Below are 115,343 nucleotides of genomic sequence, written 5' to 3'. Positions count from 1 at the left end.
ACCGGCGCAGAGGCCGCAGAAAAAGCGGCTCGCGGCCGCTGGTTGAAATGAGGCGCTGGATGTTTGTCCGCGCCTGGCAGCACCACGACCTCAGGCATCGGGGCGCCGACGCTGCATCCACCCCACCAGCGCCAGCGCCACCACCAAGGTGAGCACGCTGCGAACGTCCTGGGACGTGGGTGCGTCATCGTCCTTTGGCGAGGGCGTGCCTGATGTGGCCGTCCCGGTGGTGACCGCCTGCGTCCCGGTGGGCGATGCGGCACGACCGTCGGAAGACCACCGGGTCTCTTTGGCCGAGACCCTGCTGTCGGCCGAGTCCCTCGACGTGAGCGAGGACGGGGCATTGCCGGCCTGCGCCGAGCTGTGCACCAAACTCGCCAGACGCGCGCCCTCCAGGAAACTGCCGGCGGCTTCTGCATGGGCGGCAGAAGCCCCCAGCAGGACCACCCACAACCCCATCCGTTGACGCAACAACATGAACATCTCCAGTAATGGCAAGCGCCGCGGCAAGTAGGGCAAGCAACGTGCCTGCAAAAACGTTCGGTCACGATTTCCCACTGCTTTACGGGACATTTCCGAGCTGCCAACGCGAGCGGATGATCCAATCTCCACGCTGCCAGGCCGCATCGCCGCGTGCCTGGCCTGCATGACAAGGAAAGGTCCACGGATGCAAGTCAGCGACGCCAGCCGCCAGTTCTTTCAACGCTTGGCCTATGTGGTCGGGCTGGCGCTGCTGGCCATGGCGCTGCAATGGCTCGCGCGACCGTTCATCGGCAATGGCGAGCCCTTCCTGTTCTTCCTGCCGGCGGTGGCCTTGGCCTCCGTCTGGTTCGGGCGCGCGCCGGGGGCGCTGGTGCTGGTGGCCGGCCTGGCGAGTGCCGGCCTGGACGAGCTCACATTCCAGGAGTTCTGGCAGAACAATGGCAGCCGGGTGACGATTTCGGTCTACCTGATCTATGGCGTGCTGCTGATTGCGCTGGGTGAGCTGATCCGGCAGCGCACGCTGCGGGCCACCCAGGCGCAGGCCCGCCTGCGGCTGCTGGCCGAGGAAACCGATGTCGGCCTGTTCGAGGTGGACAAGCAGCAGGACACCATCTATTTGTCGCCGCCCCTGGCGCGACTGTGCGGCGTGTCGCTGCCGGATCAGGCGGTGCCGACGGCCCGGCTGGTCCGGCAGTTGCCGACGGCGCTGGTGGCCCAGGGCCGATTGGGGCTGGAATCCCTGCTCAGCCGCGGCGGCGAGCGGATCGAACATGAGCTGGCCTGGGACACGCCCTCCGGCGTGCGATGGCTGCTGCTCCGGGTGCGCCTGGTCCGCGACGATCAACGGGTGACCCACCTGCGCGGCGCAGTGGTGGACATCACCGAACGCAAGCACATGGAGACCCAGCTTCAGGACACCCAGCTTGCGTTGAGCCGGCAGATCGACGACCTGCACCGTCTGCAGGACCTCAGCAGCCGGCTGCTCGACACCCGCGCCTTGCAGCAGCAACTCCAGCTGGTGCTGGAAGCGGTGGTGGACCTGCATCAGGCCGAGCATGGCCTGCTGTCGCTGCTCGACCCGGACCCGAACCACCCGGTGCTGCGCATCGAAGCCTCGACCGGATACGACGCCCCCACACTCGCCCGGATCCAACAGCTCATGCTGGCCGGCGGCGGCACCTGCGGCATGGCGCAGCAGCGGCGGGAGCGCATCATCGTCAACGACTTCGAGACCGATGCCCGCTGCCTCGATCTTCGACCGCTGGCGCAGGCCTGTGGCCTTCGCGCCGCCCACAGCACGCCCCTGATCAGCGAAAGCGGCGAGCTGCTGGGGATCATCAGCATCCAGTTCGCCCAACCGAGAGCGATCACCGACCGAGAGATCGCGCTGACCGACCTGTGTGCCCGCAAGGGCATCGTCCATACCGAGCGGGCGCGCGCCAAAGCTGATCTGGAGGAATCCCAGCATCGCTTCGAGGCGGTGCTGGACGCCTCCGCGGCGCCCTTCTGCGTGCTCACGCCTTCCCACGATGCAGCCGGTGCGATCGACGACTTCTGCCTCACCTACCTCAACAGCGCCGCCGCCGATGCCATCGGCGCCCCGCGCGCGGCGCTGCTGCATCAGCCGCTGAATCGCCTGATGCCCGGCTGCTGGCGCACCCAGCCGGAGGCCTTGGAACACTGCGTGGCGGTGGTGACGCGCCACCACAACCGGGCGTTCGAACTCACCATGGCCGACCACGGGACCTTCCAGTGCATCGCCTCGCCGGTGCGTGGATCGATCGCCCTGTGGTTCTCGGACGTCTCCGACCGCAAGCGCTATGAGCGCGAGCTGCGGGACGCCGACCGACGCAAGGATGAGTTCCTCGCCACCCTGGCCCATGAGCTGCGCAATCCGCTGGCGCCGATCCGCCAGGCGGCCCTGCTGTCCAACTCACCGCGCGCCACCGAAGCGCAGAAGCTCTGGAGCCATGCGGTGATCGAACGCCAGGTCCAGCACATGGCCTTGTTGCTGGACGATCTGCTGGACATCTCGCGCATCACCCGCGGTGTGCTGTCCCTGCGGCTGGCGGAGGTGGAGTTGTCGGCCATCATCGAAGCCGCGATCGAAACCGCACGGCCGGCGATCGACGCCAAGGGCCATCAGTTGCGCGTCTCGCTGCCGACCGAACCGGTGCGCTTCGAGGCCGATGCCCTGCGACTGTCCCAGGTGGTGGCCAATCTGCTGACCAATGCCGCCAAATACACCGACGCGCACGGCGAGTTGACGGTGCGCGCCTGGACCCGTGCAACCCCGCGTGCCGATGCGTCGGAACCGTCGTCGACCGATCAGGAGGTCATGATCGAGGTCAGCGACAACGGCATCGGCATTCCGCCGGAATCGCTGGACGAGGTCTTCACCATGTTCACCCAGTTGCGGCGCGGGACCGAGCGCGTCAATGACGGGCTGGGCATCGGCCTGGCCCTGACGCGCGGTCTGGTGGCGTTGCACGGCGGCGGCATCGACGCCCACAGCGAGGGTGCCGGTCGCGGCAGCCGGTTCACCGTGCGCATGCCCCTTCGTCCGGTGGTCGCCACCGACAGCGTGCAGCCGGCCATCGACGCGGACGGGGCCGCCCCGCTGAGCATCCTCATCGCCGACGACAACCGGGACGCGGCGGAAAGCTTGGCGGTGCTGCTCGAGCTGCAAGGGCACCGGGTGTCGCTGGCGTTCGACGGTCAGGAAGCACTGACCGAATTCGAGCGCCAACCGGCGGATGTGTGCCTGCTGGACATCGGCATGCCGCATTTGAATGGCAATGAAGTCGCTCGCCGGATCCGGGCGCTGCCGCTGAATCGCCGTCCGGTCCTGGTCGCCATCACGGGCTGGGGTCAGGACACGGATCGGCAGGATGCCATTGCCGCCGGCTTTGATCACCACCTCACCAAGCCGGTCGATCCGACCCAGTTGGACGCGCTGCTGTCCCATGCCCGACAGCCCGCGCCCGCCCTGCTCTCAATCTGAATCCGAGTCCGAGTCGGCGTCCGAGTCAGAGACCGAATCGGAGTCCGAATCCGAATCGGAATCCGAATTGGAATCCGGGCCTGGGTCCGCGTTTGGATCTGCATCCGGCGCTACACCGGACGCTGGTTCTGGGCCTGCAATGGCGCTCGCCGTGGTCCTGGCGATCAGGTCGCGTGATCAGACGAGATCCGGGTAGCTTCGCGAGCTCGATTCCGCCCGCGCGTGGGTCTGCTGGCTGGGCGCCTCCGGGTGCGACAGCAGGCTGCGCAGCGCGGGCTTGGCCAGCAAGCGACGCAATGAGCGCTCCGGGGACAGGCGTCGGACCGTGTCGTCCTCGGGTTGATCCTGGTCCGCCCACCGTTCGCTCGGCACATTCAGCGCCGTCGCCAGGTGCGCCACCCAGGGCTCCTCGCAGACGACGCCGCAGGCGCCCTCGACCAGCGCGGCGAACTCGCCCAGCCACCGCTCGGTGCGCGCGGTGGCCAGTACCAAGGCGTCCCCCGCCACGGCGGACCGCGACTCGGTAAGCGCTCGGTCTGAGGCGTCCGGGAGCAGGAACACGGTCACGATGTCGCCACTGGCGCTGTTGGAAGCCCCCAGCCCGGCGAGGCGGTCCAATGCCGCCGACAGCACCGGCGATCGGCGCGACCGAGGCACTGCACCGTCACGCAGCACCGCCAGCACATAGCGTTGTCCGTCGCGCGCCCCCGCTTGCCGCAGGGCTTGCCGCACCACGGTCTGGTCGCGGGACTGCACTTTCAGCCGCAGGCGCTCATCCGCGGTGCGCAGGCCCACATGGGCCACCAGGTCGATCTGCCGACGAATCTCCCGATGCAGCGACCAGCCGGTGGACGCCTCACGCGCCAGCGAGCGGGCGTCTTCATGCGAGGGATCGGGCACCTCGTCGCTCAACAGCCCGTGGGCCCGCTCGCGCACATGCGCCAGGGTCAGCCCGATGCCGGCCATCCGGCAGACCAGCGCGGCTGGAAATGCGCTCTGCGCCGGACTGGTGAAGAGGATGGCCGCATCGAAATGACTTCGGCGCAGGCGGCGGACCAGATGCATCTCCGCATCCCCGCGCATCGTCGGTGGCTCCTGGGCCAGTGCGGCAGCGCCGGACTCGACCCAGGGAAGATGGAAGGACATGATGTCGTCGACCACCGGCAGATGGTGGCGCAAGGCCTGGGTGGCCGGCGCGGCCAGCAGCGTCAGGTGCGCCCATGGCAAGGTCTCGCGCACCGCCGCAAAGGCGGGGGTGCTCATCAGCACCTGCTCCGGCAGGTCAGGACGCACCAACAGCACCCGTCGAACATTGCACCAACGGCGATGGCGTTCCGTGGCCAGCGACTCATCGCCCACCGGCATCGAGCCGGTCAAGGGCGCCACCGAGGCCGTCAACGGCAGGGTGTTTCCGAGGTGGACGGGACTCGAGCGGGGCGCCGCGTGCAGCGCCGGGTGCAGCTTCGAGTGCGGCGTGGACCCGCCGCACGCTTCGGCATCGCGGTCGTCCGGCTTCATGCGGACACCATGCCCTGCACCGGATCGTGCTTGCGGAGGATTTTCTTGGCGGCCTGCATCAGGTCGTTGGTGTCGGCATGACGCCCCGACCCCATCACCACGCTGCGGCAGCCGGCGGTGCGGGCGGCACGCCGCGTGCGCTTGCCGCCGGCGATCAGCCAGCAGCGGTCCAGGTCCAGATCGTGGCGCCGCGCCGCCTCGAAGAGCAGACCGGCGCGAGGCAACTGGCAATCGCAGGCCGGCTTGCCCGCCAGGCCTGGCAGGTGGGGACACGACAGCACATCGGTCACGCCGGATTCGCCATCCTCCTGGAACAGGCCGAGCAGCTGTTGCTGATGCAGAGCGACCTCGCCGGCAGACCAGCGCGCCAGACGTGAACCCGCCTGACTGCTGAGCAACACCAGCGAATAGCCATGCGCGGCCAGCGCGAACAAGGCGGCCTGGGCATGTGGCCGCAGGCGGGGTGTCCGATCGGCAAATTCCGGTGGCGCGATCAAGAGCGCCGACTCCTCGTCAATGAACACCGCCGGGCGCCCGGTGCCTGACCGATCCTGCTTGGACATGACACCTCCACCCTGTGTTGAATTCACCCATCCCCTGCCGCTTTGTTGTGGCAAACGACATGCCGATGGCTTGATGCTGAACCGGGCCCTGGGAGGCGGCATCGACAAGGCTGGTGATGCGCCGCCGGCGCAATCGACCTGCAGCGCGGGCTGCGCAGACCGCCGACGCAACGAAACACAACGAGGCGGCCCGAAGGCCGCCTCGTTCATCTCGGTCAAGCCGTCAGTCAATCAGTCCGAAGACGGATCGCCAGTCCGTCAAATCAAACGATACGACGGTGCTGAACTCAGTTCCGATCGGCGCGCGCCGGCAGCGAGCTGTTGGCATTCATGTCGCTGGTGGAGGTGTCGGTCGACGGATTCATCGTCGGATCGGTGGAACGGCGATTCGGGTCTTGCCAGGTGTCGGTCGTGTTGTTGTTGCCGTTGTTCTGGCTGCTGGTCGAGGTTTGACCGGTTTGCCCCGTCTGCCCCTGGTTGTAGGTGTTGGCGTTGTTGGCGTTGTTGGCGTTGTTCGCATTCGTCGCGTTGTTGGCGCGGGAGGCGTTATTCGCGTTCGTTGCGGCGTTGTTCACCTGGTTGTTATTGTTGTAGAGCGGATCATTGCTTTGCTCGCGGGCGCTGTTGGAGCCCGAGCTGCCCTGCCCGCCTGCGCCGGCGCTTTGCGCATGGAGGAAACCCATGCCGGAAGCGAGTGCGATGGCCATGGCGGCAGTGGTGATCTTGGAACGGCTGTTCATGTGAATCTCCTTGATGATGAATGGATGCCGGCGGTCAACGGGAGCCGGTGGCTCCGATCCGTTGGCGAACCGATCAACGGGACAGGAAGCTTTCGCATCGGGCGCTGGGCCGGATCTGCTCCGGCCATCTCAACACCCTGCAGTGAGACAACGGCAAGTGCGATGCCCACGAGCTTCCCCTGCACGGCGTCCTGGCCCCGGGGCCCCTGCGCCGCTGTGAACGGTGCGCACATCGGGACACCGGGGGTACGTGGCTCGGGTCCCACGTACCCCGGTGGACAGGACACCTGCCGCGCTTGACGCGGTCGACTTACTTGGACTTGCCCGAAGTGCCGGACGTCCCGGACAGGCCGGAGATGCCCGACCCGCTGGTGGTCGAGGAGGTGCCGCCGGACACGGTCGATCCCGCATTGCCCGAGGTGCCAGACGACAAGCCGGTGGTGCTTCCCGCCACGGTGGACGGCGACGAGCCCAGCGCCGACGACAGGCTGTCATCGGCGCGTCCACCCGTGCCGGTGGTCAGTGCGTCGGTGCGGCGGCCGGCGGCATCGTCGCTGGAGGAGGATTGACGGCCGGTGCGCTCGGTCCGCCACTTGTTGAAGTCCTCGCTGAACTTCTTGTAGCGGTCCTGACGCCAGTTTTGGTAGTCGTCATCGAGGTTGCGCAGTTGTTCGGTGCGCCATTGGTCGTAGTCCGGGTCATAGTGGCTGCGTTGGCCGGCATGCTGACCGTACGGTTGGCCTTGCTGCTGACCGTAGTGCGCGCCTGATTGCCCGTAGCTCTGGCCGGACTGACCGCCCTGCCCGGGGTAGCCGTTGCCCTGACCAGCCCCCCAGCGCGTCTCTTGCTGAAGGGCGGACCCGCCATTGCCGCCGTAGTTGCCGCCGTAGTTGCCGCCGTAGCCACCACCCTGGTAGCCACCGCCTTGATAGCTGCCGCCCTGATAACGATTGGCCTCGGCACCACCGCCGTAGCCGCCACCTTGGTAGCTGCCACCTTGGTAGCCCTGGGCCTGATGCGTGCCACCGTGCCAGCCTTGATTGCTGCCTCCATAGCCCGCATCCTCGCGCCAGCCTTCGTGGCGAGCGCCTTGGTCGCGGTAAGACGATGCACCGCGGCCATAGCCGCTGTCGTGATCGCCGTACTGGCTGCTGGACGCGCTGCTGCTGCCGCCATACGGTGACTGGTAGCCGGCCTGTCCCTCACGGCCTGCATACGGGTTGCGTGCACCGGGCTGGCTACGGTCGTCGAAGGACGACTGCGGCCGTTGAGCCCAGGTGCCGCCTTCGCCCGACCGGTCGTTCTGACCCTGGTTCTGGCCTTGTCCGTAGCCCTGTTGGCCATAGGTCTCCCGGCCGCTTGACATCGGTTGGCCCGGGTTGCTGGGCTGATGGGCGCTGTAGGCGTCGTGTCGTTCCTGTCCATAGGGGGATCGTCCTTGGGAGCGGTCGTCCCAGCCGCGTTCATTGCTGCGCTGGTCGTCTTGGCGTCCGCCTCGGTATTGCCCTTGCTGGTTCATCTTGATTCCTTTCGGTCTCTGAACGGTTGAACAGTCCGCCGCCGGCGTCTGGCTTCACCTGCATCGATCGCTGCCATGCAGGTCGATGGGCCTCGATTCACGTCGATTCGCGTCGATGGGCGGTCCGTGGGAATGAATCGGCAATCGCCATACCCATCCGAGAAGCCATGGAAGGGCTTGATGGTCGCGGCATCAATGTCACACCGCACGCCAGTGCTCATCGCATCTGGCGGGCCATGACGATCTGTTGGAAGCCTTTATTCATCGAGGTTCTCTCCGATCGAACGCTTCGATCGAACGCTTCGATGGAATGCCTCGATCAAACGCTTTGATCAAACGCTTTGATCAAACGCTTTGATCAAACGCTTCGATCAACCAGCTGACATTCCAGCGTTGTTTGACTCGATGAGCCGGGGCGCCTGTCTCGCTGCAAGGCGCGTCTGCGCTGCGGCACGGATCCCGATCAGACCGCATGGGTCAAACGGGCTTCAAAACCTGCGTGACGTGCTCCATCGCCTGTTCACGCAGGCTGTGCCGTTTGGCAAAGGCATAGCTCAACTCCGCACCCATGAGGAAGACCTGGGTGGAGTAGTAGACCCACAGCATCATCACCACCAGCGAGGCGGCCGCGCCATAAGCCGAACTGATGCCGCTGTGGCCGATGTACAGACCGATGAGCATCTTCCCCAGGCTGAACAGCGCGGCCGTGATCAGCGCGCCGACCCAGACATCCCGCCAACGGACCGGCACGTCGGGCACCCACTTGTAGATCAACGCAAACAGCACGGTGATGAGCCCATAGGCGAACACTGCATTGAGCAGTTGCGCGAGCAACAGGAAGTCGCCCATCCAGGGCGTCCACCAGCGGGACAAGGCCGACAGCGCCGCACTCGCCACCATCGACACCATCGAGAGAAAGCCCAATCCGAGAATCAGGCCCAGCGACAGCAGGCGCCGACGCAGCAGGGTGAACAGCCCGTCCCAGACCGGACCATTGCGCAGCGGTGCCTTCCAGATGCGATTGAGCGAATTCTGCAGCTCGGCGAAGACCGAGGTGGCGCCAATCAACAGCACGGCTGTGCCGATGACGGCAGCCAGACCGCCCTCTTCCGGACGATTCACCCGCTTGAGCAGGTCTTCCACCGCCATCGCGCCCTGGATGCCGACCAGACCCGACAGTTGGTCCATCACCTCGCCTCGTGCGGCCTGCTGGCCGAACACCAACCCGGCCACGGCGATCACGATCAGCAACAAGGGCGCGATCGAGAACAGGGTGTAGTAGGCCAGCGCCGCGCCCATGCTGGGCGCGTTGTCGTCGCTCCAACCTTGGGCGGCTTCGCTCACCAGGTCGACGGCTTCTTTGACGACCGACGGAAGTTTGAACATCGGGAGCAATCCTTTCAGAGTGGTGGCGAGCTCGCGGCGGCAATGGCGATTCCCGGCTCCACGCTGTGATGCGCCGAGCCGAACGACACGGGAGGGCACGCGATTTGCCAAATCAACGCTGTATCCACCCTTCAAGGAGTTACTGACATGGCCAGTACCACCATTTCCTCGGATCGCGTCGAAGGCACCAAGGTCTACAACGGCAACGGCGATAAGCTGGGCTCTATCGACAACCTGGTGATCGACAAGCGCTCCGGCCTGGTCCGCTATGCGGCCCTGGAGTTCGGCGGCTTCATGGGCATCGGCACCGATCGTTACCCGATTCCTTGGAACATGCTGAAGTACGACACCGGCCTGGACGGCTATGTCGTGCCGCTGCGTGAAGACCAGTTGGACAAGGCGCCTCGCTACGCCCAGACCGATCGTCCCGAGTACAGCGACGAATACGGCCGCAAGGTTTACGACTATTACGGCGTTGCCTGGATGTAAGTCCAACGCGGCGTCCGTGCCCCATCGCCCTGGACTCGGGCATTTGTCTGAGTCCGAGTTCGGGTCGATTTGGCGGCGGCGTCTCGGTCCTGCGATTCATCGTGGTCGTGAACTGAAACGTCGTCGTCTTTCACACCTGCAATGAAGACAAGAAAACCGCCCTCCGGGGCGGTTTCTCTTTGGGGATGGGCGGATGCGGGATCAGCCTCGCAACGTCAAGTTGCAGTCGGGACGAGATCAGTGCGCGCCGTCTTCCGGGGCCGATGCGTCCTCGGGGCGATGGGTCACCACCGGCTTGATCGCGCCTTCGCCGATGAAGCGCGCATATTCAGTGCGCGGCATCACCGCACTCAGGCGCGAGGACTCGTCCTGCCAGCCCAGCGTCACATCATGGGTGCCGATCTCGACCGACACCGGACCCGGACGGATGACCACCATCTGGCCGTCTCCCGGCCGATAGCTCACCTCGCCGCAGATGAAGGCGCTCTGCGAGAGCGGGTTCTCCGGCACCGATTGCATGTCCGTGCCGGGTTCCAAGGTCGAGGTGTCGGCGGGATGCGTGGGGGGAAGGGGCGGGCGTGCACTCATGGTGGGTCCTCCTGGAGATCGTCCCGTCCCAGTTCATCCAGCCATTGCCACAGCCGCAGCGCCATCGCAATGGCGGTGCAGGAGGCCAGGGTCATCAGCAGCAGCATGTCGTCCATGTTGGATCTCGCTTCGTGTGGCGCGCCGGCCCTGCGCAGGATCGCGCGACGGCGGGCGGACGTGGCTGTTGGGTGGTGAGCTGGAGAGAACCGGTTCGGGACCGGGTTGCGGATGAACGCATCTTGGAGGTCCGGGCATGCCCGGCGAAGCGGCGGGCGCCGCGAGGCGCTGTAGGCGCTCTCCCACAACCCGCGATCGCGCCCCAGGCCTTCACGGGCAAGAACGGAACCACAGGGGGCAACGGCGAGCGGCCAGCCTCCGTTGAAGTGACAGCTTGTAGGACGTTTGCGGACATCGCCTGATCCGCTCCACCGACATCCGACACCGAGACTGACCTATGGGAAGGTCCTCGGCCGTGGCCGATATTCAGTTCAAAGGACTCACCGGAGAAGATCATGAGCCTGCTCAGCATCACGACCGCGGACCTCGCGTCACCCCAGTTCGAAGTGCGCTTCGAGTCGCTGTTCGACCCCGGCCGCGGGATGTCCTTCCCGTGCGATCCGGAGGGTCATGTCGATCTCGACGCCCTGCCCGATCGCGCCCGGCACAACTACCTGTTTGCCCGGGCGATGGTCGGCAAGGATTACCTGCCGCCAGCGGTGCGCGGTCTGGAGCACTGATCGCAGGTGGCAGGCCTCTGTTTGTCCTACAAGCGATCTGCGCGATGTCTGACGAGACCGGTGACACCGCCCACCTAAACTGAGGTCATCGAGCCGGCGCTCGCTGAACACGGTGGCGCCGGCAGTGAGAGCCCCTGCCCCGATCCGGTGAGTTCCGGACTGGTGGTCAGGCGGTGGATTTTTCGACGCTCTGATAGTTTTGAATCTGACTCTCTGACTCTGGACTCTCTGACTCTGACTTCCTGAAAAGCATCCTCCCTGTTGCCGCGCTTCACCTTCTGGGTAGGCGCGGCTCTTTTTTTGGGAATGAGGACCAACAGACCGGTCAGGAGGAAAGCGCGGCGATCCGCCGAAGACTCAAATGGCGCCGCGCTCCGGCGCGGCAGTCGATGGCGCCCAGCACGCTGATCAGTGCTGGAATCCACGCGAAGTCCGGGCGACTTCGGGCGAACTTCGGGCCGGCGTCCGGCCGGCGTCCGGCCAGCTTCAGCGCGGCTTCAGGGCGAGAAATAGCCACGCTTGAGCGCAATCGTCACCGCATGGGTGCGATCGTTGGCATGGAGCTTGGACAGCACGCTTTTCATGTGCATCTTGACGGTCTCCTCGCTCACGCCCAGCTCAACGCCAACGCGCTTGTTGGACCGCCCTTCGGCCACCAGCCGCAGCACTTCGATCTCGCGCGGGGACAGACTGCCTTCGTTGTCCTCGTTCAGCATGCGGGCGACTTCGCCGGGAATGCAGCGCTGCCCCTCATGCACCGCACGGATGGTGTCCACCAGGTCCTTGCGCAGCATGCTCTTGAGCAGATAGCCCATCGCCCCGCCCGCCAGTGCGCGACGCACCTGCACATCGCCTCGGTAGGTGGTGAGGATGATGATGCGGGCATCCGGGAAATCCCGCCGCAGCTCCGCCATGCAGTCGATGCCGTCCATGTCGGGCAGGCGCACATCCATCAGGGTGATGTCCGGACGATGTTCCCGGAATCGGGCCAGCGCCTCCTGCCCGCTGGCGGCTTCTGCCACCAGTTTCAGGTCCGGCTCATCTTCCAGCGTGCCCGCAATGCCCTCGCGCAGCAGCGGGTGGTCGTCCACCGTCAGGATGCGGATGGGCGAGACCACGCGCCCGACGGGCGCCGGGTCGGGGCGGGGAAAAGGCTCAACACGAGGAAGATCGGACATCAAGCGGGGTTCACGGCTGGAGCAGCGGGGGCATCTTCGCGGCGGGATGCTGGCGGTGTCGATTACCCGATCGGGTTAGAGGCGCCCAGTGGGCGCTCAACGGTTCCGATGGGCATTGACGCACGCATGTTAAGCCGAGGTGTCCACTCTGCTGCAGCGCATTCGACATCTCCCTGTCGTCACCGACGATGATGTACGGGATCGAACGGCCCGTCTCCTGATGCCGAGCGGGCCATTCAACGCATGATCGCGGGCGTCGCCTCTTCAAAACGGTCCACCTTGCGCAGCGGCTTGAACAGCGCGCTCCAGGTGGCGACCACGCCCAGGGTACAGACCGCCCCGGTCACCGCGGCAGGCACCGCCCCGAGGGCCGCCGCCGCGCTGCCGGCGCGGAACTCGCCGAGCTCATTGGACGAGCCGATGAAGAGCATGTTGACCGCATTCACCCGGCCACGCATCTCGTCAGGGGTGGAAAACTGCACCAGGGCGCCTCGGATGTACACGCTGACCATGTCCGCCGCGCCCGCCACCGACAAAGCCACGAAGGACAACCAGAAGGTCGTCGACAGCGAGAACACCAGGTTCGCCACACCGAACACGGCAACCGCGATGAACATCGCCTTGCCCACATGCCGGTTGAACGGGCGAACGCTCAGATAGAAACCCGCCAGCACCTCGCCCACCGCCATGGCGCTGCGCAGCGCGCCCAATCCCTCGGGACCGACATGCAGCACTTCATGGGCATAGATCGGCAGCAACGCGATCACGCCACCCAACAGCACGGCGAACAGGTCCAGCGAGATGGTGCCCAGGATGATCGGGCGAGTCCGGATGAAATGGATACCGGCACCGAATCGTTGCCAGATCGTGCCCTGGGCCGGTTGCGGCGCCGGCACGCGCACCGGCACACCCGCCACCAGCAGGACCGTTCCCACGGTGAAGCACGCCAGGCAGACGATGAAAGTCAGCCCTGCCCCGCCGAACCCATAGAGCAAGCCACCCAGGAACGGTCCCCCGATGCTGGCGGCGCGCAGCAGCATGCTGTTGGCGGCAATCGCCTGCGCCAGCTGTTCACGGGGCACGATCTGCGGCAGCAGACTTTGCAGCGCCGGGCCAGAGAAGGCGCGACTGCAACCGAACAGCACCAGCACCGCATAGATGCCATTCACGCCGGCACTGCCGTGGCCTGACAGCCACCACAACAAGCCGCTGCACAAGGCGCTCACCGCCCAGCTGATGGCGAGGATGGGCTTGCGGCTGAATCGGTCGATCAGGTCGCCGGCCGGCAACAACAGCAGCAACATCGGAATGAACTGGGCGAGACCGACATAGGCCAGCGCCAAGGGCTCGCGTGTCAGGTCATAGACCTGCCAGGCCACGACCACCGCCTGTACCTGCCCCGCCAACACCGCCGCCATGCGCGCGATGAGGAAGGCGGCGAAGCCCTGGTGGCGGAAGACGCTGGTGCGGGCCGCGGCGGGATCGGAAGGGGCGGAGGCTGAAGCGGTCACGGTCTGTTCGGGGCCTTCTTGAATGGGCCCGGGCAGTGTAGCGAGCGTCCCCGCAGCGTCCGCGCGTCAGGCGCGCGGCGTGCGCTTCACGGGCGCTTGGCGCGCATTCCGGGGCTGAACAGCGCTCATATCGCTCTGACTGACGACGCGTGTCCCCGCGTCAGCCCCCGGGCGTCCCGGGCCCCCGGGCTACCGGCTACCGGCTACCGGGCGATCAGGGCGATCAGAGCCCCGGCGCAGGTGCCCTGATCGCCGCGTCAGGGTCGTTGCCGTGCTCGCCGGCATCTTCGCGTGATGGCGTCGTCGGTGGATCGATTGGCACTTGAGCATCGATAGAGACCGACAGCTCAGGCTCAGGCTCAGGCTCAGGCTCGGGTTCAGGCTCGGGCTGAGGCTGACGCTCTGGCTCTGGCTCTGGCTCTGGCTCCGGCTCTGGCTCTGGCTCAGGCTCTGGCTCTGGCTCAGGCTCTGGCTCAGGCTCAGGCTGTGACTGAGGCGCACGCTGTGGAGGCGTGCTGGACGTCGGCAAGTCCGCCGATGAAGTCGGAACGGCAGGCGCTTTTGGCGCGGTCGGCGTGTCAGTGGCCATTTGGGCAGGCTCGTCCGGCGCGCCAGCTCGGGCATGAGCGGCCGGAGCGGCATGAGCGGCCTGTGGGACTGGAGTTGACGGCCGAGACGCCGCTCCCCGCGGCTGAGGCAGTGTGGGTGCAATGGGCGGCGCCGCTGGCATCTGATCCCGCTGGGGGGGCGGATTCAAGGTCAACGCGATCAGCGATTCGCGCGAGCAGATCCGTCGATACAGATCAAATACCCGCGCCTCCAGTTCAGCCGGGCTGCCGCACGCACGAGCGCCGATCAATCGCGCGCGGTAGTTGTACATCTGCTCGCGCACAGAGATGGACCACGAGCGCCCGCGCTCCTGCGGGTCCAGCGAGCTGCAGCGCAAGATCCGCAGCCAGCCCGCCAGCACCTGATAAGGCAGGCCGCTCATGACCTCCACCAGTGTGGCCGAGGCGCCGCCGCTGGCATAGAGCCGGTGAAGCATCAACAGCCGGATCACCAGCGCGGGATCCGTGGCGGCGATCATCGACAACGCGTCCGGCGCCGCCCCATGCTCAGCCATCCGGTGGATCTTGGCCAGGGTCTTGTGGTCGCAGCACGGCAGTGCACGGGCGCATTCCTCCTGCTCGGGCAGGATCAGGCTGCCCTGGAAATACTGGACACCGAGCCGCCTCAGGCGCAGGTAGTCGACGGGCTCTGACAGACGGTCGGCAATCACCCGCAGCCCGGCCCCGCGGGCACAGGCGAGCAGTTCGGGCCAGTCGCTGCTGACGCTCACCGAGACATCGATCTTGGCGTAGGAAGCGAACGGCGCCCAGGCCCAGCGCGCATCATCCAGGCGATGCACATCGCCGAGCGCAAACCGGTAGCCGCGCGCATGCAATTGGGCGATTCGCCGGGTGACGTCTTCCTTGACCTCCAGCTTGCCCGGCAACTGGATCACGCCCAGCGACGCGCACAGGGTGTCGGCCACCGAGGTGAGCAAGGTGGATCGGTCCATCGACACAAACAGCCGGCCGGGCGAGCGGTAACTGAGCCCACCATCCAGCAGGGCGTGGCTGAGCGCCATGCAGGTGGCATACACGCTGGGCGGGACGGTGTCCCGACTGGAGACGCCGCTCCAGCGGAAACTCAGCTCGTGGCCCATGGGCTCGACCGAGCCGTCCACGATCGGCTGGCGGGCGAAGTGCACCCAGGAGATGTCGTCGGCATGGAAGTACCGGGGGTGCGATGTCCCTCGGCGGGTCGATCGTTGCGCGGGATGCATGGCGGCGGAGTGGTGTCGGGCGAAGGCGGCAGACGCGCCGTCGACGGTGGGGAGAGTCGCGAAGAGCCAGCAAGTATTTCCAACTTCGCCGCTTCGAACGATGGCTTAAGCCAGTGGGGCCAGACACACGTCCGACTGGGAGCAGTGAGGCGCCGACTCGTTTGATGGCGTCGCACTCCCCGTCGACCGCAGATCGACGCCGACCAGCGGCAGCCAGAGCCGGGTGCGCGCACCGTCCGGGGTGCGATCGAACTGGTAGCGTCCGCCCATCTGCTCGGCCCGCCTGCGCATGCCTTGCAGGCCGCGTCCGCCCGACAGCGGTGACGGGGCAGCGGCATTCGGTGAAACGGGGAGCACACGCCCGGCTGGCCCGGCTGGCTCCGCTGGCTCGGCTGATTCGGCCGTCTCGACCGGCTCGGCTGATTCGGCCGGCTCGGCGGTTGTAACCCGCGCCGCGATGGAGGCCGGTCGGGCTGGCGGGGTCGTCGACCGGTCGGCCGCATGGGCGGCGCCCTGGCCGTTGTCGTCGATCGCCAGCACCAACAGTCCCTCCTGCATCTGCATCCGGATCTGCAGCCGGGTGGCGCCTGCGTATTTCACCGTGTTGGCCACGGACTCTTCCACGATGCGCATCAACTGCTTGGTCTGATCGCCCAGCAGCACCACCTCACCGTCCTCGGACAGCTCGTACTCGATCTGGAAGTCCGCCGCGCTGAGGGCTTCGTCCAGATCCGCGCAATAGGTGAACAGCACTTCCTGGATGGAGCGTTGCTCATGGGGCGCACTGACGGAGATGATCTCGCGGATGTCGGTCAGCGCCTCCAGCAGCCGGCTCTCGAGCTGCTCATGGTTGATCTGGCGATCCCGCACGCTGAACAGCGTGGTGACCAGCTTGGAACCGATGCCGTCATGCAGGTCGCGATAGATGCGATCCCGCTCGCCCTGAGCGGCGACCTCGTTCTCCATGTCCCGCTGCCGGTTGTAGCTGATCCGCAGTTCGCGTTCACGCTGCTGCAGCGTGTCGGCCAGGATCTTGTTGGCATCACGGATGCGCGCCACATTGGCCTGGAACTTCCCCAACAGGATTCGCGCCACAACGAACAGCAGCAACGGCACGCTCAGGTGGCTCAAGAACATCGGCGTGACCAGCAGGTGCGACAGGTTCCAGCCTTCCCCACCGACATCCAGTTGCAGCAACTGCAGCCGCACATTGTGGTCATGCAGCGCAAACACCTGGGCCAGCAGCGATTGGGCCAGCAGCGACGCCGCAGCGCGGCTGCGCCGGCGGGCCAGATGCAGCACCAGTTGCGAACAGGCATACAGATGGAACAGCAGCAGGCTGGGCAGCCAGAGCATGTCGAGCCAATATCGCCCGGCCTCGCCCAGCCACGGATAGGTCAACGCGGCAGCAGATGCGGTGCCGAACAGCAGCCGGCGCCCGCGACGCGACAACGGTTGCTCGATGAAGGCGAAGATGAACAGGGTCAGCACCGTCACCACCGCGCCGATGCAGGCGTACTGGGCCCACATCCACAGGTCGAGGTAGCGAACCGGCACCCGCGGCAGCAGCACCAGCGTGAACAGCACCGACCAGATCACCGTGGTGGCCCCCGCATGGGCGAACACGGTGCCGTCCCGGCGACTGGCCAACCAGGCACCCAGCATGAACATGCCAGCCAGCAGGCAGAACACGTTGGAAGCGTTGGCCAGGGAAGACCCAATGAAGTTGGTCAGCTCATAGACATAAGCCACGCTGCCGACATCCCCGATATAGATCGGTGGCACCCGCACCTGGGCATCCCAGGTGGTGGTCTCGATGGTGAGGATGTTGGGGCCTTCGCTGCGCAGCAGGCGTTGCGCCAGCGGGGCCATCAGCGGGCGGAACCACTTGTAGCGGGCCTCGAGGTCGGATTTGGGCAGACCGGCGATCCAGACCCCATTCAGATAGATGTCCATGCCATCCAGCGCCTGGCTCACCAGCAGGCTCTTGCCCGGCGAACGGCCTTGCGCTCCTGCGGGCGCTCCAGCGGGCGTTCCTTGGGACGCTCCTGCCGGAGCCTTGCCTGTGGGCAGTGCCCGGAGGTAGGGATCAATCACCAGTTGGTAGCGGGCGCGCTTGAGTCCGCTGGCATGCGGGAGCTCTTGGGTGAAAGGCAGGACGATGCGCGAGCGCTCAGCCAGCGACTCCCCGGGCAGCCGAGTCGCCTCCGGTCCCACGCTGGCGGTGCCGAGCGTATCGGCCACGATCTCCAGCCGTTCGGCACTGCGGACCTCGTGGATGTCCTTCACCATCAGGCTGGTCGCGGCCAGCGACAAGGCCACGATCAGCAGCGTGATCCAGAAGAAGACGGAGGTGAGCGACGCCCGCCCGGTCGAGCGTCTAGTCATCGACCAACCCATGGATGCGTGCGGCGTTGGCCGCCATGGCGCGGGACTTCACGCCCAGCTTGCGGTAGATCGAGCGCAGATGCTGGTTGACGGTGTGATGCGAAATCGTCAGGCGCTGACCGATCTCGACGATCGGATGGCCTTCCACCAGGTGACGCAGCACCTCCCATTCCCGCTGGCCCATGCCCAATTCATTGAGCACCTTCTGCCGATCCACCTTGGGACGGACGTGGTTCTCCAGCGCATTGACACGGTCCAGGATCAGTTGGGCCACTGCCGGGCTGAGCGGGGCCTGGCCGTTGTGCGCGCTGACCAGCTTGTCCACCAGCGAGGGCTGGATCTCATCCTTCAACAGGTAGCCGATGGCGCCGGCCCTCAGGCTGCGCATCACATGCTTGCTGTCGCCGAAGGTGCTCAGCACCACGCAGCGCGCATCCGGACACTTCTCCCGAATCAGCCGGATGAGGTCGATGCCGTCCACATCCGGCAGACCCAGATCGATCAGGTAGAGATCGGCGCGGTTGGCCAGGATCGCGGCCAGCGCCTCGGACCGATTCTTCGCCACTGCCGCCACTCGACAAAAACTGCTGGCAGCGAGGATCTCGACGATGCGTTTCAGGACGGCAGCATCATCTTCCACGATGGCCACGGCAATGCTCATGCGGGTACTCCTATCGATCTTTCTTGTTGGCCGGAAAAAGCGCGGGGCTTAGTTTGGCCGCAGGAGAAAAACCGGCAAGCACACAAGCAAGTAAACATATTGACGCTCACACGCAGGCATAAAACAGCAGCTGCTTGTGAGCGCCCCACCTAAACCAAGGTCAAAACCGACTGATTCAAGTTGACGAGTCCGCGTCTCCTTCGCCTTTTCCATCGCCGAGGAGCAAGGCAACCGTGCATGTCGCCGCCAGCAACACGCCGGCAGCCAAAAACAGATAACCCATCGGCGCCAACTTAAATTGATGTGCACCGACGCTGAATTCCTGAATGGCGGTGAACAGCAAACCGGCGGCGGTCAATTCCATCGCCACGGCGACCAATCGTTTCATTTCAATTCTCCAAGCCTGGTCAAGTTCGATTCCTCTGACGCCCAATCCCTGCGGGACACATGGCGACGTGGCCCCAGCGATGCGACGGACGTTCAGACGCGACGCCCCCGGGGCAGCGCCAAAACACAAAGCCGCCAGCACGACGAGGGTCGAGTGGCGGCCGGTGTGATGGCTCTGCCCCAATAAGGACAGAACTCTACCCATCTAAATGATAAAAGTGATAGCCTTTGCGATGGCGAATATGAGATTTGTCAGCTTCCAGAGGTCAGGCCGTCACCCACGCGAACAGGTTGGCCTCTACGGGGGGCTCAGTCCGCCGTCAGGGCCACGCCGATCAGGCCGCGCTCCATCGCAATGCTGGCCGCTTCGGTGCGGGTTTCCGCATCCAGCTTGCTGAGGATCGCCTTCATGTGCGCCTTCACCGTCCCCGCAGAGATCTGCAGGGTCAGTGCCACACCCTTGTTGCTCTTGCCTCGCGCCACCAGGCCGAGGACCTGCTGCTCGCGGTCGGTCAGGGTGGATCGGGCCATGCTGGCCGCGATGCGCTGGGCCGCCATGGCGCTGAGGTAGCGTGATCCTCGCGCGAGCTGCCGCACACCCGAGATCAGATCCTGCAGGGCGCAGCCCAGTTCCAGGTAGCCCTCGACGCCCGCCTCCAGCGCGGAGCGCACCTCATGCTCGCGGTCGTTGGCGGTCACCACCAGCACCTTGGGCGCGGGCGCATGGCGCTCCCGCGGCGAGATCCGGGCGGCGGCGAGATGCAGCCCGCGTTCATAGTCGGCCACCACGATGTAGGGTGAGGCCGGCCCGGGCGAGGCGGGCCGTGTCTGGGCGTCGATCACCTCCATGTCCACCTGTTGAGACAGCACGGTGCTCAAGCCGACCGCCACCAGCGGATCGCTGTGGGCGACGCTGACCTGGATGCGCTGAGAAGGCCAATTCATCATGGTGACACTCCAAAAATTACTCCCATGGCCGGCATGGTCGCGACTTTGTTCACGGGCGGCGAGTGATGACTTGTGAAGGCTTGTTCAGCGACTGCCATAGCGCAGACCTCCCCATCCGGGGGATACGGACCCGATTCATTCGACTGCGGTAGCGGCGCCCTCCCCATTGGAGAGATCACGGCGCGGTGCGGGACACGCAGACTGTGTGGCGAGGTCGGGCGCAGCGCCCGTCCCCCCGACGACAGACCCCTGAAAGGATTGATCATGGCCCTCACTGCCACCCCCACGCCCGGTGCCGGACTGCTGACCCCTACCGATCACACGTTGATCCTGATCGACTTCCAGTCGCAGATGTCCTTTGCCACCAAGTCGATCGACGCCGTGGAACTGCGCAACAACGCTGCGCTGGTTTCCAATGCCGCCGCCGGTTTCAAGGTGCCGACCATCCTGACCACCGTGGCCGAGAAGAGCTTCTCCGGCCCGATGTACGAGGAAATCACCTCGGCCTTCCCCGGCCAGGAACTGATCGACCGCACCTCGATGAACACCTGGGAGGACGCCAACGTCATCAAGGTGGTGAATGCGATCGGCAAGCAGCGAGTGGTGCTGGCGGGACTGTGGACCTCGGTCTGCATCGTCGGCCCGGCGCTATCGGCCATCGAACAGGGCTTCGAGGTCTACATCATCACCGACGCCTGTGGCGACGTCTCCGACGAGGCCCATGAGCGCGCCGTCCAACGCATGGTGCAGGCGGGCGCCCGTCCGATGACCTCGCTGCAATACCTGCTCGAACTGCAGCGCGACTGGGCCCGCACCGCGACCTACGACATGACCACCGGCATCGCCAAGAAGCTGGGCGGCGCCTACGGTCTGGGCATCACCTACGCCAAGTCCATGTTCAATGCCCACGAAGGCTGAGTAAGCGCCTGACGAGCTTGCGGCGAGGTCGGTCGAGACCGATCCCGCCGCGCCGCTCGTCTTGTCGGCCCTGTCGGCCTTGTCATGAGGCCACTCTCACCTGTGTTCGCGATGAAACCCTACCTTGTCTCCCTGGCCGTCGGCCTGCTGGTGGGCGTGATCTACGCCCTGTTCAATGTGCGCTCGCCCGCGCCACCGGTGATTGCGCTGGTCGGCCTGCTGGGCATCCTGGTCGGTGAACAGCTGCCGCCGCTGGTGAAGAAGATGGTTCAGCGCGACGACGCCCCCCAGGTGTCCTGGCTTCACCACCAGGTGAAGCCGCACATGTTCGGCGAGCTGCCGAAGTGCGCCGACATCGCAGCCCGGGACGGACGCAGCAGCAGCGCCCCGGTCCCGCCGTGGTCGGCCGTCACCACCGGCGCTGACGCCGTGCCGCCCTCGCCTGTGCCGTCCCCCTCGACCGCGGCATCGACCTCGCCCACCACCACGGAGACCCGTCATGTCTGACACCGCCGCCCACACGGCCCCGCCGTCGGCCTCACCGCATGCCGACCTGATCCTCCATCGTGGTCTGTTCACGACCTTGAACCGGGCGCAGCCCACTGCGCAGGCCGTGGCGATCAAGGACGGCCGATTCCTCAAGGTCGGCCATGAGCAGGAGGTGATGGCGCTGCGCGGGCCGCAGACCAAGGTCATCGATGTGCGCGGCAAGCGGGTGCTGCCAGGCCTGATCGACAACCATCTGCACATCATCCGTGGCGGCCTGAACTTCAACATGGAACTGCGTTGGGACGGGGTGAAGTCACTCGCCGACGCCATGGCCATGCTGAAACGCCAGGTGGACGTGACGCCCACGCCGCAATGGGTGCGGGTGGTCGGCGGATTCACCGAACATCAGTTCGCCGAAAAGCGGCTGCCCACGCTGGACGAGCTGAATGCAGTGGCCCCGGACACGCCGGTCTTCATTCTTCACCTCTACGACCGCGCCTTGCTGAACGCGGCGGCGCTGCGCGCGGTCGGCTACACCAAGGACACGCCCGAGCCTCCCGGCGGGCAGATTACCCGGGATGCACAGGGCAACCCGACCGGCTTGCTGCTGGCCAAGCCCAATGCCGCCATCCTCTATGCGACCCTGGCCAAGGGGCCCAAGCTGCCGCTGGACTATCAGATCAACAGCACCCGGCTCTTCATGCGGGAGCTGAACCGCCTGGGCGTGACCGGCGCGATCGACGCCGGTGGTGGCTTCCAGAACTATCCCGAGGACTACGAGGTGATCGAGCAGTTGTCCCGCGACGGCCTGCTGACCCTGCGGCTGGCCTACAACCTCTTCACCCAGAAGCCCAAGCAGGAAAAGGACGACTTCCTGCGCTGGACCCAGCACTCCAAGTACAAGCAGGGCGACGACTACTTCCGGCACAACGGCGCGGGCGAGATGCTGGTCTTCTCCGCCGCCGACTTCGAGGACTTCCGCCAACCGCGCCCCGACATGGGCCCGGAGATGGAGGACGATCTGGACGGCGTGGTGCGCATCCTGGCGGAGAACCGCTGGCCGTGGCGCATGCATGCCACCTATGACGAAACCATCAGCCGCGCGCTGGATGTGTTCGAGCGGGTCAACCAGGACATCGCGCTGGACGGCCTGAACTGGTTCTTCGATCACGCCGAGACGATTTCCGAGCGATCGATGGACCGGATCGCCGCCCTGGGCGGCGGCGTGGCGGTGCAGCATCGCATGGCCTACCAGGGCGAGTACTTCGTCGAGCGCTACGGTCCGGCGGCTGCCGAAGCCACACCGCCGGTGCGCCAGATGCTGGACAAGGGCCTGAAGGTGTCCGCCGGCACCGATGCGACGCGGGTGGCGTCCTACAACCCCTGGGTATCCCTGTCCTGGCTGATCACCGGCAAGACGGTCGGCGGCCTGCAGATCACCCCGCAGCGCAATTGCCTGGACCGTGAGCAGGCGCTGCGGATGTGGACCGAGAACGTCACCTGGTTCAGCAATGAAGTCGGCAAGAAGGGGCGCATCGAGGAGGGTCAACTGGCCGATCTGGTGGTGCCCGACCGCGACTTCTTCGCCTGCGCCGAAAGTGACATCGCCGACACCAGCGCGCTGATGACGGTGGTCGGCGGCAAGGTGGTCTGGGCTGCGGGCGAATTCACGCCGCATGACGAGACCACCCCGCCGCTGCCCTTGCCGGACTGGTCGCCCGTGCGCCGATTCGGCGGCTACGGCGCCTGGGGCGATCAGGAAGGTCGTCCGCTGCAGGCGGCCTTGCAGCGGCAGTCCTGCGACTGCGCCACGAGCTGCGGCGTGCATCGACACGACCATGCGCGGGCCTGGGCCAGCAGCGCGCCGGTGTCTGACCTCAAGAGCTTCTGGGGCGCGCTGGGCTGCGCATGCTGGGCGGTATGAGCAGCGGCGCCCCCTCCACCACGGGCTTGTTCACGCCGGTCGTCCGCCTGGCCACACCGGCACGGCTGGGGCGATGGATCGCCCTGCTGCTGCTGTGTGCGGCCTATCTCCAGGGCGGCCTGGTGAAGTTGTTCGACTTTCCCGGTGCCGTCGGCGAAATGCAGCACTTCGGCCTGGCGCCGGCGCCGCTGTTCGCCGCGGCGGTCATCGTGCTCGAGCTCGGGGCCTCGGCCCTGATCCTGTCGGGCCGCTGGCGGTGGCTCGGCGCGCTGGCCCTGGCGGCCTTCACCGCGGCGGCCACCTTCATGGCCAATCGCTACTGGGACGCCACCGGGCACGAGCGCTTCATGCTGATGAACAGCTTCTTCGAGCATTGGGGATTGGTCGGCGGCTTCCTGTTGGTGGCATGGATGGATTGGCGCGAACCGCGGACATGACGGCACGCGCCGCATCACATCCCCACAACCAGGTCGCTCTGAGGCGCGACCTGATCGGGTGACTGCACGGGGACCGTGCCGGGCGTCGTCGACCGCTCGTCACTCAGTCCCCCCAAATCGCCCCCGACGGAGACCTCATGCCGCCACCGATCCCGCCCGAACGCCCTGGCCGCACCGCAGGCCAGGATGACTCGGATCCGCCGCCACAAGCGGTCGGACGACCGTTGTTCAAGATCGAGCTGCCCCACCTGTCCAGCCGCACCGAAAGTTTCGATGCCTACCTGGCCCTCGCCGCAGCGCCGGATGCCCCGGGCATCGTGGTGATTCCCGAAGCCCTCGGCAGAGACGAGGACCTTCCGGCAATGTGCCAACGCTGGGCCGCCGACGGTTTCCATGCGCTGGGTCCGGACCTGCTCTGGCGCCACCCTCGTCCCCCTGCGCGGCCGCCCGCGGAAAGCGCGACACCGCCACTTCCGGAGGCGCCGGTGCCGCCCCATCCCCACTACGGCTTCGATGTGGATCAGGGGGTCAACGACCTGCAGGTGGCCATCGACTGGCTGGCGGGCATGGACAGCAGCCACGGCGCTCGCCGACGGGTCGGCTGCGTGGGCTACGGCCTGGGCGGCGTGCTGAGCTACCGCGCCGCCGTCTACGGGCGCCTCGACGCGTCGGTGGTGTATTACGCCACCGGGGTGGAGCGCTTCCTGGACGAGGTCCACACCCCGGACTGTCCGATGCTGATGCATGTCGCCGGCAAGGACGAAGCAGCATCCCCTGGCGATCGGCATCGCATGGCACAGACCCTGTCCGCCCGGCCGGCCACGCAGCTGTATCTGTATCCGCAGGCGCCTCACGGCTTCGCCCGGCTGGCTGGACCACAGCGCGAGCCGGCCGCGGCCGATCTGGCCGATCAACGCTCGCGGGACTTTCTTGCCCGACACCTCCGGCAACGCCAGGGCGCTCGCCCCGGTGGGGAGGTCCGTTGAGGGATGCCGCACGGAGCCACTGACGTCCTCGTCTGAACCCGCGGGGCTGGGTCGCGACTGATCTCGCTTCGCTGAGGACAGAAAGGAGCGATCGATGCTGGCCACCCAACGCCTGCTGCGCTGCGCGAGGCAGCATCACCTCGAAGCGTTCCCTGCTGACGCCGCGCCACCGCCAAGTGCGCTGGAAGTCCAGGACCTGCGGCAACTCACCACCGACCTGGCCCGCAGCGGGCCGTTGTCGCCAGAGGCCGAACGCGTGGTGCTGAGCCTGCTGCCCACCCTGGCGGGCTGGCCGAATGGCTTGCAGATCCAGGTCGAGCGGACCGGTCCGCCGCCGAGCGCCAGCGTGTTCGGACCTGCAGCTCTGGATGGCACGACCCAGGGGCCCCTGCGCCTGCAACAGGACGCGAACGGAGGGATTCAAGCCGCCCCCACTGCACAGCGCCTGTGGCCGCACCCGAGTGACGCGTCGGACCCATCCGTGTTTGCGGCCGTGCTGGCCTGCCTGGACGACCACCCCGGCGGCTGGTGCATCCTGGCGCAGGTCCTCCAGGACTCCAGCCTGACGGCACCGCCACGCGATCCGGTGACCAACCAGGTGCTGCTGGGCAAGTTGCGCCTCCGGCTGGCCGACCACCTGCTTCATCTGCTGAACCAGCCTCCCACGTTGACGCGCGCCATTTCAATCGCCGACGGCGCGGAACCCGTCGAACGACCCGGCGAGCCCGCCCGCTTGCGCTTGCCCGGCCTGATACGCGCCCCCCGAACGCCGCGGGCCGGCCTCTCCGGGGAGGTCCACAAGACCGAATCCTTCACCGCCCAGCCGCCTCACAGACTGGTGCTGACCCTCGACACCGGCTCGACGAATCCGATACCCCGGTTCAATGCGTCGCCCGGCTCGCGCGGGTCGCCCGGCGCATTGCCCCGCTTGGTGAGATTGATGGACAAAGCCCCGGGCGCTTCATCGCCGGACGCCACCGGTGCGATGGCCGGCCAGCGGTCGACCCAGCCCGGCCAGATGCCCTCCACGTCCGCCCTGCAGCGATTCGCACCGACCCACCAGGACGGGAAGGTCGCCGTGAACGCCAACACCCAGGCGCACTTTCTACACGCCCCTGATGCGAAGGCAAGTGAATTGACCCACTGCCTTTTCGGGGATGACCAGGCCAGGAGCCCTTGGCGCTTCGACACCACCCTGTGGCCGTCGCACGCCGCCCCGGCTTCGCAAACCACGCCGATGACGGCGGCGTCCCGACCCGACCTCGCCACCTCGGACACCTGGCGGACCCGTGCGCTAGACCGACAAGCATGGCCCGGTCCCCCGGATTACACCGTCGCATCGCCTCCCATCTCGACCGACAGCGAGTATCAAGACCTGGTCACCTTGATCTCCGCAGAAGTCGGGCTCATGCCGCCCCCGCCGACGGACGGCTCGCACGACCCCGGGACCCACCTGGCGCCCGCGGCCAAGCGGACGTGGCAGGGTGAATGGGACGGCTCAGCGGAGAGACAGCCCCCCCGTCATCCCGGTCCGGGGCCCAGCCAGTCACCCGTGTCGGGCACAAGCTCGAACTTGGTCCGCAAGGCCGCCTCTGACGCCGCCTCTGACGCCGCCTCGTACATGAGGCTCCTCGCTCGGACGTCCACCTCGACCGCACCGCCGTCGTCGCCTTCCGGCCACGGCGACACCCTGTCCATGGATCGGCCCGGCGAAGCACAGCCCGTCGAGTTGGCCCAGGCCCTCACCGCCGAGGGCCCCGATGAGCAGTTGCCACTGCATGAGTTGATCAAGGAGGGCACTTGGACCGAACGCGATGCGGCAACGGTCCATCGATTGACCCTTCAAGTGAGTGGCTGGCCGGACGTCTCATTTCGCGTCTTCACCGTCGAGACCTGGAGAAGATACACGGTCACCCCACGCAGCCAGGAGTTCACGACGCCCCGAAGTACCCGCACCATTGACATCACCTACCACGCGGAACGCCAGCGATACGCGGTCGGCCATCCGGAGAAAACGGCAGTCCATAAACGTCCCAGGCCAAAAGGCAAGCGCAGCGGAGAGAATCGCTTCTTCGACTGCCTGATCGCGCAAATGGACAAGGCGGCCATCCAGAGCCTCTGCGGTCTGCAATTCCGAAGCGCCAAAGCGCGGCTTCCTATGTCCTCTCGCGAATTCGCGGCGGCGCGGCTTCGCGACCAGGTGGCGCTGCTGGCCGAACGCCATGCGTCGACGCGTTCTTCCAGTCCCCGTTGATGACGCAAACGAACCGCGCCTGCCGAATCCAGATGGCCTAGGGCTGCGGCTGGGGCGGGAAGCCCGGGGGCTGGGAACTGGAAGCCGGGGGCCAGATCGAACGACTCGCCGAGGGCCACCCCGGCCGACCCGCCGTCGAGAAAGAAACAGCCCCGCACGATGCTCACACCGTACGGGGCTGCTGTGGGAGGCTGGGGCCAGGCGGGCCGGCGGGCACGCTGGCGTCAACGTCAAGGTCAACGCCAGCGCCAGCGCAGGTCGTGAGCGTCAACGTTGTGGGTCAACGAGCAATCAGTGAACGACGCGTCCGAAGCTGAACTCGCCGCCCTCCACACTCACCGGGATCACGTCCTTCGGCCCGAAGCGTCCCTGCAGGATCAGCTTGGACAGCGGGTTCTCGATGCGCTGCTGGATCGCCCGCTTGAGCGGACGTGCGCCGAAGACCGGGTCGAAACCGACCTTGGCCAGTTCGCTCAAGGCGTCCTCGCTCACATCGAGCTTCATTTCCAACTTGTCCAGACGCTGTTCGAGCTGGCGCAGCTGGATTCGGGCAATCGACTTGATGTGGGCCGCGCCGAGGGCATGGAAGATCACCGTCTCGTCGATGCGGTTGAGGAACTCGGGGCGGAAATGGGCCTTGACCTCGTCCCACACCGCCGCACGAATCACTTCTTCCGACTCCCCCTGCAAGGCCATGATGTGCTGGGAGCCCAGGTTGGACGTCATCACGATCACGCAGTTCTTGAAGTCGACCGTGCGTCCCTGGCCATCGGTCAGACGGCCGTCGTCCAGCACCTGCAGCAGCACATTGAACACATCCGGGTGGGCCTTCTCGACCTCGTCGAGCAGCAGCACGCTGTAGGGCTTGCGCCGCACCGCCTCGGTCAGGTAGCCGCCCTCGTCGTAGCCGACATAGCCCGGAGGCGCGCCGATCAGCCGGCTGACCGAATGCTTCTCCATGAATTCACTCATGTCGATGCGGACCATGTGGTCTTCGCTGTCGAACAGGAAGCCCGCCAGCGCCTTGCACAGCTCGGTCTTGCCCACACCGGTGGGGCCCAGGAACAGGAAGCTGCCCAGCGGCTTGTTCGGGTCCGACAAACCGGCGCGCGAACGCCGGATCGCATCCGCCACCGCCACGATGGCCTCGTCCTGACCCACCACCCGCTCATGGAGCTTGGTCTCCATCTGCAGAAGCTTGTCGCGCTCGCCCTGCATCAGCTTGCTGACCGGGATGCCGGTGGCGCGTGAGACCACTTCCGCGATCTCTTCGGCGCCGACCATGGTGCGCAGCAGTTGCGGCACCGTCTTGTCCTTGGCCTTGACGGTCTCCTTGGCCTGGGCCTCGCTCAGACGCTTCTCCAGCTCGGGCAACTTGCCGTACTGCAGCTCGGCCACCTTGTTGAAGTCGCCCTTGCGCTTGAGCTCTTCCACCTGGAACTTGATGCGGTCGATCTCTTCCTTGACATGGGCAGAGCCCTGGGCCTGCGCCTTCTCGGCGGTCCATATCTCCTCCAGGTCGTTGTATTCGCGCTGGAGCTTGAGCAGCTCTTCCTCGATCAGGCCGAATCGGCGCTGCGAGCCTTCATCGGTCTCCTTGCGCACGGCCTCGCGCTCGATCTTGAGCTGGATCATGCGGCGGTCGAGCCGATCCATCGCCTCCGGCTTGGAGTCGATCTCGATCTTGATCTTGGCCGCGGCCTCGTCGATCAGGTCGATGGCCTTGTCGGGCAGGAAACGATCGGTGATGTAGCGGTGGCTGAGCTCGGCCGCGGCGACGATGGCCGGGTCGGTGATCTCCACGCCGTGGTGGACCTCGTACTTCTCCTGCAGGCCGCGCAGGATCGCGATGGTGGCTTCGACCGTGGGTTCGTCCACCAGCACCTTCTGGAAGCGGCGCTCCAAGGCGGCGTCCTTCTCGACGTACTTGCGGTATTCGTCCAGCGTGGTGGCGCCGATGCAATGCAGCTCGCCACGCGCCAGCGCCGGCTTGAGCATGTTGCCCGCGTCCATGGCGCCCTCGGCCTTGCCGGCGCCGACCATGGTGTGGATCTCGTCAATGAACAGGATGATCCGACCCTCATCGGCCGCCACTTCCTTGAGCACCGACTTGAGACGTTCCTCGAACTCGCCGCGGAACTTGGCGCCGGCCAGCAGGCCCGCCATGTCCAGCACCAGGACACGCTTGTCCTTGAGCGATTCCGGCACTTCGCCATTGACGATGCGCTGCGCCAGTCCTTCGACGATGGCCGTCTTGCCGACGCCGGGCTCGCCGATCAGCACCGGGTTGTTCTTGGTGCGACGTTGCAGGACCTGGATGGCGCGGCGGATCTCTTCGTCACGGCCGATCACCGGGTCCAGCTTGCCGGCACGGGCGCGCTCGGTGAGGTCCAGCGTGTACTTCTTCAGCGCTTCGCGGTTGCCCTCGGATTCCTGGCTGTCCACCTTCTGGCCGCCGCGCACCGCCTCGATCGCGGTCTCCAGCGCCTTGCGAGTCAGGCCGTGGCCCCGGACGACGCCGCCCAGGTCGGTCTTGGCATCCGCCAACGCCAGCAGGAACATCTCGCTGGCGATGAAATGGTCCCCCCGCTTGGAGGCTTCCTTCTCCGCCGTCTGCAGCAGCCCGATCAGGTCGCGCCCGGGCTGGACCTGCTGGCCCTCGCCCTGCACCTGAGGCAGGCCGGACAGGATGCCGTCCGCCGCCGCCTTCAAGGCCGGCACTTTCACGCCGGCCCGCTCCAGCAGCGCCTTCGGACCTTCGTCCTGCGCCAGCATCGCGCCCAGCACATGCACCGGCTCGATGTACGGGTTGTCTCTTGTCACCGCCAGGCTTTGGGCCTCGGCCAGTGCTTCCTGAAATCTCGTGGTGAGCTTGTCGACTCGCATGGTGTTCAAACCTCCGTTGCCGACTCAAGTGGGACTGTGTCCCCCTATTTCAAGGGTTCCGGTGCGCGGCAGCAAGTCACAGGCCTGTCACTGAAATCATTCGTGGGAGACCGCACGAGGGGGCCCTCCCGAGGGCACCGGGCGACCCGCCGACCTGGCAGGGGGCGCGTCACCGCCGGTCCGACGCGCCCGGCCAGGCTTCATGCACCCGGCGCACGCTGGCGCAACGGGTCGCCGCCGAGGGCTGGTGCGGTCTCCGTCCGCGCCCCTTCGGCGGGACAAGCGGACGGGAGGACGACTTGCCCACTGCGCCATGCCGTAGCATCCGCAGCCAAGATCCGCGCCCGTGGCGGCGCCACCCACCGACCCGATGACCGATTCCCCCGCTCCGTGCCTCCAAGGCCACAGCCTGACGGCCCAAGAAATGAGGGCCCACGACTGGTCCGGCCATCCGCTGGGCCCGCCGGAGCGCTGGCCGGGACTGCTGCGGCACATGGTGAATTACCTGCTGTCGTCGCCGGAGTCGATCTATCTACTCTGGGGCGATGCGCTGCATTTCTTCTCCAACGACGCCTACCGGCCGGTGCTGGGGCCTCGGGTGGACCGGGCCATCGGCACCACGCTGGCCGCGCTGTGGCCGGATGCGATCGACGCGGTGCGCCCGCTCATCGATCAGGCCCTTGCCGGCGAAGCGACGCGCCATCACGACCTGCCGATCCGCATGGCGCGACGCGGCGAGCCCGAAGACACCTGGTGGACGTTCTCGTTCTCGCCGCTGGCAGAGGACGATGGCCGCATCTGCGGCGTGCTGTGCCACACCACCGAAACCACCCAGCATGTCGTCTCGGAACAGCGCCGGGATCTGGCGGAATCGCGCTTGCGCGAAATCAATGATCGGCTGGAGGCGGAAGTCACCTCGCGCACCCGTGAGCGCAACCGGATCTGGGAGGTCAGCCGCGACATGCTGCTGGTGGCGGACCGCGCCGGCGTCTGGCTGAGCGTCAATCCGGCCTGGACGGCCGCACTGGGCTGGTCGGAAGCGGAGCTGCTCGGTCGCACCTCCGAATGGCTGGAACATCCGGACGACCGCGACCGCACCCGGGCCGAAGTGGGCAAACTGGCCGGCGGGGAGCGCACACGAACCTTCGAAAACCGCCTGCGCACCCGTGACGGCGACTATCGGCGGCTCTCCTGGACGGCGGTGCCCGAGGACTCGGTGCTTTACTGTGTCGCCCGGGACATCACCGACGAGCATTTGCGCGACACCGAACTGCGCGAGCGCACCCGGATCCAGCGCGAGAGCGAGGCCCGCGCCCGCGCCTACTTCCTGACCACGCCCGAGTACGTGATGCTGCTGCGGGCGGACGCCAGCGGCGAACTGGCGATCGAGGACATCAATCCGAGCGTCGAGCACCTGATCGGACGGCCGCGCGCCGAGGTGTTCGGCGCGTCACCCCGGTCCGTCCTGCCGCCGGATGCGGTCCAGGACCTGGAACGGGGCGTCCGCGAATGCCTGCGCACCGGCCACAACCACACCTACACCGCGCGGCGGGTCTATCCGGGTCGCAGCGACATTTCGGTGGAGACGGTGATGGCGGTGGTCGAACGCCACGCGGGTTTCGGCGGCCTGGTGCTGCTGATCGCCCGGGATCGCACCGACCAGCGACGCGCCGAGGAACAGCTGCGCCAGTCTCAGAAGATGGAGGCCGTCGGCCAGCTCACCGGCGGTGTGGCGCACGACTTCAACAACCTGCTCTCCACCATCGGCACCTGCCTGGAGCTGGTGCGGCGCAAGGTGAAATCGGGCGACGTCAGCGACGTGCCACGGTTCGTGGACACCGCCGACCGGTCGGTGCAATCGGCGGCCGCCCTCACCCATCGCTTGCTGGCGTTCTCGCGCAAGCAGTCGCTGGACCTGCGACCGGTCGACGCCAATCAACTGGCGCGCAGTCTGGAGGACATTTTCTCCCGCACCCTCGGCGAGCAGATCGCCGTCGAACTGCGGCTGGACGAGGCGGCCTGGCCGGTCCAGACCGATGCCAATCAACTGGAAAACGCGCTGCTCAACCTGGCCATCAATGCGCGCGATGCGATGCCGCATGGCGGGCAGCTCACCATCGAGACCCGCAACCTGCAGGTCGCTGACGACCTGCTGGGGCAGTCCGAGCTGGCCGAAGGCGACTATGTGGTCATCAGCGTCTCGGACAACGGCCTGGGCATGCCCAAGGAGGTCATCGACCGGGCTTTCGATCCTTTCTTCACCACCAAGAACATCGGCAAGGGCACCGGCCTGGGTCTGTCGATGATCTATGGCTATGTGAAGCAGTCGGGCGGCCATGTGTCGATCTTCTCGATCGTCGGGGAAGGCACGACGGTCAAGCTCTTCCTGCCGCGGGCCCTCACGCCGCACTCACCGCAGGAGATCGCGTCCCCGCCCGAAGTGGTGGCCGGCGCCGGCGAACGCATTCTGGTGGTGGACGACAACACCGACCTTCGTCGACTGCTGGAGGAGTCGCTGACCGAGCAGGGCTATGTGGTGACCGCCGTCGGCGATGCCCACGAGGCGATGGAGCGTCTGGATGACGAATCCTTTGATCTGCTGATCACCGATGTCGGGCTGCCGGACCTGTCCGGACGCCGGCTGGCCGATCTGGTGCGGGATGCGCGTCCCACCCTGCCGGTGCTGCTGATCACCGGTTATGCCAAGGAAGCCGCCGTGCGAGGCGATTTCGTGGGCGAAGGCATGGACATGTTGGCCAAGCCCTTCGCCCTGGGCACGCTGACGCAGCGGCTGCAGGAACTGCTGCGGCGCCGCTGAGGCCACTGAAGCCGCTGCAGCAGTTGAGGCCACAGCAGCAGTTGATGCCGCCGCTGCGGCTGATGCCACCGCTGCCACCGCGGCCGCCGCTGCCGCGAACATGGCGCACGGCCTGCACGCGGTCCGGTCTGCGTCGAAAGGTCGATCGCTGATCCGCCCTACGCCCTACGCCGTTCGCCCTCAGCCCGCGTCCCTGAGCGCTTAGCGCTTGGCCCGCGCCGCCGCCGGGTGCGAGGCGGTGGATGTTTCTGGAAGGGCGGCCGATCGGGAGGCTTTCACCAACTCCATCGACTTCACATCGAACTTGACGCTCCTGAACCCACGATCCAACTCGCCGGTGATCTCGACCAGCCGCTTGTCGTCGATGGGCGTGCCCGGTGGGAACAGATGGGCGTCGATTTCCACCATCACGCGTCCTGTGTCGTCGGCGAAGGTGTAGTGATCCCCGCCGTCGTGGGACAAGATCCGGCCGCGCAGCCGGGCCGGCTCGTCATCCCGCCCGTGCTCGGTCAGTTGCTTGACGGTGCGCAAGCTCAATCCGGTGGGACCCACATACTGCGCGTGGCTGACGCCGGCGAACAGCGCCCCCAGCAAGGCCGCAGCCCCCTTGCCGACGGCGCGGCGCGACAGCGTCGCTGCCGTCCGCGCCTCGGCGGTGGCGGCCGTGCAGCGATGCATGGCTGCCAGGGGGGCATCGAACCGCTCGGCACAGCCTCCATCGGGCGACGGGGTGGGTGGGTCGATTCGGGTGGAGGATGCGGGCCAGTGTGAAGGATGGGACGAGTGGGACGAAGGGGACGAGTGGCATGGACCGGACGGTGCGCCGGTATCGACCGAGCCTGTCGAAGCGATGGACATCGAGTTCTCCGATTGAACGAGGACCCGATGGGTGCTGCCGTCGCGAAGGCAGGTTCCGACACGCGATCGAATTGGGGCCCGACGCGACCGTCCGCCTCAACGACCTCAGGCCGGCAGCAGCGCCTGTATCAGCCGCATGCCCAGTGCCGCAGCGATCAGCGACCCCAACACATGCGCCGCCGAATGGGACACGGCCATCAGGAATTCGCCACGCTGCAGCAGCGAGAGCGACTCGCCGGAGAACGATGAAAAGGTGGTCAGCCCCCCCAGGAAGCCGGTGACCAGGAGCAGCTTCAGCAGATCGTCCGGATGGCGCCCGAACCATTCCAGTGCCATCCCGATCAAGAAGCCGCCGACCAGATTCACCGCCAGTGTGCCGAGCGGAAACCCGGCCCACTTCGAGTTCAACCACAGCCCCGCCCCCCAGCGGGTCAACGCCCCGCCCGAAGCCCCGACGGACACAGCCGCCACCTGAAGCCAGTTCATGTGCCGTTGCCCTCCGCCTGAATGCCCCAGCGCGCCAAAGCCTCGTCATCCGTCACCCGGGCGTCCACCCAGTGCGCCCCGGAAGGCCCGTGCTCTTTCTTCCAGAACGGCGCCTGGGTCTTCAAATAATCCATCAGGAACTCGCAGGCCTGAAAGGCCTGACCCCGGTGCCGCGCGCTGACCAGCACCAGCACGATCTGGGCGCGCGGGCCCAATGGTCCGACCCGATGAATCACCCGAGCGCCGAGGATGTCGAAGCGCTCAAAGGCCTGGTCGACCATGGCCTCGATCGCGGCTTCGGTCATGCCGGGGTAATGCTCCAGCTCCATCAGGCTGACCGGGCTGCCATCGGCGCCGTCGCGGACGGTGCCGACGAAACTCACCACCGCGCCCACCCCGCCGTCGTCGGCTCTCAGGGACAGCGTCTCGGCACTGAGGTCGAAATCGTCGGTCTGGATGCGCACACGCGGCACGGCGGAGCTGGCCAACAAGGCTGGAGACATGATCGATCCGGCACATGCGCCGGCTGCAAGCTTGGACGCCGGATTGTGGCTCAGCCGATCGGGGGCGGGCCGGGTGGCCGGGTACACAGCAGTTTCAAGCGCCACAGGTACTGGGCGATGCACGGTCGGATCTCGGTGTCGGTGTGGATGCGCGGTGCCAGGGCCTGTTCGGGCATGTCCGCCGGCGTGTCCAAGGCCGGCAGCAGGCACACGTCGATGTCTCCGGTGCGAGCGTCCAAGGTGGCGATGCGCGGCATGGCGAGCGCGCCGCAGCTCGCAGCGACACGCCCCAGCCAGGAAACGGCCACGGGTGCGCGCTGCACACTCGCCTGGCGCGCACCCGTGGGGCATCGGCTGCCCCGTCGCGGGGGCATCGATCGTCGGTGTCAGCTTGATGCCGTCTTGATGCCGCCGCCGGCCTTCTTGACGTCGGCCTGAGGCCTGCACGGCTACGCTGAGGCCTTCCCAACCACCGCGCGGAGCCCTCCGTCGCCTCCGCGCCCCGCCATGAGACCGGTGTTGATCCTCCAGCATGAAGCGGCCCAGGGGCCCGGCTACCTGCTGCAGTGCCTACAGTCCAAAGATGTGCCCGTGCATCTCCTGCGCCCCGACCAGGGCGAACCGCTGCCGCGACAGATGTCGGCCTTCAGCGGTCTGGTGGTGCTGGGCAGCGACCACAGCGTGCACGACCGGTTGAGCTGGATCGGCGCCGAACAGGCGCTGATGCAAGACGCGTTGCGGCTCAGCCGACCCGTGCTGGGCCACTGTTTTGGCGCGCAGCAACTGGCTCGCGCCATGGGTGCCGCGGTCCACCGCAATCCACGGCCGGACATCGGCTGGCGCGAACTCTGGATCACCCCCACCGCCCGCTCGCTGTTCGGTGGGCAGGACCACCTGCTGAGCTTCAACTGGCACTACGACAGCTTCCAGATTCCCATCGGCGCCACGCGCACCCTGTTCGGCCAGCATTGCCTGAACAAGGGCTTCGCCCTGGGGCCGCACCTGGGGCTGCAGAGCCACCTTGAAATCACCGAGCACGGGCTTCGCCAGTGGTGCGCCGAAGGTCGGCAAGCCCTGCGCACCGGCCGCAGCCTGACCGTGCAGAGCGAGTCGGAGATTCTCTCCGCGCTGCCGGAACGGCTCGCGCGCGTGCGCGCGGCCGCCGGCTGCCTGTACCAGCATTGGATCGGGCAACTGGCGCTTCCGCCGGTCTTTGGGCGCCTGCGCGCGGCGTGACGAGGTCGATCGACGGCCGACAAGCCGCGGCCCGCCTGCGCCGGATTCAATCCCCCGCCACGACCTGCGGGGTACAGGTCTTGAGCCGTCAAGGCCGCCCCCCGGATGGCGGGCGCAGGCGATCAGGCGAACAGGCCGTGAGGCGAGCGGGCGAGCGGGCGATCAAGGCATCAGGTCATCAGGCCATCAACCGATACCCCACCGCCGTCTCCGTCAGCAGGAACTTCGGACTGGCCGGCTCCGCCTCCAGCTTCTGCCGCAGGTTGCCCATGTAGACGCGCAGGTAGTGGTTCTGCTCCACATGCGCCGGGCCCCAGACCGCCTTGAGCAACTGGCGATGGGTCAGCACCTTGCCGGCATTGCCGATGAGGTGGCTGAGCAGCCGGTATTCGATGGGCGTGAGATGGACATCCTCCCCGCCTCGCCGCACCCGCCGCGCCGCCAGGTCCACCTCGACATCGCCGAAGCGGAACACCGGATCCTGCTGCTCGCTGGCACGCGACTGGCTGCGCCGCAGCGCCACCCGCACCCGCGCCATCAGTTCGCCCACGCCGAACGGCTTGCTGAGGTAATCATCGGCACCCTGGTCCAGGGCGGCGATCTTGTCGTCCTCGGCGCTCCGGGCCGAGAGCACGATCACCGGCACCGCCGACCAGGCACGCAGGTCCTGCAGAAAGTCCTGACCGTCGCCGTCGGGCAAGCCCAGGTCCAGGATGACCAGGTCCGGTCGACGGGTGCCCGCATCGATCAGACCTTGGCGCAAGGTGCCGGTTTCATGCACCACCCAGCCCTCCTCCTCCAGGGCCTGGCGCACGAAGCGGCGGATGTTGGGCTCGTCCTCGACGATCAGCGCGGTCGGTTGCGGCTCGCTCAAGGCTGGAACTCCCGGATCGTTTCGCGTCGGTTCATGGATCGTGACTGGGTTCGGAAATGAGGAACGGAATCTCACAGGCGACCTGCGGCGGGCGATGCGCCGGTGCTTTCGTCCTCGTCGAACGACGGCACCTCCGGCGGCTCGCCCAGCGGCAAGGCCAGACAGAAGCGGGCGCCCCCCTGCGGCGTCGCTCGCTCCGCCCAGATCCGGCCGCCGTGGGCCTGCATGATGGCACGGCAGATCGCCAGACCCAGGCCCACGCCCGGCAACGGCGATTCGCTGTGGCCGCGGGTGAATTTCTCGAACAGCGCCTCCTCGCGCCCCACCGGCAGACCGGGACCGTTGTCCTCCACGGCGAGCCAGAGTTCGGCGCCATGGACCCGCGCGCCGATGCGGATCTCGCTGCCCGCCGGGGTGTATTTGGCCGCGTTCTCCAGCAGGTTCGCCAGCACCCGCTCGACCAGCGTGGCATCGAGTTCCACCAACGGCAAGGCGGCCGGCACGTCCAGCCGCACCCGATGGCGCGCCAGCGCGGTGCCCATCAGCTGCAGGCTGCTGCCGACCACTTCATCGATCGGCTGCCATTGGCGATTCAACTTCAAGGCGCCACTCTGCAGCCGCGCCATGTCGAGCAGGTTGTGCACCATCGCATTGATGCGCAGCGACTGCTGCTGGATCGCCTGGGCCGCGTCCGCGACGCCCGCCTCCAGCCCCGGACGCTGCGCCAGGGTTTCGGCCAGTCCCTGCAGGGCCGACAGCGGCGTGCGCAGGTCATGAGAGAGCGCCGACAGCAGCGAGTTGCGCAGCCGCTCCGACTCGATCTGCAGCAAGGCGCCCTGCGCCACCTCCACGTAATGCACCCGCTCCAGGGCTTGCCCGACGATGCGCGCCGCTGTGTCCAACTGGGCGCGTCGTTCCGGCAGCATCAGCGCGCCCGCCTGGCCGGGGCGCAGCGCCAGCACGCCGCGGCTGCGCATCGGCGCCCGCAGCGGCAGGTAGAACCAGTGGCTGCCCGGCAGGGTGTCGGTGCCCAGGCCGGCCGCCTGTTCATGGTCCAGGGCCCAGCGCGCGGTGCCGGCATCCGGCTGCTCGCCAGGCGGCATGGGGTGCTGCGCGGGAGACGGCTGCAGTTGCTCCTGCTCATCCAGCACATACAACAAGGCGCGTCCCCCGAACTGCTGGGCCAACTGTTGCTCGGCAATCGCCAGCACCTGCTCGGTCTGCAAGGCGCCGGCCAGTTCCCGGGTCAGCTCGAACAGCCCGCGGGCGCGGGCCTCGCGATCCGCCGAGACGCGGGCCTCATAGCGCAGGCCGGCAGTCAACTGCCCGGTGATCAGCCCCACCGCCAGCATCACGCCGAAGGTGATGACGTATTGCACATCGCTCACTGCCAGGCTCAGCTGGGGCGCGACGAAGAAGAAATCGAACAGCGCCACGCTGAGGAAGCTGGCCAGCACCGCCGGCCCTCGGCCCCAGCGCATCGCGATCGCGACCACGCCCAGCAGGAACAGCATGACGATGTTGTCGTTGGCGATCCGATGCGACAGCGGCCAGCACACCAGCGCCACACTCATGCACGACAGCGCCGCCCAGAGATAGCGCCGCGGCGACGATCCGAAGGTCGGCGAACGCTCCTCGCGCTTCACCCGCTGGGTGGCGGAGGCACCCACCTGGATCAGGTCCAGCTCTGGCCCCGCCTGCGCCAGCTGTGCCGCCAGGGTGCGGCGTCGCCATCGGCGCGGCTGCGGCGCGCCACGGCCCACCAGCAGTTTGGAGAGGTTGTGTTCGCGGGCGTAATCCGCCAAGGCCTTGGCCGGGTGCTGGCCGGACAGCACCGCCGAGGTCGCCCCCAGATCCTGCGCCAGACGCACCACCTGCAGGATGCCCTCGCGCCGGGCATCGGACAGCCGATGCAAGGCCGGCGTCTCGACATAGACCGCATGCCAGCTCACCGCGAGCTGCTGCGCCAGCTGCGCCGCGCTGCGGACCACGCTCTCGGCCTCGTCGCCGGGACCGATCGCGCACAGGATGGCGGCCTCGGTCTTCCAGACCTGGGCAATACGCTCATTGCTGCGCCAGGCCTGGACATCGTCCTCCACCCGATCCGCCGTGCGGCGCAGCGCCAGTTCGCGCAGCGCCATCAGGTTGCCCTTGCGGAAGAAATGCTGCCCGGCCCGCTCGGCCTGCGTGCCCTGGTAGACCTTGCCAGCCTTGAGGCGGCTCAGCAGTTCATCGGCGGGCGTGTCGACCAGCACCACCTCATCGGCCCGGTCGAAGAAGGTGTCGGGCAGCGTTTCCTGGACCCGCACGCCGGTGATGCCGCCGACCACGTCGTTCAGGCTCTCCAGATGCTGGACGTTCAGCGAGGTGTAGACGCAGATGCCGTTGGCCAGCAGTTCCTCGACGTCCTGCCAGCGCTTCGGATGACGAGACCCGGCGACATTCGAATGCGCCAGCTCATCCACCAGGATCAGCGCATCGGGCTGGCCCTTGAGCCGCGCCAGGGCGCCGTCGAGGTCGAACTCCGGCAGGGTATGGCCACGGTAGGCCAACTGGCGCATCGGCAATCGCGGCAAGCCCTCCAGCAAGGCGGCGGTGTCGCTGCGGCCGTGGGTTTCCACCACGCCCACCAGCGGCGACCGCCCCTGGGCCGTCGCCTGGCGCGCGGCCTGCAGCATGGCGTAGGTCTTGCCGACGCCCGCCGACGCGCCGAAGTAGATGCGCAACCGGCCGCGCGACTGGGCCTGCTCCTGCTGGCGGAGCTGAGCCAGCAGCGCATCGGGATCGGGGCGGTCGTCGGAGACGGTCATCGGAACATTGTCGCGTCAGCTTCAGAAGGTCCGGGCGATGCCCAGCACCAGGCCGGTGTCGCCCAGTCGCTTGGCGCGCAGGCCGCCGGCATCGCCGGCCTGGTAGAACGCATTGTCCGCATCGGTGCCGACCAGCGCGGCGCTCACGGTCAGGCCGCCCAGGTGGTCGAACGCCTTGCTCAGGCCCAGCTTCCAGTCGGTATAGGACAGGTCGCCATAACGACGCACCCACAGGTGCCCCACATGCAGCCCGGCGCTGACGCCCTGCCCCAGGTCGACGCCGTAGTTCAGGTCCAGGTAGGCCGTGCCTTTGGACGCGCCCTTGGCGGGCAAGGCGCTGAAGTACGCATAACCGGACGTGGTGCTGTTAAGGCCGAAATAGTCGGTGGCAGCCACCGACAGCTTGGCCGAGAACGCGCCCGCGCTGACGGCGGCATACAGGTCCAGGTTGTCGTACTTGTCATCGGAAGGTTGCCCTGGCGCGCGGTTCAGACGCGCCCCCGGGTAGACATAGGCCAGCGCGCCCAGATCCAGGGTCACGCCGTCCGCGATCGGGGTCTTGAAGCCGCCATAGAGGTCCAGCTCCATGCCGGCACCGTTGTTGTAGCTGTTGCCCGAGACGTTGGATCCCCAGGCGCCCAAATAGAAACCGCTTCGATGCACGAGGTCCAAGCCCGCCTGCACGGCGGGGCGCTTCCAGGTTTGGCTGATGCCCCGGAAGCGGTAGTCGGAGACAAAGCCGAGATTGCCGGTCAGGCTCAGCGCGGGTGTCTCGTTCGGCGCGGCGGCGGCGCTGCCCATCGGGGCGCTTTCGTCCGCGCGCGCCGTGGCCTGCAGCAGGCAGGCGCTCATCAGGAACAGGGTCAGAAGACGGGTTTTCATGATCAGTCGATGGAAGGAAGGTGTGACCCGCACAGGGCCACAGGGGACCCGAGGCGGGTCGGATGCAGGACGAAACCTGCCAATGAGGAAAGAGGAAAGACGGAATGGGACGACCGGATGAAAAGCCCGGCGCCGCCCGGCCGCTGTTTTCGCGTCAGAGGCCGTGATCGGTCCTCGACGGGCAGTCACCCGGACCACGCCATCGAAGGCCACCGATCGGTGGCGGCGCCGAGGAAATCGGAGGTCGTCGACCGCCATATGTCGACCGCCGTACATCGACGGCCACACGCCGCCGGCGGCATCGCCTGCGGCGTGCCGCGATCAGGCGGCCGAGGCTGCCGCTGCCGGCGCAGGTGTGACCACCTTCTGCCCCGGCTCGCGGTCCAGCGCGAGATTGAGCCGCAGCACGTTGACGCGCGGCTCACCCAGCACCGCCAGATCGCGGGCTTCGGTGTGGGCCTGGATCAACCGCTGCACGGTGTCGATGGACAGACCGCGCTCACGCGCGACCCGAGCCGCCTGGTAGCGTGCGGCGGCCATGCTGATGTGCGGGTCCAGCCCACTGGCCGACGCACTGACCAGGTCCACCGGCACTGGCAGCCGGTTCTCCGGATCGACGGCCTTGAGCGCCTCGATGCGGGCCTTCACCGCCTCCACCAGCGCGGGGTTGGTCGGGCCCTGGTTTGAGCCGCTTGAGTTGGCGGCGTTGTTGGCCATCGGGCCCGTCGCCGACGGACGGCCCCAGAAATAGCGCGGCGAGCTGAAGTTCTGGCCGATCAGCTCGGAGCCGACCAACCGGCCGTCACGCTCGATCAGGCTGCCGGCGGCCTGGTGCGGAAAGACCGCCTTGGCCAACCCAGTCACCGCCGCCGGGTACAGCAAGCCGGTGATTGCGCTCAGCAGCAGGAAGCCGACCAGCGCCGGACGCATCATCTGCAGCAGCGTGCGGCCGGCACCGTCAGACGCCGAGCCAGGTACCGGCCCGGTGGCGGGCATCGAGGCGCCAGCGTTCATGGCAGAGGCTGAGGCAGCGGTCTTGGAAGACGTATTCGAGAACATCGTTGTCATGGCAAATCCTTTGTGGGGCAGTGACGGGGCGCGTCAGACCAGATGCGTTGCAGTGAGCAGCAGGTCGATGGCCTTGATGCCGATGAACGGCACGATCAGCCCGCCCAGGCCGTAGATCCAGAGGTTGCGGCGCAACAGGGCCGCCGCGCCGATCGGGCGATAGGCCACGCCCTTCAGGGCCAGCGGAATCAGCGCGACGATGATCAGCGCGTTGAAGATCACCGCCGACAGGATGGCCGAGGACGGGCTGTGCAGCCCCATCACGTTCAGCGCGCCCAGCTGCGGATACACGCCCAGGAACATTGCCGGAATGATGGCGAAGTACTTGGCCACGTCGTTGGCAATCGAGAAGGTGGTCAGCGAGCCGCGCGTCATCAGCAGCTGCTTGCCGGTCTCGACGATCTCCAGCAGCTTGGTCGGATTGGAATCCAGGTCGACCATGTTGCCGGCCTCCTTGGCCGCCTGCGTGCCGCTGGCCATGGCCACCGCCACATCGGCCTGCGCCAGCGCCGGTGCATCGTTGGTGCCGTCACCGGTCATCGCGACCAGCCGACCCTCGGACTGGTAGTCCCGGATCAGTTGCAGCTTGGCCTCGGGCGTCGCCTCGGCCAGGAAATCGTCCACACCGGCCTCGGCGGCGATGGCGGCGGCGGTCAGGCGGTTATCGCCGGTGATCATCACCGTCTTGATGCCCATGCGGCGCAACTGCGCGAAGCGCTCCTTGATGCCGCCCTTGACGATGTCCTTGAGCTCGACCACGCCCAGCACACGGGCGCGGCCTTCCGACAGATCCGCCACCACCAGCGGCGTGCTGCCGCGGCGGGCGACCTCTTCCGCTGCCGCCGTCACCTGCGCCGGCATCTGGCCGCCGTGCGATTCCACGAAGCGACGAATCGCATCGACCGCACCCTTGCGCAACTGCCGATCGGGGGCGTCGACGGGGCCGAAGTTCACGCCGCTCATGCGGGTCTGCGCGGTGAACGGCACAAAGTGCGCCTGCAGGCTCACCAGCTCCCGTTCGCGCAGATTGAAGCGCTGCTTGGCCAGCACGACGATGCTGCGTCCTTCCGGCGTCTCATCGGCCAGCGAGGCCATCTGCGCCGCATCGGCCAGGGCTTGCTCGCCCAGGCCCGGCGCCGGCAGGAAAGCACTCGCCTGACGATTGCCCAGCGTGATGGTGCCGGTCTTGTCCAGCATCAGCACGTCCACATCGCCCGCCGCCTCCACCGCACGGCCCGAGGTGGCGATCACGTTGGCCTGCATCAAGCGGCTCATCCCCGCCACGCCGATGGCCGACAGCAGGCCGCCGATCGTGGTCGGAATCAGGCAGACCAGCAGCGACACCAGGGCGGTGATCGACACCACCGTGCCGGCGCCGGCCGCGTCCACGCTGAACAGCGAGTACGGCAGCAGCGTCACCGTCACCACCAGGAACACCAGGGTGAGCGCCACCAGCAGGATGGTCAGCGCGATTTCGTTGGGCGTCTTCTGGCGCTTGGCGCCTTCCACCATGGCGATCATCCGGTCCAGGAAAGCTTCCCCCGGATTCACCGCGATGCGCACCACCACCCAGTCCGACAGCACGCGTGTGCCACCGGTCACGGCCGAGAAGTCGCCGCCGGATTCACGGATCACGGGTGCGGATTCGCCGGTGATGGCGCTCTCGTCGACCGAGGCCACGCCTTCGATGACCTCGCCGTCCAGCGGCACCAGGTCACCGGCTTCCACCAGCACGACATGGCCCTTGCGAAGCTCCTCCGAATTCACCGGATGCCAGGACGAGCCATGGCGCGGCTGCTCCAGCTTCTTGGCCCAGGTCTTGGCCTTGAGACCGCGCAGCGACGCGGCCTGGGCCTTGGAGCGGCCCTCGGCCAGGGCCTCGGCGAAATTGGCAAACAGCACGGTGAACCACAGCCACAGCGCGATGGCCAGCATGAAGCCCGGCCCTTCGGTGCCGGCCAGCTCGGGCTTGGCGAAGCTCGCCATCCACAGGCCAGTGGTCAGGATGCTGCCCGCGTAGACGACAAACATCACCGGATTGCGCAGCTGCACCGCCGGTGCGAGCTTGGCGAAGGACTGGACCAGCGCGGGCTTGACCAGCGCGGGATCCCACAGGCCGCTGCGATGCCGCTGCGGATGCGGCGACGGATGCGAGGACGCCGTGCTCGACAGCGACGTCGGTGACGTCGATCCGAGGGCATCCTGCGGCGCAGGACCGCCAGCGGCCACGCCGCCACGGACCTCGGTGCGGCGGTCGGCCGGCGCCGGATTGGAAATAGGCTTGAGTTCGGTGGTCATATCAGGCTCCGGGGATCAGAGCTTCCAGAGCATCAGGTGCTCGACGATGGGGCCCAGCGCCAGGGCGGGCACATAGTTCAGCAGGCCGACCAGCAACACCGTGCCGATGAGCAGTGCGATGAACAGCGGTCCATGGGTGGGCAACGTGCCCTCGCCCACGGGAATCCGCTTCTTGGCCGCCAGACTGCCGGCGATGGCCAGCACCGGCACGATCATCAGGAAGCGGCCCAGCCACATCGCGATGCCCAGCAAGGTGTTGTAGAACGGCGTGTTGGCCGAGAGGCCCGCAAAGGCGCTGCCGTTGTTGTTGGCCGCGGAGGTCAGCGCATAGAGGATCTCGCTGAAGCCGTGCACGCCGGGGTTGGCAATGCCGGCCCGGCCGGGCTCCGCCATCACCGCGATGGCCGTGCCAGCCAGCACCACGATCGGCGTCACCAGGATGGCGACCGCGCTCATCTTCATCTCGAAGGGCTCGATCTTCTTGCCCAGGTACTCCGGCGTGCGGCCGATCATCAGACCGGCGATAAACACCGCCAGGATCGCGAAGATCAGCATGCCGTACAGACCGGTGCCGACACCGCCGAACACCACCTCGCCCAGCATCATCATGACCATGGGCACGGCGCCGCCGATCGGGGTGAAGGAGTCGTGCATGGCATTGACCGCGCCGCACGAGGCCGCCGTGGTCACCACCGCGAACAGCGAACTGGCGCTGATGCCAAAGCGGGTCTCCTTGCCTTCCATGTTGCCGCCGGCCTGTTGGTCACCCGCCTGGATGTCCACGCCCTGCGCCGCCACCAGCGGATTGCCGGCTTGCTCCGCCGGCGTGGCGACCAGCACGCCGGCGACGAACAGCACGGTCATCGCGGCGAGGATGGCCGCCCCCTGGCGTCGATCGCCCACCATTTGGCCGAAGCTCAGGCACAGCGCCGCCGGGATCACGAAGATGGCCAGCATCTGCAGCAGGTTGGTCAGCGGCGTCGGGTTCTCATAGGGATGCGCGGAATTGGCATTGAAGAAGCCGCCGCCGTTGGTCCCCAGCATCTTGATGGCCTCCTGCGACGCCACCGGGCCCATGGCCAGGGTCTGGGTGTCGGCGCGCTGGTTCTGCATCAGGGGCTGGCCCTGGGCATCCTTGAGCGGCTGGCCGTCGGGACCCGACTGGGGCGTCTGGTAGTCGGTCGCCTCCAGGGTCTGGACGGTGCGGTAGCCGTCGAAGTTCTGGATCACGCCCTGCTGGACGAACACCATCGCCAGCACGAAGGCCAGCGGCAGCAGCAGCCACACCGTGATGCGACCGATGTCCGCCCAGAAGTTGCCCACCTGACCGCTGAGCTTGTTGGCAAAGCCACGGATCAGCGCGAACACCACCGAAATGCCGGTGGCCGCGGACAGGAAGTTCTGCACCGTCAGCGCCAGCATCTGGGTGAGGTAGCTCATGGTGGCCTCGCCGCCATAGCCCTGCCAGTTGGTGTTGGCCACGAAGCTGATGGCGGTGTTGAAGGCAGAATCCGGCGACACCGCCGCCATGGCTTGCGGATTCAGCGGCAGCACATCCTGCAGGCGCTGCAGCGCATACACCGCCAGCACACCGAGTAGGTTGAAGAGCAGCAGCGCCAGCGCGTACTGCTTCCAGTGCATGCCCTGCTCCGGCTTGACGCCGGCGACGCGGAAGAATGGACGCTCCAGCGCGGCGGCCCAACGGGGCAGTCGCCCTTGGGCCAGCGCGGTGACCCAGCGCGACAGTGGCCAGGCCAGCAGCAGCGTCAGGGCGAGGAAAAGAATCAGATTGAGGGTAGCGAAGCTGTTCATGTGGTGCTTTCAGCGACGCGGGTTCAGAACTTCTCGGCGCGCCACAGCGCCACGACGAGATAGACAAACAGGCCGGCGCTGACCAGGCCGGTCACCCAGTACAGGCCGCTCATGGCTGACCCTCCAGACGGTGGCTGGCGAGGGCCAGCCCGACCGCCACGAGGAACAGCAGCAGGCTCAGGCCGAGAAACAGTGCATCCATGATTCAGAGGCCCCGTATCGGACAACGGGGACGTTTTGGGATGCCTGAACTCTAGAAAGCGCCGCCTCAAGGCCTCGTAGAAGCGGCGGGTCGGGGTATCAAGAAGTCGTAAAGATGCGGCGGCGGAGCCCGCCACCGGACGCGGCCATGACCTGTGGCACCTCCGCCCGCCCGGCATCCCGCCGTGCGAACCCCGACCGGAGAGCCCCCCTCAGGGGGAGCGACCGGCAGCGCTGCGCTGAGGGATACTCGCGTTCGCGATCGCGTTGGATCGCATTCCTTTTCGGAGCAGCGCCATGGGCCTGATGGACTTCATCAAGAAACAGTTCATAGACATCATCCAGTGGACGGAGGATGACAACGGCGTCCTGGCCTACCGCTTCCCGATGCAGGACTTCGAAATCCAGTACGGCGCTTCGCTGACCGTGCGCGAATCGCAGATGGCGGTCTTCATCAATGAAGGCAAGGTGGCCGATGTCTTCGGCCCCGGCATGTACAAGCTGACCACCCAGACGCTGCCGGTCCTGACCTACCTGAAGAACTGGGACAAGCTGTTCGAATCCCCGTTCAAGAGCGACGTCTACTTCTTCAGCACCCGGCAACAGGTTGACCAGCGCTGGGGCACCACCCAGCCGGTGACCATCCGCGACAAGGACTTCGGCGCGGTGCGCGTGCGCGCCTTCGGCAACTACAGCTACCGCGTGGTGGACCCGAAGAAGTTCCACACCGAAATTTCCGGCACCCGCGAGCGCTACACCGTCACCGAACTGGACGGCCAACTGCGCGGCTTGATGCTGCAGCACATCAGCGATGCAGTGGCGCAGTCCGGCATCCCGTTCCTGGATCTCGCGGCCAATCAGGTCGAGTTCGCCAAGGCCCTGCAGGAAGCCACCTCACCCGCGTTCGATGCGCTGGGCCTGAAGCTGGAGATGGTCACCCTGCAGAACGTCTCGCTGCCCGAGGAACTGCAGAAGATCCTGGACCAGAAGATCGGCATGGGCATGATCGGCCAGAACATGGGCCAGTTCCTGCAGTACCAGACCGCACAAGCCATCCCGAAGCTGGCCGAAGGCGTGGGCTCGGGCGGCGGCGGCGTGGCCGGCGACGCCATGGGCTTGGGCGCCGGGCTGGCCTTGGGCCAGACGCTCGCCCAACAGCTGCAGGCGGGCCTCGCACCCGCCAACACTGCTGCCGGGGCAGCGGCTGCAGGTACGGCTGCAGGTACGGCTGCAGGTGCAGCCGCAGCGCCGGCGGTGCCTCAACCGGTCAGCCAGAGCGCCGACGAGGTCCTGCTTCTGTTGGAGAAGCTGGGCGACCTGAAAGCCAAGGGCATCCTGACCGACGAGGAATTCGCCGCGAAGAAGGCTGAACTGCTCAAGAAGTTGAGCTGATCCCCGAGCACACCTGATTGGCTACCCCGTCGCCCCAGCGCCGCTGGCAGGCCCTGTGCCCCAACTGCGGGGCACCGGTCGAGTTCGCCTCGGCCGCGTCCGCCAGCACGGTCTGCAGCTACTGTCGCTCCACGCTCCTGCGTGAAGGCGACGCGCTGCGCAAGATCGGCACCAGCGCCGAACTCTTCGAGGATTACTCGCCGCTCCAATTGGGCGCGGCGGGCCGTTTTGCGGGTGCCGCCTTCACCGTCGTCGGCCGGGTTCAGATGGCCTATGCGGACGGCAGTTGGAATGAATGGCATGTGCTGTTCGACAACGGCGAGGGCACCGGACGAAGCGGCTGGCTTTCCGAGGACAACGGCAGCTTCGTCCTGAGCTTCGAAGCCCCGCTGAAGGAACGTGCCCCATCGATCGGGCAGGTCCACGTCGCCGGACGCCAACTGCTGGCCGGCCAGTCGTGGCAGGTCGCCTCCAAGGTCGACGCCACCGTGGCCGCCGCCGAGGGCGAACTGCCCCACCCGCCTCATCTGGACAACAGCTTCTGGGTGGTCGACCTGCGCAACACGCAGGGCGAGGTCGGTACGCTGGACTACAGCGACCCGGCCGCACCGACCTGGTCGGTGGGCCGATCGGTGCGTCTGGCCGACCTGTCCATGGTCGGGCTGCGCAACGAAAGCGGTGCCACGCTCAAATCCAAGGCGTTGCCCTGCCCCCACTGCGGCGCCGCACTGGAACCGCGGCTGGAGAACACGCAGTCGATCGTCTGCGGCCAGTGTCATTCGGTGGTGGACATCTCCAAGGGGGTGGGCGCCGACCTGACCAGCTACCAGCAGAACAACGGCGGCGAGCCGCAGATTCCGCTGGGCACCACCGGCCAGATCGCCCTCAGCGGCGGCGCCACCAAGCCTTGGCAGGTGGTCGGCTACCTGGAGCGCTGCGACATTCCGGAAAGCAGCGAGGACGAGCAGACCTTCTGGCGTGAATACCTGCTGTTCAACCAGATGGAGGGCTTTGCCTTCCTGGTGGACACCGAGGAAGGCTGGAGCCTGGTCCGCCCCATCACCGGCGCGCCGGACAGCGCCAAGCGCGATTCGGTCGACTACCAGGGCAAGACCTTCAAGCGCCGCTGGAACTACACCGCCAAGGTCACCTATGTGCTGGGCGAGTTCTACTGGCGCGTGCGCCGGGAGGAACGGGCCCTGGTGCGCGACTATGAATGGCGAAACGGCAGCCGGCTGGAGTTGCTCAGCGCCGAGCAGACCGGCAACGAGATCACCTGGAGCTACGGCCGCAATGTCGACGCGGCCGAACTCCGGCGTGCCTTCGCGCTGCCGGAAGACCGCATGCCGGCGATCAAGCGCGACATCTCGTCGGGCATGGACCAAGGCAAGCTGCTGCGCAACATCGTCATCGGCATGCTGCTGATCGTGGTGGTGTTTGCGTTGCTGCGGGCCTGCAGCAGCGACGACTGCGCCAAGTTCAAGGACACCTACGGCGCCTCCAGTGCCGAATACCAGCAATGCAAACGCGACAGTCGCGGCAGCGGTACCGGCTACGGCGGCTCCAGCGGCGGCTCCTACGGCGGCTACAGCAGCGGCGGCGGCGGGCACAAATAATGCGGGGCCTGGTGCCCCGCACCCCGCCCCGCATCTTGAACGACAACAGCGAGAACAGCGCGAACCGCGCAGGAGAACGACATGGAAGGCTTCGAGTGGCTCAAGCCCAGCATCGTGCTGGGGTCCATCCTGTATGCCGTCATCGGTGTGCTGGTGTTCTGGATCAGCTTCGTCATCATCGACAAGCTCACGCCCTACAAACTCTGGGAAGAGATCGTGGAGCACAAGAACATGGCGCTGGCGGTGGTGGTGGCCGCGATGTGCCTGTCGATCGGCCAGATCGTGGCAGCGGCGATCCACGGCTGATCCTCGGCACTGGGGCAACCCACCCATCCGCCCGCATCGGGCTGCCGCGTCACCGTGATCCCGCCCAGCCGCCGCCTGAGCCACGCACCGGTTTGTGACGCGTCGTAACGGCGCTTGGTGCGCGTTCGTCACCCCCCTAGACTCGCGCGCCCTACGTCGGCACGCGTTCGGGCCCGCGCTCTGCCAGGTCGAGCGCATGGCAGCAGCGCCGCAAGCGGTGCGACCGGCACGACCTGCACGACCGAGTCTGCACCCGGCCGGCAGTACGACATCTGAAAGCGCCACCAGCCGGTTGTTCCGAGAAACGACCCGACGTGCTGCAAATTCCGTCAGTTCCGCCGATTTCGCACGGCTCTCCGCGCTTTGAACGGCAGCATTCAGCGTCCGGTCGCCTACCGTTCGGATGATCGAGGATTGCTGTCCTCCGTTCGCTGTTCGCTGTTCGCTGTTCGCTTTCTGCCTCCCGCTGCTCCGCGATCCCGTTCTGAATCCTTCTCGCTGTCCTGTCCCGATGAGCCGTCCGCACCTGCTTCGCCCCACCCTGCTCCCGAAACTGCCGCTGGCCCTGCTGTTGGCTTGCGCCCTCATCGGTCCGGCCGTGATCCCGCCAGAGGCATTCGCCACGTCGATTGCGATCGCGCCGAGGGGAAAGCCCGGCCCGACCGCCAAGAAGGCCGCCGAGGCCGCTTCAGCGGCTGCCGATGCGCAAGAGGCGTCGACCTTGGACTCCGAGGCCGCTGCCGGCCTGTCCGACGAGGCCTTCCGAGCGGACGCCGAAGCTACGGTGCTGCGCAAGGTCGGCGCCCTGGCCAAGCGGGATGGCCTGCGTCTGATGCTTTATGTGCAGCAAGGCCGGCCGGTCATGCTCGACAGCCTGCGTCCCGATCCGGGCGACAGCGCGACGCCCTACATCGACTTCCGCCTGGACGGCATGACCAAGGACAGCGAGTTCTTCATCGTCCGCGCCACGCTGGGCTTTGGCAGCGAAGTGCTCTGGATTTCCCGTGCCGATGGCCAGCGCTATGAGATGCACGGCAATGTGCATCCGTCGCCGGATGGTCGCCACCTGGTGGTGACCCACGCCTCGCCCGGCGTCGAATTCAACGGCGTGGTGATCTGGGCGCGCGAGGCGGGCCGACTGGTTGAGCGCTACCGCTTCCAGCTCAGCCCCGAGCAACGGGCGGTGAGCTTCCGCTTCATGCGCTGGCGCGATGCCAACACCATTGAGCTGGAGCAGTTCGCCGAAGTGGACCCGGATGTCTGCGCCACCGGCACGCTGGACTCGCTGGCCGTGCTGGCCCGCAAGTCCGACCGATGGATCCTGCGCAGCGCCAGCACGCCCCGCTGCTCACGCTGAGGTCATCGGCGCCGGGACTCCGCCCTTGCCAGGCATCACGATTGCCCTGTCGCTGCGCCGCCACGGGTCACCGGGGACCTTGTGTCATGACCGGCATGGTTGTGACCTGAAGTAATCGCGCTTGTAACAAAGCCATCCGGACCCCTAGCATCCTTCACCTCCTCTCACATGGCATTCCTATGCGCCGCACCCAAACCCGTCTTCATCGCCTGATTGCTTCGTCGTTGATCGTGTCCTGCTCGCTGATGGCGGTGCCGATGCACGCCAGCGCCCAGATCGTCCCGACGGACACCCTGGTGCAGAGCACCGCGTCTACCGGTGATGTGGCGGACAGCCGTGCCCGCGTGAACGCCTTCTTCGCCCGTGCCGAAGTGCGCCAAGCCATGCAACAAGAAGGTGTGGACGCGGCCGCCGCGCAGGCGCGCGTGGATGCAATGTCCGACGCCGAGATCCGCGCCCTGGACGGCCGCATCGCCCAAGCCCCTGCGGGCGGTGATGTGCTGGGCATCATCTTCACCGTGTTCGTGATCCTGCTGATCACCGACATCCTGGGCTTCACCAAGGTGTTCCCGTTCACCCGTTCGATCCGCTGATCGGCATCGGCTGATCGGCGTTGGCTGATCGGCTGCGGTTCAGCGGCTGAGCCGCAGCCGATGCCTTGTCTCAAGGTCTGCGATCCTCTGATCATGAAACTCACCCTGGCCGCCCTCTCGGTGGCCGGCGCCCTGTTGCTGGGCGGCTGCGCAAGCACGCCGCCTCAGTTCAGCGCGCTGGAATCCCATTGGCCGGCGCACCTGCCGGCCCGCGTCGACTTGTCGTCGACCACGCCCTTCATTGCCCAGGACGACTACGAATGCGGCCCGGCCGCGCTCGCCATGCTGCTGCAGACGACGGGCAAGCGCGTGACCGTGGAGCAGCTCAAGCCGCAGGTCTTCCTGCCCGGACGCAAGGGTTCCCTCCAGACTGAAATGCTGGTGGCGGTCCGCCGCCAGGGCCTGCCGGCTTATCCGCTGCCGCCGCGGCTGGACGCCCTGCTGTCGGAACTGGCGGCGGGACATCCGGTGGTGGTGTTCCAGAACCTGTCGCTCGAGTTCTATCCGGTGTGGCACTACGCCGTCGCGGTGGGTTATGACCGGGAGCGTCGTACGGTGCTGCTGCACAGCGGCAAGACGCGCCGCCAGGAAGTCGAGCTGCCGGTGTTCGAGCGCACCTGGGCGCGCGGTGATTACTGGGCGATGACGGCGCTGCCGCTGGACCAGGTCCCGGCCTCGCTGGACGGTGCCCAGACCGGTGCCGCGCTGAGCGCACTGGAGCGACTGAACGCCCCGGCGGCCCGTCGGGGCTATGCCACGGCGTTGACCCGCTGGCCCGGCGAACCGGTCCTGCTCATGGGCGCCGGCAACACCGCCTATGCGGCGGGCGACAAGGGCGGCGCAGCCAAACACTACGCCCGCTTGACGGACCTCCATCCCGAGCTGCCAGATGCATGGAACAACCTGGCGCAGGTCATGCTTGAACAAGGCAATCGCGCCAAGGCCTCCCAAGCCATCCAACGCGCCGTTGAACTCGGCGGCCCCCGCCTGGATCAATACAAGGCGCTGCAGCGCAAGATCAGCAACGGCATGTGAGGGTGCTGCGGCTGGGGACATCGTTGACATCGATGTCTTCGGTGATCACAGTGGGGTTTGCGTCTTGGGTGGGGCTGGCAACTTCGCTGACGTTGTTGGCGTCGCTGGCGTGGTTGGCATCGCCGCCGTGGTTGAAGTCGCTGCCTCAGTGAGACCGCGCCATGCCCTCACCGAGCATCGTTGGCGGCAGCGGCCGCCCTCTGCGTTCAGGCGCTCCGCATTCACTCCGAGGGCGGCCGCTGCCGCCAACGCCATCCACCCAGCTCCCCCACGATTCCACGCGCCCCCTCTGCCGCGAATCGCCTCCGTGGAACTTCAGGAGCCGCACTCGCACCCGCACCCTCGCTGCGCCCCCGCACTCCGTACCCGCATTCCTAGACTGCATTCCGCCAAGTCGAATCACGCCAGAACATCAAGGGCGTCAGCCCGCCAGCCAAGCGGAGCGCGTGGACTGGCTTTGCCAGTTCACTGCTTCAGGCGCCCCGCATTCACTCCGAGGGCGGCCGCTGCCGCCAACGCCATCCACCCAGCTCCCCCACGATTCCTCGCGCGCCCCTCTGCCGCGAATCGCCTCCGTGGAATTTCAGGAGCCGCACTCGCACCCGCACCCTCGCTGCGCCCCCACACGCCGTACCCGCATTCCTGGACTGCATTCCGCCAAGTCGAATCACGCCAGAACATCAAGGGCGTCAGCCCGCCAGCCAAGCGGAGCGCGTGGACTGGCTTTGCCAGTTCACTGCGCTCGCCCCCTGGGGGGCCGGCGTCAGCCGGTAGGGGGGTACTTTCCAATATGCTCGGGGGTTATGTCTTCGAATGCATCTGCGGGCGACTCCAGCCTGATTGACGACGTCAGCGCTCTTTCCTATGAGGAAGCTGCAGGCGATGGCGAACCAAACACGCGGGCGTCTCTGCCCGAGATCCTGCTGTTGGCCAGCGTGTTCGTCATTGCCGCCTGCGGGTTGGTCTATGAACTCGCCGCCGGCGCGCTGGCCAGCTACCTGCTGGGCGACTCGGTGCTGCAGTTCTCCACCATCATCGGCACCTATTTGTTTGCGATGGGGGTGGGGTCCTGGCTGTCGCGCTACATCGATCGGCAGTTGGTCGCCCATTTCCTCCGGTTGGAACTGCTGGTCGGCGTGATCGGCGGCCTGATGCCGGCCGCGCTGTTCACTGTGCACAGCGTGCTGCCACCGGGACAACTCGCGGCCTTCCGCATCCTGCTGTATGGGCTGGTGCTGCTGGTCGGGGCCCTGGTGGGACTGGAGATCCCGCTGGTGATGCGCATCCTCAAGCGTCACTTCAAGAAGCGTTATGCGCTCAAGGAGCTGGTCTCGCAGGTGCTGACCTTCGACTATCTCGGTGCCCTGCTGGTGGCGCTGGCCTTCCCGCTGTTGCTCGTGCCCTACCTGGGGCTGGTGCGCACCGGGCTGTTCTTCGGGCTGCTGAACGTGGCGGTGGCGATCTGGGCCCTGTGGCTGTTCAGGGCCGAGCTGCGCGGCTGGCGCTCGCATGCGGTGGCCTGCGCGGTCAGCGTGCTGATCCTGGCGCTGGGCATGGCCGGGGCCGACCGGTTGAGCACCTGGGCCGAGGACCGCTTCTACGGCGAGCACATCCTGTTCAAGGAGAGCAGCAACTACCAGCGCATCGTGGTGACGCAAGGTCAAGGCGGCACGCGCCTGTTCCTCAACGGCAACCTGCAATTCCACTCGCGCGACGAATACCGCTACCACGAGGCCCTGGTGCATCCGGCGATGGCGGCCCAGGGCGCACCGCGTCGGGTGCTGGTGCTGGGCGGCGGCGACGGCATGGCCGTGCGGGAGGTCCTGCGCTATCCGTCGGTCCAGCAGATCACGCTGGTGGAGCTGGATCCGCAGATGACACGGTTGTTCTCGACCATGCCACTGCTGCGTCAACTCAACCATGAGGCGCTGCTCAGCCCCAAGCTGACGATCGTCAATGCGGACGCGTTCGGTTGGCTGGAGCAGCATGACGAGCCCTACGACGTCATCATCATCGACTTCCCCGACCCCAGCAATTTCGCGCTGGGCAAGCTCTACACCGCCAGCTTCTATGCGCTGATCGACCAGCACCTGAGCGCATCGGGTTATGCGGTCATCCAGTCGACCTCGCCACTGGTGGCGCCGCGCAGCTTCTGGACGGTGGTGAAGACGGTCGAGTCGGTGGGCATGACCGCCACGCCGTATCACGCGCATGTGCCGAGCTTTGGGGAGTGGGGCTATGTGATGGCCAGCCGCCGGCCCTGGGCGATGCCGCGCGCCCTCCCCGCCGGGCTGCGCTTCATCAGCCTGGACGGTTTTCCGGCCCTGATGAGTTTCCCGCCCGACATGGCCCGGCCCGAGGGGCTGGAGGTGAACCGGCTGTCCAACCAGTCGCTGGTCCATGAATTCGAACGCGAATGGGGCAAGTTGCATTGAGCGGGCCCAGGTCGACGATGCGGGGCATGAACCGCCGGGATTGCTTGGCGCTGGGCCTGCTGCCCTTGCTGTCCGCGTGCGAGGGCGAAGCGCGTCCGGTGGCGCAGCGGCTGGCGGACCGGCTGGCCGAGCTGCCGGGGGGCTGGGTGGGGGCCGATGCTGCGCGAGGTCACCGGCTGCGGGCGGCGCCGCCGGCGTGGAGCGCCGTCACCGGCACGCCGCGCCGTGCGCAGGTGCTGGTGCTGGGCGCCGGGATCGCCGGGCTGGCCTGCGCGAGGCGGCTGCGGCTTCAGGGCGTGGACGTGGCGCTGCTGGATCTGGAGGATCGTCCGGGCGGCAACAGCCGAGGCCATCGGATCACGAATGGCGCCGATCAGGCCCAAGGGCTGCGGTGTCCGTTGGGGGCGCACTATCTGCCGACGCCCGGCCCCGAGGCGACGGAAGTACGGGCCTTGCTGGAGGATCTGGGGCTGGCGCGGCATGAGTTGGGGCGCTGGGTCTACGACGAACGGTGGCTCTGCCACAGCCCGCATGAGCGGCTCTGGTGGAAAGACCACTGGGTGGATGGACTGCTGCCGCCGGCCGAATCGGCCCAGACGCAGGACCAGTACCGCCGGTTTGCCGCGTTGGTGGAGCAGGCTCGGCATGAGGTCGGCTTTGCGATGCCCAGCACCCATCACGGGTGGTCGGCGGCCCACCAGGCGCTGGATGCACAGACCTTCTCGGTCTGGCTGGACAGCCAGGGACTGAACGCGCCGCCGCTGCGGTGGTACCTCGACTACTGCTGTCGCGACGACTACGGCGCCGATGCGACCCAGGTGTCCGCTTGGGCGGGACTGCACTACTTCGGCAGTCGCCACGGGTTCATGAGCCTGGAGGAGCGGGAATCGGTGCTGACCTGGCCGCAAGGCAACGGATGGCTTTCGGAGCGCTTGGCCGCGCCCTTGGCGGATTCCTTCCACGGAGGGCGCACCGTGCTCCGGGTGCGCGAGGAGCGGCACTCGGTGCAGGTCATGGCCTGGAACGAGCAGACCCAGGCGGCTGAACGGTGGGAAGCGCCGCAGGTGGTGATGGCCATGCCCCTGTTCATCGCGGCTCGGTTGCCCGAGCAACCGCCCGCCGCGCTCACTGAGGCCGCTCGGCTGATACGGTATGCGCCTTGGCTGGTCGCCAATCTGCTGCTGGATGCGCCGCCCCTGGAGCGCGTGGGGGCGCCGCTGTCCTGGGACAACGTCGTCTTCGGCGGGGAGGCGCTCGGCTATGTCAATGCCAATCAGCAGACGCTCGATCCCAGTCGAGGGCCGATGGTGCTCACCGCCTATCGCGCACTCCGCTTGGATCAACGGTCGGCGCTGTTGACGCAGGACTGGCGGGGCTGGGCCGCCCAGGTGCTGGCAGACCTCGCGCCCCTGCATGCGGATCTGCCGGAACGGGTTCAGCGGGTCGACCTCATGCGGTATGGGCATGCGATGAGCATCCCGCATCCCGGCCTCCGAGGGTCGGTGCCGCTCGAAGCGCTGCGGACACGAGACCACGGGCGGTTGCAGTTCGCGCACGCCGATCTGGCGGGGTACTCGGTGTTTGAAGAAGCCTTCACCCAGGGGGAAGTGGTGGCGGCTCGGGTTTTGGGGGCTCGGGTTTTGGGGGCTCGGCGTTGATGCCTGGTTTTTTGTTGATGGCTTCCTCGGTGGGCTTTCTCACCGCGTGAGAGCCCGCCGGGGTTTCGGCCCGGCAGCCGAGTCCCTTTCTGGCGCCCCAGAAAGGAACCAAAGAACGCCTCCCTCCCGGCGAGCTTGCTCGCTGTCATCCCCCCGTCGCTCGTCTCTCCGCTCCGAGACTCCTCCAGCCCTGCTACTAGAACCCCCACCACTCGCTGACACTACCCACTCCTCGCTGCGAACGCTTGCCCGCTTTCGCGGGACGCGCCAACCGTTCAACGCAATCCTTCCACCCCCACCGACACTCGCCCTAAGCGGGGCTCGTCTTTCACGCATCCCGACCGACTGGATTTGCTCGCGTCATATGCCGCCCGACTGATGCAGCTTTCGGCGACGGCATGCACCGCCGTCACGTTCTGTCCTGCGATGCCATGCCATGGGTGGTGAGGACCCCGGAGTCCGAGGCGGTACGAGAGCCGATCGTCACCAAGTCTCGCGAATCTTTAACCGGCGCGCCGGCGATGGCGATGGCGATGGCGATGGCGATGGCGTGGATGTACCGCGGACGAGCCCCGTCTAGCGCGAGTGTCGGTGACGGTGGGAGGACTGCGTTGAACGGTTGGCGCGTCCCGCGAAAGCGGGCAAGCGTTCGCAGCGAGGAGGAAGGCACGAGCGTGGATGTACCGCGAACGAGCCCCGCCTAGGGCGAGTGTCGGTGACGGTGGAAGGACTGCGTTGAATGGTTGGCGCGTCCCGCGAAAGCGGGCAAGCGTTCGCAGCGAGGTGGAAGGCACGAGCGGGGATGTACCGCGAACGAGCCCCGTCTAGCGCGAGTGTCGGTGACGGTGGGAGGACTGCGTTGAACGGTTGGCGCGTCCCGCGCAAGCGGGCAAGCGTTCACAGCGGGGAGGAAGGCACGAGCGTGGATGTACCGCGGACGAGCCCCGCTTAGGGCGAGTGTCGGTGACGGTGGGAGGACTGCGTTGAATGGTTGGCGCGTCCCGCGCCAGCGGGCAAGCGTTCGCAGCGAGGAGTGGGTAGCGTCAGTGAGCGGTGGGGGTTCTAGTAGCAGGGCTGGAGGAGTCTCGGAGCGGAGTGACGAGCGACGGGGGGATGACAGCGAGCAAGCTCGCCGGGAGGGAGGCGTTCTTTGGTTCCTTTCTGGGGCGCCAGAAAGGGACTCGGCTGCCGGGCCGAAACCCCGGCGGGCTCTCACGGCGGTGAGAAAGCTCGCCGAGCAAGCAAAAAACAGAGCCCCATCACCCCCCCGTCACGGGCGGAAAGAACGCCACCTCCGCCCCATCGGGGATGGAGACGGTTTCCGAGCTCATCTTCTGATTCAGCGCGCACCGCACGGCCTTGCCCCGGGCCAGGACGGCGGCGTGGGCGTCGCTGGAGGCGATCAGTTGATCGCGGAGTTCCCCAAGGGTGACCCCATCCTGATGGGCGAGGATTTCCTGCGCCCCCAGCGCCTCCCGCAGCGAGGCGAAATAACGAACGGTGATGGACATAAAAAAGCCGTGGAAGGCGTCAGAACAGTTCGTTGAAGGGCAGGAACCGCACCACCTGCCCGGGCTGGACCACCGTCCCGGGCGCGAGATCGACCACCCCATCGGCCCAGGCGGCCGAGCTCATGACTCCTGAGCTCTGATTCGAGAACAGCTGCAACCCACCTTGCTCAGAGACCCGCACCCGAAGGAACTCCCGCCGTTTGTCGGCCTTGGTCCAGGCGAACTCTGCCGGCAGCAGATAGCCCCGGGGCGCGAGCTGAGTCGCCCCTTGCATCCGCAGCAGCACGGGCCGCACGAACAGCAAGAAGGTGATGAAGCTGGAGACCGGATTTCCCGGCAGCCCCATGTACCAGGTGCGCCGGCCAGTGGAGGTGACTTCACCGAAGGCGAGCGGCTTGCCGGGCTTGATGGCGATCTGCCAGAGATCGAGCCGCCCTTCCCGCTCGAGCGCGGGCTTGAGGTGGTCTTCCTCGCCAACGGACACGCCGCCGGAGCTGAGGATCAGGTCGGCGTCACCCGCCGCATCGCGCAGGGCCGCGCGCGTGGCCTCCAGTGAATCGGGCACGATGCCCAGATCCCGCACCTCGCATCCCAGCGACAGCAGCAACGCATGCAAGGTCGTGCGATTGGAGTTGTAGATCTGCGCATGCCCCAGCGGCTGCCCAGGCAGCGCCAACTCATCACCGGTGGAGAACAGCGCCACTTTGGGCCGCACGGCCACGGTGAGTTCGGCGCGGCCGGCGGTGGCCGCCAGCCCGAGCGCTGCGGCATGCAGCCGCGCACCGGCACTCAGCACCCGCTCCCCGAGCCGCACATCCTCGCCGCGACGCCGAATCGCCAGACCCGCTGACACGGCGCCCTGAATGCGGACCTGTCCCAGGCCTCCCGCAGGATCCTTCAGCGCCTCGCACTGTTCCTGCATCAGTACCGCATCCGCCCCCTCGGGCACGAATGCGCCTGTGAAGATCCGCGCCGCCGTGCCCGGCTGCAGCGGTTGCGGCATCGCGCCCGCCGCCACGCGCTGTGACACCGGCAGCACCGTACCCGCGCCGACCACATCGGCCACACGCATCGCATAGCCATCCATGGCGCTGTTGTCACGCGGCGGCACATCCAGCGGCGACAGCACGTCCTCCGCCAACACCCGACCCAGCGCCAGGGCGGTGACCACGGATTCGGTGCGCCCCGACGGCTGCACCTGCGCCAGCAGCCGCTGCAAGGCGTCGTCCATCGACAGCATCGGCGCCCGGACAGGCGCTGCCGCCGCAGACGAGGACACCGAGGCCGAGGCCCCCGCCGAATCGGATTTCAGATCAGATTTCAGATCAGACATGGTCAACGATGAACTGCTTCACGAGATCGACCGACACCGGCATCACCTGCACCCGCTTCGGCCGTGATTCCAGATCGGCCAGCGCGGCCGGGCGCGGAGGCACCAGGCCCAGCGCCTCTTCGATGGTGGCGGCAAACTTGGCCGGCAAGGCCGTCTCCAGCACCAGCATCGGCGTGCCCGCCTGGCGCTGCTCCAGCGCGACCTTCAGGCCGTCGGCGGTGTGGGTGTCGATGACCTGACCGTATCGCTGGTGGCACAGGCGGATCGTCGCCAAACGGTCCGCATGGCTGCTGCGACCGGACACGAAACCAAAGCGCGCGGACATGCGCGCACGTTCCTCGGCGGTGATTTCGAAATAGCCCTGCGTCGCGAGTTGCTCGCCGAACAGCTGGCGCACCCGATCCGCATCCCGGTCCAGCAGATCGAAGACGAAGCGCTCGAAGTTGCTGGCCTTGGAAATGTCCATCGACGGGCTGGAGGTCTCCAGCGTCTGCGCCGCACCGCGCGGACGGTAGACCCCGGTGCGGAAGAACTCGTCCAGCACGTCGTTCTCATTGGTCGCGACGACCAGGCGTTCGATCGGCAGGCCCATCATGCGGGCCACATGGCCGGCGCACACATTGCCGAAGTTGCCCGACGGCACGGTGAAGCTCACCCGCTCGCTGTCGGTGCGGGTGGCCTGGAAATAAGCCGCGAAGTAATAGACGACCTGCGCCAGCAGACGCGCCCAGTTGATCGAATTGACCGTCCCGATCCGGTGCCGACGCTTGAAGTCCAGATCGTTGGACACCGCCTTCACGATGTCCTGGCAATCGTCGAACACGCCCTGTAGCGCCAGGTTGTGGATATTGGCCTCTTGCAGGCTGAACATCTGCGCCTGCTGGAACGGGCTCATGCGGCCGTTCGGGCTGAGCATGAAGACCTGGATGCCGGCCTTGCCGCGCATCGCATATTCGGCCGCGCTGCCGGTGTCGCCCGAGGTCGCGCCCAGGATGTTGAGCGTCTCGCCACGGCGCTTGAGTTCGTACTCGAACAACTGACCGAGCAGTTGCATCGCCATGTCCTTGAACGCCAGCGTCGGCCCGTTGGACAGTGCCACCAGCGCCAGTCCCGGCTCCAGCGGCTTCAGCGGCGTGATCTCCGGCGTGCCGAACACCGCTTCGGTGTAGGTGCGCTTGGTCAGGGCCTTGAGGTCGTCCGCAGGAATGTCGTCGATGTAGAGCGACAGGATCTCGTACGCCAGGTCGGCATAGGCCAGTCCACGCCAACGGGCCAGCGTGGCCGCGTCGATCTGGGGATAGGACTGCGGCAGGTACAGGCCACCGTCCGGGGCCAGGCCCTCGAGAAGGATGTCGCTGAAGTGGCGGGCAGCGGGATCGCCGCGGGTGCTGAGGTAGTTCACGATGAGGTCGCGTTCGAGGAGTCGGAGAATAGCGGTTGAGGGGCCGGGCCGTCGCGCAGCGTGGCCAGATGCATCGAGTAAGCAGGGATATCGGGAAAGCGCTCGGACAGTTCGGTGTAGACGCGCACCGCCTCGTCCCGCAGGGAGGGCTCCGCCGGCAGCGACGACCCCAGGCGGTTCATCAGCCGGGTGCCCAGGTTGTCCAGTGAGAGACGCGTCGGGCCGTCCAGCCGCAGTCGCGCGCGGGCGATCGCGAGGGCTTCATCCGAAACCCGTGTGGCCCGACGCTCGTCGCCCTGAGCGGCCGCCACGACGGCCAGCGCCTCCAGCCCGGTCATGAGCCGCATGTCGGACTCCAGGGACAGGTCTTCCTCCATCAGCAGCCGCCGTAGCTCGACGCTTTCCTGCTGACAGGCCATGGCCTGATCCGCATCGCCCTGCAACAGCTTGACGAAGCCCAGATGCAGCAGGATCTCCGCCAGGTCCGACCGCGCACCGGCCAGCGCCGGATCGGCCGCCACCATCACGCGGGCCAGGCTGAGCGCCTCGGTCAGACAGGCGTCGGCCCTGGCCAGATGGCCGCGACGCTGATGCAGCAGGCCCAGGCTCTCCAGCGCGGTCACCAGGCCATGCCGCAGATGCGCCGCATCGCGCTGTTGGTCCAGCAACTTCCGCCGCAGCGCCAGGCTCTCTTCCGACGCCGAAAGCGCGCCGTCGAAGTCCTGGCTCCGCTGCAACAGCATCGACAGGTCGTCCAGCAACATCGCCAGCAGCAGCACCGGTTCCTTGTCGCGCGGGAAGGCCTGCCGCGCCGCACGCGCCACGTCGATCGCTTGCCGATAGTGCGCCAGCGCCTCGTCCCAGGCCTGACGGGTCCACAGCGCATAGCCCAAGGTCTGCAGCGCCAGTGCCAGATCGCGGGACACGCTCAGGCTCTGTGCAGCCCCCACGCCGCCGATGCCATCGTCGCCAGCGGCTCGACGCGCGTCCGCCAGCGAGACCAGCCGCCGAGCCAGCGCTTCGGCATCGGCCACTTCGCCGTTCTGGATCGCATCTCGGGCTGCCGACAAGGCATCGGGCAGCCAGACGTCGCTGCCTCGCCCGCCGCGTGCGTCCTCCACCGTCGCGGGACGATCGCCGATCGTGGCGTTCCACCGGGTCAGCCAATCGTGCGCGTCATGGGAGGTGACCGCATGCGCGAGCGCACCCGCCGCAGGCACCGACGGCGGCTGCAGCCCCGACTGCGCCAGTTGCGCCATCTGCGCCAATGCCTCTTCGGACGAGCCCAAGGTCACCGTGAGATACCGCGCATGCCACAAGTCCGGCGCCTGCGACGACGCCTCCCGCTGACCGCCGTCCGGCAGCAGCAGCAGGAACGGCCCCGTCATCTCGGCTTCCAGCCGGCTGCGTTGCTCGTTCAGGCGGCTCAGCAATCGGGCGCGCTGAGCCTCCCACGCGGGCTGTCCCGCGCCCCGATGGGCTTCGAGCCACAAGAGCGACGGCGCGGCCTCATCCAGCCGCTCATACAGCGCCTGCAGGGTGTGGACGGCAAAGTCGTCGACCTCCAGCTCGGCAATCTCGACCACCGGCCCGGGCGTGGCGGCTGCGAGGGTCGCATCAGCGTCAGAAGCCAGCTCAGCCTGAATCTCGGCGGCCGTCTTGGCCGCTTGCAGTGCGCCGACATCCAGCGCCCCGACATCCAGACCGGTCGGCGCCATGCGGCGAGGCGGATCCATCCGTTCGGCAACCCGCCGCAGGGCCCAGTCCCGCACCCGCTGGCGAAGCTCCGCCACCAGCCGCTGCTCCTTCACGAAGACGACCAGCAGACCGAAGCGCTGCAATTGCGACATCCGGCGCTCGATCTGGCGCCAGGCCAGCTCGAGGCCGGCGTCAGGCGGTGCCGGGCTCATGCGTGGCCGGCTGCACGGCCGGCGAGGTGCTGATCAGATCCCACAGCAGCGGATTGAGGTCCAGCCACTCGACGCCGTTGCGATAGTTCAACACCGCGCGCACATCGAAGAAATGGGCCACGATGGGCAGGTCCTCGCGGCGCTCCAGGTCCAGCGCATGCGTCTGCGCAATGCCACGGAGCAGCGGAAACTCATTGCGCACGACCAGGTTGCCGATCTCGGCGCGATGGCGCTTGAGCACCACCTCCAGGATCGCATCGCTGGCCTGCAGCGGCAGCCGCTCCTGCTGGAAATAGGCTTCGTCCAGCACATCCAGCACCAGACGACGCAGCAACTGGCGCAGATCGCCGCCAGACGCCAGGATCAGCCGATCCAGCGCCGGCTCCTCGATCAGTTCGCGCCAGCGCGGGAAGCGCCGCTCGACGACATGCCGCATCGCGGCCACGCCCTCGATGCGCGCTTCTCGCCGCGCCGTGGCCGGAGGCTGGCAGACCCGCACCGAGGCCAGCACGAACAACCGCACCAGCGCCTTCACATTGGTCAGGTAAGGCAGGTACGGCGGCACCGAATAGATCATCTGCACGCCCGGGACCCGCAGCTGCGCAATGCCACCATCAAACACCCGGACGATGCGCTCGAACATCGCGCCCGCTTCGCCGCCAATGCCGCGCAGCCGCTCCAGCGAATCAATGGCCAGAACGACGCGGCGGCATTGCCAGGTGGCCCGCACCGCCTCCGCCATGTCGCTGAGATAGGCGCGGCATTCCGCCATCACCCGCTCCTGGCGGGTCAGATCGAAGCTGCGCAGGCGCTCGACGATGCTCTGCTGCTGCTTGCGGAACTCCGCCTTCACGCCGCCGATCGACACCTGGGTGATGTCCACCTCGGTGCGCAGCCAGCCGGTGAACCGCGCCAGCAGGCCGTCCTCGCGCGCCGGCGCCACGCCCAGGCCGTCGGGCTGGGCCAGACGGTCGGCAAAGGCGATGGCCGCCACCAGCAGGAGGCTGAGCGTGTCCAGCGGATGGGTGTCGCTGATGTACTCCAGCGCGTCCACCACATAGGCCCGCGTGTCCGACTGCGCATTCAGCTGCGTGGCCAGCCGGCGCAGCTCGGTGCTCTTGCCGGTGCCGCGCTGGCCGCTGAAGTAGTAGATCTGCCCTTCGTCGTCGGTCCGCCGGATCGCCCGCTCCAGGAGCGCGATCACATCCTCCGCGCCCACCCCGTGGAGGTTGGGCACGTACATCGCGCTGTTCACATCCAGCGCGCCGGGGTCGTTCGCCAACACCTTGGAGAAGTCGTCCAGCAGAGGTCCGAGCGAAGGGGCGTTCATGGCGGAGACCGACCCGAACTCAGGCCAGTTCTTCCTTGCGCAGCTTGACGATCGGCGCGAGCACCGTCTCCAACGCCTGCATCTGGGCCAGCGCCTTGTTCATGCGGCCTTCCTGCGTGTCATGGGTGAGGATGATCAGATCGGTCTGGCTCTCGCCCTCGGCCGACTCACGCTGCAACACCGCGTCGATGCTGATCTGATGCTCGGCCAGGATGGTCGTGATGCGCGACAGCACGCCGGCCTGGTCGGCGACCCGCAGGCGCAGGTAGAAGGCGGTCTGCACCTGGTCCATCGGCAGGATGGGGGTGTCGTTCATCGCATCGGGCTGGAAGGCCAGGTGCGGCACGCGATGGTCGGGATCGGCCGTGGCCAGGCGGGTGATGTCGACCAGGTCGGCAATCACTGCGGAGGCGGTCGGCTCGGCGCCGGCGCCCTTGCCGTAATACAGCGTGGTGCCGACGGCATCGGCCTGCACCAGCACCGCATTCATCGCGCCCTCGACATTGGCGATCAACCGGTTCGCCGGGATCAGCGTCGGGTGCACCCGCAGCTCGATGCCGTTGTCCCGGCGCCGGGCAATGCCCAGCAGCTTGATGCGGTAGCCCAGTTGCTCGGCGTACTTGATGTCTGTGGCCTGCAGCGCGGTGATGCCTTCCACATGGGCCTGGTCGAACTGCACCGGGATGCCGAAAGCGATCGCGCTCATGATCGTCACCTTGTGCGCGGCGTCCACGCCCTCGATGTCGAAGGTGGGATCGGCCTCGGCATAGCCCAGCCGTTGGGCCTCCTTGAGCACCGTGCCGAAATCCAGCCCCTTGGAGCGCATCTCCGACAGGATGAAATTGGTCGTGCCGTTGATGATGCCGGCAATCCATTCGATGCGGTTGGCGGTCAGGCCTTCGCGCAGCGCCTTGATGATGGGAATGCCGCCGGCCACCGCCGCCTCGAAGGCCACCATCACGCCCTTGGCACGCGCGGCCGCGAAGATCTCGCTGCCATGCACCGCCAGCAGCGCCTTGTTGGCGGTGACCACATGCTTGCCGGCAGCGATCGCCTCCAGCACCAGGGTGCGCGCCACGCCGTAGCCGCCGATCAGCTCGACGACGATGTCGATCTCCGGATTGGCGATCACCTGGCGCGCATCCGAGACCACCGTGCAGGCGTCACCGACGATGCTGCGGGCGCGGTCCACATCCAGGTCGGCCACCATGGCGATCTCGATGCCGCGACCGGCGCGTCCGCGGATCTCTGCCTGGTTGCGATGCAGCACCTGGAAGGTGCCGCTGCCCACGGTGCCAATGCCCAGCAGGCCCACTTTGATCGGATTCATGGTCAAACTTTCTGAAGGTCGAGGGGTCAGCGTGCGTGGCGTTTTCGGTAATGCGCCAGGAAACGCTCGATGCGGCCGACGGCCTCACGGAGGTCATCCGTGTTGGGCAGGAAGACAAGCCGGAAATGATCGGGGGCTATCCAGTTGAAGCCCGTCCCTTGGACGATCAGCACCTTTTCCTCGGCCAGCAGGTCGTAGGCGAACTGCTGGTCGTCCTCGATCGGATAGATCTTGGGGTCCAGGCGGGGAAACATGTAGAGCGCACCCTTGGGCTTGACCACGCTCACGCCGGGAATCTGCGAGAGCAGTTCATAGGCGAGGTCGCGCTGCCGCGCCAGGCGGCCGCCGGGGGCGACCAGGTCCTTGATGGACTGATACCCGCCCAGCGCGGTCTGGATCGCCAGCTGCCCGGGGGTGTTGGCACACAGCCGCATCGACGCCAGCATGTTCAGCCCGGTGATGTAGTCCAGCGCATGGCGCTTGTCCCCGGACACCACCATCCAGCCGGCGCGATAGCCGCAGCTGCGGTAGTTCTTGGACAGGCCGTTGAAGGTCAGGGTGAGCACATCGTCGGAGAGCGCGCCGATGCTGGTGTGGGTCTCGCCCTCATACAACGTCTTGTCGTAGATCTCGTCGGCCAGGATGATCAGCTGGTGCTGGCGGGCGATCTCGACGATCTCGCGCAGCAGCGCTTCCGGATAGAGCGCGCCGGTCGGGTTGTTCGGATTGATGACGACGATCGCCTTGGTGCGGGGCGTGATCTTGGCGCGGATGTCGTCCAGGGCGGGGAACCAGCCGTTCGATTCGTCGCAGACATAGTGGATCGGCTGGCCGCCCGACAATGCCACCGCGGCGGTGTAGAGCGGATAGTCCGGCGCCGGGAGCAGGACCTCATCGCCGTTGTCCAGCAGCGCATTGAGCGCCATCACGATGAGCTCGGAGGCGCCGTTGCCCAGGTAGACATCGTCCACCGTCACGCCCGCAATGCCCTTTTCCTGGCAGTAATGCACCACCGCCTTGCGCGGGGCGAACAATCCCTTGGAATCGGTATAACCGGCCGCATCGGGCAGGTTGCGGATCATGTCCTGCACGATCTCGTCGGGCGGCATCAGGCCGAACGCGGCGATATTGCCGATATTCAACTTGATGATCTTCTGCCCTTCCTCTTCCATCTGCCGGGCCTTGTCCAGCACGGGTCCCCGGATGTCGTAACAGACATTGGCCAACTTGCTGGACTTGGTGACGGTCTTCAAGGCTGCTCCACGAATGCGGTAAGAATGCGGCACGGCAGTCGCGCCGCAGGCGCGCTGCACCGGTTCTCACAGAGGGGAAAATCGGAACCCACGATTTAAACACAGGGTATCTGGCCGTCAGACGCACGCGAGCCTGCGTCGCTGCCAAAATCAGCCTCAATGAAATTTCAACTCGACCAGCCGCAGGGCGGCAACATCATTTCGGAACACGATGGCCGGTCCGTCTGGGTCAATGGCGTCGCCCACCGGCACAGCGTGCTGGTGCCTTGGCAGGGACCGGTGCAGGCCTGGGAGCTCAGCCGCTTCGAGGACCTGAGCGAAGCGCACTTCGAGCGCATCCTCGCGCTCAAGCCCGAACTCGTGGTGTTCGGCAGCGGCGCGAAGATCCGCTTCGCAAAGCCGCAGCTCTACCGGGCGCTCATCCAGGCGCGCATTGGCGTGGAAACCATGGACCTGGGTGCCGCCTGCCGCACCTACAACGTGCTGGCCAGCGAGGGCCGCACCGTGTTGGCGGCACTGCTGATCGAGGCCTAGCGCCCCGCGGAGAGCCGGCTCACATGGGTGAGCGACTGACGTGACCTTGCGCATTGGGCGAGGAACAACCCATTACACGTATAATCATCGGCTATGCCCGCCCGGGCACATCTCTCTGAAAACGCCACATGACGCCAGCGCTCAACAAACCTCTCCCGGACATTGAAGCTCTCGCTACGGGAGGCGTGAAGTTCACTCCTCATGCCTTCCACGGTCAAGCCGTCGTGTTGTACTTCTACCCCAAGGACAACACCCCGGGTTGCACCACCGAAGCCATGCAGTTCCGCGACCATCACAAGGAATTTGTGAAAGCGGGCGCGGTGGTGTTTGGGGTTTCGCGCGACAACATGGTTTCCCACGAAAAGTTCAAGCAAACGCTGGAACTGCCGTTCGATCTGATTGCAGACACCGAAGAGAAACTCTGCCACATGTTCGGTGTGGTGAAGAACAAGATCATGTACGGCAAGAAGGTGAAGGGTATCGAGCGTTCGACCTTCCTGATCGATGCCAAGGGCGTGCTGCGTGAAGAATGGCGCGGAATCAAGGTGGCCGGGCACGTGGACGACGTGCTCAAGGCCGTCAAGGCGCTGAAGAAAGAAGCCGCCTGATCCTCGCATTCCACGAGCCAGACAACCAGTATGGCCCGAAAGCCGACCCGGCAACCGCCGCGGTCGGCTTGTTTTTTTGATGCAGCGCCCTTGCATGAGACGGATCAGCCAGCCCGGCAGCTTGCGGTTTTGAATGCCGCCTGTTGTTTTGGTCGGCAGCGTCATCCGATGCCGGCTGCGAGTTGTGCATAATCAGTCGCATGCCCCTGTGCCTGATCGCTGTGTTTCCCAGATCCAAGAGGACGAGCCGCACCGCCCCACGTGCGGCTTTTTGCCTTCTGGACGACACCGCCCGGGCGGCCGCCGCCGACACCTCCGGCCCCGCCCTCGCCGATCCCGACTCGGGCATGTCCCCTGGTCCGCTCGGACCCAGGCTCCTCACGCACGCCTTGCCCACCCGCACATGCCACTGCCCAAGCCTCCGACCAAGCGCGCCAGCCGCCTAGATTCCGCCGCCTACGCGACCAACCTGTCGCCCAGCAAACGCCCTTCCGCGCCCGAGGCCCCACCCGCTCCCGCCGCTCTCGCTGCATCGGCCGCGCTCAGCACCACCGAACTGGCGGTGCCTGCAGCCGCGCCGGCGCGCAGCCGCACCGAGCCCGAGGCCCGGGAATCGCGGTCGGTCAACCCGGCGCTGGCGCTGGTGCCGCCGGTCGCCGACAAGTCGCCCGCCCGGAAGACCACCCCGACCCGCGCCAAGGCGCGCAAACCGGCGGGCGATCCCAAGCTGTTCGTGCTCGACACCAATGTGCTGATGCACGACCCGATGTCGCTGTTCCGCTTTGAGGAACACGACATCTACCTGCCGATGATCACGCTCGAAGAGCTGGACGGCCACAAGAAGGGCATGACCGAAGTCGCCCGCAATGTGCGCCAGGTCAGCCGTGACCTGGACGCGCTGGCCGCCAGCCTGAAGTCCAGCACCATCGAGGAAATGTCCAAGGGCCTGCCCCTGGACCAGACCGGCCACCGTGAGGCCGGCGGCAAGCTGTTCTTCCAGACCACGCTGTTCGAGGCGCCCCTGCCCCAAGGCCTGCCGCAAGGCAAGGCCGACAACCAGATCCTGGGCGTCGTCCAGGCGCTGAAGCAGCAGCAGCCCAGCCGCGAAGTGGTGCTGGTGTCCAAGGACATCAACATGCGCATCAAGGCCCGCGCCCTGGGCCTGCCGGCGGAGGACTACCGCAACGACAAGACGCTGGAAGACTCCGACCTGCTCTACACCGGCGTCCAGGCCCTGCCGGCGGACTTCTGGGAGCGCCACGGCAAGACGATGGAGAGCTGGCAGCAAGGCGGCACCACCTTCTACCGCATCAGCGGTCCGCTGGTGCCCACGCTGCTGGTGAACCAACTGGTCTACCTGGAAGCACCCGGCGCTGCGCCGCTGTATGCCAAGGTGCAGGAGATCACCGGCAAGACCGCCGTGCTGCGCACGCTGCGGGACTTCGGCAATCAGAAGCATTCGGTCTGGGGCGTGACCTCGCGCAACCGCGAGCAGAATTTCGCCCTCAACCTGCTGATGGATCCGGACTGCGACTTCGTCACCCTCACCGGTTCGGCAGGCACCGGCAAGACGCTGATGACCCTGGCCGCCGGCCTGTCGCAGGTGCTGGATGAGCGCCGCTACAGCGAGATCATCGTCACCCGCGTCACCGTGCCGGTGGGCGAGGACATCGGCTTCCTGCCCGGCACCGAGGAAGAGAAGATGGGCCCCTGGATGGGCGCCCTGGACGACAACCTGGAAGTCCTGGCGCGCGGTGACAGCGCCGCCGGCGAATGGGGCCGCGCCGCCACCAATGACCTCGTCCGCAGCAAGATCAAGATCAAGAGCCTGAACTTCATGCGGGGCCGGACCTTCCTGAACAAGTACGTCATCATCGACGAGGCCCAGAACCTGACGCCCAAGCAGATGAAGACCTTGATCACCCGGGCCGGCCCGGGCACCAAGATCGTCTGCCTGGGCAACCTGGCGCAGATCGACACGCCCTACCTCACCGAGGGCAGCTCCGGCCTGACCTTTGCGGTCGACAAGTTCAAGGGCTGGGCCCACAGCGGCCATGTGACGCTGGCCCGCGGCGAGCGTTCACGGCTGGCGGACTTCGCATCAGAAGTCCTTTGAACGTGTAACCGCCTGATCAGCCGAGGGCCCTACGGATCTCGCAGGTCGATTCGACCGCCGGACCGTCCACACAAAGAAAAACCGCCTTCGGGCGGTTTTTTCTTTTGGGCCGTCACGCCCTCCGCAGAGCAGGACACCACCGAGCGCCCGATATGTCCACTTTTTGTCAGTGCCGACACGCGGACATCCGCGCATCCCCGGCGCCACAGGGGGGCGTCGACGTGGAGCCCTTCGCCCCACGGAATCTGGCGCCGACGGCACCCGGCACCATCACCGCATGCCGACGGCGCTCACCCGCCTCAGCGCAGCGGCGGGTCGAACAGGTAACCGACGCCGCGCACCGTGCGAATCAGCGGCGAGCTGGGGTCGTCATGCAGCTTCTGGCGCAGTCGCGAGACCATCAGGTCCACGCTGCGCTCCAGGGCTGTCACCCCATCCCCGCGCGCCAGATGCAGGAGCTCCTGACGCTGCAAGACGCTGTGCGGCCGTTCCAGGAAGGCACGCAGCAGCTTGTATTCGCTCTGCGACAGCACCACGCAGAAGCCACCGGGGCCGGTCAGACGCCGTGTCATCGGCTCGAGCCGGAAGCGGCCGAACATCAGCACCTCGGCCGCATCGCCCTCGCGCGGCCGGAGCAAGGCCCGGATGCGGGCCTGCAGCTCTCGAGGCTCGCCGTCCTTGGCCGCGACCGCATCGGCGCCGCGCTCCAGCGCCAGGACACGCTCGAGCGTGCTGTCATGCTGCAGCAGCACGATCACCGGCATCCGGGACCGTTGACGCAGACGGGTCAGCGCCGCCCAGCCGGCCTCGCGGGCATCGCTGGGGTCCAGCAGGGCCAGATCCACCGGCAGCAAGGGAATCCGATCCAGCAAGGCCGGTTCGCTGCTGTCGGTCACGCGGTAGCCCCAGGCCCGGAGCAAGGCGGCGCAGCGCAGGCGCGCATGGCTGTCGGGGTCCAGCAAGAGCAGATGCGTGCCGGCGGCAGGATCGGGAAAGAGGGAGCTCATCGTCGGCGCCGAAACAAGTGGGTACAGGCCCGAGACTATGCCGTTGCAAACCGCCTGGAAGGCCGATCAGGACGGGCCTCACGGCCCTTTTTACCCGGGGTTTACGGAAACGAAACACGGTTGCGGGCCATGACATGAAGCACCCGGAAATGCCTCGTCCTTCGCACGAATCGCTGGGCGGCGCACGGCCGTCGCCGGAGGTCGACTCACCCTGCTCGGCTACAATGCGCCCCAACGCCGCGGCCCAGTCTTGCCGCGGCTTTTATCTTTTTGAGCTCACGCTCTCACGGCAGCCGAAGACTGGCACCGTCCCGCAGGACAGTGCGCTGCACCTGCTCTTCTCGAGCACCACAACAAAGCAGCTATGAGTTTTGACGCACTGGGCCTGTCCCAGCCCCTGCTTCGCGCAATCGCCGACGCCGGTTACACCACCCCCACCCCGATCCAAAGCCAGGCCATTCCGGCCGTCCTCAGCGGCGGCGACCTGATGGCCGGCGCCCAGACCGGCACCGGCAAGACCGCCGGTTTCACCCTGCCGGTGCTGCAACGACTGTCCGTCGGCAAGCCGGTGCGCGACGCCCGCGGCCGCCTGGCCGTGCGTGCCCTGGTCCTGACCCCGACCCGTGAACTGGCCGCGCAGGTCGAAGAAAGCGTGCGCACCTACGGCAAATACCTGCCGCTCACCAGCATGGTGATGTTCGGCGGCGTCGGCATGCAGCCGCAGATCGACAAGCTCCGCAAGGGCGTCGACATCCTGGTGGCCACGCCCGGCCGTCTGCTGGACCACGCACAGCAAGGCACGCTGGACCTGTCCAAGGTCGAGATCCTGGTGCTGGACGAAGCCGACCGCATGCTGGACATGGGCTTCATCCACGACATCAAGAAGGTGCTGGCCCTGCTGCCGCAGAAGAAGCAGAGCCTGCTGTTCTCGGCCACCTTCAGCGACGAGATCAAGGCCCTGGCCGATCGCCTGCTGGACAAGCCGGGCCTGATCGAAGTTGCCCGCCGCAATGCCACCGCCGACACCATCGCGCAGAAGGTGCATCCGGTCGACCGCGACAAGAAGAAGGAACTGTTGGCCCATCTGATCCGTCAGCACGACTGGCACCAGGTGCTGGTCTTCACCCGCATGAAGCACGGCGCCAACCGCCTGGCCGAGTTCCTGGACAAGCAAGGCATCACCGCCATGGCGATCCACGGCAACAAGAGCCAGGGTGCCCGCACCAAGGCCCTGGCCGAGTTCAAGAGCGGCGACCTGCAGGTGCTGGTGGCCACCGACATCGCTGCGCGCGGCATCGACATCGACCAGTTGCCGCATGTCGTCAACTACGAGCTGCCCAATGTGTCGGAGGACTATGTCCACCGCATCGGCCGGACCGGCCGTGCCGGCGCCCAGGGTGAAGCGCTGTCGCTGGTCTGCGTGGACGAGGAAGGCTTCCTGCGTGACATCCAGAAGCTGATCAAGCGCGAGATTCCGCGCGAGGTCGTCCCGGGCTTCGAACCCGATCCGAATGCCAAGCCCGAGCCGATCGTGCTGGGTCGCATGGTCTTGAACGGCGGTGTCGGCAAGACCGGCGGATCGCCGCGTCCCAGCGGCGGCGGCGGTGGCGGCCGACGCGGTGGGGGCGGTCAGGGCGGCGGCGGCCGTGCACCGCAAGGCCAGGGTCGCGCGGCGCAAGGCCAGAGCCAAGGCCGCGGCCAAGGTGGCGGCGGCAGCGGTGGCCAGGGTCAGGGCCAGCGCTCGCAAGCGCAGGGTCAGCGCCCGGCCGGTCAAGGCCAAGGCGGCCAGGGTGGACAGGGCCAAGGCCAAGGCCAGCGCCAGGGTGAACGTCGCCACGGCGGCGGCCACGGCAGCCAGGGCAATCGCCCGGCCGGTGCCGCGCTGACGCGTCCGAAGTCCTCCTCCTGAAGGAACAGCCGCAAGCACGCCGGCGCATCCGGCGGCCTTGCGGCTTGAGTTTCGGCAAGCCGCGAGCTGCCGCTCTGCACAGGGCGCGGCATACTCGCGGCCACTCCATGAAGACCGCGCCCATTCTTCCGGCCCGCGTCGATTTCTCCGACGCCGCTGTGCCTCATGCGCCGGATTTCGGCGATGTCTACCATGCCCGCGCTGGCGCGTTCGCCCAGGCGCGGCATGTCTTCCTGGCCGGCAACGGCCTCCCCTCCCGATGGTCGGGTCGCCCACGCTTTGTCGTGCTGGAGACCGGCTTCGGCCTGGGCAACAACTTTCTCGCCACCTGGGCCGCGTGGCGCGACGATCCGCATCGCAGCGAGCGGCTGGTCTTCATCAGCATCGAAAAGCATCCGCTGACACGGGCCGATCTGGCACGTGCACACGCCGCCTCACCCGAGCCCGCACTCGCCCAACAGCTGATCGACGCCTGGCCGCCGCTCACCGCCAACCTCCACACGGTGGATGTCGAGGGCGGCCGCGTCCGGTTGATGCTGGCCCTTGGCAACGCCCGCGACTGGCTGCATGAGCTGTCGGCTCAGGTCGACGCCTTCTACCTGGACGGCTTTTCTCCCGCCCGCAATCCCGATCTTTGGGAGGCCGGCCTGCTCAAGCAGATCGGCCGGCTCGCCGCCCCCGGCGCCACCGCCGCGACCTGGAGCGTGGCGCGAAGCGTGCGGGATGGCCTCGCTGCTGCGGGATTTCAGGTCGAGAAGCGACCCGGCTTCGCGAGCAAGGGCGAGATGTCCGCGGCCCGCTACGCGCCTCGGCATGTCCCACCGATGCCACCCGGTCGGCAGGCGGTGGCGCCGAACGCCCGCGAGGTGCTGATCCTCGGCGCCGGTCTGGCGGGCGCGGCCTGCGCGCGGGCGCTTACCCGTCAGGGCCTTCAGTGCCAGGTGCTGGACGCCGATGCAGCCGTCGCCTCACGCGCCTCCGGCAATCCCGGCGGACTGTTCCACGGCACCTTGCATGCGGACGACGGCCCGCATGCCCGCTTCCATCGCGCGGCCGCCCTGTCGACCGAGCGGGAGCTGCGCCGCCTCGCGCCTGCCCTGCCCTGGTTGCAGTGGGGATTGATGCGCGTCGAGCCGCAGGTCAGCCTGGAAGCGATGCGCGCCTTGCAGCAGCGCTCCGGACTGCCCGGCGACTATGTCCAGGCCCTGGATGCGTCGCAGGTCAGCGCCCAGGTCGGTCTGACGATGGTGCATCCCGCGTGGTTCTTTCCGGGGGGCGGCGCCGTCGAGCCCGGCGCCGTGGTGCGGGCCTGGCTGGCCGAGGCCGGCATTCAGCCGCAGTTGGGGACCCACGTCGCCGACTTGCGCAACGACGGCGGGCGATGGTCCGCTCTGGATACGGACGGCCGTGTGCTGGCCCAGGCGGATGCCGTCATCCTCGCGGCGGGCACGGCCAATCAAGCGCTGGCAGCCAAGTGGCTCGCCGGACCCGAATGGCCGTGGAGCGACCAGCGGGGACAACTCAGCCTGATCGATCGCGCCTGCGCGCCGCCACGACCGGCGGTGCCGGTTGCTGGCGTTGGGTATGCACTGAGCCTGCCGGATGGCACCCTGTGCTTCGGCGCCACGACCCAGGTCGACGATCCGGACCCCGCGCTGCGCCATGCGGACCAAGCGGAGAACCTCACGCGTCTGACCCAGTTGCTGCCCGGCGCCCGGAGCGAGCACCTGGCCGCACTGCCGCTGCACGGTCGCGTCGGCTGGCGCAGCCTGGTCCCAGACCGTTTGCCGATCGTCGGCGCCCTGCCTTCCTCGGTTCCGACGCAACGCGCCGAGCAGGTCCGCGCCTGGCCCCGCCATCCCGGCCTGATGATCTGCGGCGGGCTGGCCTCTCGCGGACTGACCTGGGCCACCCTGTGCGGCGAGCTGATCGCCGCGCAGCTCACCGGCGCGCCCTGGCCTTTGGAAATGGATCTGGCCGAAGCGCTGGATCCCGCGCGATTCGCGGCGCGCCGGGTGCGGCAAGGCGGCTGAATCAGGCGGCAGATCGGCGATTCAACGCCCCCTGCCGCAGACGCAGACGCAGACGCCAGCGCCCCCCGCCGCCGCCCGACCCGGCATCGGCTCAGCGCTGCACGGCGGTCGCAACCCCATCACCGTTGACGCTCACCTCGAAGCTCTGGACTTGCCGCGACACCAGCATCGGAATGATGGTGCCGAAGCCCAGCCGCTGGAAATGCGGCGCCGCGCGATGGTCATCCAGGCCGGAGGCATCGGTGTAGCGCTCCAGGATGACGAATCGGTCCGGATCCTGCGGCGAGCGGTAGAAGTCATAGCCCAGGTTCTTCGGCTCCTGCCGTGTGGCCGCGGTCAATTCGCCGAGCAGCTCACTCACCCGGTCACCCAGGCCCGGCTTCACGTGGTAATGGGCAATGACTTGCAGATAGCGGGAGGCCGTGGGCACCACCGCGGCGCCGGAGGCGCGCGTGGACGAGTCAGGCGATGCCGCGTCCGCTGAATCGGACGATGCGGATGCGGGATGAGGGATCGGGACGGACATGGTCGCTCCAGGAGAAATCTCAAAAAGGCGCAAGCCCGCTCGCTCAACAACGTGACAAAAGTCACGGAGCAGGCTGGTCGCAGATCGAAGGCTTTAAGTCTTCATGCCGGCGGTCGCTCATCCCCGAGGCACACCGGGCGCGCGCGTACGCGGTACGAGAAACGGTCCCTCTGCGGACGCGCATGGCACAGGTCTCAACTGTATGTCGAGCCGGTCGCGCCTGGCAGATCCACCCCTCCTCCTCTTCGTGTCTGGAACATTCATGATCCATCTCGTGACCGGCCGCACCATCGGCCAGCGACTCGGCTTGGTGCTGGGTCTGGTGCTGCTGATTTCCACCCTCGGTTCCGGCCTCAGCCATCTGGCGCTGAGTCGGATCGCCGTGGAAACGGAGTCGATGTTCAACCAGGACCTGATTGCCGAGCGCACCGCGTCCGACTGGCATCGCTACATCACCAACGGCGTGACCCGCACCAGCGCCATCGCGGCGAGCGCCGACACCAGTCTGACCAGTTTCTTCGCCGCCACCGGTGTGGAGTCGACCAAGCGCGCCGGCGAGCTTCAAAAGCAGCTCGACGCCTACATGGTCTCCCCCGAAGAGCGCGAGATGTACGAGACCGTTGGCGAGGCCCGCAAGGTGTATCTCACCAGCCGGGATGCGGTCACCAGTATCAAGAAGGCCGGTGATGCCGAACAGGCGCGACAGATCTTCGATCAGCAGTTCCTGCCCGCAGCAGCCAAATACCAGGAGGCCATCCAAGGCATCGTGCAGCACAAGCGTGCCTCGCTGGACGAAGCCGCCAAGCATGTGGCCGACACCAACGCCAGCGCCCGCACCGGCCAGTTGGTGTTCTCGCTGGTAGCCCTGTGCCTGGGGATCTGGCTCGCCGTGATGCTGTCGCGGTCGATCACCCGCCCGCTGCGGGGTGCGGTGGACGTGGCCGATGCCATCGCCCGCTTCGATCTGAGCCATTCCGTGCCCAAGGGCGGCAATGACGAGACCGGCGCCCTGCTGGGCTCGCTCAGCGGCATGCAAGTCCAACTGCACAAGCTGATCGGCGACGTGCGCAGTTCGGCCGAAAGCATCGGCACCGCCAGCGCCGAGATCGCGGTCGGCAACCACGACCTGAGCGCCCGCACCGAGCAGACCGCCTCCAGCCTGCAGGAAGTCGCCGCCTCGATGACCCAACTGACCGGCACAGTGCGCCAGACCGCGGACTCGGCGATGACGGCCAACCAGCTTTCCATCTCCGCGGCCGAAACCGCCCAGCGCGGCGGCTCGGTGATGGGTCAGGTGGTCAGTACGATGAGCGACATCAGCGACAGATCCCGCAAGATCGGCGACATCATCGGCGTAATCGACGGCATCGCCTTCCAGACCAACATCCTGGCGCTGAATGCTGCGGTGGAAGCGGCCCGCGCCGGTGAACAGGGCCGCGGCTTTGCGGTCGTCGCCAGTGAAGTGCGACTGCTCGCCCAGCGCAGCGCCGAGGCCGCCAAGCAGATCAAGTCCCTGATCGGTGCCAGCATGGAACGGGTGGAGTCGGGCTCGGCCCTGGTTCACGACGCTGGCAGCGCGATGACCGAGATCGTCTCCAGCGTCCAGCGCGTGGCCGACATCATTGGCGAGATCAGCGCGGCCGCCCGTGAGCAGAGCGACGGCATCAACCAGGTCAATGCCGCCGTGGGGCAGCTCGACCAGTTGACCCAGCAGAACGCGGCGCTGGTCGAAGAATCCGCTGCCGCTGCCGAGAGCCTGAAGGACCAGTCGCAACGTCTGGCCACCGCCATCTCGGTGTTCCGCCTGCGCTGAGCGAGTGAGCCCCCCACCGTTCGCCCAGTCAACACCTGATTGATCAAAGATCGCGGAGCCGCAGCGGCGGACTCTGTGAACGATGCCGCACGGCACGCTCACCCGCATGGCCTGAAGCTAGGTTTTTTCTACCGTACGGTCGATCATTGAGCCGACGCCTCAGCGAGGCAGGAGGGGCGCTGCCCGGGAACCGGGTCAGCGCCCGCGCCATCCTGCCCCTCCAGACCACGCCCATTCCAATCGACAATTCAGGGGGACATTCATGATTCATCTCATCACGGGACGCACCATCGGCCAACGACTCGGCCTGGTGCTGGGACTGGTGCTGCTGATTTCCACCATCGGCTCCGGACTCAGCTACCTGGCCCTGAATCGGATCGCTGCCGACACGGAGACGATGTTCAACCAAGACCTGCTGGCCGAGCGCACCGCGTCCGACTGGCATCGCAACATCACCAACGGCGTGACCCGGACCAGCGCCATCGCGGTCAGCGCCGACACCAGTCTGACCAGTTTCTTCTCCGCCACGTCCGCCGAGTCGACCCGGCAGTCCGGCGAGCTTCAGAAGAAGCTGGACGCCTACATGGTCACCCCCGAAGAGCGCAAGATGTACGAGGTGCTCGGCGAGGCCCGCAAGGGTTACCTCAGCACGCGGGATGCGGTCTCCGGCGCCAAGAAGGCGGGAGATGCCGAACAAGCGCGACAGATCTTCGACCAGCAGTTCCAACCCGCAGCGGCCAAGTTCCAGGAAGCCATCCAAGCCATCGTGCAGCACAAGCGGGCCTCGCTGGACGAAGCCGCCAAGCATGTAGCCGAGACCAACGCCAGCGCCCGCACCGGCCAGTTGGTGTTCTCGCTGGTGGCCTTGTGCCTGGGGATCTGGCTCGCCGTGATGCTGTCGCGCTCAATCACCCGCCCGCTGCGCGGCGCGGTGGACGTGGCCGATGCCATCGCCCGCTTCGACCTGAGCCATGCCGTGCCCAAGGGCGGCAATGACGAGACCGGCGCCCTGCTGGGTTCGCTGGGCGGCATGCAAAGCCAGTTGCTCAAGCTGATCGGCGACGTGCGCGGCTCGGCCGAGAGCATCGGCACCGCCAGCGCCGAAATCGCGGTCGGCAACCACGACCTGAGCGCCCGCACCGAGCAGACCGCCTCCAGCCTGCAGGAGGTCGCCGCCTCGATGACCCAGCTGACCGGCACGGTGCGCCAGACGGCGGACTCGGCCATGACCGCCAATCAGCTCTCCAGCTCTGCGGCCGAAACCGCCCAGCGCGGCGGCTCGGTGATGGGTCAGGTCGTCAGCACGATGAGCGACATCAGCGACAGCTCGCGCAAGATCGGCGACATCATCGGTGTGATCGACGGCATTGCCTTCCAAACCAACATCCTGGCGCTGAATGCTGCGGTGGAAGCGGCCCGCGCCGGTGAGCAGGGTCGCGGTTTCGCGGTCGTCGCCAGCGAAGTGCGCTCCCTCGCACAGCGCAGCGCCGAAGCCGCCAAGCAGATCAAGACGCTCATTGGTGCCAGCGTGGAGCGGGTCGAATCCGGGTCGAAGCTGGTGGAGGATGCCGGCGGCGCCATGACCGAGATCGTGGCCAGCGTGCAGCGCGTGGCCGACATCATTGGCGAGATCAGCGCCGCCGCGCGCGAGCAGAGCGACGGCATCAACCAGGTCAATGCCGCCGTCGGGCAGCTTGACCAGATGACACAGCAGAACGCGGCGCTGGTGGAAGAATCCGCCGCCGCCGCCGAGAGCCTGAAGGACCAGTCGCAGCGCCTGGCCACCGCCATCTCGGTGTTCCGCCTGCGCTGAGCAGGGACATTTCCGCCCCAGGGGCCCACCGGCCCCGTCCCCGCCTCACCCCTCATCGTCCCGATCGGGCCCCCAAGCCACGTTGCAGCGCAGGTTGCCCGGCTGGGCGGCCAGTTTTGCCAAGACCGCCAGATCCGGCTCGTCAGGCAACAGATGCTCGCCGCGTTGCCGACAGAGGTTGGCATAGCGCTGGATGATGAGCTGTTCACGGTCCGCGAGGTTCGTCGAGCCGGACCGGATCAGATCCAGCGCAGCCAACACCAGGGCGCAACGCTGGCCACCGTCCGCATCCTGGAAGGCCACCGTGGCGTGTCCTGCGCGACGAACATAAGCGTCGACCGTCCCGGCGACCCACATCAGACCCGCGGGAGACCTGGACATCGCCGCCGCGCTTGGAATCTGCAGATGCGTCAGCTCATGGATGACGTCATTCGCCGGGGGCTGCTCACTCAAACTGCGCATGATGCCGACGGCAGGTGCTGACGCCCCCTGGGCGCTCGCGCCCGACCCCGCACTGGTGAGTCGGGGGCGCTGCGGGGCGGCCGCGCCCTCCAGGCCCGGCGTCCGTGCATCACACGACCAGCTTTGCGAGGACCGCTGGCGACGCCGGATCTTCTGGATCAGTCGACATCGCAGCGTCACCGCCGCGGCCACCGGCTCATCCAGCGATTGAGACGTGGACCGCCCCAGCGAACGGGCGTCCGGCCGGCGCGGCCGCCCTCCCTGGTGGGAAGACCAGGACGCACCGGCCCCGGATCCGCCGACGAACAGCTGCACGGACTCCTGGCTGGACCCGTTAGCCACCTCCACCTGCGCCGATCCCGAATAAGCGCCCGGCGACCAGTGACCGCCCTGGTGGTAGTGGGCCGTGTTCGGAAGATCAAGCTCCTTCTGGGTGGACAAATCGACGATCAGTCGCACATCCTCGTCGCGCATGGCATGCAGGAAGGCCCGCATCACCATCGGATCAGGGCACGGAATCCCCATCACCAGGGTCTGCGCATCGACCCGGTTGGCGTCGATCATGGTCTTCGGATCGTCATCCACGGTCGTGCCCACCAGCGTGCCCGCGTTGAGGACGTACCGATGACGCACCGCTCTCAAGGGCAGGCCCACCCCGTACTCGGACCGAGGCGTTCTCTCCAAGTCGCTGAGGATGGCATCGCGCAGCCGACTACCCTCTGCCATGTCGAAGCGCAACTGGCGCGAGGCGGCCGACTCGATGGAATTCACCGCATCGATCGACGCGGTGCCCCTGGGTGATTCGGCAACAGACCCACCCAGGCATGAACAACAACGGCGTAGCAAGGTTCGCACTCCTTCCGCCCAGCCGCTCCGGCGCGGTGACCGCAGAAAGACCGGATGCACGACCGCCAGGCGTCGAAGTGAGTCGGGTCCCTTCCGCGCCGCAGTTCAGAGTGCGGAGGCAATCAGCCATCCCCCTCAAATCGGTGGTCCATCGCCCAGTTCGCTTTACCGCGCCTTCACAGGAACGCGGCGTCGGCGCGACGCCGTCCGGCATCCGTCGGCATTCGAGGGAAGTCCCCATCACCCGTTGTCACATTCCTTGGGTAGAAACGCGCCAACGCGCCAACAACGTTGTCATTTTCCGAACAACACCACATCACACGCCGAACACGGCGCCATGGCCGGATCCTCGCCAGCCGGGTCGTATGGGAACGTCAGAGATCCACACACACGAGGACGACAGCGCCCCGCCAGTGGCGCTGCAGGTGCGAGCCGAACGGCTCGCCGGCCTTCATTCACTGGTCCGCCTGCCGGCGGCCATGGGCGCGGTGTTCAGCCTGCTCCCTGTGCTGCTGCTGTGGCGTCATCTGGATTCAGCGGAGCTGCTGTGCTGGCTGGCCGCGCGCTGGGCCATCTCCACCTGGCGCTTCCTGGAGGCGCGACGCTTCCTGCGCCTGCCCTTGACCACCACCCTGCGCAGCCTGCCTCGCTGGGAGAACCGCTTTCTCGCCGCCCTGCTGCTGGACGGGCTGGCCTGGGGACTGGTCGGGGCACTCTTTGCCACGCCCAACCTGCCGGAAATCGACGGCGCGGTGATGACGACGCTGGTCGGCCTGGCGGCCTTCACCCAGATGTCGCTGGGCGCCTGGGCGCGAGCGCAGGCCCTGTTCGCCTCGCTGGTGTTCGCGCCCCTGATCCTGCGACTGGCGCTGCAAGGCGGTTCGGTGGCCTGGCTGAGCGCCGGCGCCTTGATCATGTTCTGGCTGCTGACCACCCTGGAGTCGCGCCGCATCGAGGCCCGCACGCTGGAGCTGCTGCGTCTGCGCTTCGAACAGGCGCGTCTGGCGGAACAAAGCCAGCTGGCCCTGCATGCCGCCGAGGAAACCAGCAGCAGCAAGAGCCGCTTCGTGGCGGTGATGAGCCATGAGATCCGCACGCCGCTCAACGGCATCCTGGGCATGGCCCAGTTGCTGGAACGCAGCGACCTGAGCGATCAGCAGCGGGAACAGGTCGACATCGTGCGCCGCTCCGGTCGGCACCTGCTGAGCCTGGTCAACGACATCCTGGACCTGGCCCGGATCGAGTCCGGCAAGCTGGTGGTGGATGCCCATTCGGTGGATGTGCGGGAAGTCGTCGGCGACGTCTGCCGCCTGCTCGGCGCGACCGCCCGGGCCAAGGGGCTGTCCTTCGACTGGCGCCTCTCGCCGCAGTTGCCGGCCCGCGCCATGGGCGATGCCTCGCGCATTCAGCAGGTGCTGCACAACCTGGTCGGCAATGCGATCAAGTTCACCGACAAGGGCTCGGTGACCGTGGACGTCTCCACCCTGCTCGACATGCGCGCCGGCATCTTGCTGCGTTTTGCGGTGCAGGACAGCGGGGAAGGCATTGCAGCGGATCAGCTCGAACGCATCTTTGCCCCGTTCGAACAGGTGGCCGCCGGCCAGGCGCGGCGCCGGGACGGCACCGGTCTGGGCCTGACCATCTCCCGAGAGCTGGCCCGGGCCATGGGCGGCGACTTGCGTTGCTCCTCCACGCCGGGCCGCGGCTCGGTGTTCGAGTTCACGCTGCCGCTGCATCCGGTCGCGTCCGCCGAGGCCCACCGGGAGAGCAGCACCGCCCACCCGGTTCGCGGCCAGGGCACCATCCAGCCTCAGGCCGAAGCGCCTCACCCGTCGCCGGCCCCTCATGCCGGGGCTGCGCCTCCCCCATTGCCGCAGTTGCAGGGTCGCGTGCTGCTGGTGGATGACAGTCCGGTCAACCTGCTGGTGGCCTCCACCATGTTGCAGCGTTGCGGCCTGGCGGTCGAGGCGGCCGAGAACGGACGGCAGGCGATCGAGAAGCTGCGCGGCCAGGCCTTTGATCTGGTCCTGATGGATTGTCAGATGCCGGAGCTGGACGGCTTCGGAGCCACCACCGCCTGGCGGCAGGAAGAGCGCAATCGGCAGCTTCCGCGCACGCCCATCGTGGCCCTCACCGCCAGTGCCGTGAATGACGATCGGGAGCGCTGCATGGCCTCGGGCATGGACGACTACCTGGTCAAGCCGTTTGAGCTGGAGGATCTGCTGGCGGTGGTGACGCCGCATCTTCCCGCCAATGACGGGGGCCCCTTGCTCACTCCGGGGTCGGGTTTGGAGCCGGGGGCGGTGTCGGGGTCGGTGTCGGGGTCGGCCGGTAGGCATCCGTCGCCGCTGCCGAGTCCGCCGGATCGGACGGCATCGGTGGTTTCGTCCGCGCTGGCACAGACCGCGTCGCAAACTGGGCCCCGAGCTGCTTGAGCTTGGATTCGCCGGCCGTGGCCGCCGCATGACGCCGGCGAACGGCAGCCAGATTCAGCGAGGCGGAAATGCTCAGGGTCGACTGCTGCCTGTCCAGCCACTTGGGGGCCTGCTCGGGCAGGCCGTTGCGTCCCCAGCGCTCGGCCAGGGCCAGCAGGGGTGCCAGACGTTCAGCCGTCCAGTGCGACTGGGGTCCACGTCGCGCCCGCAGTTCGGACGCCAGCTCAATGACCCATGACTCCCCCTCCCCGGCGCCGCAGGTCTTCTCGCTCATCCGCCTGGCGAGCGCCATGGCCACCAGCAGCGGCGCGCCGCGCTGAAAGCCACGCGGGCTTTGCACCAACACACGCCCGTCGGCCCTGCCCGTCCTCCGAGGCATCCAATAGGGCACGGACCGCATCGCGACCCATTCGAGCAGGCCGGTCGCCAGCGGCCTGCCTGATTCATGAGGCAGCAGCGCCACATCGCAGGCATGCTGCGATCGATTCGACTTCGCGTCACGCAGCTCGATGTGCAGACGGCACACCGGGGCCGTAGCCTGCACCAGCGCGCGGTCGCTCAACGCGGCCAGCCTGGTCGAGTGGGGCGTCGGCTTCCAGTCGCCCGACCGGATGCTGGTCTTGACTGCGACGCCGTCGGTTTTCCACCTGCGGTTCTGCAGGTACTGGCCCATGTGCTCGTCGCATCGTTCCGCCTCGGTGCGAACGTCGATCACCAGCGCGACGTTGGAGGTGCTCAGCATGGCCAGCCAATCAATGAGCGCACTGGGGTCAGCCGGTGGGGAAGCGCTCAGGATCAGCCGGTCCCAGACTTCCCGGGCATTCACGCAGGGGGCCTGCCGGACGATCCGGGGCTTGGATTCGAGGACCTCACCAGGCTCGGGTGGCTTCCTACGCCAGCCCACAGGGGGCTGCGCGCGCTTCAGGCTGATCGAATGGCTGAGCAACGGTCCGGCCACCTTGATGCCGGGGAGATCCGACCACAGCTCCGGCAGGCTGAGATACGGCGACGGGTCCTGCGCCTCACGATCGTCGTCCCACAGGCCCGCCTCGTCAGCCTCGGCCCAGGGTTGCACCGCGTTGATCTGCGGAGCCAGCCACTCCGCGCGCCGAAGATGGCGCTGAAGCTCGCGGGGATCGTCCGCCGGCCAGAGTGTGGTGGGCGGGTGACTCGGCAACAAGGCGGGGTGGAGGGGGCGACGCGACGCCTCGGCCGCATCGGCCGCATCGGACTCGGACCCATGCGCGGTCGCCAGGGCGGCCCTCGCGTGAGGGGCGGCGGCGGTCGGGCTGCGGCGGGGCATGTCGGGTCCTGATGTGCGTTCGGTGACGCGGGTCAGTCCTGTTCGCTTCCGCCGGGTTCCTCCGGCCGCCTGATAATGACGCCCCATGCAGGTTTTCCGCGGCTTCCACCATCCGGGCATCGCAGCGCAATGTGCGCTGACGATCGGCAACTTCGACGGCGTCCATCGCGGCCATCAGGCCATGCTGGCCTTGCTGCTGTCGGAAGCGCGGCATCGCGGCCTGCCGACCTGCGTGCTGACCTTCGAGCCTCATCCACGCGATTTCTTCTCGATGAAGATGGGCAAGCCGGCGCTGGCGCCCGCCCGCATCGCCACCCTGCGCGACAAGCTGCAGGAGCTGGCACGCTGCGGCATCGATCAGGTGGTGGTCTTGCGCTTCGACGAGGCCCTGGCGTCGCTCAGCGCGCAGGACTTCATCCAGCAGGTGCTGGTGGATGGTCTCGGCACCCGGTACGCACTGGTGGGCGACGATTTCCGCTTCGGCGCCAAGCGCCAGGGCGACTACGCCACGCTCGATGCGGCCGGCCAGCGCCTGGGCTTCGACGTGGCGCGGATGATGAGCTATGAGGTGCACGGCCTGCGGGTGTCCAGCTCGGCGGTCCGCGAAGCCCTCGCTGCGGGCGACATGGACGGCGCCGCCCGACTGCTGGGTCGCCCCTACGCCATTTCCGGCCATGTGATCCACGGCCAGAAGCTGGGGCGACAACTGGCCGAGTCCGCCCCCGGCGCGGCCGACGGCTTCCGCACCCTGAATCTGAAGTTCGATCACGACAAGCCGGCCGCACACGGCATCTTCGCGGTGCGGGTGCATGGGCTGGACGGCGAGGCATCCGGCCCGGGCGCGGCGCCAGGTGTTGCCCAGCCAAGTTTTGCCCACAGCGGCCCGGCGCCGTTGCCGGCGACCGGCCCCACGGCGCTGAACGCCCCGTCTCCGCTGGTCCTGGACGGCGTGGCCTCGCTGGGCGTGAGACCGACGGTGGAGGATGCCGGCCGGGTGCTGCTGGAAGTCCATGCGCTGGATTGGCCGGTGGCTTTGGCCGAGCGCCTGGGACCGCGCGAGGCCTACGGTAAACTCGTCCGCGTGGAACTCCTGCACAAACTGCGTGATGAAGCCCGTTACGACGGCCTGGACGCCCTGACCGCCGCGATCCGTGAGGACGTGCGGCAGGCCCGCGCCTATTTCGCGCAGCAGGCCAGCCCTCACGCCGCCGTCCGCCGCCAGACCACGCGCGACCGAATTTGAAGCGCTGAGCCCCCGCACTCCCCCGCTTCACTGCCCTTCGCCCAGCCGACGCGCGCCGACCCCTTCTGCTTCGCCGCCCTCGCGCCTGCGCCCCTTTCCTTCCGCGCGCGGATCCTTCTTCCGCCGCATCAACGATTGCCGCCGCCATGAACGACGCCTCCAAGCCGGACACCACCGCCCAGCCCGCCCCCGCCGGGGCCCCGCAGGACAAGACCGACTACCGCGCCACGCTGAACCTGCCCGACACCCCCTTCCCGATGCGCGGCGACCTGCCCAAGCGCGAGCCGGGCTGGGTGAAGGACTGGGAAGACCAAGGCATCTACAAGAAGCTGCGCGACGCCCGTTGCGGCAAGCCGAAGTTCGTCCTGCATGACGGCCCGCCTTATGCGAACGGCCAGATCCACATGGGTCATGCGGTCAACAAGATCCTGAAGGACATCATCACCAAGGCGCGCCAGCTCGAAGGTTTCGACGCCGCCTACATCCCGGGTTGGGACTGCCACGGCCTGCCGATCGAGAACCAGATCGAGAAGACCTACGGCCGCGGCCTGCCGCGCGACGAAGTGCAGGCCAAGAGCCGCGCCTATGCCGCCGAGCAGATCGACCAGCAGCGTGCGGACTTCAAGCGCCTGGGCGTGCTGGGTGACTGGGACCATCCCTACCGCACCATGGACTTCAAGAACGAGGCCGGTGAGATCCGTGTCCTCAAGCGTCTGTTCGAGCGCGGCTTCGTCTACCGCGGGCTCAAGCCGGTGTACTGGTGCTTCGATTGCGGCTCCTCGCTGGCCGAATTCGAGATCGAATACGCCGACAAGCAGTCCCCTGCGGTCGATGTGGCCTTCCTGAGCGCCGAGCCCGCCAAACTGGCCGCCGCCTTCGGCCTGAACGCGCTCGACAAGGACGCCTTCACCGTCATCTGGACGACCACCCCCTGGACCATCCCGGCCAACCAGGCGCTCAACCTTAATCCGGAGCTGCCTTACGCGCTGGTGGACACCGAGCGTGGCTACTTCGTGGTGGCCGAAGCGCTGGTCGAGAAGTGCCTGGCCCGTTGGGGCATCGAGGGCAAGACTATGGCGGTCACCCCGGGCAAGTCGCTGGAACTGCTCAAGTTCAAGCATCCGCTGGCCCATGTCCATCCCGGCTTCGATCGCGAAAGCCCGGTCTACTTGGCCGACTACGCCACCGCCGACGACGGCACCGGCGTGGTCCACTCCGCACCGGCCTACGGCGTGGATGACTTCAACTCCTGCATCGCGCACGGCCTGGCCTTCAAGGACATCCTGAACCCGGTGCAAGGCAACGGGGTCTATGAGGCCGAGCTGCCGCTGTTCGGTGGCCAGCACATCTGGAAGGCCAATCCGGTCATCGCCGAGGCGCTGCACAACGCCGGCCGTCTGATGGCGCAAAGCAAGATCACCCACAGCTATCCGCATTGCTGGCGCCACAAGAGCCCGGTCATCTACCGTGCCGCCGCCCAGTGGTTCGTGCGCATGGATGAAGGCGACGGCGTGTTCACCGTCGACAAGGCCGAGAAGACCCTGCGCCAGATGGCGCTGGAGGCCATCGACGCCACCAGCTTCTATCCCGAGAACGGCCGCACCCGGCTGCACGACATGATCGCCGGCCGTCCCGACTGGTGCATCTCGCGCCAGCGCAGCTGGGGCGTGCCGCTGCCGATCTTCCTGCACAAGGACAGCGGCCAGCCGCATCCGGACACCCTGGCCTTCATCGAACGCGCCGCCCAGTTGGTCGAGGCCGGCGGCATCGAGGCCTGGTCCAAGCTGGATCCGGCGGAGTGGCTGGGCGAGGACGCCGCGCTCTACAGCAAGGGCCAGGACATCCTGGACGTGTGGTTCGACTCCGGCTCCACCTTCCAGCATGTGCTCAAGGGCAGCCATGCCGGCGCGGCGCATGACAGCGGTCCGGAAGCCGACCTCTATCTGGAAGGTCATGACCAGCATCGCGGCTGGTTCCACTCCTCGCTGCTGATCTCCTGCGCGCTCAACGGCCGCGCGCCCTACAAGGGACTGCTGACCCACGGCTTCACCGTGGACAGCAAAGGCCACAAGATGAGCAAGTCGCGTGGCAATGGCGTGGACCCTCAGGACACCAGCAAGAAGCTGGGCGCCGAGATCATCCGGCTGTGGGTGGCCGCCTCCGACTACTCGGGCGACATCGCCGGCGACGACAAGATCCTCGCCCGCGTCGTGGACGGCTACCGCCGCATCCGCAACACCCTGCGCTTCCTGCTGGCCAACGTGTCGGATTTCAATCCCGCCACCGATGCCGTGCCGCTGGACCAGTTGCTGGAAGCCGACCGCTACGCCCTGGCACGCGCTGCGCAGTTCCAGGACGACATCCTGGCGCACTTCCAGCGCTACGAGTTCCACCCGGTGGTGGCCAAGCTGCAGGTCTACTGTTCCGAGGACCTGGGCGCGTTCTATCTGGACGTGCTGAAGGACCGCCTCTACACCACCGCCCCCAAGAGCGCGGCGCGCCGCTCGGCGCAAACCGCGCTGTGGCACATCACGAACGCGATGCTGCGCTGGATGGCGCCCTTCCTCAGCTTCACCGCCGAGGAAGCGTGGAAGGTGTTCGCCGGCAAGTCGGCCGGCGACTCGATCTTCACCGAGACCTTCTGGACCTTCGATGGCCACGCCCGCAACCCAGGCGTCGAGGCAGCCGTTTCGGCAACGCCGCAACCCGCGTCCGAAGCCGCCCTGGCGCTGATCGGCAAGTGGAACCGCATCCATGAGATCCGCGATGCGGTGAACAAGGCCATCGAAGCGGTGCGCACCACCGGCGCGATCGGCTCTTCGCTGCAGGCCGAGGTCACCCTGGGCGTGCCGGCGGACGACCTGGCCCTGCTGCAAAGCCTGGGCGACGACCTGAAGTTCGTGCTGATCACGTCGGCCGCCTCGGTGGTCGCGGCGGCAGAACTGACGGTGACCGTCACGCCGTCGACCCATGAGAAATGCGAGCGCTGCTGGCACTATCGGGCCGATTTGGGCGCCAATCCGGCGCATCCGACGCTGTGCGGCCGCTGCGACAGCAACCTGTTCGGCGACGGCGAGACCCGCCGCGTGGCCTGATCCCGATCGGGACCGCGATCCAGGCCACGGCCTGATGGCGGTCATCCCCGGTCATCCCGGTCACATGAGCGCGAGTGCCGTTGAGGGTCTCGCGCTTTTTTCATGGTCCGGCGCCTGAGCGGTCGCGCCATGCCCTCACCCATCCCAGTCCCGCCGAGGTCCCGCCGGTCGTCAGGCCGGGCGTCAGGCCGAGGCGTGGCCGGTAGTCGCAGCCGACCGACCCATCCCATCGGGTCGTCTCGCTCCACTGATCACTGTGCGCGCAGGCGGCGAGCCGTCCTGGATCGCAGCCGCCGTCAGGCCGCAGTGGAATCGGACGGCGATCGTGAAGCGACATGAGGGGCATGCGCGGCATCGCTGTCGGTCGTCGGCGCGCGCATCTGTCTGTCAATGACGCTGTCCAACAAATCTCCCACCCTCATCGGACGCGGGGCCGCAACGGCCCGCGGTGGCTCAAAGCCCGTGATGAACACTTCACCGCTCTCCAGGTCAGAGCGGTCAGGCTGCTCCTGGCGGCCAGACGCTGGCCAATTGAGCCAGGCGCCGGACATGCTGCGGGGCGTCGCCGCGGGACCGGGAGGCTGGTCCGTCGGCATGGAAAAAGACGCCGAGGCCTCGGTGGTCGGCAACGGAGAACCGGGCCGCTTCCGACTCGACGACAAGGTCCACAGCCTGCGCGCAGCGGTCTCGGCTTGGTGAGCCGCGACCAGCTCGTGCACACCGACCCTGCCGGTGATCGGATGGAACGTGGCGTCGACATTCGAGGCCTTCGCGGTTGAATCCTCTTCGATTGAGCGCTCTGCCGCTGAGGCTGAGGCTGAGGCTGATGTTGAGGCCGAGGCCGAGGCTGATGTTGAAGCAGCCGCCAATGAGGCGATCCTTCGAACCGGCGCTCCCTGCTCCACCTGATGCAGCGGCACCTCCCAAGCCAGTTGCTCACTCACCTCCGGGAAATGCTTCCGGAGCTGACCCACCAGCAATTGACGCAGCATGTCCTCATTGCGAGCTGCCGGCAGGGCGTGGCGGTCGAGCAGCGCTTGAAGTTGGCCGTCCGCGGCCAAGACCGTCGTCAAGGCGAGAAAGAAGCCATCTCCTCCCACGCCGGTCATGCAACGTCGCGGCGCCGGTCGTGGGGAATGATCCGTGGGTTCGTGATTGCTGCGTCGGCGAAGATAGCAATAGAACGTCCCGGCGGGCTGCTCAACGCTTCTGGTGCAGCCAATGGAATACCAGAACTGCGCGGGCCCGCTGTGCAACTTTTGCATCGCATGGTCGCAGTCGAGGATGCACAGGCCGCGATCCTGGGGGAAACCGTCGGCGCGAACAAGGGCCTTGGCCAGCCAGCGGATCAGCATCGCCTGGCGCGCATGGTCGCACCAGGTGCCGGGGCGCTCCAGTTGCTGAAGCCATTGAACCGCTTGCGCGCTCAAGGCGGTCTGGCCGGATGGCCCCGCGGTGAAGGACGCGGCGCCCAGGAGTTGCTGAGGGGAGAGATGCGGAAAGTTCATGACACAGCCTTCACCGGAAATCTTGGTGCAGGCTGTGTCGGCCCCCGCCGCCAAAGTGTTCAGCGTCGTTCGGACCCGCGTCAGCAACACCGGCCGGTTCGGCTGTTGTAGCGGGCTTCCTGGCGCTCGCGGAAGAACGCCTCGTAGCTCAGGGGTGGCTGATCCGGATGGGTGCGGCCCATGTGCGCCAGATAGGCGCCATAGTCCGCTCCGACCAATTGCTGCCGCACGCCGCGCGCCATGTAGCGGCCGGCCTGCAGCACGTCCGCTGCGGTGGCCAGCGCCGCTTGCGCCGCTTCCTTAAGCATGACCGGTCGCCGTGGCGTTGGCGGGCATCGGCTCGAACGGGGTCTCATGCACCGTGGGGTGCCGCTCGGCACGGGCTTTCAGCACCGCCTTCACGCTGTAGAACAACACGCTCAGCACCACGAACATGAACAGCACGCACAAGGCCGCATCCAGCCGGTCGTTGAAGATCACCCGCTCCATGGCCTCCAGGCTCTTGGCCGGCGCCAGCACCTTGCCCGCTGCCAGCGAATCGGCGTACTTGGCGGCATGCGCCAGGAAGCCGACCTTGGGGTCCGCACTGAAGATCTTCTGCCAGCCGGCGGTCATCGTGCACACCAGCAGCCAAGCGGCCGGCACGATGGTGGTCCAGGCATAACGGTCCTTCTTCATCTTGAACAGCACCACCGTGCCCAGCATCAGCGCCACGGCGGCGAGCATCTGGTTGGCGATGCCGAACAGCGGCCACAGCGTGTTGATGCCACCCAGCGGGTCGACCACGCCCTGATACAGGAAGTAGCCCCAGGCGGCCACGCACAGGCCGGTGGCGATCAGGTTGGCCGGCAGCGACTCGGTGCGCTTGAGCGCCGGCACGAAGGTACCCAGCAGATCCTGCAGCATGAAGCGTCCGGCGCGGGTGCCGGCATCCACCGCCGTCAGGATGAACAGCGCCTCGAACAGGATGGCGAAGTGATACCAGAAGGCCATCATCGCCTTGCCGCCGACCACCTGGTGCAGGATGTGGGCCATGCCCACGGCCAGCGTCGGCGCGCCACCGGCGCGCGCCAGGATGGTGTTCTCGCCGACGTCCTTGGCGGTCTGCACCAGCATCTCCGGCGTGATGACGAAGCCCCAGGTGGAGAGCGTGGCGGCCACCGCCTCGGGCGTGCTGCCGACCAGCGCCGCCGGGCTGTTCATCGCGAAGTAGACGCCCGGCTCGATGCAGGAGGCCGCGACCAGCGCCATCACCGCCACAAAGGATTCGGCCAGCATGCCGCCGTAGCCGATGAAGCGCGCATTGACCTCGTTGTCCAGCATCTTGGGCGTGGTGCCGGAGCTGATCAGCGCATGGAAGCCCGACACCGCGCCGCAGGCGATGGTGATGAACAGGAAGGGGAACAGGTTGCCCGACCACACCGGACCGTTGCCGGCGGCAAACTGGGTGAAGGCCGGCATCTGCAGTGGCGGGGCGACGATCACGATGCCCACCGCCAGCGCGATGATGGTGCCGATCTTCAGGAAGGTCGACAGATAGTCCCGCGGCGCCAACAGCAGCCAGACCGGAATGCAGGCCGCGACAAAGCCGTAGCCGATCAGCATCCAGGTCAGGGCTTTGCCGTCATAGGTGAACAGCGGTGCCCAGGCCGGGCTCTCATGCACCCATTGGCCGCCGACGATGGCCAGCATCAGCAGCACGAAGCCGATGACCGAGACCTCCCCGATGCGACCGGGCCGGATGAAGCGCAGGTACACGCCCATGAACAGCGCCACTGGAATCGTGGCCGCCACGGTGAAGGTGCCCCACGGCGAACCGGCCAGGGCTTTCACCACGATCAGGGCCAGCACCGCCAGGATGATGATCATGATCATGAAGGCGCCGAACAGCGCGATCACGCCGGGCACCAGGCCCATCTCCTGCTTGACCAGGTCACCCAGCGAGCGACCGTCGCGACGGGTGGAGATGAACAGCACGATGAAGTCCTGCACCGCGCCGGCGAAGATCACGCCGGCCAGGATCCACAGCAAGCCGGGCAGGTAGCCCATCTGCGCGGCCAGCACCGGGCCCACCAGCGGACCGGCGCCGGCGATGGCGGCGAAGTGATGGCCGTACAGCACGTACTTGTGGGTCGGCACATAGTCCAGACCGTCGTTGTACTTCCAGGCCGGCGTCTGCCGGGTCGGGTCCAGGCCCAGCACCTTGGTGGCCAGGAAGAGGCTGTAGTAGCGGTAGCCGATCAGGTAGACGCAGATCGAGGCGACCACCACCCACAGCGCACTGACCGCCTCGCCGCGCGCCAGCGCCACGGTGGCCAGGGCGAACGCCCCCAGGATGGCCACGCCCGCCCAGGCGAGGTGGCGACTGATATTCGTCATCGGTGTCTCCTTCTTGGCGTGGGCCCGGCGCCGAGGTCGATCTCACGATCGCCTCGAAAGCGCTGCGCACACGGTCCGTGATTTTTTGCAGCAGGCAGTTTGCGTGCCCGTCAGCCGATGTGCATCCGTCTGATGCAGTAGCTGCGGCGCGTGGCATCGCTTAGGTGGAAACCCGATCCGTGCCGTCCGGGCGCGTCAGGCCGCGTCAGGCCGCGTCAGGCCGCGTCGGGCCGCGTCGGGCCGCGTCGGGCGTCGTCGGGCGTCGTCGTGTGACGTCGGGTGACGTCAGGTCAGGTCACGACTGGGATGTCGTCACCCTTGCGGGGCGCTGGTCCGGGTGCTTCCTCGGCGGAAAGCCGCCCTCACGGGCGCGGTACGGCCAGCGCGGCCAGCGCGGCCATCACGGCCATCGCAGCGGGCATGGCGCGCCGATACGATCCGTTCAGACCTCGTCGCGATGCAGGCCCCGCGCATGTTCGACCGCATAGCGGATCAACTCCGCCTGGCCGTCCACTTCCAGCTTGCGCTTGATGTTCTGACGATGGGTCTCGACGGTGCGTACCGACAGGTCGAGCGCCTTGGCAATCTGCTTACTGGATTCGCCGCGCCCCAGGGCGGAGAGGATCTCGCTCTCTCGCGGCGACAGGATCGGGCGCGGCTGCTGGCTGCGGAACATGCGCTTGGACACGCCCGGGCTGAGGAAGGTGCCGCCCGCGGCCACCGCATCGATCGCCGCCACGATCTCACCCGCCGGCGCGTCCTTGAGCACATAACCGCGCGCGCCGGCCTGCAGGGCGCGCTGCACATACGCCGGGTTGTCATACATGCTGTACATCAGCACCCGCAGATCGGGCACCCGCTCCAGCATCGTCTGCGCGAGCTGAATGCCGTTGTGGCCCTTCAGCCCGACGTCCAGCAACACCACTTGCGGCTGGGCGGAGATCATCATCACCATGGCCTCTTCGGCGGTGCCCGCCTCGCCGACCACCCGGTAGCGGGCTTCGCCCTGCAGCCGGGACCGCAAGCCCTCCCGCACCAGCGGATGGTCGTCCACCAGCAGGATGCGCACAGGATCGACAGGGGGTGCGACGGTCTCGTTCATGGAACCGGATTGTCGCGCGCCAGCCGGGTGATGGCGTCGCCGTCGACCAGGGCTTCGATCTGGGTGCCGTGGCCGGGACTGGATTGCAGCTCCAGCAGGCCGCCCACCGAGGCCAGACGCTCCCGCATGTTGCGCAGGCCGATGCCCTGGCTGGGATCGTCCCGCTCGGCGGCGTCCGGATCGAAACCGGCCCCGTCATCCAGCACCCGCAGCATCACCGCGCCGGGCGCAATGGCGCCCTCGTGCAAGGGGGTCGATCCGAACTCCAGCGACATCTCGACGCGCCTGGCCTGCGCATGCTTGACCACATTCGTCAGCGCCTCCTGCGCCACCCGGAACAGCACGGTGTTGAGCAGCTCCGGCAACTCGAACGGCGTGCCGACGATCTGCATCCCGACCGAGGCGCTGGCCGCCTCATCGCCGCCGTCGAACTCGCGCGCCAGATGCTCCAGCGCCGCCGGCAGCCCGAGGGTGTCCAGCAGCGCCGGTCGCAGCCGGTGGGACAGGCGCCGGACCTCGGTCAGGCTGTCGTTGAGCCGCTCCAGCGCCCGCGGCAGCAGCACGGTGTTTTGCGCCTGCTGGGCGGATTCGATCAGCAGCTTGGTCGACACCAGGGTCTGGCTGACTCCGTCATGCAGTTCCCTCGACAGATGCGCCCGCTCCTCCTCCTGCGACCGCACCACCTGATGCGCCAGCGCCCGCAGCTTGGCCTCGGCCACCCGGTGGTCGCTGAGGTTGAGCGCCAGGGCACAGGCGCTGATCAGCGCCACACCGAAGACGGCGATCCCGGCGATCCACCACATGGTCTGGGCGATGTTGGCCTGCGCCTCGCGGTCCAGCTGTTCCAGCGTGGCGTAGATTCCGTCCAGATACAGGCCGGTGCCGACCATCCAGTTCCAGCGCTCCATCGCCACCACATAACCGAGCTTGGGCGCGAGCTCGCCGGTGGACGGCTTGCGCCATTGATAGTCCACATATCCGCCGCCGGCGCGGGCCTGCGCAATCAGTTGCTGGATGGTCGGGCGGCCCAGCGGATCACGCAGCTCCCACAGATTGCGCCCCTGCAGTTCAGGCTGGCGGGAGTGCATCAGCACCCGGCCCTGCAGGTCGTAGACAAAGAAGTAGCCGTCCTCGCCATAGTCCAGGGCCGACAGCAGCCGCAGCGCTTCCTGCTTGTCGGACTCCACCGTGGACGGCGGCGCGTCCTTGTCATGCAGGTACAGCGGCTGCAGCGTGCTCACTGCGAGCTCCACATAGTGGCGCAGCTCGTCGCGCCGGGCTTCCATGTAGGTGCGCTGAACGGCCGCATGTTCGCGCGCCAGCAGCGCGCGCTCTTGCTGGCGCACCGCCATCGCGATCAGCAACAGCGAGGCGACCAGGGGCAGGATCGCCAGCAGCAGGATCTTCAGTCGCAGACGCAGTTTCATGGGAGCCGCACTGTAGCGGCTGCCATCGGCCGCGGCGTCCGGCTGCGCTGGCGCTACAGTTGCGGGTTTCGCCCCCTTGCCGGACCTCGCGCCGGTTCCGCAGCTGTCCGCCCTCGTCCATGGCCACCAAGTCCTCCTCCTCTTCGAAGTCCTCGGCATCCTCCTCGGCTCCGCTGCTCCAGTGGCTGGCCATTGCGCTGCTGATCGTCGTGGTCGATCAGTTCACCAAGGTGCTGGTCCTCAACAACTTCCAGTACGGCGACAGCCGCTACGTCTTCAGCTTCTTCAACCTGGTGCGGGTCCACAACACCGGCGCGGCCTTCAGCTTCCTGGCCGGCGCGTCGGGCTGGCAACGGTGGTTCTTTGTGGCGCTCGGCGTGGTGGCGACGATCTTCATCGTCTGGATGCTGCGCCGCCACGGCCATCAACGGATGTTCGCCTGGGCACTCAGCCTGATCCTGGGCGGCGCGGTCGGCAATGTGGTGGACCGCCTGCTGCATGGCTATGTGGTGGACTTCCTGCAGTTTCACTGGGCCAACTGGTACTACCCGTCGTTCAACATCGCCGACAGCGCCATCACCGTCGGCGCGGTGCTGCTGGTGTGGGACGAACTGCGACGCGTCAAGCGGGGCTGAACCGTCTCATGGGCCGATGTGGGCACTCGATCGGCGCATCGCATTGGCCTACCGCATTGGCGCATCGCACCGACCGACGCCCTGCAGTCGCCCACAGCCCGCCCCTGCCTCCGAAGCCAGATGGCCGGCGCAAATCCAGGCGGCGCTGAACCTGAGCCGTCGGGCAGCGCCCGTCACCGGCCGCGTAGCGGCCTACGCCGGCCCGGTTCCTGCCATTTCCTCGGGTGAAACGAGGCTGGTGCCGAACGCAGGCATTGCGTAGTCTTCGCTGATGGAGACACCGTCCGTCGAGCCACCGGTGGAGCGGCCGGTCGTGAGACCGAACCCGGAACCGCCTGCAGGACCACCTGCCGCATCGCCCGCAGCGCCGCCCGGGTCGGACCCCGAGGCGCCACGTCCGTGGCTGCCGCCGCTGCGACCGCTGCGCATGGCCGATCCGTGGCGATGGCTGGCGGCGGGCTGGCGCGACTTTCGGCGAGCGCCCGGCATCGGCCTGGTCTTCGGCACCCTGTTCGCGGTGATGGGCTGGGCCCTGGTGGGCGCGCTGCGTGCGGCGCCGGCGTATGTGCTGGCCCTGTCGGCCGGATTCCTGCTGCTGGGGCCCTTCCTGGCGCTGGGCTTGTACAAGGTCAGCCGCGACCTGGAGCGCAGCGAGACGCCCGACCTTGGCGACGCCCTCACCTGCTGGAGCGACCACATCGGCCAGATGGCGCTGTTCGGTGGCGCGTTGCTGCTGCTGGAGATGGTCTGGGCACGCGCTTCGCTGGTGATCTTCGCCGTCAGCTTCGACAGCCCGCCGGAGATTCACAGCCTGCGCGATCTGCTGGCACCTGACTACCTGCCGTTCCTCACGGCCTATGTCGCCGTGGGTGCGATCTTCGCGACGCTGATCTTCGCCTTCAGCGTGATTGCGCTGCCGATGATGCTCGACCGGGAGGTCGACGCCATCACCGCCGCGCTCACCAGTGCCCAACTGGTGTGGACCCAGACCGGCGTGATGGCGCTGTGGGCACTGCTCATTGCCGCGCTGGTGGGACTGGCGATGGTGCCGGGCTTTGCCGGGCTGTTGATCGTCGGCCCCTGGATCGGCCATGCCAGCTGGCACGCCTACCGCAGCGCGGTCGGCGATCTGCGCACGAGTGACAGCGGATGAGGGCGAACACCGCCGAATGGAGACATCAGCACGGATTCACCAACCGCTGAGCGCCCTGCTGGAACCGCTGAGGAGGAAGCCGCCCGGGCCGTGACGGATTAGGCATCGTTGAGGATGGACACGCATCGCCCGGCGGCGACAATGCGATGCGATTGCATCTCACCTTCACCCACGCGCCTCGGCTCATGCTCGATTTTTCATGCCTGACGCACTATGACTGGCTGGACGTCCCCATGTGGGTGTACGACCAGGAGCGTCAGCGCAACCTGTGGGCGAATGCGGCCGCCCTGAGCTTCTGGCGCGCCGACAGCGCCGAGGAATTTCTCTCCCGCGATCTCAGCGACATGAGCCTGGCCGTGTCCGAGCGGCTGGCGGTCACCGCCGCCGACCATGCGCAGGGCAAGGTGGTGCGCGAACAATGGACCCTCTATCCCAAGGGCCAGCCCGCCACCGTGATGCTGGTGTCTCGCGGCATCCGCACCCCGGACAAGCGCCAGGTCATGCTCTTTGCGGCGGATTCGCTGGTCAGCGGCGTGGACCGCAGCCTGCTGCGCGGCGTCGAGGCGCTGCAGCACACCTCGGTGCGCATTGCCGTGTTCTCGCTGCGTGATGGCAGCGTGCTGATGCGCAACCCGGCCGCAGCAATGTGCTTCAACGGCCTGCGAAAAACCATCGGCGCGACTGATTTCAGCGCCCTCTTCCCGGAACCGGACCTGGCGCGTCGCATCGTGTCGCAGGTGCGGGACGGACAGACCTTCGGTGCCGAGCTGGAGCTCAACACCGCCAACGGCCGCCGTTGGCATGCGATCGATGCCCGCCCGATGCGCGACCCGGTCAGCGGCGAAGTCGTGCTGCAGCTCAATGCACGTGACGTCAGCGACTTCAAGGCCACCCAGGCCCAGCTCGAAGCCGCCCGCGAGGCCGCCGAGGCCGCCAGCCAGGCCAAGAGTTCCTTCCTGGCCAACATGAGCCATGAGATCCGCACCCCGATGAACGGCGTGCTGGGGCTGACCGAGCTGGTGCTTCAGACCGAGCTCAACGACCGCCAACGCAAGTTCATCGAGCTCGCGCACAGTTCGGCCAAGGGGCTGATGGTCATCATCAACGACCTGCTGGACATCGCCAAGATCGAGGCCGGCCGGGTCATCATCGATCAGGCCCCGTTCAGCCTGCATGACTGCCTGCGCGAGGCGCTGCATCCCCTGCTGCTGCAGGCGCATGAAAAAGGCCTGCAACTGACGGCCCGCATCCAGCCCGGTGTGCCGCAGCATCTGCTGGGCGACGCGCTGCGGCTGCGCCAGATCCTGGTGAATCTGGTGGGCAACGCCTTGAAGTTCACTGAAAAGGGCGAGGTCCGGGTCGAGCTGCAACGCGTCGAGGACGAGGACGCACCCGCCAGCGCCCAAGCCGGCCCATTGCGGCTGCGCATCGCGGTGCACGATACCGGCATCGGCATGACGCGCGACCAGATTGCGCAGATCTTCAGCCCGTTCACCCAGGCGGATGGCAGCATCACCCGGCGCTACGGCGGCACCGGCCTGGGGCTGACCATCGTCAAGCGGCTGGTGGAACTGATGGGCGGCCAGGTGCAGGTCGAAAGCCAACCGGGCCTGGGCTCATGCTTCAGCTTCGAGGTGCGGCTGGGCCAGCCGATGGTACTGGACGAGGTGCTGCGCACCGAGACGGTCGATCTGCCGGTCGACGCCGCCGAGCAGTCGCCGGGACGGATCGGCCGGACAGCCGGGGCCCCCGCCACCTCGGTGCCTCCCCCCGCCCCTGCCGTGGACGACCACTGCGACGACCCGGACGAGTACGACGAATTCGGCTGCGCGCCGACGGTGCCCGCAGGCCTGGACGATCTGCCGCCCGCCGCCACCTACCGTCCGATGCCCCAGGTGCCCCGCCCGCCCGAGGATCCCGCCGCACGCGACGCCGCGCTGGCAGCGGACACCGTGGCCGCCAACCTCGACGGCAGCGGCGACCTACCGCCGCGCCCTTCCTCAAACCAGCAGCACGCCTGAACCGGTGGTGCGGCGGGATTCCATCTCCCGATGGGCCTGCTGCACCTCCTTGAGCGCATAGCGGTTCTCGACCTCGATCGACACCGCACCGCTGCGGACCACCTCGAACAGATCGTCGGCCATCGCCTGGGTGGCCGCCTGCGAGCTCAGGTGCACGAAAATCGATGGCCGGGTCAGATACAGCGCCTTGCCGGCCAACGCGCTCAAGGCGATCGGTGGCACCGCACCGGAGGCACTGCCGAAACTGACCATCAGTCCGAACGGCCGCAGGCTGGCCAGCGACCCCTCCCAGGTGGTGGCCCCGACCGAGTCGTAGACCACCTTCACGCCGGCACCGCCGGTGATCTCCCGCACCCGATCGGCGAAGTTCTCACGCTGGTAGTTGATGGCGAACGCCGCGCCGTGACGCAAGGCCAGGGCGCACTTGTCATCGCTGCCGGCCGTGGCGATCAATTGCAGGCCCAGGGCCTTGGCCCACTGGCAGGCGATCAGTCCCACGCCGCCGGCGGCCGCATGGAAGAGGATGAAGTCGCCGGACTGGAGCCCGTCCTGCGGCAGCGTCTTGCGCAGCAGGTACTGGACCGTCAGTCCCTTGAGCATCATGGCGGCGCCCTGCTCGAAGCTCAGGAACTCGGGCAGCCGCACCACGCAGCGCGCGGGCATCACCCGAGCGGTGGCATAGGCGCCGGCCGGCTGGCTGGCATAGGCCACCCGGTCGCCAACGGCCAGATGCGTCACCTCCGGCCCGACCGCCTCGACAACACCTGACCCCTCCATCCCCAGGCCGGTGGGCGTGGGCAACGGATAGGCTCCGCTGCGGTGATAGATGTCGATGTAGTTGAGTCCGCAGGCGACATGGCGGATCCGCACTTCGCCGGGACCCGGGTCAGCCAGGACGACCGACGCCAGCACCATCACCTCCGGTCCACCGGCTTGCGCCATGCGCACGGCAAGTTCACTCATCAGGATCTCCTCAGGAATTCCGCTATCGTGCCAGCGTCCCGGCCGTTGTGCACACACGATGTCGCTCACCCCACGTCTGACCCTGATGCTGGTCCTGCCCCCGTTGCTGTGGGCCGGCAACGCGGTGGTCGGCCGCTCGATCAGCGGGCTCATGCCGCCGCTGCTGCTCAATGCGATGCGCTGGACCCTGGCCTTCGTGCTGCTGCTGCCACTCGCCCGGGCCTTGCTGCAAGACCTGGCCCCGTGGCGGGAACGCTGGGGCTACTTCGCGCTGACCGGGCTGCTGGGCATGGGCTGCTACAACGCGCTGCAGTACCAGGCCCTGCACAGCTCGACCGCGCTGAATGTCACCCTGATCGCCGCCAGCCTGCCGGTGTGGATGCTGGCCATCGGCGCCCTGCTCTACCGCATCTGGCCGACCCGTCGGCAACTCGCGGGGGCCTTGCTCTCACTGGCCGGCGTGGGGCTGGTGATCTCCCGCGGGCATCCGGACCGGCTGGCGCAGGTGCAGTTCGTCCAGGGTGATCTGCTGATGCTGCTGGCGGTGCTGAGCTGGGCGTTCTACAGCTGGCTGCTCGCCCGCCCGCCGGCGCACATGCAGGGCAGCCGGCGGCCGCCCTGGGACTGGGCGTCGCTGCTGATGGCCCAGATGCTGTTCGGGCTGGTCTTTTCCTGGGGATCGGCCGGGTTGGAGCAACTGGCCGGTCCCGCGACCGTGCATTGGGGATGGCCGTTGGCGATGGCGCTGGTCTATGTGGCGGTCGGACCGTCGCTGATCGCCTATCGCTGCTGGGGCATCGGCGTGGCACAGGCGGGACCGACGCTGGCTGCCTTCTTCGGCAACCTCACGCCGGTGTTCGCGGCATTGATGTCGGCCGCCTTGCTGGGCGAATGGCCGCAGTGGTTCCACGGCGCGGCCTTCGGGTTGATCGCGGCGGGGATTGCGGTGTCGGCGCAGCGCCGGTGAGGCGCATGGCTCATCGGCGGTCGCTTTCCGCTCAGGAGGCTCTCAGGAGGCTCTCAAGAGGCCAACGGCAGCCAGACGCCGTTGAGGACCATGCCCTTCGGCGCGTCCGCACCGTTGGACGCGTGCCTCTCCGCGGCGTGCACCATTCGGCAAGGCCCATCGATCACGCCGGCCCGCCCATCGTCCCGCCGCCCGGCGCGTCGGCCATGGCGGCTACCCGCGCGGCGGTGGGTGTGCCTCGCGCATGCCTTCGGGTCTGCGCAGGCTGACCGGGCGCCACCACCCTCGCCAGCGTCTTGGGCCATCGGCTCGGTGCGGGAAACTCGTTCGAAGCGCCGCTCGATGCGCTCGATGCACGCCATCCGTTCAAAGCGCTCCACGACTTCGACCCGGGCCACCGGATCGCCGCGTTCGAAGGAATCGGTGGGGTCGAACGCATCCACCTCCACGAGCCGCCCGCCGCCGCCGATCGCCTCATCGGCGAGCGGTTCGACGCCCAGCGTGACCAGCTGGCGCTGGTCATCGCGGTCCTGCATGCTGGAACCGGCGCGGGCCCCACGGGGGCGCTCAGTCGATTCGGAGAGGATCACCGCATCGGTGACCTTGTCATTCGCGGGGTCCTGAGCGGCATGGTGATGTTGGCGGATGAGCGCGCGGGCCGGTCGCATGGCGGCTGTCCTTTGCATGAAGCGTGGTGGAGACAAGCGCATTCTTCGCCGTCGGTCCGATTCAGTTCCCCGCCTCTTGATGCACTCAGACGTAGCAAACACATCAATTGATGTGTGTTTTATCGGCCTTCACCAGCCTATTCTTGCTACCCCCGGGACCTCCCATCGATGGTCCGCTCAGAACGTCCCGGGGTAGGCGCCACCATCGAGCAGGATGTTCTGCCCGGTCAAATAACCGGCATGGGCGCTGCACAGCATGGCGCACAGCGCGCCGAACTCCGCCGCGCTTCCGAAGCGCTGGGCCGGGATGGCCGCCATGCGCCGGGCACGGACCTGGTCCACCGGCTGCCCGGATTTCTCGGCGCCGGCGGCCATGGTTTTCTTCAAGCGATCGGTGTCGAAGGCGCCGGGCAACAGGTTGTTGATCGTCACATTCCGACCGGCGATCTGCGGCTGGCGGGCGATGCCGGCGATGAAGCCGGTCAGCCCGGAGCGCGCGCCGTTGGACAGCCCCAGCACATCGATCGGCGCCTTGACCGCGCCGGAGGTGATGTTGACGATGCGCCCGAAGCCGCGCTGCGCCATGCCATCGACCGTGGCCCTGATCAGCTCGATCGGCGTGAGCATGTTGGCCTCGAGGGCGGCGAGCCACTCCTCGCGGCCCCAGGTCCGGAAGTCGCCGGGCGGCGGGCCGCCGGCGTTGTTGATCAGGATGTCGACCTGCGGGCAGGCCGCCAGCGCCGCGGCGCGACCGGCCTCGGTGGTGATGTCGCCGGCCACTGCGATCACCTGCACCGCCGGGTTGAGCGCCCGCAGCGCAGCGGCCTGCGCCTGCAGCGCCTCCTCACCGCGGGCGGTGATGACGACGTTCACGCCCTCGGCCACCAGCGCTTCGGCGCATCCGGCGCCCAGGCCCTTGGAGGCGGCGCACACCAGGGCCCAGCGGCCGTTCAGTCCCAGATCCATCTTGTTTCTCCGTTGAGTCGATCAGCGTCGGCGCGCCAGCAGCCACACGCCGCCAAGCACCAGCGCAGTCCCGGCGACGATCCACGCGGTGAGCGGTTCGTCCAGGATCAGCACGCCCATCAGTATCGTGGACATGGGCCCGATCATCCCCGTCTGCGCGGCGATGCCCGCACCGACGCGTTCGATCGCCATCATCACCATCAACACCGGCGCGAAGGTGCAGGCCAGCGCATTGAGCACCGACAGCCACCACACGGCCGGTGGCAGCTCGGCCAGCGACCCGACCGAGCGGATCAGCAGGAACTGGCCGATGCACAGCAAGCACGCGACCGAGGTCGCCAGCCCGGTCAGCCGCAACGCGCCCAGACGTTGGACGAACTCCCCGCTGTAGACCAGATAGAGCGCATACGCCACCGCGCTGCCGAACACCAGGCCGGCCCCCAGCCAGACCTCGCGCCCGGCCAGGCTCAGCTCATGGCCGAACACCAGCAGCACGCCGCTGTAGCTCACCGCCAGCGCGGCGATCTGGCGCAGGGCGACGCGTCGCTTGAACAGCAGCCAGCCCAGCAGCAGCACCAGGGTGGGATTGAGATAGAGGATCAGGCGCTCGAAACTGGCGCTCACATAGGCCAGGCCGGCGAAGTCCAGGAAACTGGCCAGGTAATAGCCCGAGAAGCCCAGGCCCAGCACCGCCAGGCGTTCCCGTCCGGTCTGCGGCGGCCGTCCGCGGCCCGCCCACCAGGCCAGCGCCAGGAACAGAGGCAGCGCCAGCAGCATGCGCAGCATGAGCAAGGTGACCGCATCGACCCCATGTCGATACGCCAGCTTGACGATGATGGCCTTGCCGGAGAACCCGATCGCGCCGCCCACGGCCAGCAGCCAGCCGCTGAGCGGGATGTCGCGAGGGGCCGCCGGCGATGGCGCCACCGGCACGGCAGTGGACGGCATCGAAGGACGCGATGGGACAGGACGGCTCATGGCGCCCGATTCTGGCGGCCGCCCGCTGGGTCGGCTTTCTCCAGCGGGCAAGGCTGCGTTGCGGGCATGGCGGGCCTTGCCAGTTACCGCGCCCGGCGGCGACGCTCACGTTCGCTCGGCAGCCCCTCGTTTCGCCGCATCGGCGGTGTCGCACCGCCCCCTCATAATCCACCGCATCAACAGGGATGGACAGAGGATCGGCGACCGTGGCTCTGATCAGAAGCTCCTTGCGCAATGCCGTGATGCTGGCCTTGCTGGTCGGCCTGCTGCTGCCCACGGCGGCGGTGCTGCTGTATGAGCAGCAGCTCAGCCGCCAGACCGTCATGGACGATCTCAGCCGCGACCTGGCCCGGGTCTCGGAAGTGCTGGCGCTGTCGCTGGCGGAGCCGATCTGGCAGGTGTCGCCCGATCTGGCCGAACCCATGGTCAAGGCACAGGCGGACGATCCCCGCTTCATCTCGGTCGTGGTGACCGAGACCGGTGCCCAGCAGCCCTTCGTCGAATTCCATCGCGGCTCCGGCGACGAGGCGCTCACCCGCATCGCCACCCGCCCGGTCATGCGGGAAGGCCGCCAGATCGCGGAATTGACCCTGCGGATGAGCGCCGAACCGCTGCTCACGCTCAAGCGCGCCGAATTGCTGAAGATGCTGTGGCGCAGCCTGCTGACCCTCACGCTCTCCCTGGCGCTGATCCTGATCGTGTTGCAGCGCCGGGTGCTGCGGCCGATGGCCCGGCTGTCGGAGGCTGCGGATGAGCTCGCAGCCGGCCGGCTGGACAAACCGCTGGCGCTGGGCGGCGAGGACGAGATCGCCCGCGTCGGCACCGCGCTGGAGCGCATGCGGCTGGCGCTGCTCAAGGCCTTCGATGACCTGCGGGGCCATGCGAGCACCCTGGAGGATCAGGTGTCCCAACGCACCCATGAGCTGACCAGCACCAATGCCGAATTGACCCAGGCCCTGGCGAACCTCAAGACCGCGCAGCGAGAGCTGGTGGAATCGGAGAAGCTGGCGTCGCTGGGCCGGCTGGTGGCGGGCGTGGCCCATGAACTCAACACGCCGCTGGGCAACGCGCTCACCGTGGTCTCCGCGCTGGAAGACCGCTGGGGCAAGATCGACCGCATGCTGACCGACAACACCCCGATGCGGCGCAGCCAATTGGAAGAACTGGTGAAGGACACCCGCCGCGGGCAGGACATCCTGCATCGCAATGTCCAGAAGGCGGCCGACCTGGTGCGGGACTTCAAGCAGGTCGCCATCGACCAGACCAGCGACACGCGCCGCGATTTCGAACTCGCCCAGGTGGTGGAAGACGTGCTGGTGATGGTGGAGCCCAGCTTCAAGCACACGCCTTGGCGCATCGAGACCGCGCTGCAGCCGGACTTGCGGATGAGCAGCTATCCCGGCGCGCTGGGTCAGGTGTTGACCAATCTGGTGATGAACACATTGGTGCATGCCTTCGATGGCCGCGAACAAGGCCGGGTCCTGGTGCGCTGCCAGCGGGTGGATGAGGATGAGGTCGAGCTGGTCGTGGAAGACGACGGGCGCGGCATGGACGCCTCGGTGGTCCGCCGCATCTTCGACCCGTTCTTCACCACCAAGCTCGGCAAAGGCGGCTCGGGGCTGGGGATGCACATCGTCCACAACATCGTGAACCATGTGTTGGGCGGGACCATCGAGGTGATCAGCCATCCCGATGCCGGCACCCGCATGGTGGTGCGGCTGCCGGTCCATGCGCCCTCGCGCACGGCCGGCGCTCCGGGGGATGAGCGGATCGGCTGACGAGTTGACCATCGACCATCGACCATCGACCGGCGACCATTGACCGGCTGACCGGCTGACCGGCTGACGGGCTGACGGGCTGACCGGCTGACCGGATGACCAGATGACGGGCTGACCGGTTGACCGGTTGGTCCGCCCAGGTCCTCGGGTTCTTCCGAACTGTTCTCCTGCGGGCCGACAGGAAGTCTTGACGTTCAGGGCCGAAGACTTTCCTTGTTCGGTCCCCCGGTGCGCCCGCTCGTCTGTGCCTCGCCGCGGCGTCCGCGGCTTGGCCTGTCGCCGCTTATTGCGACGCGCCGGACGCCGGCACGGGCACTGCCGCAGACGCCGCGGCCATGGCCGCCGAGGCGGCATCGCTGGCGGCCGAGTCGGCATGGCCGCCGGTGACATCGTGCTTCTCGCCCGTGAGGTCGATGTTGCCGCCGCTCTTCATCAGCACGAACAGCGCGATCGCGGCGAAAACGATGAATCCTAGGACGATTTTCCACATGGTTGCGAGCTTCCTTCTGAGGTTGCCGGTCACGAGTACAGACCGGGTCGTGGGCCATTGTGGAAAGCCAGGCTGACAGCAGGCTGAGCGGCAGACGCAGGAGAAAGCTGAGCGCGCGCCCCGATTTCCGGCCGTCTTGCGCCTCAGTCCAGTTGAGCGATCACATAGGCAATCGCGCGCCAGGTCGGATCGCTGCTGGTGGCCAGCACCCGCTCCACCAGCGGGCGCCACTGGTGCTGACCGCCTCCCAGCCGATCGACCATCGCGAACAGCAGCGTCGCGGCATCCGCTTCGCCGGAGAACTGTTCGCGCGCCAGTTCGGCCCGCCCCACCGAGGCATCGCCCCCCAGCAGCGCGCCCACGGCCATCAGCGCCTTGACGGCCCGCTCGTCACCGAGCTCCCGCGCCAAGGCGTTGGCGATCGGCGCAGCCTCGTGGGCGAGGCCCCGTCGGCAGGCCAGCAGGAGGCAGGCGGACAGCATCCGTGGTCTGGACCAAGACGCTTCAGGCATGGACGGGTGCGAGGTGCCGCCGGCCAGGCGGACCATGACTTCGGCACCAGCACCGGCACCGGCACCGGCAGCGCGACCGGTGCCATGAGTGGCGCCATGACCGGGACAGGCCGAGAGCGAACTGGCCTGCAAAGGCGGTGAGGACAACGGGTACATGGGATGAAGGCTCACAGTGACCGCTTCAGTCCAGCGTGGCGGCCTGTGGACACCGGCGCTGAAGGAATGCGAAGTGCCGTCTGCGGATCCGAAAACGGTCGCAGGCCCGTCGCGCCGCGCGCCTACGCCGGCTCGCTTCGTGGGCCTGGATGCGGCTTCGCATCGCGTCAGCGACGCGGAATGGGCCGCTCACCATGGGAGGGCATCCTCAACATTTCCCATGGGAAAGCTCAACAGAGCCTGACAAGGAGACCCAGCATGTCCGTGAGCGTTCAACAACAACCGATCGGGCTCGACGCCTTCGGCCAGTCGGGCCTGCAAGGTCTGCAGGGCGTGTCGTCGCAGTCACCGCAAGGCGCCAGCGAGATCCAGGCCCGTCTCACCGAGGCCATCCTCCAGATCCTCAACCTGCTGATCAACGAGATCATGAAGGCCCTGCAACAAGCGCAGCAGGCCCAACAGGCCCAGCAAGGCGGACAAGGCAGCCCGTCATCATCAGGTGGCGGCGGTAGTGGTGGCGGTGGGGGTGGGGGTGGCCCCTCCGGCGTAGGTGGACCGCAAGGCGTGTCCAACGCGTACAAGCCGACCCACGAGGCGCAAGGCCCGTCGGGCTACTCGTCGCCGGCCGCCTCCGCCAATTCGCCCACCCCGGCGGTGGGCGATGTGTCCTCCACCAGCGGCGGCAAGGGTCCGGCCGGCATGCCGGCGGAGCTCTGGCAAGGCTGCCAGGATGCCGCCAAGAAGACGGGCGTCGACCCCTACCTCCTGGCCGCGCAGATGGAGAAGGAAAGTCAGTTCGGCAAGGGACTGTCCGGCAGCCCGAGCGCCGGTGACGGCCTGATGCAGGTCGAGCCCGGCACCCGCCAGGCCTATGCCGGCAAGTTCCAGGAAAAGATGGGCCATGCCTATGACCACGGCGATCCGAAGGACCAGATCGCCATGGCTGGCGTGATCCTGGCCGACAAGGGCGGCGACGCCACCAACATGCTGCAGAAGTACAACGGCGGGGACAACTGGGCACCCGGCGCCACCGACTCCTACGGGCGGGAGATCAAGGCCGCGGAATATGCGGCGTCGGTCCAGGCCCGTGCGCAGCAGATGAAAGCCGGCGGCTGATGTCCCACGAATGAACAACTGAACGCCGATCCGGGATCCGAAAAAACCCCGGACCGGAAAAGCACAAGGGCGGCCGAGGCCGCCCTTGTCGTTGGTGTCATCGACATCCCGTCGGCATGCAGCCGGTAAGAACCGCCATGCCGCGGAGATCAGCGCCGCAGCGCTGATCCGTCCTCCGCTCAGTCGCGGGCGTAGATGTCCACGTCCTTGGTTTCACGCACGAACAGCAGGCCGATGACCAGGGTCAGCGCGGCGATGCCGATCGGGTACCAGAGCCCGTGATAGATGTTGCCGTTCTGCGCCACCATCGCGAAGCTGATCGACGGCAGCAGACCGCCGAACCAGCCGTTGCCGATGTGGTACGGCAGGCTCATCGAGGTGTAGCGGATGCGGGTCGGGAACAGCTCGACCAGCATGGCCGCGATCGGGCCGTAGACCATGGTCACATACAGCACCAGCACCGACAGGATGGCGATGACCAGCGGCGTGTTGACCTTGGCCGGATCCGCCTTGGACGGGTAGCCGGCAGCCTTCATCGCATCGCCCAGGTCCTTCTTGAAGGCGGCGATCTTCTTGGCGCTGTCTTCGTCGAACTTGTGACCACCGGCGGTCAGCGTGGCGGTCGGTGCCTCGATAACCTTGTCGCCGATCTTGACCTGACCCGTACCGGCCGTGCCGGGCACGGTCTCGTAGTTGGCCGCGGCCTGGGCCAGCGCCCGCTTGGCGATGTCGCACGGCGTGGTGAAGTCCACCTCGCGCGCCACCGGGCTGCCCTGGAAGGAGCATTGCGCCGGATCGGTCGTCAGCGTGATCTGTGCGGTGGCCTGGGCGCGAGCCAGGTCCGGGTTGGCCGCGTTGGTCAGCGCCTTGAACAGCGGGAAGTAGGTCAGGATCGCCAGCAGCAGACCGGCCATGATGATCGGCTTACGGCCGATCTTGTCCGACAGTGTGCCGAAGATGACGAAGAACGGCGTGCCGATCAGCAGCGCCACCGCCACCATGATGTTGGCTGCGGCCGGATCCACCTTGACCACGCTCTGCAGGAAGAAGAGCGCGTAGAACTGACCCGTGTACCAGACCACGCCCTGGCCGGCCACCAGGCCGAACAAGGCCAGCAGCACCACCTTCAGGTTCTTCCACTGGCCGAAGGACTCGGACAGCGGCGCCTTGGAGGTCTTGCCTTCGGACTTCATCTTCTGGAAGGCCGGCGATTCATTCATCGACAGCCGGATCCACACGCTGATGCCCAGCAGCAGAATCGACACGATGAATGGAATGCGCCAGCCCCAGGCGGCAAAGGTCGCCTCGCCCAGCGCGGTGCGGGTGCCCAGGATCACGATCAGCGACAGGAACAGGCCCAGGGTCGCGGTGGTCTGGATCCAGGAGGTGTAGGCCCCGCGGCGGCCCTGCGGCGCGTGCTCGGCCACATAGGTCGCGGCACCGCCGTATTCACCGCCCAGCGCCAGGCCTTGCAGCAGACGCAGACCAATCAGGATCACCGCCGCGGCGGGACCGATCGTGTCGTAGGTGGGCAGCACGCCGACGATGAAGGTGGACAGACCCATGATCAGGATCGTCACCAGGAAGGTGTACTTGCGGCCGATCATGTCGCCCAGGCGGCCGAACACCAGCGCGCCGAACGGTCGCACGATGAAGCCGGCGGCGAAGGCCATCAGCGAGGCGATGAACTGCGCCGTCGGATCCAGGCCGGTGAAGAACTGCTTGCCGATGATGGCGGCCAGCGAGCCATAGAGATAGAAGTCGTACCACTCGAACACCGTGCCCAGCGACGAAGCGAAGATGACTTTCTTCTCCTCCGCGGTCATCGGCGTATTGGTGGTCACTGCGCTTGCAGTTGCCATGGGGTTTGTCTCCTCATTTCACCCAGAGCCATCGACCGATGACCCATGGCCAGCACTATCCAGGGCGGCTCTGACCCGTTTCTGACAACTTGCTTGCCTGAGGCTGACAAAGTCCGGCGCAACCCTAGGTCCGGATTTCTCGATGCGGAATTTCCACCGATGTGCACCGCAGCAGAGGGTATGTCCCTAGCGCGCTGCCCGAACCCGCTTCAGGCGGGTGGCATCGCGTTGAACGGCTCATCGGCTCGTTCGATCGCTCGTTCGATCGCTCGTCAGCTCGTCAGCTCGTCAGCTCGTCAGCTCGTCAGCTCGTCAGCTCGTCAGCTCGTCAGCTCGCTGGCTCGTCAGCTAGCTGGCTCATTGGCGCCTGATGCCAACCGGCACTGCAGTCGCCAGCGACCACGCCGGCCCCTCGAACCACGGATCGCCATCCAGACACGCCACCGCCATCTCCAGCGCATCCAGCCCCCAGAACAGCTTGTCGTCCACAGCCAGCGTCGGCACGCCGAACACGCCGCGCGCCTGGGCCTCGTCGGTGGCCCCGCGCAGGGCGGCCTTGACCGCGTCGGACGCGGGATCCTGCGCCGGCGCCAGCTCGGTGGCGAGCGCCTGAAGTCGGGCGGCATCGGTCGCCTCCTGGCCGCCGCGCCAGACATGCGTCAGTACCCGTTCGACGGCAAAGCGGCTCGGCGTCAGCGCCCTGCCCTGGGCGTCCTGCCCGGGCTCGGCACAGGCCCACAGCAGGCGCAGCAGTGGCAAGGGATTGAACGGATGACTGGCGGGCAACGCCAGCGGCAGACCCAGCTGATGGCTCAGCCAGAGCACCTGGCGGTAGGTCCAGTCGCGCTTGCCCGGAATCTCGGCCGGTCCCTTGTGGTCGTTGGCCTTGAGCAGCGCGCCGAACAGGATCGGCACATATCGAACCGCGACACTGCGGCCGGCCAGCATCTCGGGCAGACGCTCGAAGGCCAAGGCCGCATAGGGCGAGATCGGATCGAAATAGAAATCCAGCGTCTTCATGCAGCACCTCCAGACGGATGGGCGCTGCCGGGCCGAGCCGGGCAGCGCGGGAACCAGCACCGGTCAGGGCAAGCGGTCAGCCCTTGACGGTATCACCAGGGACAGCGTCCGACGTCCTCCGGCGACGGCGACCCGCGTCCGGAAACGGGAAACGGGAAACGGGGAACGGGGAACGGGGAACGGGGAACGGGGAACGGGGAACCTGCACCGCTCGGTGGTCAGCGATCAGCGGCGGATTCCACCAGCGCGCCATGGGCTTGCAGCAAGGCACGGCGTGCCGGCATGGCGGCCAGGACGCGCAACCGCTGTCCATCGTCGGCATTGCGCCAAGCGGTGATCTCGGCGATGGTGCGCGCACAGCCTCGGCACAGCGCCGTAGGCTCATGCATCTGGCAGACGTTGATGCACGGCGAAGCGACACGGCCCTCCGGCGTCCGCGCGACCCCATCGTCGGCCTGCGCGGCGGATGCAGGTTCCGCGGGCGGGGTGGTCATCGTTGTCGAGGCGGAGGGGGAAGTCATCGGCATGAGCGGGTGATCGGTGTGACAGGCGTAGGCGACGTGAGCGGCGTCATCGGCGTCAGCGACGTGGGGATGGGGCCGACGTGATCGAGAGAGCGCTCGTGACCGAGGCCACCGGCGTGAGGGACTCGCTCATGGTTGCATCACATCCACGACCGGAGCGCCCGTGAGCGCGACCAGTTGGTCCGGGCTCATCAGAAAGACGCCATTCGGATGCCCGGCCGCCGCCCAGATCGCATCGAAGCGGAACAGTTCGCGGTCGATGAACAAGCGCGGCGGCACGCCGTCGGCCTCGGGCGCAAAACCCAGCGGGGACACGCCACCGATCGAGAAACCGGTACGGGCTTTCACATAGTCGGCATCGGCGCGGCCCAGCTTGCCGGTGAGGCTCTCGAGCTTGCGCTCATCCACCCGCTTGTCGCCGGAGGCGATCACCAGCACCGCGGCGTCGTCGAGCTTGCGGCGAAACACCACGCTCTTGGCAATCTGCCCGAGCGCCACGCCCAGGGCATCCGCGGCCTCCTGCGCACTGCGAGCCGACACCTCCAACCACCGCGGCGGATGCGGATGGGCCCGCGCCAGCAGGGCCGCGCTGACGCGCTGGAAGCCCTCGGGGCGGGACGATGCCACGGCGGCGGGCGTCGTTGTCGCTGTCGTTGTCGCTGTCGTTGTCGCTGTCACGACCGTCGCCGTTGTCGCCGCGCTTGTCGCCGCGCTTGTCGGTGCGGCGGCCGGCGCGGACACGCCGCCCTGGGCGGCTGGGTCGGCAGGGACGCCAGAAGAAGGAGTTCGCTCGCTCATGGCGCGCATTGTGCCGCCTGCGGCCGGATCGGGCCCTGTCGCACGGGTGTCAGGTCGGCTCAGGGGCAGCGCTATCACGCCTGCAGGGGCCGCTGCGATAAGGTCCGGCGCATGACCGACGTGATCAGCCCTTTCGAACCCGAATTCACCGGCAAGCTCTGCGAGATCTTCGAGCAACTCATCAGCTTCAATCAATTGCTCGGCTTGAAGGTCGACGCGCTGGCGCACGAGACGGCCCGGGCCCACCTCCGGATGCGGCCGGAGCTCATCGGTCACTTTGCCCATCAGCGCCTGCATGGGGGCGTCATCAGCGCCACGCTGGATGCGATGGGCGGCCTGGCGGTGATGGCCGCCATCGGCGCCCGTCACCAGGAGGAGCCGCCCGCGCAGCGCCTGCAGCGCTTCGGCAAGCTCGGCACCATCGACCTGCGGGTGGACTACCTGCGCCCGGCCGTCGGCGCCCTCTTCCGCTGCGATGCGGAGGTGCTGCGCCTGGGCAGCCGGGTGGCCAACACCCGGATGTCGTTCACCGATGAGCAAGGTCGCCTGCTCGCCACCGGCGCGGCGGCCTACATCGTGTCCTGAGGCGGCGCATCGGTCGCTTCCCCCGGGACCGCCGCCGCCGAGATTCGATAGGCGCAACGCCGAGCGCCCGCCAGCAGGTGCTCGGTGCGCGCCACCACCCAGTCGGGCCCCAGGCAGCGCTGGAACAGGGCCAGTTCGGAGCGACAGAACCCCTGGCAGCTTTGCGCAGCAGCGCAGATCGGGCAGTGGTCTTCGATCAGCACCCAGTCCCGCCCCTGCCGCTCCACCCGCGCCATGTAGCCCTCGTCCGCCCGGAGCCGCGCCAGCTCACGCAGCCGGTCTCCGGCGCTTCGACAGCGGGCCAATGCGGCGGTGTAGCGGAGGTCGCTGTCACGCTCGCGGGCCGCGATGAGCTGATCCAGCGCCGCCTCGCCCAGCACCGTGCGCACCTGGTGGACAAGCTGCACCGTCAGGTCCGCATGCCGATCGGGAAACCGGCCGTGCCCGGCCGCGGTCAGGGCCCAGAGCTTGCGCGGTCGCCCGACCCGTGGCGCATCGCCGTGATCCTCGCGTCCGACCACCAGGCCCTGCGCCTCCAGGCGTCCCAACAGCTTGTGCGCGCCCATGGGCGTGATCGCACAGGCTGCCGCCAGGGTCGCGGCCGGTAGCGCGCCGCTGCGCTTGAGTTCGAACAGCAGCCGGTCTTCATTGCCGGTCTCGGGGGAGACGGTCATGCCGCCGCCCCGGCAGGCTGCAGACACAAGGCATAACCCGGCCAGCCGCGGTGGCGCCATTCCTCGCGGGCCGCATCGGCGAGCTTGATGCGGTGGTCGTTCAACGTCTCGGAGAGCGCCGGCAGTGCGCGTGTCCAGTCCGCTTCCGAGGCCTCGCCCGCATGCACCCGGTCCCAGGCCGGCGCGGGTCGTTGCATCGAAACATAGGCCGCCAGCCAGGCACGCCAGACGCTGCGCAAGACCTGGTCCTGGTCGACCGGGACACCGCGTGACGCGGCCGCCTCCAGCAGCTCACGAATCGCCAGGGTGCCGGTGATCAGGTGCAGCGCGGCGAAGCCGTGGGTGGGTAGATAGACCGCCAGCGAGGCCTCCGCCAGCGCCTCCATCGACAGGTGCGGTGAGGCCACATGCCGATCGAATCCGGGCAACGCTGCCGCCCGCTGCATGCGGGTGGTAATCAGCGTGCCGGGCATCGGCGCCAGGGTGAGCGCGTCATCGGCGCGCACCTGGTCGATCGCATCGCGCAGCGCCAGCGATCCCTGTGCGCTGCGCGGCGGATCCCCCAGCGGCCGGTCCAGGTCGATGCAGGTTTTCAGCGCCGACGCCAGTTCCCCGGCATGGCCGGACTTCAACGCATAAGCGAGCCGGATCGCAACGTGAAAGGCCTGGCTCTCGGGCGAGGCGAACAGGCTCGTCAGCGCCTGCGCCACCGCGGGTGCGGCGGGACCATCCGCTTGCGCCGGTCGGGAAAGCGGCGCCCAGTGGTCAAGCTGCAGCCGCATGGCCTGCCGCGGGGCGCCGAGCCGCCCCAGCGCCCCCAGCACCATCGGCAGGTGATTGAACAGCGGCATGTCGGCGCGGCCGTAGATCGGTCCGAAGCGCACCGACTCATCCAGTGCCTCATGCAGTCCGGCCGGCCAGGGCGGGCCCTTGAGTTCCACGCCATTGCCATCCGGATCGAACAGATAGAGCGAAGGCCCCTCGCCTTCGGCGCCGTAGCGTGAGCCGTAGGCATCCACCGTCACCCCGCGGTCGGTGAGCCAGCGCCGCAGCGCGGGCTCGTCCAGGGCCTGGACCTTCAGACAGAAGTGATCGACGTTGCGACCTTGCGGGCCCGGTCCGGTGCCGCCTGCGCGACCGAGCTTGCCGTCCAAGGTCACCAGATCGATCAGTTGCGCGCCGGCCCGCAGTTGCACCAGGCCGATCTCGTCCTGGCGGCGCTCCAAGCGGCAGCCCAGCAGCTCCACATAGAAATGCAGCGCGGCGGGGAGGTCCCGCACTCGCAGCACGAGATGGTCCAGTCCTTCGATCGTGATCATGTGGGCCGCTCCGGTCGCGTTGGTCGCGTTGGTCGAGTTGGTCGAGTTGGTCGAGTTGGTCGAGTTGGTCGAGTTGGTCGATGTCGGTCGATGTCGGTCGATGTCGGTCGATGTCGGTCGATGGCTGAATCTTCCGCCGACACCCCCAATAAAACAACTTTTTGTTTATTAACAAGGAGGACGCCAGGGACACACGACAATCGCCCGATGGCTTTCCGATCGCTCCCCCTTCCCGACACCGTGTCCGGTCGACTGTGGCTGCAGTCGATGCCCGGGCGCCGCGAGCCCTGGGGCTTCTTTCTGGACGAGGCCCGTCAGCGGCAGCTGAATCTGGTGGTCTGCCTGAATCCGCTGGAAGAAGTCGCGGAACTCTCCCCTAGTTATCACAAGGCGATTGCCGAGGGCCGGTTGCCGTTCCGGTGGATGCATCTGCCGATGCGGGACTTCGGCCTGGCCTCCGATCCTGATGCCTTCCGGCACGGCGTGGACCAGATCGCCAGCGGGCTGCGCCTGGGTGACCGCGCGCTGCTGCACTGCGCGGCCGGTCTGGGGCGCACCGGCACGGTCGCCGCCTGCGTGCTCAAGCGGCTCGGCCTGCCGGCCGATGAGGCGCTGGAGGCGGTTCGCGCGGCAGGGTCGAATCCGCAGTCGGCGGTGCAATCGGGCTGGATCGATCAGTTCTGACGAATCGCCACCCCGGCGTGCGGGCCGCACCCGTCGTCGAACCGCGGGCGCAAAGACAGCACCTCGACAATCGGCACCATGTCTGCTCCCCTCTCCCTGATTCATGTGGATGCGCAACGCATCGTCATTGCCAAGCCGGCCGGCCTGCTGGCCGTGCCCGGGCGGGGCGAGGACAAGCAGGACTGCGCCTGGTCCCGCGTGCAGGCGCAATTCCCGGATGCGTTGATCGTCCATCGGCTGGATCAGGCCACCTCGGGGCTGCTGGTGTTCGCCCGCGGCGAGGCGATGCAGCGGGCCCTCAGCGAGGCCTTCGCACAGCGGCGGGTCGACAAACGCTATGAGGCGGTGGTGGATGGGCAGGTCGAGCGCGAACAGTTCGACATCGATCTGCCGCTGATCGCCGATTGGCCGAATCGTCCCCGGCAGCGAGTGGACCGCGAGCGCGGCAAGCCCAGCCTGACACGGGTGACGTTGATGGCGAGGGATGCGGGCGCGGGGCGCTCCCGAGTGTCGCTGGCGCCGGTCACCGGGCGATCCCACCAGTTGCGGGTGCATCTGCTGGCGATCGGACATCCCATCCTCGGCGATGCGCTCTACGCACCGCCGCATGCACTCGCGCAGGCCTCCCGCTTGCTGCTGCATGCCTGTGACCTGACACTGCCCGGATTGCTGGGCGAGTCGGCGTTGTCACTGCACTGCCCGCCCGAGTTCTGAGCCGCCGCCTTGACCGATCTCCGCGATCAGCGAGCCGCGTTGAAGCGGTTTCCGATGCTTCTGGACAGGGCTCGACAGGGCCCTGCATCGTTCCACTCCCTTTTTGAGGAAGCTCCACATGACTGCGCATGCCACCGACCCCGCCGCCCGTGCCCTGACCCTCATCACCGGCAGTTCGCGCGGGCTGGGCGAGGCGCTGGCGCTTCAATCGCTGGAGGCCGGTGACCTGGTCATCGGCATTGCGCGCGGCCGCAGCGAATCGCTGGAGCGCTTTGCCCATGAGCGCGGCCTGCCGCTGCAGCAATGGCAAGCCGATCTCTCTCAGCCGCTCGTCATCGCCAAGCACCTCGGTGAATGGTTACGCACACAGCCGATCGACTGGACCCGTGCCACCTTGATCAACAATGCCGGCGTCATCACGCCCCCGGGTCCGGTGGACGGCGAATCGCTGGAGGCGCTCTCCGGAGCGATC

92 protein-coding genes and 2 pseudogenes (1 of these 94 running past the window's edge) are annotated in these 115,343 nt (G+C 67.3%); 40 read left to right on the top strand and 54 right to left on the bottom strand.

Annotated elements, in window-relative coordinates; translation table 11 throughout:
- Window positions 1-90: 90 nt before the first annotated feature.
- A complete protein-coding gene (locus N4261_RS11895; RefSeq protein ID WP_261760344.1) occupies window positions 91-477 on the bottom strand; it encodes a hypothetical protein in 387 nt (128 codons plus the stop codon).
- A gap of 190 nt (window positions 478-667) precedes the next feature.
- Between N4261_RS11895 and N4261_RS11890 the strand changes: the two genes are divergently transcribed.
- Complete coding sequence (locus tag N4261_RS11890) at window positions 668-3,487, top strand: hybrid sensor histidine kinase/response regulator (protein ID WP_261760343.1); 2,820 nt, start codon at window positions 668-670, stop codon at window positions 3,485-3,487.
- Between the two features lie 177 nt (window positions 3,488-3,664).
- Here the strand turns inward: N4261_RS11890 and N4261_RS11885 are convergent, their stop codons facing one another.
- From N4261_RS11885 to N4261_RS11870, 4 genes are all read right to left on the bottom strand, one after another.
- Window positions 3,665-5,005, bottom strand: a complete 1,341-nt coding sequence (locus N4261_RS11885; RefSeq protein WP_261760342.1) for a glycosyltransferase family 9 protein — start codon at window positions 5,003-5,005, stop codon at window positions 3,665-3,667.
- Window positions 5,002-5,568: an HAD family hydrolase gene (locus N4261_RS11880; RefSeq protein WP_261760341.1), complete on the bottom strand. Its 567-nt coding sequence runs from the start codon at window positions 5,566-5,568 to the stop codon at window positions 5,002-5,004. Before N4261_RS11880 ends, N4261_RS11885 begins: the two co-directional genes overlap by 4 nt.
- 287 nt (window positions 5,569-5,855) lie before the next feature.
- Window positions 5,856-6,308, bottom strand: a complete 453-nt coding sequence (locus N4261_RS11875) for a hypothetical protein (protein WP_261760340.1) — start codon at window positions 6,306-6,308, stop codon at window positions 5,856-5,858.
- Window positions 6,309-6,618: 310 nt separating this feature from the next.
- A complete protein-coding gene (locus N4261_RS11870) occupies window positions 6,619-7,827 on the bottom strand; it encodes a hypothetical protein (RefSeq protein ID WP_261760339.1) in 1,209 nt (402 codons plus the stop codon).
- 167 nt (window positions 7,828-7,994) lie between these two features.
- Here N4261_RS11870 and N4261_RS11865 point away from each other — a divergent pair, with 167 nt between their 5' ends.
- The gene (locus N4261_RS11865; protein WP_261760338.1) at window positions 7,995-8,159 is read left to right on the top strand and encodes a hypothetical protein; all 165 of its coding nucleotides are present in this window, start codon (window positions 7,995-7,997) and stop codon (window positions 8,157-8,159) included.
- A gap of 145 nt (window positions 8,160-8,304) precedes the next feature.
- On the opposite strand, the gene N4261_RS11860 is transcribed toward N4261_RS11865, so the two are convergent.
- Complete coding sequence (locus N4261_RS11860; protein ID WP_261760337.1) at window positions 8,305-9,213, bottom strand: YihY/virulence factor BrkB family protein; 909 nt, start codon at window positions 9,211-9,213, stop codon at window positions 8,305-8,307.
- Between the two features lie 147 nt (window positions 9,214-9,360).
- Between N4261_RS11860 and N4261_RS11855 the strand changes: the two genes are divergently transcribed.
- Window positions 9,361-9,702 carry a PRC-barrel domain-containing protein gene (locus tag N4261_RS11855; RefSeq protein WP_261760336.1) on the top strand — a complete coding sequence of 114 codons (342 nt, stop codon included), beginning with the start codon at window positions 9,361-9,363 and terminating at the stop codon, window positions 9,700-9,702.
- A gap of 237 nt (window positions 9,703-9,939) precedes the next feature.
- On the opposite strand, the gene N4261_RS11850 is transcribed toward N4261_RS11855, so the two are convergent.
- Window positions 9,940-10,290 (bottom strand): hypothetical protein, encoded by a 351-nt coding sequence (locus N4261_RS11850; protein ID WP_261760335.1) that lies wholly within the window; start codon window positions 10,288-10,290, stop codon window positions 9,940-9,942.
- Window positions 10,291-10,802: 512 nt separating this feature from the next.
- Between N4261_RS11850 and N4261_RS11845 the strand changes: the two genes are divergently transcribed.
- Window positions 10,803-11,027, top strand: coding sequence for a hypothetical protein (locus N4261_RS11845; protein WP_261760334.1), 225 nt, complete (start codon window positions 10,803-10,805; stop codon window positions 11,025-11,027).
- A gap of 497 nt (window positions 11,028-11,524) precedes the next feature.
- On the opposite strand, the gene N4261_RS11840 is transcribed toward N4261_RS11845, so the two are convergent.
- From N4261_RS11840 to N4261_RS11810, 7 genes are all read right to left on the bottom strand, one after another.
- Window positions 11,525-12,145 (bottom strand): response regulator transcription factor, encoded by a 621-nt coding sequence (locus N4261_RS11840; protein ID WP_261760333.1) that lies wholly within the window; start codon window positions 12,143-12,145, stop codon window positions 11,525-11,527.
- A 296-nt stretch (window positions 12,146-12,441) separates the two neighbouring features.
- Window positions 12,442-13,716, bottom strand: coding sequence for an MFS transporter (locus N4261_RS11835; protein ID WP_261760332.1), 1,275 nt, complete (start codon window positions 13,714-13,716; stop codon window positions 12,442-12,444).
- Window positions 13,717-13,939: 223 nt separating this feature from the next.
- Window positions 13,940-15,544, bottom strand: a complete 1,605-nt coding sequence (locus N4261_RS11830; protein WP_261760331.1) for a YuxH family protein — start codon at window positions 15,542-15,544, stop codon at window positions 13,940-13,942.
- Between the two features lie 105 nt (window positions 15,545-15,649).
- Window positions 15,650-17,932, bottom strand: a complete 2,283-nt coding sequence (locus N4261_RS11825; protein WP_261760330.1) for a sensor histidine kinase — start codon at window positions 17,930-17,932, stop codon at window positions 15,650-15,652.
- A complete protein-coding gene (locus N4261_RS11820; protein ID WP_261760329.1) occupies window positions 17,925-18,593 on the bottom strand; it encodes a response regulator in 669 nt (222 codons plus the stop codon). Before N4261_RS11820 ends, N4261_RS11825 begins: the two co-directional genes overlap by 8 nt.
- Window positions 18,594-18,768: 175 nt before the next feature.
- Window positions 18,769-18,981 carry a hypothetical protein gene (locus tag N4261_RS11815; RefSeq protein WP_261760328.1) on the bottom strand — a complete coding sequence of 71 codons (213 nt, stop codon included), beginning with the start codon at window positions 18,979-18,981 and terminating at the stop codon, window positions 18,769-18,771.
- Between the two features lie 308 nt (window positions 18,982-19,289).
- Window positions 19,290-19,928, bottom strand: coding sequence for a response regulator transcription factor (locus tag N4261_RS11810; protein WP_261760327.1), 639 nt, complete (start codon window positions 19,926-19,928; stop codon window positions 19,290-19,292).
- A 264-nt stretch (window positions 19,929-20,192) separates the two neighbouring features.
- On the opposite strand from N4261_RS11810, the gene N4261_RS11805 reads away from it, so the two are divergent.
- From N4261_RS11805 to N4261_RS11780, 6 genes and pseudogenes are all read left to right on the top strand, one after another.
- Window positions 20,193-20,846, top strand: coding sequence for a hydrolase (locus N4261_RS11805; protein WP_261760326.1), 654 nt, complete (start codon window positions 20,193-20,195; stop codon window positions 20,844-20,846).
- Window positions 20,847-20,957: 111 nt separating this feature from the next.
- Window positions 20,958-21,194 (top strand): annotated as a pseudogene (locus tag N4261_RS11800) (XapX domain-containing protein); the annotation flags it as partial.
- 151 nt (window positions 21,195-21,345) lie between these two features.
- A complete protein-coding gene (locus N4261_RS11795; protein WP_261760325.1) occupies window positions 21,346-23,259 on the top strand; it encodes an amidohydrolase in 1,914 nt (637 codons plus the stop codon).
- Window positions 23,256-23,696, top strand: a complete 441-nt coding sequence (locus N4261_RS11790; RefSeq protein WP_261760324.1) for a DoxX family protein — start codon at window positions 23,256-23,258, stop codon at window positions 23,694-23,696. Before N4261_RS11795 ends, N4261_RS11790 begins: the two co-directional genes overlap by 4 nt.
- Window positions 23,697-23,833: 137 nt before the next feature.
- Window positions 23,834-24,682: a dienelactone hydrolase family protein gene (locus N4261_RS11785; RefSeq protein ID WP_261760323.1), complete on the top strand. Its 849-nt coding sequence runs from the start codon at window positions 23,834-23,836 to the stop codon at window positions 24,680-24,682.
- A gap of 259 nt (window positions 24,683-24,941) precedes the next feature.
- Complete coding sequence (locus N4261_RS11780; RefSeq protein WP_261760322.1) at window positions 24,942-26,936, top strand: hypothetical protein; 1,995 nt, start codon at window positions 24,942-24,944, stop codon at window positions 26,934-26,936.
- 291 nt (window positions 26,937-27,227) lie between these two features.
- On the opposite strand, the gene clpB is transcribed toward N4261_RS11780, so the two are convergent.
- Window positions 27,228-29,822, bottom strand: a complete 2,595-nt coding sequence (clpB, locus tag N4261_RS11775) for an ATP-dependent chaperone ClpB (RefSeq protein ID WP_261760321.1) — start codon at window positions 29,820-29,822, stop codon at window positions 27,228-27,230.
- Between the two features lie 424 nt (window positions 29,823-30,246).
- On the opposite strand from clpB, the gene N4261_RS11770 reads away from it, so the two are divergent.
- Window positions 30,247-32,640 carry a PAS domain-containing protein gene (locus N4261_RS11770; RefSeq protein WP_261760320.1) on the top strand — a complete coding sequence of 798 codons (2,394 nt, stop codon included), beginning with the start codon at window positions 30,247-30,249 and terminating at the stop codon, window positions 32,638-32,640.
- 201 nt (window positions 32,641-32,841) lie between these two features.
- Here N4261_RS11770 and N4261_RS11765 read toward each other — a convergent pair whose 3' ends face one another.
- From N4261_RS11765 to N4261_RS11750, 4 genes are all read right to left on the bottom strand, one after another.
- Window positions 32,842-33,318, bottom strand: coding sequence for a YgiW/YdeI family stress tolerance OB fold protein (locus tag N4261_RS11765; protein WP_261760319.1), 477 nt, complete (start codon window positions 33,316-33,318; stop codon window positions 32,842-32,844).
- Window positions 33,319-33,603: 285 nt separating this feature from the next.
- Window positions 33,604-33,984, bottom strand: a complete 381-nt coding sequence (crcB, locus tag N4261_RS11760; RefSeq protein ID WP_261760318.1) for a fluoride efflux transporter CrcB — start codon at window positions 33,982-33,984, stop codon at window positions 33,604-33,606.
- Window positions 33,981-34,487, bottom strand: coding sequence for a molybdenum cofactor biosynthesis protein MoaE (locus tag N4261_RS11755; protein ID WP_261760317.1), 507 nt, complete (start codon window positions 34,485-34,487; stop codon window positions 33,981-33,983). Before N4261_RS11755 ends, crcB begins: the two co-directional genes overlap by 4 nt.
- A gap of 50 nt (window positions 34,488-34,537) precedes the next feature.
- Window positions 34,538-34,795, bottom strand: coding sequence for a lysophospholipid acyltransferase family protein (locus N4261_RS11750; RefSeq protein ID WP_261760316.1), 258 nt, complete (start codon window positions 34,793-34,795; stop codon window positions 34,538-34,540).
- Between the two features lie 199 nt (window positions 34,796-34,994).
- Here N4261_RS11750 and N4261_RS11745 point away from each other — a divergent pair, with 199 nt between their 5' ends.
- On the top strand, window positions 34,995-35,723 hold the full coding sequence (locus tag N4261_RS11745) for a type 1 glutamine amidotransferase (protein WP_261760315.1): 729 nt from the start codon (window positions 34,995-34,997) through the stop codon (window positions 35,721-35,723).
- 178 nt (window positions 35,724-35,901) lie between these two features.
- Here N4261_RS11745 and kdpE read toward each other — a convergent pair whose 3' ends face one another.
- The 7 genes from kdpE to kdpF all read right to left on the bottom strand — a co-directional run bounded on the left by kdpE (window position 35,902) and on the right by kdpF (window position 45,580).
- Window positions 35,902-36,597 carry a two-component system response regulator KdpE gene (gene kdpE, locus N4261_RS11740; RefSeq protein WP_261760314.1) on the bottom strand — a complete coding sequence of 232 codons (696 nt, stop codon included), beginning with the start codon at window positions 36,595-36,597 and terminating at the stop codon, window positions 35,902-35,904.
- A 71-nt stretch (window positions 36,598-36,668) separates the two neighbouring features.
- Window positions 36,669-39,407 carry a DUF4118 domain-containing protein gene (locus N4261_RS11735; protein WP_261760313.1) on the bottom strand — a complete coding sequence of 913 codons (2,739 nt, stop codon included), beginning with the start codon at window positions 39,405-39,407 and terminating at the stop codon, window positions 36,669-36,671.
- A 21-nt stretch (window positions 39,408-39,428) separates the two neighbouring features.
- Entirely contained in the window at window positions 39,429-40,289 is an 861-nt protein-coding gene (locus N4261_RS11730; RefSeq protein ID WP_261760312.1) for a TorF family putative porin, read from the bottom strand.
- A 321-nt stretch (window positions 40,290-40,610) separates the two neighbouring features.
- On the bottom strand, window positions 40,611-41,222 hold the full coding sequence (kdpC, locus tag N4261_RS11725) for a potassium-transporting ATPase subunit KdpC (RefSeq protein WP_261760692.1): 612 nt from the start codon (window positions 41,220-41,222) through the stop codon (window positions 40,611-40,613).
- Between the two features lie 168 nt (window positions 41,223-41,390).
- Window positions 41,391-43,655, bottom strand: a complete 2,265-nt coding sequence (gene kdpB / locus N4261_RS11720; protein WP_261760311.1) for a potassium-transporting ATPase subunit KdpB — start codon at window positions 43,653-43,655, stop codon at window positions 41,391-41,393.
- Between the two features lie 15 nt (window positions 43,656-43,670).
- Window positions 43,671-45,467 (bottom strand): potassium-transporting ATPase subunit KdpA, encoded by a 1,797-nt coding sequence (gene kdpA, locus N4261_RS11715; protein WP_261760310.1) that lies wholly within the window; start codon window positions 45,465-45,467, stop codon window positions 43,671-43,673.
- Between the two features lie 23 nt (window positions 45,468-45,490).
- Window positions 45,491-45,580 carry a K(+)-transporting ATPase subunit F gene (kdpF, locus tag N4261_RS11710; RefSeq protein WP_261760309.1) on the bottom strand — a complete coding sequence of 30 codons (90 nt, stop codon included), beginning with the start codon at window positions 45,578-45,580 and terminating at the stop codon, window positions 45,491-45,493.
- Between the two features lie 385 nt (window positions 45,581-45,965).
- Between kdpF and N4261_RS11705 the strand changes: the two genes are divergently transcribed.
- The 8 genes from N4261_RS11705 to N4261_RS11670 all read left to right on the top strand — a co-directional run bounded on the left by N4261_RS11705 (window position 45,966) and on the right by N4261_RS11670 (window position 56,060).
- Window positions 45,966-47,060, top strand: a complete 1,095-nt coding sequence (locus tag N4261_RS11705; protein ID WP_261760308.1) for an SPFH domain-containing protein — start codon at window positions 45,966-45,968, stop codon at window positions 47,058-47,060.
- A 17-nt stretch (window positions 47,061-47,077) separates the two neighbouring features.
- Complete coding sequence (locus N4261_RS11700; protein WP_261760307.1) at window positions 47,078-48,676, top strand: DUF4178 domain-containing protein; 1,599 nt, start codon at window positions 47,078-47,080, stop codon at window positions 48,674-48,676.
- An 81-nt stretch (window positions 48,677-48,757) separates the two neighbouring features.
- Complete coding sequence (locus N4261_RS11695) at window positions 48,758-48,982, top strand: DUF350 domain-containing protein (protein WP_261760306.1); 225 nt, start codon at window positions 48,758-48,760, stop codon at window positions 48,980-48,982.
- A 511-nt stretch (window positions 48,983-49,493) separates the two neighbouring features.
- A complete protein-coding gene (locus tag N4261_RS11690) occupies window positions 49,494-50,339 on the top strand; it encodes a hypothetical protein (RefSeq protein ID WP_261760305.1) in 846 nt (281 codons plus the stop codon).
- A gap of 179 nt (window positions 50,340-50,518) precedes the next feature.
- Window positions 50,519-50,932, top strand: a complete 414-nt coding sequence (locus N4261_RS11685; protein ID WP_261760304.1) for a PA2779 family protein — start codon at window positions 50,519-50,521, stop codon at window positions 50,930-50,932.
- Between the two features lie 93 nt (window positions 50,933-51,025).
- Complete coding sequence (locus N4261_RS11680; RefSeq protein WP_261760303.1) at window positions 51,026-51,967, top strand: PA2778 family cysteine peptidase; 942 nt, start codon at window positions 51,026-51,028, stop codon at window positions 51,965-51,967.
- A gap of 803 nt (window positions 51,968-52,770) precedes the next feature.
- Window positions 52,771-54,402, top strand: coding sequence for a polyamine aminopropyltransferase (locus tag N4261_RS11675; RefSeq protein ID WP_261760302.1), 1,632 nt, complete (start codon window positions 52,771-52,773; stop codon window positions 54,400-54,402).
- A gap of 26 nt (window positions 54,403-54,428) precedes the next feature.
- A complete protein-coding gene (locus tag N4261_RS11670) occupies window positions 54,429-56,060 on the top strand; it encodes a flavin monoamine oxidase family protein (protein WP_261760301.1) in 1,632 nt (543 codons plus the stop codon).
- Between the two features lie 1,259 nt (window positions 56,061-57,319).
- Here N4261_RS11670 and N4261_RS11665 read toward each other — a convergent pair.
- From N4261_RS11665 to N4261_RS11635, 7 genes are all read right to left on the bottom strand, one after another.
- Window positions 57,320-57,571 (bottom strand): MoaD/ThiS family protein, encoded by a 252-nt coding sequence (locus tag N4261_RS11665; RefSeq protein ID WP_261760300.1) that lies wholly within the window; start codon window positions 57,569-57,571, stop codon window positions 57,320-57,322.
- Window positions 57,572-57,590: 19 nt separating this feature from the next.
- Window positions 57,591-58,811, bottom strand: coding sequence for a molybdopterin molybdotransferase MoeA (locus N4261_RS11660; protein WP_261760691.1), 1,221 nt, complete (start codon window positions 58,809-58,811; stop codon window positions 57,591-57,593).
- 85 nt (window positions 58,812-58,896) lie between these two features.
- Window positions 58,897-60,306, bottom strand: coding sequence for a threonine synthase (thrC, locus tag N4261_RS11655; RefSeq protein ID WP_261760299.1), 1,410 nt, complete (start codon window positions 60,304-60,306; stop codon window positions 58,897-58,899).
- The gene (locus tag N4261_RS11650) at window positions 60,303-62,216 is read right to left on the bottom strand and encodes a tetratricopeptide repeat protein (RefSeq protein ID WP_261760298.1); all 1,914 of its coding nucleotides are present in this window, start codon (window positions 62,214-62,216) and stop codon (window positions 60,303-60,305) included. The genes thrC and N4261_RS11650 overlap by 4 nt, the downstream gene beginning before the upstream one ends.
- Window positions 62,197-63,546, bottom strand: coding sequence for a hypothetical protein (locus N4261_RS11645; protein ID WP_261760297.1), 1,350 nt, complete (start codon window positions 63,544-63,546; stop codon window positions 62,197-62,199). Before N4261_RS11645 ends, N4261_RS11650 begins: the two co-directional genes overlap by 20 nt.
- Window positions 63,547-63,565: 19 nt before the next feature.
- Window positions 63,566-64,876 (bottom strand): homoserine dehydrogenase, encoded by a 1,311-nt coding sequence (locus N4261_RS11640; protein ID WP_261760296.1) that lies wholly within the window; start codon window positions 64,874-64,876, stop codon window positions 63,566-63,568.
- Between the two features lie 26 nt (window positions 64,877-64,902).
- The gene (locus tag N4261_RS11635; protein ID WP_261760295.1) at window positions 64,903-66,129 is read right to left on the bottom strand and encodes a pyridoxal phosphate-dependent aminotransferase; all 1,227 of its coding nucleotides are present in this window, start codon (window positions 66,127-66,129) and stop codon (window positions 64,903-64,905) included.
- Between the two features lie 159 nt (window positions 66,130-66,288).
- Here N4261_RS11635 and N4261_RS11630 point away from each other — a divergent pair, with 159 nt between their 5' ends.
- From N4261_RS11630 to N4261_RS11620, 3 genes are all read left to right on the top strand, one after another.
- The gene (locus N4261_RS11630; RefSeq protein ID WP_261760294.1) at window positions 66,289-66,663 is read left to right on the top strand and encodes an Mth938-like domain-containing protein; all 375 of its coding nucleotides are present in this window, start codon (window positions 66,289-66,291) and stop codon (window positions 66,661-66,663) included.
- A 128-nt stretch (window positions 66,664-66,791) separates the two neighbouring features.
- Complete coding sequence (locus N4261_RS11625; protein ID WP_261760293.1) at window positions 66,792-67,271, top strand: peroxiredoxin; 480 nt, start codon at window positions 66,792-66,794, stop codon at window positions 67,269-67,271.
- 403 nt (window positions 67,272-67,674) lie between these two features.
- Complete coding sequence (locus tag N4261_RS11620) at window positions 67,675-69,387, top strand: PhoH family protein (protein ID WP_261760292.1); 1,713 nt, start codon at window positions 67,675-67,677, stop codon at window positions 69,385-69,387.
- Between the two features lie 299 nt (window positions 69,388-69,686).
- On the opposite strand, the gene N4261_RS11615 is transcribed toward N4261_RS11620, so the two are convergent.
- Window positions 69,687-70,394 (bottom strand): winged helix-turn-helix domain-containing protein, encoded by a 708-nt coding sequence (locus N4261_RS11615; RefSeq protein WP_261760291.1) that lies wholly within the window; start codon window positions 70,392-70,394, stop codon window positions 69,687-69,689.
- Between the two features lie 364 nt (window positions 70,395-70,758).
- Here N4261_RS11615 and N4261_RS11610 point away from each other — a divergent pair, with 364 nt between their 5' ends.
- Complete coding sequence (locus N4261_RS11610) at window positions 70,759-72,303, top strand: DEAD/DEAH box helicase (RefSeq protein WP_261760290.1); 1,545 nt, start codon at window positions 70,759-70,761, stop codon at window positions 72,301-72,303.
- A 107-nt stretch (window positions 72,304-72,410) separates the two neighbouring features.
- Complete coding sequence (gene mnmC / locus N4261_RS11605) at window positions 72,411-74,336, top strand: bifunctional tRNA (5-methylaminomethyl-2-thiouridine)(34)-methyltransferase MnmC2/FAD-dependent 5-carboxymethylaminomethyl-2-thiouridine(34) oxidoreductase MnmC1 (RefSeq protein WP_261760289.1); 1,926 nt, start codon at window positions 72,411-72,413, stop codon at window positions 74,334-74,336.
- A 91-nt stretch (window positions 74,337-74,427) separates the two neighbouring features.
- Here the strand turns inward: mnmC and N4261_RS11600 are convergent, their stop codons facing one another.
- Window positions 74,428-74,862 carry a putative quinol monooxygenase gene (locus N4261_RS11600; protein ID WP_435532037.1) on the bottom strand — a complete coding sequence of 145 codons (435 nt, stop codon included), beginning with the start codon at window positions 74,860-74,862 and terminating at the stop codon, window positions 74,428-74,430.
- Between the two features lie 262 nt (window positions 74,863-75,124).
- On the opposite strand from N4261_RS11600, the gene N4261_RS26050 reads away from it, so the two are divergent.
- The gene (locus N4261_RS26050; RefSeq protein ID WP_290428858.1) at window positions 75,125-76,675 is read left to right on the top strand and encodes a methyl-accepting chemotaxis protein; all 1,551 of its coding nucleotides are present in this window, start codon (window positions 75,125-75,127) and stop codon (window positions 76,673-76,675) included.
- 262 nt (window positions 76,676-76,937) lie between these two features.
- A complete protein-coding gene (locus N4261_RS11585) occupies window positions 76,938-78,488 on the top strand; it encodes a methyl-accepting chemotaxis protein (RefSeq protein WP_261760288.1) in 1,551 nt (516 codons plus the stop codon).
- A gap of 45 nt (window positions 78,489-78,533) precedes the next feature.
- Here N4261_RS11585 and N4261_RS11580 read toward each other — a convergent pair whose 3' ends face one another.
- Entirely contained in the window at window positions 78,534-79,721 is a 1,188-nt protein-coding gene (locus tag N4261_RS11580; RefSeq protein ID WP_261760287.1) for a hypothetical protein, read from the bottom strand.
- A gap of 440 nt (window positions 79,722-80,161) precedes the next feature.
- Here N4261_RS11580 and N4261_RS11575 point away from each other — a divergent pair, with 440 nt between their 5' ends.
- The 3 genes from N4261_RS11575 (at window position 80,162) to ileS (ending at window position 87,872) form a co-directional block, all read left to right on the top strand.
- Window positions 80,162-82,231: an ATP-binding protein gene (locus tag N4261_RS11575; protein ID WP_261760286.1), complete on the top strand. Its 2,070-nt coding sequence runs from the start codon at window positions 80,162-80,164 to the stop codon at window positions 82,229-82,231.
- Between the two features lie 1,388 nt (window positions 82,232-83,619).
- Window positions 83,620-84,777: a bifunctional riboflavin kinase/FAD synthetase gene (locus tag N4261_RS11570; protein WP_261760285.1), complete on the top strand. Its 1,158-nt coding sequence runs from the start codon at window positions 83,620-83,622 to the stop codon at window positions 84,775-84,777.
- A gap of 146 nt (window positions 84,778-84,923) precedes the next feature.
- Window positions 84,924-87,872: an isoleucine--tRNA ligase gene (gene ileS / locus N4261_RS11565; RefSeq protein ID WP_261760284.1), complete on the top strand. Its 2,949-nt coding sequence runs from the start codon at window positions 84,924-84,926 to the stop codon at window positions 87,870-87,872.
- Window positions 87,873-88,168: 296 nt separating this feature from the next.
- Here ileS and N4261_RS11560 read toward each other — a convergent pair whose 3' ends face one another.
- The 5 genes from N4261_RS11560 to N4261_RS11540 form a co-directional block, all read right to left on the bottom strand.
- The gene (locus N4261_RS11560) at window positions 88,169-89,380 is read right to left on the bottom strand and encodes a hypothetical protein (protein WP_261760283.1); all 1,212 of its coding nucleotides are present in this window, start codon (window positions 89,378-89,380) and stop codon (window positions 88,169-88,171) included.
- Between the two features lie 80 nt (window positions 89,381-89,460).
- Window positions 89,461-89,688 (bottom strand): YbdD/YjiX family protein, encoded by a 228-nt coding sequence (locus N4261_RS11555; protein WP_261760282.1) that lies wholly within the window; start codon window positions 89,686-89,688, stop codon window positions 89,461-89,463.
- Window positions 89,681-91,759, bottom strand: coding sequence for a carbon starvation CstA family protein (locus tag N4261_RS11550; protein WP_261760281.1), 2,079 nt, complete (start codon window positions 91,757-91,759; stop codon window positions 89,681-89,683). The genes N4261_RS11555 and N4261_RS11550 overlap by 8 nt, the downstream gene beginning before the upstream one ends.
- Before the next feature lie 442 nt (window positions 91,760-92,201).
- Window positions 92,202-92,861, bottom strand: a complete 660-nt coding sequence (locus N4261_RS11545) for a response regulator transcription factor (RefSeq protein WP_261760280.1) — start codon at window positions 92,859-92,861, stop codon at window positions 92,202-92,204.
- On the bottom strand, window positions 92,858-94,288 hold the full coding sequence (locus tag N4261_RS11540; RefSeq protein ID WP_261760279.1) for a cache domain-containing protein: 1,431 nt from the start codon (window positions 94,286-94,288) through the stop codon (window positions 92,858-92,860). Before N4261_RS11540 ends, N4261_RS11545 begins: the two co-directional genes overlap by 4 nt.
- 119 nt (window positions 94,289-94,407) lie before the next feature.
- On the opposite strand from N4261_RS11540, the gene lspA reads away from it, so the two are divergent.
- The 3 genes from lspA to N4261_RS11525 all read left to right on the top strand — a co-directional run bounded on the left by lspA (window position 94,408) and on the right by N4261_RS11525 (window position 98,097).
- The gene (lspA, locus tag N4261_RS11535; RefSeq protein ID WP_261760278.1) at window positions 94,408-94,923 is read left to right on the top strand and encodes a signal peptidase II; all 516 of its coding nucleotides are present in this window, start codon (window positions 94,408-94,410) and stop codon (window positions 94,921-94,923) included.
- A 271-nt stretch (window positions 94,924-95,194) separates the two neighbouring features.
- On the top strand, window positions 95,195-96,076 hold the full coding sequence (locus N4261_RS11530) for a DUF2189 domain-containing protein (protein ID WP_261760277.1): 882 nt from the start codon (window positions 95,195-95,197) through the stop codon (window positions 96,074-96,076).
- A 146-nt stretch (window positions 96,077-96,222) separates the two neighbouring features.
- A complete protein-coding gene (locus N4261_RS11525) occupies window positions 96,223-98,097 on the top strand; it encodes a hybrid sensor histidine kinase/response regulator (RefSeq protein WP_261760276.1) in 1,875 nt (624 codons plus the stop codon).
- On the opposite strand, the gene N4261_RS11520 is transcribed toward N4261_RS11525, so the two are convergent.
- Window positions 98,077-99,060: a quinone oxidoreductase family protein gene (locus tag N4261_RS11520; RefSeq protein WP_261760275.1), complete on the bottom strand. Its 984-nt coding sequence runs from the start codon at window positions 99,058-99,060 to the stop codon at window positions 98,077-98,079. The two genes, N4261_RS11525 and N4261_RS11520, sit on opposite strands and share 21 nt — an antisense overlap.
- 58 nt (window positions 99,061-99,118) lie before the next feature.
- On the opposite strand from N4261_RS11520, the gene N4261_RS11515 reads away from it, so the two are divergent.
- On the top strand, window positions 99,119-100,027 hold the full coding sequence (locus N4261_RS11515) for a DMT family transporter (RefSeq protein ID WP_261760274.1): 909 nt from the start codon (window positions 99,119-99,121) through the stop codon (window positions 100,025-100,027).
- A gap of 53 nt (window positions 100,028-100,080) precedes the next feature.
- Here N4261_RS11515 and N4261_RS11510 read toward each other — a convergent pair whose 3' ends face one another.
- The 3 genes from N4261_RS11510 to N4261_RS11500 all read right to left on the bottom strand — a co-directional run bounded on the left by N4261_RS11510 (window position 100,081) and on the right by N4261_RS11500 (window position 102,639).
- Window positions 100,081-100,695, bottom strand: coding sequence for a hypothetical protein (locus tag N4261_RS11510; RefSeq protein ID WP_261760273.1), 615 nt, complete (start codon window positions 100,693-100,695; stop codon window positions 100,081-100,083).
- A 177-nt stretch (window positions 100,696-100,872) separates the two neighbouring features.
- The gene (locus N4261_RS11505) at window positions 100,873-101,661 is read right to left on the bottom strand and encodes an SDR family oxidoreductase (protein WP_261760272.1); all 789 of its coding nucleotides are present in this window, start codon (window positions 101,659-101,661) and stop codon (window positions 100,873-100,875) included.
- Window positions 101,662-101,682: 21 nt separating this feature from the next.
- Window positions 101,683-102,639, bottom strand: a complete 957-nt coding sequence (locus N4261_RS11500; RefSeq protein ID WP_435532034.1) for a DMT family transporter — start codon at window positions 102,637-102,639, stop codon at window positions 101,683-101,685.
- 206 nt (window positions 102,640-102,845) lie between these two features.
- On the opposite strand from N4261_RS11500, the gene N4261_RS11495 reads away from it, so the two are divergent.
- Window positions 102,846-104,417 (top strand): sensor histidine kinase, encoded by a 1,572-nt coding sequence (locus N4261_RS11495; protein WP_261760271.1) that lies wholly within the window; start codon window positions 102,846-102,848, stop codon window positions 104,415-104,417.
- Between the two features lie 283 nt (window positions 104,418-104,700).
- Here N4261_RS11495 and N4261_RS11490 read toward each other — a convergent pair whose 3' ends face one another.
- Window positions 104,701-104,940: a hypothetical protein gene (locus N4261_RS11490; RefSeq protein WP_354005410.1), complete on the bottom strand. Its 240-nt coding sequence runs from the start codon at window positions 104,938-104,940 to the stop codon at window positions 104,701-104,703.
- A gap of 110 nt (window positions 104,941-105,050) precedes the next feature.
- Entirely contained in the window at window positions 105,051-105,575 is a 525-nt protein-coding gene (locus N4261_RS11485; protein WP_261760270.1) for a hypothetical protein, read from the bottom strand.
- A 258-nt stretch (window positions 105,576-105,833) separates the two neighbouring features.
- Between N4261_RS11485 and N4261_RS11480 the strand changes: the two genes are divergently transcribed.
- On the top strand, window positions 105,834-106,691 hold the full coding sequence (locus N4261_RS11480) for a transglycosylase SLT domain-containing protein (RefSeq protein ID WP_261760269.1): 858 nt from the start codon (window positions 105,834-105,836) through the stop codon (window positions 106,689-106,691).
- Window positions 106,692-106,870: 179 nt separating this feature from the next.
- Here the strand turns inward: N4261_RS11480 and N4261_RS11475 are convergent, their stop codons facing one another.
- The 4 genes from N4261_RS11475 to N4261_RS11460 form a co-directional block, all read right to left on the bottom strand.
- Window positions 106,871-108,553: an MFS transporter gene (locus N4261_RS11475; RefSeq protein ID WP_261760268.1), complete on the bottom strand. Its 1,683-nt coding sequence runs from the start codon at window positions 108,551-108,553 to the stop codon at window positions 106,871-106,873.
- 357 nt (window positions 108,554-108,910) lie between these two features.
- Window positions 108,911-109,573 (bottom strand): 2-hydroxychromene-2-carboxylate isomerase, encoded by a 663-nt coding sequence (locus tag N4261_RS11470; protein WP_261760267.1) that lies wholly within the window; start codon window positions 109,571-109,573, stop codon window positions 108,911-108,913.
- A 218-nt stretch (window positions 109,574-109,791) separates the two neighbouring features.
- Window positions 109,792-110,067, bottom strand: a complete 276-nt coding sequence (locus tag N4261_RS11465; RefSeq protein ID WP_261760266.1) for a DUF1289 domain-containing protein — start codon at window positions 110,065-110,067, stop codon at window positions 109,792-109,794.
- A gap of 159 nt (window positions 110,068-110,226) precedes the next feature.
- Window positions 110,227-110,724 (bottom strand): YbaK/EbsC family protein, encoded by a 498-nt coding sequence (locus N4261_RS11460; protein WP_261760265.1) that lies wholly within the window; start codon window positions 110,722-110,724, stop codon window positions 110,227-110,229.
- A 282-nt stretch (window positions 110,725-111,006) separates the two neighbouring features.
- Here N4261_RS11460 and N4261_RS11455 point away from each other — a divergent pair, with 282 nt between their 5' ends.
- The gene (locus N4261_RS11455; RefSeq protein WP_261760264.1) at window positions 111,007-111,480 is read left to right on the top strand and encodes a thioesterase family protein; all 474 of its coding nucleotides are present in this window, start codon (window positions 111,007-111,009) and stop codon (window positions 111,478-111,480) included.
- Here N4261_RS11455 and N4261_RS11450 read toward each other — a convergent pair.
- The 3 genes and pseudogenes from N4261_RS11450 to N4261_RS11440 all read right to left on the bottom strand — a co-directional run.
- Window positions 111,465-112,154, bottom strand: coding sequence for a helix-turn-helix transcriptional regulator (locus tag N4261_RS11450; protein ID WP_261760263.1), 690 nt, complete (start codon window positions 112,152-112,154; stop codon window positions 111,465-111,467). The two genes, N4261_RS11455 and N4261_RS11450, sit on opposite strands and share 16 nt — an antisense overlap.
- A complete protein-coding gene (locus tag N4261_RS11445) occupies window positions 112,151-113,038 on the bottom strand; it encodes a questin oxidase family protein (protein WP_435532061.1) in 888 nt (295 codons plus the stop codon). Before N4261_RS11445 ends, N4261_RS11450 begins: the two co-directional genes overlap by 4 nt.
- 27 nt (window positions 113,039-113,065) lie before the next feature.
- Window positions 113,066-113,473, bottom strand: a pseudogene (locus tag N4261_RS11440) (VOC family protein); the annotation flags it as partial.
- A gap of 207 nt (window positions 113,474-113,680) precedes the next feature.
- On the opposite strand from N4261_RS11440, the gene N4261_RS11435 reads away from it, so the two are divergent.
- The 3 genes from N4261_RS11435 to N4261_RS11425 all read left to right on the top strand — a co-directional run.
- Window positions 113,681-114,157: a protein-tyrosine phosphatase family protein gene (locus tag N4261_RS11435; RefSeq protein ID WP_261760262.1), complete on the top strand. Its 477-nt coding sequence runs from the start codon at window positions 113,681-113,683 to the stop codon at window positions 114,155-114,157.
- A gap of 78 nt (window positions 114,158-114,235) precedes the next feature.
- Entirely contained in the window at window positions 114,236-114,871 is a 636-nt protein-coding gene (locus tag N4261_RS11430; protein WP_261760261.1) for a pseudouridine synthase, read from the top strand.
- Between the two features lie 118 nt (window positions 114,872-114,989).
- Window positions 114,990-115,343, top strand: the start of a protein-coding gene (locus N4261_RS11425) for an SDR family NAD(P)-dependent oxidoreductase (RefSeq protein WP_261760260.1). The gene runs 438 nt beyond the window's last position; 354 of the gene's 792 nt are visible here — the first part of the coding sequence; it begins with the start codon at window positions 114,990-114,992; the stop codon falls past the right edge of the window.

This window comes from Roseateles amylovorans, assembly GCF_025398155.2.
In the GTDB taxonomy this organism is placed as follows: Bacteria; Pseudomonadota; Gammaproteobacteria; order Burkholderiales; family Burkholderiaceae_C; genus Roseateles; species Roseateles amylovorans.
The sequence above is the reverse complement of the archived record's forward strand: the minus strand, read 5'-3'. Positions and strand labels throughout refer to the sequence as shown.

What these genes read in the sequence shown, in the direction of transcription:
- N4261_RS11610 (WP_261760290.1), top strand. Translation starts at nt 70,759, where the DNA reads ATGAGTTTTGACGCACTGGGCCTGTCCCAGCCCCTGCTTCGCGCAATC.
- N4261_RS11845 (WP_261760334.1), top strand. Translation starts at nt 10,803, where the DNA reads ATGAGCCTGCTCAGCATCACGACCGCGGACCTCGCGTCACCCCAGTTC.
- N4261_RS11525 (WP_261760276.1), top strand. Translation starts at nt 96,223, where the DNA reads ATGCGATTGCATCTCACCTTCACCCACGCGCCTCGGCTCATGCTCGAT.
- N4261_RS11640 (WP_261760296.1), bottom strand. Translation starts at nt 64,876, where the DNA reads ATGAATCCGATCAAAGTGGGCCTGCTGGGCATTGGCACCGTGGGCAGC.
- N4261_RS11890 (WP_261760343.1), top strand. Translation starts at nt 668, where the DNA reads ATGCAAGTCAGCGACGCCAGCCGCCAGTTCTTTCAACGCTTGGCCTAT.
- N4261_RS11600 (WP_435532037.1), bottom strand. Translation starts at nt 74,862, where the DNA reads ATGTCCGTCCCGATCCCTCATCCCGCATCCGCATCGTCCGATTCAGCG.
- N4261_RS11705 (WP_261760308.1), top strand. Translation starts at nt 45,966, where the DNA reads ATGGGCCTGATGGACTTCATCAAGAAACAGTTCATAGACATCATCCAG.
- lspA (WP_261760278.1), top strand. Translation starts at nt 94,408, where the DNA reads ATGGCCACCAAGTCCTCCTCCTCTTCGAAGTCCTCGGCATCCTCCTCG.
- N4261_RS11745 (WP_261760315.1), top strand. Translation starts at nt 34,995, where the DNA reads ATGAGACCGGTGTTGATCCTCCAGCATGAAGCGGCCCAGGGGCCCGGC.
- N4261_RS11470 (WP_261760267.1), bottom strand. Translation starts at nt 109,573, where the DNA reads ATGAAGACGCTGGATTTCTATTTCGATCCGATCTCGCCCTATGCGGCC.
- N4261_RS11485 (WP_261760270.1), bottom strand. Translation starts at nt 105,575, where the DNA reads ATGTACCCGTTGTCCTCACCGCCTTTGCAGGCCAGTTCGCTCTCGGCC.
- kdpF (WP_261760309.1), bottom strand. Translation starts at nt 45,580, where the DNA reads ATGAGCGGCCTGTACTGGGTGACCGGCCTGGTCAGCGCCGGCCTGTTT.
- N4261_RS11855 (WP_261760336.1), top strand. Translation starts at nt 9,361, where the DNA reads ATGGCCAGTACCACCATTTCCTCGGATCGCGTCGAAGGCACCAAGGTC.
- N4261_RS11770 (WP_261760320.1), top strand. Translation starts at nt 30,247, where the DNA reads ATGAGGGCCCACGACTGGTCCGGCCATCCGCTGGGCCCGCCGGAGCGC.
- N4261_RS11630 (WP_261760294.1), top strand. Translation starts at nt 66,289, where the DNA reads ATGAAATTTCAACTCGACCAGCCGCAGGGCGGCAACATCATTTCGGAA.
- N4261_RS11625 (WP_261760293.1), top strand. Translation starts at nt 66,792, where the DNA reads ATGACGCCAGCGCTCAACAAACCTCTCCCGGACATTGAAGCTCTCGCT.
- N4261_RS11475 (WP_261760268.1), bottom strand. Translation starts at nt 108,553, where the DNA reads ATGGCAACTGCAAGCGCAGTGACCACCAATACGCCGATGACCGCGGAG.
- N4261_RS26050 (WP_290428858.1), top strand. Translation starts at nt 75,125, where the DNA reads ATGATCCATCTCGTGACCGGCCGCACCATCGGCCAGCGACTCGGCTTG.
- N4261_RS11510 (WP_261760273.1), bottom strand. Translation starts at nt 100,695, where the DNA reads ATGCGACCGGCCCGCGCGCTCATCCGCCAACATCACCATGCCGCTCAG.
- N4261_RS11555 (WP_261760282.1), bottom strand. Translation starts at nt 89,688, where the DNA reads ATGCTTAAGGAAGCGGCGCAAGCGGCGCTGGCCACCGCAGCGGACGTG.
- N4261_RS11895 (WP_261760344.1), bottom strand. Translation starts at nt 477, where the DNA reads ATGTTGTTGCGTCAACGGATGGGGTTGTGGGTGGTCCTGCTGGGGGCT.
- N4261_RS11670 (WP_261760301.1), top strand. Translation starts at nt 54,429, where the DNA reads ATGAACCGCCGGGATTGCTTGGCGCTGGGCCTGCTGCCCTTGCTGTCC.
- N4261_RS11730 (WP_261760312.1), bottom strand. Translation starts at nt 40,289, where the DNA reads ATGAAAACCCGTCTTCTGACCCTGTTCCTGATGAGCGCCTGCCTGCTG.
- crcB (WP_261760318.1), bottom strand. Translation starts at nt 33,984, where the DNA reads ATGAACTGGCTTCAGGTGGCGGCTGTGTCCGTCGGGGCTTCGGGCGGG.
- N4261_RS11680 (WP_261760303.1), top strand. Translation starts at nt 51,026, where the DNA reads ATGAAACTCACCCTGGCCGCCCTCTCGGTGGCCGGCGCCCTGTTGCTG.
- N4261_RS11755 (WP_261760317.1), bottom strand. Translation starts at nt 34,487, where the DNA reads ATGTCTCCAGCCTTGTTGGCCAGCTCCGCCGTGCCGCGTGTGCGCATC.
- N4261_RS11650 (WP_261760298.1), bottom strand. Translation starts at nt 62,216, where the DNA reads ATGAGCCCGGCACCGCCTGACGCCGGCCTCGAGCTGGCCTGGCGCCAG.
- N4261_RS11505 (WP_261760272.1), bottom strand. Translation starts at nt 101,661, where the DNA reads ATGGATCTGGGACTGAACGGCCGCTGGGCCCTGGTGTGCGCCGCCTCC.
- N4261_RS11545 (WP_261760280.1), bottom strand. Translation starts at nt 92,861, where the DNA reads ATGAACGAGACCGTCGCACCCCCTGTCGATCCTGTGCGCATCCTGCTG.
- N4261_RS11465 (WP_261760266.1), bottom strand. Translation starts at nt 110,067, where the DNA reads ATGACCACCCCGCCCGCGGAACCTGCATCCGCCGCGCAGGCCGACGAT.
- N4261_RS11695 (WP_261760306.1), top strand. Translation starts at nt 48,758, where the DNA reads ATGGAAGGCTTCGAGTGGCTCAAGCCCAGCATCGTGCTGGGGTCCATC.
- N4261_RS11430 (WP_261760261.1), top strand. Translation starts at nt 114,236, where the DNA reads ATGTCTGCTCCCCTCTCCCTGATTCATGTGGATGCGCAACGCATCGTC.
- N4261_RS11660 (WP_261760691.1), bottom strand. Translation starts at nt 58,811, where the DNA reads ATGCTGTCGATGGACGACGCCTTGCAGCGGCTGCTGGCGCAGGTGCAG.
- N4261_RS11515 (WP_261760274.1), top strand. Translation starts at nt 99,119, where the DNA reads ATGTCGCTCACCCCACGTCTGACCCTGATGCTGGTCCTGCCCCCGTTG.
- kdpA (WP_261760310.1), bottom strand. Translation starts at nt 45,467, where the DNA reads ATGAACAGCTTCGCTACCCTCAATCTGATTCTTTTCCTCGCCCTGACG.
- N4261_RS11435 (WP_261760262.1), top strand. Translation starts at nt 113,681, where the DNA reads ATGGCTTTCCGATCGCTCCCCCTTCCCGACACCGTGTCCGGTCGACTG.
- N4261_RS11860 (WP_261760337.1), bottom strand. Translation starts at nt 9,213, where the DNA reads ATGTTCAAACTTCCGTCGGTCGTCAAAGAAGCCGTCGACCTGGTGAGC.
- N4261_RS11735 (WP_261760313.1), bottom strand. Translation starts at nt 39,407, where the DNA reads ATGACCGTCTCCGACGACCGCCCCGATCCCGATGCGCTGCTGGCTCAG.
- N4261_RS11540 (WP_261760279.1), bottom strand. Translation starts at nt 94,288, where the DNA reads ATGAAACTGCGTCTGCGACTGAAGATCCTGCTGCTGGCGATCCTGCCC.
- clpB (WP_261760321.1), bottom strand. Translation starts at nt 29,822, where the DNA reads ATGCGAGTCGACAAGCTCACCACGAGATTTCAGGAAGCACTGGCCGAG.
- N4261_RS11870 (WP_261760339.1), bottom strand. Translation starts at nt 7,827, where the DNA reads ATGAACCAGCAAGGGCAATACCGAGGCGGACGCCAAGACGACCAGCGC.
- N4261_RS11825 (WP_261760330.1), bottom strand. Translation starts at nt 17,932, where the DNA reads ATGACTAGACGCTCGACCGGGCGGGCGTCGCTCACCTCCGTCTTCTTC.
- N4261_RS11500 (WP_435532034.1), bottom strand. Translation starts at nt 102,639, where the DNA reads ATGAGCCGTCCTGTCCCATCGCGTCCTTCGATGCCGTCCACTGCCGTG.
- N4261_RS11455 (WP_261760264.1), top strand. Translation starts at nt 111,007, where the DNA reads ATGACCGACGTGATCAGCCCTTTCGAACCCGAATTCACCGGCAAGCTC.
- N4261_RS11665 (WP_261760300.1), bottom strand. Translation starts at nt 57,571, where the DNA reads ATGTCCATCACCGTTCGTTATTTCGCCTCGCTGCGGGAGGCGCTGGGG.
- N4261_RS11620 (WP_261760292.1), top strand. Translation starts at nt 67,675, where the DNA reads ATGCCACTGCCCAAGCCTCCGACCAAGCGCGCCAGCCGCCTAGATTCC.
- N4261_RS11570 (WP_261760285.1), top strand. Translation starts at nt 83,620, where the DNA reads ATGCAGGTTTTCCGCGGCTTCCACCATCCGGGCATCGCAGCGCAATGT.
- N4261_RS11530 (WP_261760277.1), top strand. Translation starts at nt 95,195, where the DNA reads ATGGAGACACCGTCCGTCGAGCCACCGGTGGAGCGGCCGGTCGTGAGA.
- N4261_RS11450 (WP_261760263.1), bottom strand. Translation starts at nt 112,154, where the DNA reads ATGACCGTCTCCCCCGAGACCGGCAATGAAGACCGGCTGCTGTTCGAA.
- N4261_RS11875 (WP_261760340.1), bottom strand. Translation starts at nt 6,308, where the DNA reads ATGAACAGCCGTTCCAAGATCACCACTGCCGCCATGGCCATCGCACTC.
- N4261_RS11865 (WP_261760338.1), top strand. Translation starts at nt 7,995, where the DNA reads ATGGAAGGGCTTGATGGTCGCGGCATCAATGTCACACCGCACGCCAGT.
- N4261_RS11815 (WP_261760328.1), bottom strand. Translation starts at nt 18,981, where the DNA reads ATGAAACGATTGGTCGCCGTGGCGATGGAATTGACCGCCGCCGGTTTG.
- N4261_RS11645 (WP_261760297.1), bottom strand. Translation starts at nt 63,546, where the DNA reads ATGAACGCCCCTTCGCTCGGACCTCTGCTGGACGACTTCTCCAAGGTG.
- N4261_RS11880 (WP_261760341.1), bottom strand. Translation starts at nt 5,568, where the DNA reads ATGTCCAAGCAGGATCGGTCAGGCACCGGGCGCCCGGCGGTGTTCATT.
- N4261_RS11520 (WP_261760275.1), bottom strand. Translation starts at nt 99,060, where the DNA reads ATGAGTGAACTTGCCGTGCGCATGGCGCAAGCCGGTGGACCGGAGGTG.
- N4261_RS11690 (WP_261760305.1), top strand. Translation starts at nt 49,494, where the DNA reads ATGAGCCGTCCGCACCTGCTTCGCCCCACCCTGCTCCCGAAACTGCCG.
- N4261_RS11560 (WP_261760283.1), bottom strand. Translation starts at nt 89,380, where the DNA reads ATGAACTTTCCGCATCTCTCCCCTCAGCAACTCCTGGGCGCCGCGTCC.
- mnmC (WP_261760289.1), top strand. Translation starts at nt 72,411, where the DNA reads ATGAAGACCGCGCCCATTCTTCCGGCCCGCGTCGATTTCTCCGACGCC.
- N4261_RS11820 (WP_261760329.1), bottom strand. Translation starts at nt 18,593, where the DNA reads ATGAGCATTGCCGTGGCCATCGTGGAAGATGATGCTGCCGTCCTGAAA.
- N4261_RS11785 (WP_261760323.1), top strand. Translation starts at nt 23,834, where the DNA reads ATGCCGCCACCGATCCCGCCCGAACGCCCTGGCCGCACCGCAGGCCAG.
- N4261_RS11795 (WP_261760325.1), top strand. Translation starts at nt 21,346, where the DNA reads ATGTCTGACACCGCCGCCCACACGGCCCCGCCGTCGGCCTCACCGCAT.
- N4261_RS11675 (WP_261760302.1), top strand. Translation starts at nt 52,771, where the DNA reads ATGTCTTCGAATGCATCTGCGGGCGACTCCAGCCTGATTGACGACGTC.
- ileS (WP_261760284.1), top strand. Translation starts at nt 84,924, where the DNA reads ATGAACGACGCCTCCAAGCCGGACACCACCGCCCAGCCCGCCCCCGCC.
- N4261_RS11810 (WP_261760327.1), bottom strand. Translation starts at nt 19,928, where the DNA reads ATGATGAATTGGCCTTCTCAGCGCATCCAGGTCAGCGTCGCCCACAGC.
- N4261_RS11550 (WP_261760281.1), bottom strand. Translation starts at nt 91,759, where the DNA reads ATGACGAATATCAGTCGCCACCTCGCCTGGGCGGGCGTGGCCATCCTG.
- N4261_RS11885 (WP_261760342.1), bottom strand. Translation starts at nt 5,005, where the DNA reads ATGAAGCCGGACGACCGCGATGCCGAAGCGTGCGGCGGGTCCACGCCG.
- N4261_RS11850 (WP_261760335.1), bottom strand. Translation starts at nt 10,290, where the DNA reads ATGAGTGCACGCCCGCCCCTTCCCCCCACGCATCCCGCCGACACCTCG.
- N4261_RS11790 (WP_261760324.1), top strand. Translation starts at nt 23,256, where the DNA reads ATGAGCAGCGGCGCCCCCTCCACCACGGGCTTGTTCACGCCGGTCGTC.
- N4261_RS11585 (WP_261760288.1), top strand. Translation starts at nt 76,938, where the DNA reads ATGATTCATCTCATCACGGGACGCACCATCGGCCAACGACTCGGCCTG.
- N4261_RS11480 (WP_261760269.1), top strand. Translation starts at nt 105,834, where the DNA reads ATGTCCGTGAGCGTTCAACAACAACCGATCGGGCTCGACGCCTTCGGC.
- N4261_RS11685 (WP_261760304.1), top strand. Translation starts at nt 50,519, where the DNA reads ATGCGCCGCACCCAAACCCGTCTTCATCGCCTGATTGCTTCGTCGTTG.
- N4261_RS11575 (WP_261760286.1), top strand. Translation starts at nt 80,162, where the DNA reads ATGGGAACGTCAGAGATCCACACACACGAGGACGACAGCGCCCCGCCA.
- N4261_RS11615 (WP_261760291.1), bottom strand. Translation starts at nt 70,394, where the DNA reads ATGAGCTCCCTCTTTCCCGATCCTGCCGCCGGCACGCATCTGCTCTTG.
- N4261_RS11805 (WP_261760326.1), top strand. Translation starts at nt 20,193, where the DNA reads ATGGCCCTCACTGCCACCCCCACGCCCGGTGCCGGACTGCTGACCCCT.
- N4261_RS11765 (WP_261760319.1), bottom strand. Translation starts at nt 33,318, where the DNA reads ATGCATCGCTGCACGGCCGCCACCGCCGAGGCGCGGACGGCAGCGACG.
- kdpB (WP_261760311.1), bottom strand. Translation starts at nt 43,655, where the DNA reads ATGACCACCGAACTCAAGCCTATTTCCAATCCGGCGCCGGCCGACCGC.
- kdpC (WP_261760692.1), bottom strand. Translation starts at nt 41,222, where the DNA reads ATGATGCGTCCGGCGCTGGTCGGCTTCCTGCTGCTGAGCGCAATCACC.
- N4261_RS11830 (WP_261760331.1), bottom strand. Translation starts at nt 15,544, where the DNA reads ATGCATCCCGCGCAACGATCGACCCGCCGAGGGACATCGCACCCCCGG.